Origin of the sequence: Shewanella sp. (assembly GCF_048265805.1) — a bacterium.
Taxonomy (GTDB): Bacteria; Pseudomonadota; Gammaproteobacteria; order Enterobacterales; family Shewanellaceae; genus Shewanella.
In genome coordinates, this window is sequence record NZ_JBLXAT010000009.1 from 1 (window position 1) to 114,296 (window position 114,296).

Here is a 114,296-nt window from a genome sequence, read left to right on the forward strand (position 1 = left end):
GAGCGAGCTTCAGTGCTTCGGCTTTAAATTCTTGCGTATGGATCTTGCGGGGTTTCTTTGTTGACATACTTCACCTCAATAAGCGAGTTTACTCACTTAGCGAGATGTCCAAAAGTATCGGATCAGATCAAACCGTAGTGGAGCGCTGTTTATTTGGTAATAGCCGATTTTTGGCGGTTATGCAGCGTTTGGCGCATAAGGCTGAAAGGTTAACAGCCGATGGATAAATACTGAAGCTCAGATGTTAATCTGTCACATCATACGTGGGTTTATGGATTTATAATGCTGAGGTAAATTAAGCAGTTATCGCATTAATGACCGTAGTAGTGGAGCACGATAACCTACATCTTTTTCGTTAAATTGGAGCATGTTAGCAGCGAGATCAACGTTTATAAAAACTTCAGAATATAGCTCCTCTGCACCATCTGAATTAAAAAAGAACTTCATACGGCATGGCGTTGTTTCAAGTTGCTCTGGATTACAATCAAGGCCAACTACTTTGGCATAGACTTTATTTGGAATAACTATGTGGCTAATGGTTGCACCATATAGATCCGCTAGCGCGCTTATAAAAGCCTCTGACTCTCTCCCCGTACTTTTGAAAAATGCTTCCCCCCAATAGAAATTGGCAACACCTTCGATGGGGTTTGCTTCCCAAGATGGTAATAGCTCAATGGCAAAACCGACGTTGGCACCTTCCAATTTGCCTTTTACTTCGATTTCAAAAGCGCCTGATTGATATTTTTTTGCAGTTGAAATAGTAAATGCTAGATCTACAAAACCATCTTCCTTACCTACAGCTACTGCTGGGTAGCGTTTAGCGGAAGAGAAAATACTCCAAATCATTACAGTTATTCCCAGAAATTACAGAGTATATCGTTAGATAATTTATAGACTTGCGTGGAAAAAGTCACTCTGTAAGCCATCATTTTTTCTTATAAAACGATACATTGCCTGATATTGCCCAAGATTCCTTCACGCGCCGAGAGGAAAATCGGGCGCGCTTGCCATCACAGCTGCCGCCTTAGCTCAATGTCGTATGTTCTGCAGCGGTTCTGTCAGACTGTCGCTTTTTCACCATTCTCTAGATCGAATCTTATACATTTTTCTATTGTGTTCAGTAAGATGTGCGAATAAATTGAGCGGTAAGAATGCGTGAAATGCGACATCGTGTCGTGATTAATTCCGACATCATGTCGTCTAATATACTGTTAAGCGTATAAGCATATAGGAATCACAATGCCATTAATTAAATGTAATGACTGCCAAAAAGAGATATCAATAACGGCAACGAGTTGTCCTAATTGTGGAAGTAAAAAGCCATTTAAAAATGTGAAATTAAGTCCAGATGAATCTAAAGGATTAAGTTATAAAGAGAAGCGTTCGTTTCAAAAAAGGGGCGGTAAAATCCTTCTTAGTAAAGTGCAAAAATTCACTTTTATTCTAATTATATTAGCCGTTATTTTTTCTGTATCCAAATGTAGTTCGGATACTCATCAAGCAACAAGTAACTCGGCTAACTTGGATAAAGCAATACATCAACTTAATGATGCGTTGAAAGATCCACGAAAAGTTCGTTTATTAGAATGTGAAGGCATCAATCCATGGAAGACTAAGCCTGATGGTTGGACTCCTCCAACAAAAGCAGAATGTGAGCAAATTAATAGAGAATTGGACGCTGAAGCAAAGGCTAGAAAATAGTTCAGTGCTTGAAAAAACGCTTAACAAGGCGCTGCAATAGACCTCGCAATGTCACGCATTTTACAGAGCAAAATGACGTGCCAATGCTCGGCTATTGAGCTTAGCGTTAGTTTACAAGGGAAAATATGAGTATTAATCAAAATATACTAGAGGAATACAAAGCGAAATGGACTGATCTGGTTGATAGTCTCTCTGAACTGGAGGCTCCGAAATATACTAACCCATTCCTGATAACTTTCGATGAAGACTTATTAAATCAAGCTGAACTTCGAGTTATGATCTTTGGCCAAGAAACAAAAGGTTGGGGAGACCGTTTTGGGATTTTACCCGAACCCGAAGATACAGTAGCGGTGTATGAGAGATTTTTTTGTCATAAGAATTTCTATAAAGGCTATGGGAAAAGCTCATTTTGGAAAGCGTTCCGATTTTTTGAAAAGCAACTAAAAAAATCGTACCCAGAAAAATCAGTTTATTTTAGTTGGAATAATATCAATAAAATAGGTCGTTCAATGAGTAAAACTGGCGTGAGCGAAGAGGCTCGTGCTATTGAGCGTGATAAATTCTCAGTGATTGCTCATGAAGTATCAGCTTTTAAGCCTGATATCGTAATTTTCCTCACAGGCCCAAATCGGGATGCTGACATTAAGCACCATTTTAAAGATGCCTCATTTGAAGAGGTGGACATTAATGTATCTAAGCGAGCAATTGCTCTGGTCAAATCTGCGGGTCTACCTTCTCAAACAATCAGAATGTATCATCCTTCCTATTTTGGTGGTTTTAATAAAATTAGAATTAAAGCTATAGAGGCGATAGTTAAGCTCGGTGAAAAAGTAAACTAACAAAGCGCTCAAGACGGACTAACAAACGTACGGCATTTTTAATTTGGTTGAGTTAAGTGTTTATGGTGTTTTGTTTAATTTAGGTTTTTTCCATTTTTGTTAGCCACTTAGCTTTGCGTTAATTGATATGAAAACATCCATTCATTCCCCGTGTTTAATACACAGAACTATCAAGCAACACCAATTCCCCTTCGGCGCGGCGAAGGTGCGTTGGGCAGACATCAAGCAATCGAGACATTCGCCGTTCTCGCATCATCCATGTGCTCCACGGCATTAGTACATCCTGTACGTCGATGCCTCGAAACTGTGGAATGAATTCCGACTCAGAGCGATTGGCGAAGATGGCAAACCCAACAGACTGTAGAGACTTATAAACAACGCAAATGTGGCAGGTGTACTCCGAGAATTCCCAGCACAGATGAACCAGTGACCGTCCGAGGCATGGATGCCGAGGTCGAGCGCCCAAGGATGGGTTCACAGCGTGTCACTGGATCATCTGTGCATTGCCCACCGCAGGTGATTTAGCGCATCTGATGCAAGATGCACCAACGTGCTAACAGGAAACTGTAAACATCCAAACACCACCAACTACCTCTGCGCAGAAAGCGCAAACAAAAAGCCCTCACCGAGGGCTTTTGTCTTACCTAAAAGTGCGATGCGCAATCGCACCACTCACCTTACCGCAAAGGCGTAGCATGCGCCGCTGCACGGAAGATGGTATTCATCAACATCACATTCAAACCATCCAGATAACCACGGGCGGTTGGGTCTTGGGTGTAACCAATCACCATACCTTTACCTGTGGGTTGGTAAATCAAAAATGGTTTGTAGGCCAGTTGCTTACGGTTTTGCTGCCACATGTAACCGCTGGCAAGCAGGTGTTTTTCATCGCTAAACCAGGCGACGTTTTTGCCGGAGGCCAGTTTGATTGGGGTGAACATGTCGTTGCCGATGACCAGTGACACCACTTCGGGCTTCACGCCTGCGGTGAGCCAGTGCTCTTGGTCAACTTCCACGTTGGCTAACACGCCAGAGACATGATCTGGCAGCTCTTTGGGGTTTTCGATACGGCTGATCAGTTCATCTTTCGATTTGATCAAACTGCCTGCTACACGGTTGTCGTCGCTTTTTTCATCGGCTTTGTCGCTTGGTGCCGCATCTTTGCTGTCGGCTTTGTCGGCTGCGCGGTAAGCCAGTTCTTGCTGCACATCAATCAAGCCTGCTTTTGGTGTGGATGCGTAACGGGTGGCGTCATCAAGGGTGATCAGTACGCCGCCTTGTTTTACCCAGTTTTTCAGGTTAGCGGCGCCGCTTTCGCCCAAGGCTTGGCTGTAATCGCCCGATGGCAAGATCAGCACTTGGTAATCGCTTAGATTCGCGCTTGCCAGTTGCGCGCTGCGAATGGCGGTAACTGGCCAGTTGAACTCTTGTTCAATCACATAGCGAGTGTTACCGGCATTGAGCGAGCTGGTAGGTTCGTCCCATGCCATGGCGACCTTGGGCGCGCTCATGGTGACGGTGTTTTCGCTACCAAAGTTCGGGCCTTTGATGACCCAACTGGAATCAACGCCGGTGACTTGTGCGCCAGTGTCAGCGGCAATCTGTTGGATTTTGTGCGCTAGATCTGTGTCGTTGGCTTTGACTTCGACAATCAACGAACCTGCGGGGTAGCTGTGGTTATCACCAGTGGTAAAGGCTTTGTCGGCACTTTTTACGCGAATGTTTTGGCGCAGTGCGGCGGTGAGGAAGCGGCCACTGGCCATATCGCCCCACGGTACTAAGTACGCCACTTTGGCTTGTGGGTTAACCACTTTGCCTGGCAGTGGCGCATCGGCGCTCACGCTGTGGCTAGCGGCATCAATGGCATCGTCACAGGTGTTGCTGTCGACGTTGTACATCAACGGCAGTGACCAGGCGGTAACGTCGTAGATTTCGTCGTGCAGTTTGCGGGCGCGGCGGCGTTCTTGCTCGGTCAAAAACGGTTTATCCATATCCACTTGCTCGGTGAACAGGGTTTTGACAAAGCGGCCGCGCGGTTGGGCGGTATCAATCACATAGGCGCCAGCGCTGTAGTCTTTACCACAGGCGCTGAAGGCTTTATCGGCTTGGCGCACTTCAACGCCGTGTTTGGCCATTAAGGTCGCCAGTTTGTGGCTACCTGCGCGGTCGTCAGTGGCAGGCAGAATAAAGCTGCGCTCGTCATCATCTTTACCCGCTTCAATAGCATCGACTTGATATTGATAGAAGTCGGTCAGCAGTTTTTCACGGTGATCGGCGGCGGTTTCGGCGGTGGCAATGGAGGCGACAAAGTGTTTTTTCACGGTGTCGATAAAGCTGAGGATATCGCCGTTGGATTTCTTGTATTTGTCGCCACGGGCGGAAGCTACTTCATAAGTGGCAGACGAGGCACCGTAGAAGGTTGGCCAGCTGTCGCCATAACCGGGATAGAAACCGTCAAACACTTCGCGGGTGTAATAATCAAAGCCAAACTCATCAAAGTATTTGGCGTTGTTTTTACCGACCAGCGTGTTGTTGGCGATTTGGGTTTTGCTCATGTGCGGGTTGAACGGATCGGCTGCCGGTACGAAGAAGTAGCTGGCATCGCCTTGCATCTCGTGCAAATCCACCACAATGTTGGGCCTGTATTTGAGCATGGCTTTGATGCGACCGGCAGTTTCAGGTTGGGTGATTGCCAACCAATCGCGGTTCATATCAAACAGGTAGTGGTTGCTACGGCCGCGCGGCCACGGCTCGTTATGCTCCACGCTCAGGCGGTCGGCACTGGGCAGCATGCCCACGGTTTGATAGTAAAAGTTCACAAAGCGCATGCGGCCGTCGGGGTTTTGCAGTGGGTCGATAAACACCACAGTGTTGGCCAAAATCTTATCCACTACCGCGTCATGCTGGCTCGCTAGCAGGTGATAGGCGGTCATCATCGCCGCATCGGTACTGCTGATCTCATTGCCGTGCACGCTGTGCTCTAACCACACCGAAGAGGGCAGTTGTTTGATCAGCTGCTTAGCCTGCGCTTTGTTGGTTTTACGTGGGTCAGCCAGCTGTTGCATATTGGCGCTGAACTGCTCCAGATGCGCCAAGGTATCGGGTTTAGCAATGGCCACGTAAATCAGTTCACGACCTTCCCAACTGTTACCGTAGTTAAACAGTTTGATGCGATCCGGTGCAGCTTTTGCCAGCGCCTCAAAGTAGCGCAGCATGTCGCTGTGGCTGGTGATGCGTTCACCTAAGTGGTAACCCAACACTTGTTTGATGGTCGGAATATCGGTGGCGTATTGGGCATTGGGCCATAACGCGGTGCTGCTGTCGGCTGAGATGGTTGCTTGCAATGGGGCGGCAACAGCGGCGGTACTGCTAAGGCTCAAAAGGGCAACAATGGAGGAGGCGATAAGAGTGGTTTTTAGTGGCATTGTTTTTAATTATTCGAATGATTTGTGCCGATCATGCTAACGAGAGGTTACCAGCCAGACAAAGCAAGAATTGTCACCGAGTATTACCGCTAAGCGGCCTGATGTGTCGGCTGGGTGATTGGGATGATACACATTTGTTAACTAAGTTTGCGTCGCCAAACGTTGTTTGCGATTTGAGCACGTGATACTCAATAGAGCTCGCTTATAACCATCATAAATAATTGCTATCACACGCTTATGAAATTGACTCATCTACTGGCAGGCTCTGCCGCAGCGTTAGCGCTGTTAGCGGGCTGCGCCACTGTAACGCCTGCAACCTCGAGCAAAACCATGCTGACCTTAAAGCAGATATTTCACGATAAAACCTACAAACCCGAACGCGCGCCGTACTTTCGTTGGCTCGATGATGGCAGCGGTTATACCGTGCTGGAGGCGCGTGATAAAAACGCCGACAAGCCCAAGCCCGGCGCCGAAGAGGAACATGGCGTTAAAGGCAGCGATATTGTGTTTTATCAAGCCGATGGCTCTGGCCGCAAAGTGCTGGTGTCGCTGGAGCAGTTAACCCCTAAAGACGCCAAAGAAGCGTTGACCATTGAGGATTATCGTTGGTCGGACGACGGCAACTGGCTGCTGGTATTTACCAATGGCCAAAAAGTGTGGCGTAGCCGTAGCCGTGGTGATTTTTGGGTGTTGAACCTCAAAACCGATCAGCTGTATCAATTGGGCGGCGCTAAGCCAGAAGCGACCTCGCTAATGTTTGCCAAGTTCTCGCCGGATAGTCAGCGGGTGGCGTATGTGCAGCACAACAACATCTTTATGGAATCGCTTACCGGCAAAGATGCCGCCAATCACAAGGTGACGCAACTGACTTTTGATGGCAGCGACAGCTTAATCAACGGCCATTTTGATTGGGTGTATGAAGAGGAATTTACCATTCGTGATGGCTTCAAATGGAGCCCCGACAGCCAGAATATCGCCTATTGGCAGCTCGATAGCAGCGGTGTCAAGCTGTTCACTATGATCAACAACACCGATGCACTTTACCCGACTATTACGCAGTTCCCGTACCCGAAAGCAGGCGAGCAAAACTCGGCGGTGCGTATCGGTGTGGTGAATGTCAACGATGCCAAAACCCGCTGGGCACCGCTGCCGGGCGATAACCGCGACCGCTACGTGCCGCGCATCAGTTGGGCTGGCACCAGTGAAGCGGTGATGATCCAAGACGTGAATCGGCCGCAAAACACCAATGTGTTGCGCTTGTTTGATTGGAAAAAACAGCAGCTCAACACCATTTTGACCGAACACGATGATGCGTTTTTGGAGTGGTATTACAGCGCCGAGTGGGAAAAAGATGGCAGCCACTTTATTTGGCACAGTGAACGTGACGGCTGGCGCCATCTGTATCGCATCTCGCGTGATGGCAACAGCGTGGTTGATCTGACGCCGGGCGAATATGACATTGTTGATCTGCTGACCTTAAACGAAGCGACCAATAGTTTGTACTTTACCGCTTCGCCGGATCATCCTGAGTCGCGTTATCTGTTTCGCGCCAACTTAGATGGCAGCGGCAAACCTGAGCGTCTTACGCCGCAAGCGTTCCAAGGCAGCAACAGCTATTACATCTCGAAAGATGGCAGCTTGGCGATGCACAGCCACAGCCGTTTTAACCAGCCAAGCAGCAGTGAAATCATCAAAGTGGCGGGTCACCAAACCATTAAAGCGCTGACCGATAACGCCGAGCTGAAAGCTAAGTTGGCGAAGGTGGATCTGCCGCAGCATCAGTTCTTTCAAGTGAATGCCCGCGATGGCGTGGCGTTAGATGGTTGGATCATGTTCCCGCCACACATGGACCCAAGTAAAAAATACCCGATTATTTTCTACGTTTACGGCGAGCCTTGGGGCTCAACCGTGCAAGACCGTTGGGGCGGCAATAACTATCTGTGGTCGAGCATGATGGCGCAACGCGGCTTTATTATGGCGTCGATTGATAACCGGGGCACTCGCGCACCGAAAGGCCGTGACTGGCGTAAATCGATCTATAAAAAGATCGGCAGCATTACCGTGCGCGATCAAGTGGATGCGCTTGATGCAATGGCTAAACGTTGGAGCGTGATCGATACTGAGCGCGTGGGCGTGTGGGGGCATTCTGGCGGTGGTAGCTCAACGCTGAACTTGCTGTTCCGCCACGGTGATAAGTTCAAAGTGGGTGCCGCATTTGCGCCGGTGGCCGATATTCACCTGTACGATTCGATCTATCAGGAACGTTACTCGGGCAACCCTAAAACCGACCCTGACAGCTACACCCAAACCTCGCCGATCACCTTTGCTAAGAACCTTACTGGTCACTTGCTGCTGGTGCACGGTACTGGCGATGACAATGTGCATTACCAAGGCACAGAAAAGCTGATCAACGAGCTGGTGAAACACGACAAGCAGTTTGAGTTTATGTCTTATCCGAACCGCACTCATGCGTTGTCAGAGGGGGACGGCACCTCGCTGCACCTGATGACGTTAAAGACTGAGTTCTTTGAGAAATATCTCAAGCCTGCAACGGATGCCGCTCACTAGCCTGTTGCGGATTTAGCTAAGTAAAAGCCCCGCCAATCTCTGGCGGGGCTTTTACTTACAGCTTATCGCTTACAGCTTATCGCTTACAGCTTATCGCTTACAGCTTATCGCTTACAGCTTATCGCTTACAGCTTATCGCTTATCGCTTACAGCTTATCGCTTACAGTTTAATCACCTTGCTCTTGGTGGAATACGGGAAAGCCGTTGGCATCCCAATACAACGCTCGCGCCCGGGCGTGGCGGTTTGGATCGGTCAATGGATTACCACGCAGATCTTTATAGTTTCGGGCGTGGTAGATCATTAAGTTTGTTTTACCATCTTCGGCCAGCACAAAGCTGTTATGGCCGGGGCCATAGCGGCCAACGGTGGCGTTGGTGGTGAATACTGGCGTTGGGTTTTTATGCCAGCTTTTGGCATCGAGCAAGTTGCTGTCCGGATCTGCCCACAACAATCCCATGGCGTAACGTTCGTCTGTCGCGCTGGCCGAGTAGGTCACAAACACGCGGCCGTTGTGTTCGATCACCGCTGGGCCTTCATTGACTTTATAGCCTTGGATTTCCCAATCCAGCGCTGGCTCGCTCAGTTTGACCACTGGGCCAGTAATGCTGGTGGGTGAGTCCATTTCGGCAATCCACAGCGCGGAGTTGTAGCTACGGGCTTGGTCTTGTTGCGCCCAAATCAGGTAGCGTTTGCCATTGTGAGCAAAGGTGGTGGCATCCAGTGAGAAACTATCCCACGGGGTTTTGATACGGCCTTCGGCTTTCCAGTTGCCTTGGGTGGGATCGGGATTAGGGTTGGACAGCACATACATGCGGATATTGCCCGGCTGATTGGCGATACCGGCAGCAAAATAGATGTACCACACGTTATCAATGCGGTGCAGCTCCGGTGCCCAAATGGTGTCGCTCATCGGCCCTGTGGCATTTTTACGCCAGATGATTTTCGGCACAGCGATCTTCAGATCATTCAGCTCACACGCTTGGCGAATCGCTAGATAGTCGAACTTAGGCGCGGTGGCAATCATGTTGTAGCAACCCGTGCTGGCATCGCGGTAGATAAAGGGATCGGCGGCTTGCGGCACAATCGGATTATCAATATTCAGATTATCGTTAGCTTGCGCATTGCTGAAACTGAGCATTAGCACTGGCAGCAGTTTGACTGCCAAGGAGCATGTTCGGCGAAGAATGGGCATTAGGTTCCTCATTTTTTGCTGTGAGTTAACAGATGATGCGAATAACGTTGGCTGCCAGCGCAGGCTGCCAGACTCCGCAGATCGCTTTCTACGTATGCTGAATTACCAATGTTAATATTGTATTAATAATAAGGGTATCGCTATTAAAGTCGAACTGTGCACTAGCGCAAATTGCGCTAGCTGAATGCGGTTGGCTATTGAACGTCTTTAATACCTCTGCAATTTGGTTATAATTGTTAATTTTCATGTGGTTACTGATTGTTTGCACCAGAAAAATAAATGGGTAACATGGAGGGTGCTTACTATTTAGCTACTCAACAAATTGTCACAGAAGGGGGATTTCTATGAGCGACAAGCACTATGTACCGCCTAAAATCTGGAGCAACGAACCCAGCTCGGGTAACCAATGGGCCAATATCAATCGCCCTGAGGCTGGCGCAAGATTTGAGCGCGCATTACCGGTGGGCAAGCACCCATTTCAACTCTATTCGTTAGCTACGCCCAACGGGCAAAAGGTCACTATTCTGTTTGAGGAGTTGTTAGCGCTGGGCATTAAAGAGGCCGAGTATGATGCCTTCCTCATCAACATTGGTGAGTCAGATCAATTCTCATCAGGGTTTGTGGCGGTTAATCCCAATTCCAAAATTCCTGCGATGGTTGATAACTCCGGTGATGAGCCAGTTAACGTGTTTGAATCGGCGTCGATTCTGGTGCACCTCGCTGAGAAATTTGGCCAGTTTTTACCCGCTAGCGGCCCAGCGAGAACGCAAACATTTAACTGGCTGTTTTGGGCGCAGGGTTCGGCACCATTTTTAGGCGGTGGTTTTGGTCACTTCTATGCGTATGCCGATGAGAAGCAGGAGTATCCGATTAATCGATTCGCTATGGAGGTGAAGCGCCAGTTAGATGTGCTAGATAAACAGCTGGCTAACAATACTTATGTTGCGGGTGAGCAATACACCATTGCCGATATGGCGATCTGGCCTTGGTACGGCAATCTAGTGTTAGGCAGGGCATATGATGCCGCTGAGTTTTTACAAGTGCATACCTACCAGCACGTGGTGCGCTGGGCGCACCAGATTGAAGCTCGTCCCGCAGTGCAGCGCGGTCGTATCGTTAATCGCGGCACTGGTGAGCCGTGGGAACAACTGCCTGAACGTCATAGTGCTGCCGATATTGATCGGGTGTTAGCACTGAAGCCTAACTAATACTCGAGTGAGCCGCCGCCCACCACGCCAGCTTGGAGTGGTGCGGATGCTCGGTTCTACGTTATAAGGCGCTTTGCGATACGTCTGCGTGACACGTTGGATTGATTTGTACCGTCTTTAACTGATGTGTGCCTTGCATCCTCGCTGTTCAACGGTTTGTCCCAAGCAGGAGGCAAACATCGCTATTTTCTCTTCCGCTTGTTAATCAGTAAGCAATTATTGCACCGCCTTATCGCGATATTTTATGCGGCGCTTTGGTGTGCTTGGCCTACTTTTGACTAACGCTGTGCGTTGTTGGGGGGGATGTGATGACGTCTGAAGACGTGCATGATGTTGGCCTAGTGCGCTGGATTTGGCAGGGCGAATTTATCGAAATGTGATCTGTATCTCATTTGAAAAATCACTCATAAAAGCAGCAATAGTAGCCAAAGAGCCAGAAATTAGTGATCGATGTCACTCATTTACATCGTGGCTGGTGCATATTGGTCAAAACAGGCCGTTTTCAATAGACAATATGTCCATAGAGTGAAACGCCTTAAATCTATAGTTAATGCTTAGTTTTTATAAATACATAGGTTTTTATGTAGATATTATTTCACATATTAGTTGTTTATGTTTCTAACTACCAGGTGTGATTAATGTCACATGTCATAATTTGTTATCTATCGTCTGTTTTTAGGATAATCACGTTGTGAGTAAGGGTATCGCTTAATGCGCCTTATTCTTGTCTGCAGTCGTGAAGCTGCAGTTGGAGAGCACATAACTAAAGAGAGTGTGTGAGATGACAATGAACAGACGACAGTTTTTCAAACTGTGCGCGGCCGGAGCGGCAACCTCAGCGATTTCAGCGCTGGGATTGATGTCCGAAAAGGCCTACGCCGCAGTGCGAGAATTTAAGCTGCTCAGAGCCAAAGAAACCCGCAACAACTGCCCGTATTGCTCGGTAGGTTGTGGCCTGCTGATGTATAGCCAAGGCAGCGGTGGTAAGAACTCTGAACATGCAATTTTCCATATTGAAGGTGATGCCGACCATCCGGTAAACCGTGGCGCACTGTGCCCTAAAGGTGCAGGCCTAGTGGACTATGTGAACAGTCCACACCGCTTAGAGTATCCAGAGTATCGTGCTCCGGGTAGCAACAAGTGGCAACGTATCAGCTGGGAAGAAGCCTTCGCGCGCATTGGTCGCTTGATGAAGGATGACCGTGATGCGAACTTAATTGAGAAGAACGCTGATGGCGTAACAGTAAACCGTTGGTTGACTACCGGTATGATGACGTCATCAGGTATGTCCAACGAGAGTGGCATTGCAACCCAAAAGTTTGCACGTTCACTCGGCTTAGTTGCCATCGATACCATTGCACGTAACTGACACTCCCCAACGGTAGCAAGTCTTGCTCCAACATTTGGGCGTGGTGCCATGACCAACCACTGGATCGACATCAAAAATTCTAACGTAGTGATTATTATGGGCGGTAACGCTGCAGAAGCTCACCCTGTCGGCTTTGGCTGGGTTACAGAAGCTATGCAACATAATAATGCCAAACTGGTTGTGGTTGACCCTCGTTTCAACCGTAGCGCATCTTTGGCCGATCACTATGCCCCAATCCGCTCAGGAACTGACATTGCGTTCCTTCTGGGTGTGATCCGCTATTTGATCTCCACCAACCAAGTTAACTTTGACTATGTGAAAGCGTACACCAACGCCAGCTATCTGGTGCGTGATGACTTTGACTTCCACGACGGCTTGTTCTCTGGTTTCGATGAAGAGAAAGGCGACTACAACAAAGAATCTTGGTTCTATCAACTCGACGAAGATGGCTATGCCAAAGTGGATGAAACCCTTGAGCATCCGCGTTGCGTTTGGAACTTGCTGAAACAGCACGTAGAACGTTACGACTTCGACACCGTTAGCAACATCACTGGTACGCCTGTAGAAGACTACCAAGTGGTTTGTGACGCGATTGCGAGTACTCACACTAAAGATCGCGTTGCCACCTTTATGTACGCGTTGGGCTGGACCCACCACAGTAAAGGCGCACAGAACATCCGTACCATGGCTATGGTGCAGTTGATGCTGGGTAACATTGGTCAATTGGGTGGTGGTGTTAACGCACTGCGTGGTCACGCTAACGTACAGGGCGCAACCGACATGGGTCTGCTGGCGCAGAGCTTGCCTGGTTACGTCAAACTGCCGAGCGATAAAGAACCCACTTTGGCTGACCACTTGGCGGCGCATACGCCTAAACCTTTGCGTCCAGGTCAAACCAACTATTGGAAAAATTACCCTAGCTTCTATGTATCTCTGCTGAAAGCATTCTGGGGCGAAAACGCCACTCCAGAAAACGACTTCGGTTATGACTGGATGCCGAAATGGGATCAGATGTATGACTTCGGTAAATATCTCGACATGATGTACCGCGGTCAGATCAACGGTTGTATCGTGCAAGGGGTTAACGCGATTAACTCAATGCCTAACCGTAACAAGAACTTGAAAGCACTGAGCCAACTGAAATACTTGGTCGTGCTGGATAACTTGTCATCTGAAACTGCCACCTTCTGGCAAAACGAGCCGGGCTACAACGAAGTCGATACCGCCAGTATCCAGACTGAAGTATTCCGTCTGCCTACTACCTGTTTTGCGGAAGAGGAAGGGTCAATCGTTAACTCTGGTCGCTGGATGCAATGGCACTATAAAGGCGCTAACGCACCGGGCGAAGCGATGGCTGACTCAGAGATCGTTTCTGGCATTCTGATGGAGCTGAAAAAACTCTATGCAGAAGAGGACGGTAAACTGCCTGAACCAGTGAAAGCGGTTAACTGGGAATACACCGACAAGCACAACCCAAGCTCAATTGAGCTGACCAAAGAGTTGAACGGTTACGATGTGAACACTGGTCGTCAGGTCAGCAGCTTTGCTGAACTGAAAGCCGATGGTAGCACCGCTTGTGGTTGCTGGTTGTATGCCGGTTCTTGGACCGAGCAAGGCAACCAGATGGATCGTCGTGATAACCATGACCCATCAGGCAAAGGTATCACTCCGGGCTGGGCCTTCGCATGGCCGATGAACCGTCGTGTACTGTACAACCGTGCTTCTTGTGACGTGAACGGTAAACCATGGGATCCAAAACGTACTATCGTTGAGTGGAAAGACGGCAAGTGGGAAGGTATCGACGTACCTGACTTCAACGCCAAGCTGAACCCGCAAGACAGTGCGCACCCATTCATCATGCAAGCTGAAGGTGTCGGCCGTCTGTTCGCCCTGAAACTGCTGAAAGAAGGTCCGTTCCCTGAACACTACGAGCCAGTGGAATCACCTATTGGTACTAACCCTCTGCACCCTAAAGTCATCCACAGCCCAGTGCTGCGTTGGTTTGAAGGCGTGAAAGACACTATTGGTACTAAAGAGGAATTCCCGTACGCCTGTACCACTTACTCGTTGACTGAACACTTTAACTTCTGGACTACGCACTGCCGTTTGGCGGCGATCTCAATGCCAGAGACCTTTGTGGAAATGAACGAGCAATTGGCGGCAGAAAAAGGCATCAAGAACGGCGATTTGGTGAAAGTGAGCTCAAAACGTGGCCACATCTTCACTAAAGCTTTGGTGACTAAGCGTCTGCGTCCATTGAACGTGAACGGTCAAGTAGTACATACCTTAGGTATTCCTCGTCACGGCAGCCATAACGCCCTGACCAAAAAAGCTTATACCTGTAACGTGCTGACCACAGAAATGGGTGACGCCAACACTGGCGTACCTGAGTACAAAGCGTTCTTGGTGAACGTTGAGAAGGCGGAGGTCTGATAATGGCAACACAAGATATTATTCGACGTTCGGGTACCTCAGCGGTCACCCCAGCAGCGCAAGCTCGGGTAGGCGGCGTTAAACAAGTTGCCAAACTGTTTGATGCCACCAAATGTAACGGTTGTAAAGCCTGTCAGGTAGCTTGTTCCGAGTGGAACGATCTGCGGGAAGAGGTTGGCTCTTTCCAAGGTTCTTATCAAAATCCAGCTTCTCTCTCTCCGGAATGCTGGACCTTGATGAAGTACAACGAGATCGAAGATCAAGGCAAGCTACGTTGGCAGTTTACTCACAGTGCATGTATGCACTGTGCCGACCCAGGTTGTTTGAAAGCGTGTTCTACTGCGGGCGCTATTGTGCAACACGCCAATGGCACTGTGGATTTCGATTCTGACAAATGTATTGGTTGCGGCTATTGCGCCAGTGCGTGTCCGTTCGACATTCCAAAAATTAACCCAGTAGACAACAAAGCCTACAAGTGCACCTTGTGTTCAGACCGTACCGCCGTTGGCCTTGAGCCATCGTGCGTGAAAACCTGTACCACCGGCGCACTGCGATTCGGTACTCGCGAAGATATGCTGTTTTATGCAGAAAAACGCGTGGCCGAGTTGAAAGATCGTGGTTTCACCAACGCGGGTATCTATAACCCAGAAGGCGTTGGTGGCACTGGGATGGTGATGATCATGCATGACATCAACGACCCAGAAAGCTACGACATGCCAAAAGATCCACAGATCAAAGTCTCCACTGAATTGTGGCAAGACGTGCTCAAGCCATTGGGTACTGCGGGTATTCTGGCGACCGCCGGCGTGGCATTGCTGCACCGTATCACTGTAGGTCGTAACATCGTTGAGGAAGATCAACCGGGCTATCGTGCTGAAGACCACGAGGAGGACAACAAATGAAAAAGCAGAAAATGATCGTGCGTCATAAGTTGTTTGACCGTATCTGCCACTGGTTCATCGTGGCGGCTGGTCTGGTAACGTTTTTGACTGGTTTTTCTTTCTTTTATCCATCATTCCAGTGGTTAGGTGCGATTTCTGGCACGCCGCAACTGGCACGCTTTTCTCATCCTATTGCAGGCTTGATGATGTGCCTACCGTTGTTGCTGATGTTGGTGCGTTACTACCACCATAACAAATGGGAAAAAACCGACATCGCTTGGTTCAAGTCGATCAAGGCGGTGATGTTTGAGGATGAAGAGAATATTCCGCCTATAGGTCACTACAACCCAGGTCAGAAAATTCTGTTCCGTGCCTTCGTGGTCTTTACCCTCGCACTGATCGTGACCGGCATCATGATGTGGCAGCCGTACTTTGCGCCATATTTTGATTCTGACTCGGTGAGCTGGGCAATTCTGATCCACGCATTATGTGCCGTAGGCATGTTGGTTTTTGTCATAGTGCATTTCTGGATGGCTACCTGGGTAGAAGGGTCTATCACCGGTATGTTGTACGGCAAAGTCTCTTTGGCTTGGGCGCGTAAACATCATCCATTGATGGCGAAAGAACACGAAGATAAGGAGTAACAGCTGTGAGTAATGCCAGCGATATCCCCGTAATGCCGATTGACCCGTCACCGTTAGCGCTGAAACCTGTGTTACCGGCTAAGCCTGCAGCGCTGTACCGTCATCGGGCCAAGCGTCTGCAAACTTTAGCGGAGGATTCTCCGCTGGCAGATTACCTGAAGTTGTGCAGCTCATTAGTGGGCGTTCAAGCAAAGTTAGCTGAAACCGATATGGGGCCAGCACCTGAGCTGAACGCTGCACTAGAGCAGCCAATGTCAGTCGCCAACACCCATGATAACCGTTATTGGTTAGCGCAGTTGCAAACGCTGTTAAGCGAAGCGCTGCCGTTGGTACCCGCCAATGTGGCTGAAGTTATCCGTGAATTGATGCAGCAGTCGCCTGATCAGTGGGCTGAATGGGGCAACAGCCTGCGTCAAGGGAAATTCAGCGAAGTGCCAGCGCAATACAGCCTGTTTATTTGGGCTGCCATGTCGCTGTATTGGTCACATTGGGCACCAGCGTTGATCAGCCGTATGGATGTGAGTGCCCTCAAACAAGAAAGCCTGTGTCCTGTTTGTGGCAGCCATCCGGTGGCGAGTGTCGTGCGTGAAGAGCCGCGTGAAGGCTTGCGTTATCTGCACTGCAGTCTGTGTGAAACTGAATGGCACTATGTGCGGGCGCATTGCACCGCATGTAACCAATCAGAAGCGATGGAACTGTGGTCATTTGACGACCACCAAGCCGCGGTGCGCATTGAAACTTGCGACGACTGTAACGGTTATACCAAGATGTTGTTTGTCACTAAGTCACCGCAAATTGATGCGGTAGCCGACGATTTGGCATCACTGGGACTGGACGCGCAATTAAGCGAACAAGGTTACAGTGCGACGACGGTAAACCCACTGTTGTTAGCTCACGAAGCTGACTAAACGTTCATGGCGTGGCTGCTTGCGGCCACGCCATTTTCTCTTTGAGTTGTACATGATGACCCAAGTATTTGACACGCCAGCTAGCTTATATCGCGCCTTGCCTTCTGTAGACAGTTTACTGGCGGCGGAAGCTAGCAATGCATTGTTGACGCAGTATGGTAAAGATGCCGTGAAAGAGGCGATTAACCAACTGCTAGCGCATGCGCGAGCGTTGATCGCTACTGAGCAACGTCTGCCACAGTGGCTGGCGAATACCGCTGCGACTTTTGAGTATTTGGCTCAACATCTACAGCAACAACACCAGCTGAGTTTGCGCCCGGTGCACAACCTCACTGGCACGATTTTACATACCAATCTCGGCCGCTCGCAGCAGTCGGAAGCGGCCATTAAGGCGGTGACTCAAGTGATGCGCCACGCCACGCCGTTGGAGTTTGAGATTGAAGCGGGTAAGCGCGGCCACCGCGATAATGCAGTAAGCAATCTTATTCATCGCCTCACTGGCGCCGAAGCTTGCTGTGTCGTGAATAACAACGCCGCGGCAGTCTTGCTGATGTTATCGGCGGTGTGTGCTGGTAAAGAGGTGATTGTCTCGCGCGGGGAGCTGGTGGAGATTGGCGGCGCGTTTCGTATTCCTGACATCATGCGCCAAGCGGGCTGCACGTTAGTTGAAGTGGGGGCCACCAACCGTACGCATCTGCGCGACTACGAAGAGGCGATTACCGAAAATACTGGTGCGATCATGAAAGTGCACACCAGTAACTACCATATTCAAGGCTTTACCTCCGCAGTCGATGAAGCCACCTTAGGCAAGTTGTGTCGTGAGCGTGGTATTCCGTTGATCTCCGATCTCGGCAGCGGTGCGTTGACCGATCTGCGTCGCTTTGGTTTGAAACAAGAGCCAATGCCACAACAGATGCTGGCTGATGGCGTTGATCTGGTCAGCTTCTCCGGCGACAAACTGCTGGGTGGGCCGCAGTCTGGTTTGATTGTGGGGAAACAAGCGTTGATTGATAAGTTGCAGAAGCATCCGCTCAAGCGTGCCCTGCGTTGTGATAAGCTGATTCTCGCGGCACTTGAAGCTACCTTATTGCATTACCTCAATCCAGAAACGCTCGACCGTCAGCTGCCGATCATGGCGAAATTTGCTCGTACCGAAGCGGAGCTCTGCCGCCAAGCGGAGCGCTTTGTTGCTGCCCTGAGACCGCTGTTTGCCCCGCATTATCACCTGCGCGCCATTCCGTGCCAAACCCAAGTGGGCAGCGGCTCACAACCTGACACCTATTTAGCATCGGCCGCTTTGGCATTTAGTGCCCAAGCTGGCGCGACTTTGACTGAACTTGAACGCCACTTTAAGTCGTTTGAACAGCCGATTATTGGCCGCATCGCCAATGACCAACTGCTGCTCGATCTGCGCGGTGCCGATAATTTTGAGCAGCTATTAGCCAACTTAGCCCAGTTGGGAGCGCCAGTATGATTGTGGTCACCGCTGGCCATGTCGACCATGGCAAGACCTCGCTACTGCGTGCGCTGACAGGTATCGATGCTGACCGTTTGCCGGAAGAAAAACGCCGCGGCATGACCATCGATCTCGGTTATGCCTTTATGGATCTGCCCGACGGCAAGCGTTTGGCGTTTATTGATGTGCCAGGGCACGAAAAATTTATCAACAACATGCTGGTGGGCGTCAGTCACGCCCGTCATGCGCTATTGATTTTGGCCTGTGATGACGGCGTGATGCCGCAAACGCGTGAGCACTTAGAGATTTTATCACTACTGCCGCTACAGAGTTTGACCATCGCGCTGACCAAAATTGATATGGTCGACGCCGCACGCGTCGATGAAGTTCGTCAACAAGGTAAGGCACTGCTGGCGCAGTACCAGTTGCATACAGACCAAGTGTTTGCGGTATCGTCGGTTTCCGGCGAGGGTGTTGCAGCGCTCAAGCAGCATTTGGAACAACTGCAAGAAGACGCCAGTGAACACCCCGCCAAGGCATTTCGTATGCCACTGGACCGTGCCTTTACTGTGAAAGGGGCGGGGTGTGTGGTCACGGGCACCGTGATCAGCGGTGAAATTCGGGTCGGCGATATGCTCTATAGCTCGGCGCAACAAGGTATGTTGCGAGTGCGTGGTTTGCATAGCCAAGGGCAGGAGCAGCAACACGCCACCGCAGGTTGCCGTGTTGCGCTCAATTTAACGGGCACCGACCATCACCGCTTACCCGCGCGCGGCGATTGGCTCAGCGCCATCGAACAACCGACGCCTTGTGATCGTCCGGTGGTGGCCTTATCCACATTTTCACCAGTAAGCCATTGGCAAAGTGTGCATTGCCATCACGGCGGCGAGCACTGTTTAGCGCGTTTATCACTGCTAACGGATAGCACCCATAATGGCTTCCAGCTGGCAGAATTGATCCTCGAACAGCCACTGTTATTGGCGCAGAACGACACCATCGTGTTACGTCATGCCAGCGCTAAAGAGACCATCGGCGGCGCGCGCGTATTGGCATTGGACGTCCCTAGCCGTAAAAAACGCAGCGACAGTCGGCTTGAGCTGCTTAGCGCCTTGGCAAATTGCCAACATATGAGTGACGAAGTCGAGCTACTGCTGCGCACCACTGCCATGCAAAAGCAGGCCTTGGCATGGCGTTGGCAGCTTAATGAGCGTGGGGTGGCCATGCTTGTACTGACGCAATCGCTACATGCGATTGGTGACTGGGTGGTGTCCCCGCCACTGTATCAACAGCAACAACAGTTGTTGCTCGATACGCTGGCGAGTTTTCATGAACAGCATCCCGATCAACCCGGCGTTGGGCTGCATCGCTTGCTGCGGATGGCGCACAGTACGATGCCTGATGCCGTCGCACTCGCGATCGTTGAGGATTTACATCAGCAACACCGAGTGTTAAAACGTGGCTCTTTGCTGCTATTGGCTGAACATAAACAGCAGATGTCTGCGGCTGCTGAGCAGTTCTGGCAGCAAATTTTGCCGTGGCTGAGTGAGCAGCGCAGTCCAGTGTGGGTCACCGACATGGCGGAGCAACTCGACATGCCGGCCAGTGATATTCGACCGTTATGCCTACAAGTGGTGCAGCAAGGCTATTTGACCGCCGTGGTCAAAGACCGCTACATGCTGACCGAGCAGCTGCAGCAGATTGCTGAAATGCTGCGGCAGCACTTTGCCGAACAGCCAGAGTTAGCAACCGCCGAATTTAAAGAGATGGTGGGCTTAGGGCGTAAAGTGAGCATTCAACTGCTAGAGTTTCTTGATCGCTGTGGTTTTACTCGCAGAAAATATCGGGCGAATAGCAGAGAATTGCGGGACGCTACCGTGTTTGCGGCTAGCTTAGTGGAAAGTGGCGGAAGAACATAGGAGTCGAACCTACCCGGGACTGCTGGCAGCCCCACCCGGATTTGAAATCCGGACGCCTCACCGGAGACGACGTTCTTCCATCAAAAGACCGCTGTATAATAGAGAGTTGTGGTATTTTAAGCAACGCTAAAACTTAATTAGCTGATGTGTTTGTGAAACAGTTCTTATTTTATTTAAAGAACACTTGCGTTTATATAAATGTTAAATTTAGAGGGTGCTTATGTTGGAAGTTTCAAAAGAAGTAACAGTTGAACGAAATATCACCCTCGTTGACCGTGACGTTATATCAGAGCGAAGCAATACCCTCGCCAATGAAGTGCGAATTGCACTGGTGTATAACGGTATCTCCCACACGGTAATGCTGGCCACGCCGGAAGACATTGAAGCCTTTGCCATTGGTTTCACTATCTCTGAACGTATCGTATCAAATATTAATGAAATCAAAGGTGTTGATATTGAACACGTTGAAAATGGCGTGATTGTTAACATCGAAATCACCCAGCGTTGCTTTATGGCTTTGAAAGAACAACGTCGTAGCATGGCGGGCCGTACCGGGTGTGGTTTGTGTGGTGTTGCTCAGTTAGACGAAGCGGTTAAACCTATTAAAGAAGTGCCCAATACGGTTAACTTTGATTTAGCATTATTGCCTGATGTTTTATTAAAAATTAAAGAGTTTCAACGCAATTATGAAATAACCGGCGCCACGCATGCCGCCTTTGGTATTAATTTGGCTGGTGATGTTATCTACGCCCATGAAGATATTGGTCGCCATATTGCGATGGATAAATTAATTGGCACTTTTTCGCAGCGTAACGCGGAAAAACCTGCCGCCGTTTTGCTGACCAGTCGCGCCAGTTTTGAGATGGTACAAAAGGCGGCGAGCGCAGGCGTTGAAGTGCTGTTTGCTATCTCCGCCGTGACTGCCTTAGCCGCAGAAGTCGCTGAGCAAAGCAAAATCACCTTAGTGGGCTTTTGCCGTCACGGCCGCGCCACCGTTTATACCCATCCACACCGCTTAAAGCTGCACGAAGCACCATTAACGCCAGCGCTGGCTGAGTGCGAGTAAGCCGCCAAAAATGACTTAAAGGGATGCTGCGGCATCCTTTTTTGTTTGCTAAACCGCAGCAAGCCGATGGCACATAGGGTCACTACGCTTGTATCACTTGCTTTGAGCGTTACCATAGATGCACATTATCTATAGCAAGTAAGGAGTCGCGCATGCGTTGTCAGCAGATCGTTTTTACTACCCCAGGTTTACCTGACGTCATGCAGTTGACCACGGGAGAGATAGGGGCACCGCAAGCTGGCCAAGTAGTGATTAAAGTGGCCGCTGCGGGCGTCAATGGCCCCGATATTTATCAGCGCCAAGGCAGCTACCCACCGCCGGCCGATGCTTCACCCATTCTTGGCCTTGAAGTGGCGGGAGAGATTGCTGCTGTTGCTGATGGTGAAACCCGTTGGCAGGTGGGTGATAAAGTGTGCGCGCTGGTGCCCGGTGGTGGCTACAGTGAGTACGTGCTTACGTGGTCAGCCCATTGTTTGCCTGTGCCTCATGGTTGGCGCATGAGCGAAGCGGCGGCCTTGCCAGAAACCTATTTCACTGTGTGGCATAACTTGTTTATGCGCGGCGGTTTGCAGGCCGATGAAACTGTGCTGATCCACGGCGGTAGTGGCGGTATCGGTTCGAGTGCCATTTCGTTAGCCAAAGCCTTTGGGGCTAAGGTGATTGTCACTTGTGGCTCGGCAGATAAGCAGGCGTATTGTGAGTCGCTTGGCGCCGACCTAGCGATTAACTATCGTGAGCAAGACTTTGTTGAGCAGGTAAACCAATTTACCCAGAACAACGGCGTACAACTGGTACTCGATATGATTGGTGCCGATTACATCAACCGTAACTTGAAGGTGTTGGCGCAAGATGGCCGGATGGTGTCGATTGCATGTCGCCAAGGCCGCATGGCCGAGGTGGATGTGGGCATGTTGATGTTTAAGCGTATCTTGTGGACGGGGTCGACCTTGCGGCCACAAACCGTGGCACAGAAGGCAGCAATTGCGGCGCAGCTCGCTGAGCGAGTGTGGCCGTTGTTAGCACAAGGACAGTTGAAACCACATTTGTATGCTGAACTGCCATTGGCACAAGCGGCGAAGGCGCATCAGTTAATGGAATCTGGTGAGCACCAAGGCAAAATTGTATTGCAGCTTGGTTAACCACCACCGCATGGTATGGTACTTGCTCTATGGTTGGCTAGTCAGCCAGCAATCTTATCCTTTCTCCTTCCTTAATACAGGACAAACTGTTCTCAAAAAGGTCATCTTGCGGTAGCGGTATGGTAAAAATGCGGCATTAATATCAGTAATTGGTTTTTTATCGCATAAATTCGTTTGCGTTCCAGAATTTTTAGGCTAAATTCGCACTCTGAAACTGGCCGCAACAACCACTGCTATTATTGTGAAAGTTGTGACTGAGTTTTGCCGGGTTCCGTGAAGGGTTTTATTCAGGTTGCAACAACGAATTTACTCCCGGGATACTGCGCTGTTGCACGAGTACACACTTGCTGGAAAGGCACGTTATTTGCTCACAAAATTTGGTATATGTGTTGATTTAAGGGTATTGGCATATATGTATAACACTGCTAAAAAACAAGTTTGGTATGGCGAGCTGAGAACCGCGCGCGGCAACGTAGTCGTCATCCATGATAATCAGTTACCCGAGGCTGCTCCTGGCCGCGTATTCCTCTACAACACCCAACGCAAAGCGATTGTGGAATATGTAGAAGATATCGTTAAACCCAATCTCTATGAGTTGGGTGACGATCAGCGTAAAGCTGCGGAAAGCGAATTCGGTGGTGACTGGAAGTCTGCACGTTCTGCTTTTATGGCAAAACAGCAGTCGCGCATCAATCTGGCCAATATCAAAGATACTGCGCCAGCTAGCAGCCGCAAGGCAAAACCTGAGCCGCAAATGGATGACGACGACAGCGACGTTGACGTAACCGCCAGCGGTGATGACTATGATGAAGACAGTGGCGACGATTGGGATGGCAATGATTACGATGAGTAATAGTTAGGGGCAATCCCTGATTATTCTTTATCGAAGCTATCGACAATAATCGCTCCCATCGAAGCGGGCATGGCAATCAGCAATGTCCGCTTAATGGCCAATAATGGTTCTGCCATCATTGGCCACTTATCTAACGCTATCAGCACCACACTCACGACGGCTAACGTCAGTAAATAAGCGAAGATAACCCGCAGCCAAAACACCCCTAGACGCCGCACCACATTAGCTTGGAACACGCTTTGGTAAGCAAACAGCGCGATAAACCCCAAGCTGAGCAACACCACTAGCGCCATATTGCCTAAAGGTAACGTCTGCGCTAAATGCCAAGACTCTTCTGAAAACGCAATCGGCACTGACAGTGCAAATGCACCGATGACTATCTGTCCGGCATCTTCGCCGTTAAAGTGAAAATTCATGGATTAAATACAATCAAATTTATAGCGACTGATGTGATGATACAGCGCATTGGGCAGAATCCAAGGATCGCCTAGCTGCGGTTGATTGGGCGAATCGGGCAACATCTGTGGTTCAAGACACATTGCTTGATGGGCTTTGAGTCGTTGCCCATGGCTCCCCATAGTGCCCGCAATATAGTTGCCGGTATACACCTGCAATCCTGGTTGATTGGTGTATAGCGTTAGACGTCGCCCCGATTGTGGCGTAGTCAACTGCGCCGCTTTATACAGGGCTGAGTCTTTGGGCAGTTGATAGCAATGATCAAGTCCATCACCATGCAAGGCTGGTTTCGCTAAAATTGCGGCAATCTGCTGTGGTTGCTGTAGGTCAAAATCGGTGCCGCTCACGGCTTTGACATCAATCGGTAGCTTACGCTGGTCGGGCACCAGCAGCTTGTCGGCCCATATTTGCAGCGTATGGGACTCAATGCTGTCACTGTTATCCAGATTAAAATAGCTGTGTTGGGTCAAACTGATCGGGCTGGTTTTGTCAGTTGCGGCAGTAAACTCCACATATAGATTGTTATGCACGAGGCGATAATCCAACTGCACGCGGCAGTTGCCGGGAAAGCCCATATCGCCATCGGGGCTGAGCATGGTTAGTCGCACACCGTCAGGCAATAGACCAATATGCCACTGACGGCGATGAAAGCCTTCGGCGCCACCATGCAGGCAGTTGCCTTGTAGGTTGGTATTTAATTGGTATTGCTGGCCTTGGTGAGTGATTAAGCCATCTTTGATACGGTTGCTGTAGCGGCCAGCGACGCTGCCTAGCCAAGCTTCTTGAGCGAGATAATCGGCGACAGAGTCACAGCCGAGGACAATATTAGCGCGGTTACCGCGCTTATCTGGCACCCACAACTTACGAATAATAGCACCTAAACTCAGCACCTCAATGGCGATAGTGCCATTGTCGATACGAACGCGTTCAACTTCGCCGCCGCGTGGATCTTGCCATGGTGCTAAAACGGTGCAACGTACCATTGTGACTCCTTCTTGAGGTGAGCGGTCACGACTCCTTCAACCGCTATTTTTCGATTCTGCTGGCTCCAGCACACGGGCTACATAGGTAGATACTGGCTTCTAAGCCGCTTTGTGCTTGATATTGTTGTTCAACGATGGCGATCACTTCATCAGTAAGTTCATGCTCAACTAACGCTACGACACAACCGCCAAAGCCTTTTCCTGCAAGACGCACGCCGCCACGACTGCCAACCCGCTGTTGTACCAGATCAACTAGCATATCAATGGCGGGAACACTGGTGCCAAAATCGTCGCGCATCGAGGCGTGGCTTTCTGCCATGAGCTGAGAAATCTTCGCCACGTTGCTGCGGGTAAGGGCGCGTGCCATCTGTTGAGTGCGAGTATTTTCGGTCACCACATGGTGCGCGCGGCGATAAGCCTCTGAGTCTAACTCGGCTTGTGCTGCGGTCAGTTTATCTAGGCTCAAGTCACGTAGGCTGTTAAGGCCAAAATGCTGCGCCACCTGTTCACATTGCTGGCGACGTAGATTGAACTCTTCACTATGCTGCACTGATGGCAGCCCGGAGTTAATCAACATCAAACTGAGTTCATCAGGAATTTTCACTGGCTGGCATTCAAGATCCATACAATCGATCAGCAGCGCACATTCCTCTTCGGCCATAGCGCTAGTGATGTGATCCATGATGCCGCACGCATGGCCAACGTAATGGTTTTCACCGCGTTGTGCTAGCTGCGCCACCGCCAGTGGTGACAGGTGCAGTTGGCTCGCATCGTTGATGGCACTGCCAAAAGCGATCTCTAGCGAGGCTGAAGCGGCCAGTCCCGCATTGGCTGGCACGTTGCCGACGACGGCGAGGTCTAAGCCTTTGGCGGGCAGGCCCGTCAATGCCACCGCGGAGCTGAAGCCTTTGAGATAGTTAACCCAACCGTCGTCTGGATGCATGGTGCCTTCTTCGCCAAACTGCCATTGGCGAATATCGTCGAAGCTGTCGGAGATGGCACGAAACTGGGTGTCTTTGCGCACCTTAACAGCAATCACGGTGTGAAAGTTAATCGCTACTGGCAACACAAAACCGTCATTGTAATCGGTATGCTCACCCATCAAGTTAACCCGCGCCGGTGCACTAAACAGCATATCTGGCTTAGTTCCGAAGGTTTTAACGAATAATTTAGTGGCACTAGGGGCTGGATTGGACATAGATAGGCAGATCCTGCTAACTCAACAACAAACAGATAAATAGCACATTAATGGTGCAGTTATATCACGACTGCACCATTAAGAGTTAGCAGGATTTTAAGGGTTATTTCACTTTACTGTGGTTGTTGCTGCGCTTTGCTTTCGTTAACTGCTGGAGGCATGGTGCCACTCGGGGTGAACTGGCTAATCACATGCTCCACAAAACCTGCACCCGCGGCTTCATACAAGTTATAAACAGCGTTAACGCCCAGATCTTGCAGCGATTGTTCATCCTCACTGTACTGAATAATCGCGCTGATATTGCCTTGGTACGAGCGTTTACGCAGTTGCTCAATGGCAAAGATATTCCCCGCATGGTACGGCATTGCCAACAATACCCATTCCAGATGTGGTGCACGTTCCAGTTTCTCCCAAAAGTCGGTATCTGAAGCATCGCCTTGCACCACATTGCGGCCTTGGCTGCGATGGAACTCTACTAACTCTTGCTTGTGTTCAATCCCCAGAATGGTATCACCGAAGTTAGCGCGCAGTTCGTCGTAAGCTCCACTACCAATACGCCCCATCCCCAAGATCAGGAAGCGTGGATCGCCCAGCGAAATCTGGCGGTCTTCTGGATGCAGCGGCGATTTCTCTAATCGGCTTAGCTGTTGACTGAAGCGCCCATAAATATGCGCCACCATGTTATTCAGTGGTGCTGCAATCAAGAAGCTGGCGCTGAGTGCCACGGCAATGATCAACAGCCAGTGCGATGGCAGCCAACCTTTGTTGGTGGCAACCGCCGCCACAATCAAACCAAATTCGCTGAAGTTACCTAAGTTAAATGCCCCCATAATCGCCGTACGTGAACGCAGGCGAAAACGAGTCAGCAACCAGATAAATAGCGCTACTTTGATCGGAATAAGCAGTAGCAGCAGGCCGGCCATGCCGATATCTTCCAGCGACGGTAAGCCGTTAAGGCCAATGGTGAGAAAGAATGCCACCAGAAACAGCTCTTTAAAATAGAACAACGACTTGGCGAGTTCCGAGGCTTTCTTGTGACCAGCGAGCAACATACCAGCAATCAATGCACCCAGATCTGGCTTCATACCGACCAATTCAAACAGCCACGCACCGCCTACCAATGCCATAAACAGACCAAATAATACCAATAGCTCGCCGTGACCAACGCGGTCAAACAAACGGTAAAGCAGTGGTCTGAGTAAAGGTAATGCCAGCAGCGCAAATGCCCAAGGGGAAGGGAAATTGCCCTTTGATACAGTCAGAAATAGCACGGCAAAGATATCCTGCATAATCAGGATACCAATTGCTACGCGACCGTAGAGTGACTGCATATCGCCTTTGTCTTCCAGCACTTTGACCGCGAACACTGTGGAGGAGAAACTCAACGCGAAGGCGATTAACGCCAATTGCTGCCAATCCAGATCGGTGACGCGAGACACGCCGATCGCGCCAAGTAGCATCAGCAGCGGCATAAACACCAGCATCGAGATAATCAGATGCAGGCTAGAGCCAGCCCAAACCTCGGCTTTAAATAAGCTACGCACATCGAGCTTTAAACCGATGGCAAACAGCAGCAGGGTGACCCCAAGGTCGGCTAATGAATGCAGAATAGGCAAGCTGTCAGGCTCAACGCCCAATACATAAAGCACAAAACCCGCCGCCAAATAGCCAATCAGTGGCGGCAGATTAATACTGTTAACGGCCATACCACAGGCGAGGGTGATAATGAGAATTGCGGGTTCCATAGAGATGCTGGTTAATTTTTGGTTGCACCAACTATAAGCGATTCAGCCAGATAAATAAAAACGGCTCCACACTGTGAGCCGTTATTTTGTGTATTAAAACGATGGATTATGGCAATAGATGATCTAAATGCGCGGCAAAGTCTGCTGGCCCCATAAAACCGGTAACGCGCAGGTCGTCACGCAACTCACCATCGGCATCCACAAACAGCAAGGTTGGTAAGCCCAGCACATTGTAGGCATCCAGTAGCTGTTCATCGGTAGCGTCCATTTTGGTGACATCGGCTTGCAGCAGCACCATGTTGTTCATGCGGCTGGCAACGGCAGCATCTTTAAACGTGATGTTGGCAAACTCTTTACAAGCCACGCACCAGTCAGCGTACAGATCCAACATGACGGGCTTACCTTCGGCCTTAGCGGCGGCCAGTGCCATTTTAAATTCTGCTAAACTCTTAATCGTTTTAAAGGCGCCATGTTGTTGTTCGCTACTGCTGTGCGTTTGATTATTTACTGAGTAGCCCAGATAGCCCATCACCGCCTGCAAGCCGTAGGAGAAACTGCCCAGCAATGCCAGCAATAATAGCACCTCGCGGCTAGTGTGTTTCCAACTGATTGGCGTTAGCTTGTTTTGGTGCAGCAGATAACCCACAAAACAGATCGCCCATACCGACCACAGTAGATCAGACACCAGCCCCGGCCAGATGCGGCCCAGCATGATGATCGCCACCATGATCAACAGGAACCCGAAGATGTGCTTGATGATGTTCATCCAAGCACCCGCGCGTGGTAGCAGTTTACCGCCAGAGGTACCAATCAACAGCAGTGGTAAGCCCATGCCCATGCTCAGCACGTACAAGGTGACAAAACCTTGCACTAAGTCGCCACTTTGCGCCACGTACACCAATACCGCAGACAGCGGTGCGGTGGTACAAGGTGAAGCAACTAAGCCTGACAGCACGCCCATTACAAACACGCCACCGAGCTTACCGCCTTGTTGTTTGTTAGATATGCCAGTGAGCTTTTCTTGCCAGCGCGATGGCAGTTGCAACTCGTACATGCCAAACATCGACAAACTGAGCAGCACAAACAGAATCGCGATACCAATCAATACGGGCGGACTTTGCAGCGCCGCTTGGTACTTCATTCCCGCTGTGGCGACCACTAAGCCGAGAATTGAGTAGGTAATCGCCATGCCTTGTACGTAAGTCATCGACAGCGTGAATGCGCGGGCGGTCGACACCTTGCCACCTTGGCCAACAATAATACCGGACAAAATCGGGTACATCGGGAACACGCAAGGGGTCAGCGCGAGGCCAATACCCAGCACGAAGAAAGAGACTAACGTCAGCAGCCAGCTATCACCATGTACCAGTTGTTGCAGCAGCGAATCTTGCTGCGTCAGCGGTGTGGCACTGGCTGGCGTACTATCGGCTGTTGCCATATCGACGCCCGCTAGCTTGCCATCATTTGCGGCAACTTCGGTGAGGTCGACGTCACGGGTGGTCGGCGGGAAACACAGTTTACCTTCGGCGCAGCCCATAAAGGTGACACTTAACTTGCCGTTAGCCGCGGCCTGCTTGAGTCCCACTGGTACTTCAATGTAGGTGCGATATACCGCTTGATTACCAAAGTAATCATCGTGATGCTCTTCGCCTTCAGGCTTGGCAATATCGCCCAGTTCCGCATTGTTGACGCTAATGTTGAGCTTGTCGCGGTACATGTAGTAGCCGTCGGCAATCACCCAACTGAGAGTCACTTTATTACCGTCTTGCACTGCTTCAAAAGCAAACGCTTTTTCAACCGGCATCAGCTGCGGTTCACTGTTTAAAAACGGGAATTTTTTGGTGAAGCTGTTATCGGCTTGAACTGCACCAGCGATGATTACCAGTACACCAAGCAACAAGGGAAGCAGTCGTTTCATCATTTTGTATTGTCTTTGATCCAGTCTAGATACGCGGGTAAACCGTCACTCACCGCCACTGCCAGCAACTCTGGGACTTCATAAGGATGCAGCGCAACGAGGCGTTGAGCTAACTCGTCATAGCTATGGCGCTGACACTTGATCTGCATCGCCACTTCCGTGTCGTGACAGATATTGCCTTGCCAGCGATAGGTGGAGGTTATCGGTGCTGAAATCTGAACACAAGCAGCTAATTGCTCCCTGACCAAGGTATCAGCTACTGCCTGCGCGGTTTCTCGCTCGGGAAAGCTACAAAACACCAGTAAGGCCTCAGCGTTCTCACGTGCCATAAAGTTCCTGAAAACTGAGTGTTAGCGGTAAACGCCATCTATGAATGAGCGCCTACTTTACGTGTTTTACAGTAAAAGTGCATTAAGCGTTTGCTGAAACGGTGAGCTTAGCCAGTAAATGATAAAGGTTGAAATTGTGCGACAATAGCCCCAAATTAGCATAAATACAGATTGCCAACGGTTCCGCTATCATGCCTTTTCTTTTTATCTTCCTGCTTTTTTTAGTCCCAGCCGTTGAAGTGTCGGTGATGATGCGTGTCAGTGAGGCGTTGGGGGGCTGGAACACCTTTGCCTTAGTCATTCTTACTGCCGCCGTGGGCGTATCGTTGGTGAGAAGTCAAGGCATTGTCACCTTGATGAGTGTGCAACGTAAGTTAGCCACTGGCGAAGTGCCCGGACAAGAGATTGTTGAAGGTATGATGCTGGCGCTAGCAGGGGTGTTGCTATTTATTCCCGGTTTTGTCACTGACTTAGTCGGCTTACTGTTGCTGACACCGTTCACCCGCGCACCCATTGCCGCGTTGGTGTTGAAGCGTCTGCAACTTAAGGTGGTGACATCGCGCTTTAGTCACGCCAACAATCCGTTTGCGCAACCTCCTAAACCTGAGGATGAAGACGTGATTGATGGTGAATATGAGCGTAAACCCGATCCATCTGACAAGCGCCCTGAGAGCCACCAGATCGGTGAAGAACCACGGGATGAAGACAAACGTTAAGTTAGGCTCATCGTTAAGATGTTACCTGCCAGAGCAGCAAGTTTATCGAACTCGCTGCTCTTTTATTATCTCTGTCAGGCGCATGGTGACGCCCCTAGCGGATAAACTGCTGATAGTCGTGCTCATCAACCGCCACCTGCATGGTGCTGTATTGGCACAACAAAATCCCCGGAAAACTGAGCTGATTTTGCTGTAACTCTTTGAGCGACGGTAACATCATCTCGCCCACCGCATCGTAAGCAATACGATAACTGGCAAAGCGGTTATCGCTAAAGCGTGCGATCAGTTCAGCAAAAAACTGCTTCTCGGCGGCTGGGCTATTTGGCTTGCTATACCAATAACCTTGGCCGCGCCAATACAACAGTAACGCGGTGCCGGCATCACACAATGGATGATTGATAATCGCTTGGGCGGCGGTGATACCGTCATCCCAATTGAGGTTTGCGGCGACATAATGCAACTCTTCCATGGATTGCAGTTGGCTGATGCAGACTAATTGCTCGGCAGATTTATCAAACTCAGCGGCAATACTCTTTAGCACATCAACCATCTCGGCATCGGCTAACCACGCAGATAGCTTTTCTGGGGAGCTAATAGCACCCGCTTCGCTACACTCAAAGGCGCGCAAAAATTGCTCACGGGTTAAACGCTTTGCCATACATCACTCCTTGGGCAAATTAAGATGGAATATAAGGTTGGCTATGGGGCAGATGGGTCGGTTCTTTAATCCGTAGCGCGATAAAATAGCTCACTAACCCCATTATGCCATTGGTGATCGGCAGCGCCAGCAACACGCCATGAATGCCTGCTGCATAGGCACCAATGGCTGCCAGCGGCAGCATTAGCGCAAACAGCCGCACCAGATTGAGCGCCAGTGACGCCATCGGGCGGTGATAGGCATTGAGCGCGGTGGCAACAATGATCACCATGCCTAACGGGCCATAGGCCAACGGCAAAAATTGAATATAAAACGTCAGCCACTGTAGTAACTGCGGATCGTCGCTAAACAGTCCCGCCACCGGCGCAGCTAAACATGCCAGCGGAATATACAGCAGTGTTTGAAACACCAATACAAAACGGATAGATACCAGCACCGCTTGGCGTGCGCGCTGTGGCTGACCTGCGCCCAAGTTTTGCGCAACAAATGGCACCACACTAGATGACAGCGCCATGGACACGATCAATAACACCGACTCCAGCCGAATCCCCGCACCGAATGCCGCTACGGCGGTGTGGTCCATACGCGCCAGCAGCGCCATGATGACTGCATTGGCCAACGGATTAATCAGATTCATTAACGCCGCAGGTTGGGCAATATGGGCTAACCGACGCCAGTTAGCGCAATAGCGTTTCCAACAGATGCGCGCGGTGCTGAGTAGGTGACGCTTAATGATAAGTAGATAGCTCGACAACCCGAGCGCGACTATCCAAGAAAATACCGATGCCAGCGCGGCGCCTTGCAACTCCAAACGTGGGAACGGGCCAATACCGAAGATCAATAGCGGATCGAGCACAAAGTTAATCAGTGCTGCCAAGGCCAGAATTTTCGCCGGAGATTTAGTGTCGCCCGTCGCTTTAAGCCCCTGATTGCCCACCATCTGCAACACTAACAATGGCACGCCGACCAACCATGGCAGCATGTAATGGTGAATAAGCGGCAGTAGTTCTGCGGAGGCACCCAGTAGGGTAAATAGTGGCGTAAATAACCAAGCTCCCAGCAATGATAGCACTACCGTGAGCATAAAACTCAGCAGTAGCGCATCGTGCAGAAACACCTTGGCAATCGGCGCATGGCCGCTGCCAATCAAACGGCCCAGATTGGTCGCTACGCCAGCGCCAATGCCAATCGCAATGCTGGTGATCACTAACGTGATGGGAAAGGTGAAGCTAATTGCGGCCAATGCTTCTGTGCCTAAGCGACTGACAAAAAAAGTGTCGACCAGATTAAAACCCAGTACCGTTAATATACCCAGCATGTTGGGTAGGCTCATGTTGAGCAGCACACGACCAATTGGCTGACTGAGCAGCCCGTGTCTGTCTCTCATTGTTGGTACGACCCCGTGACAAGAGAATAAAAGGAAGCGCCTAGTTGTGGCGAGGCTGTGAGTTTATCAGCATTCCGCAGACGGCGACAAAATTGATTGTGTAAAGGCTGATTTAGCATCAAAAAATTTAAAAATTTTTTCTACTCAACACTTGGAAGTGCAAAATGCGGCCCCATATAGAAACCATCTGGCGATGACGGGGAACGTTATCGCTTTTCTTACCTTAAAAATTCGCCTGAAGTTGGGCAAAACGTCATTAGGAGAATCCATAAATGAATATTCGTCCATTACATGACCGCGTAATTGTAAAACGTCTGGAAGTCGAAGCGACTTCAGCTGGCGGCATTGTATTGACTGGCAGCGCGGCCGAAAAATCTAGCCGTGCAGAAGTATTGGCAGTCGGCCATGGCCGGATTTTGGAAAATGGCGAAGTGCGGCCATTGGATGTGAAAGTTGGTGATGTAGTGATCTTCAACGAAGGTTACGGCGTGAAGAAAGAAAAGATCGACGGTGAAGAAGTACTGATCCTGTCTGAATCAGATCTGATGGCTATCGTAGAGTAAGCCGCTTTTAACCATAACGACATTCCAACGAATTAACGTATTAAAGGATAATCAACATGGCAGCTAAAGAAGTAAAATTTGGTAACGACGCACGCGTAAAAATGCTGGCGGGTGTTAACGTTTTAGCCAACGCAGTTAAAGTGACTCTGGGTCCTAAAGGCCGTAACGTAGTTTTGGATAAAAGCTTCGGCGCGCCGCTGATCACCAAAGACGGTGTGTCTGTTGCGAAAGAGATCGAACTGGAAGATAAGTTCGAGAACATGGGCGCACAGATGGTTAAAGAAGTTGCGTCTAAAGCGAACGACGCAGCGGGTGACGGTACCACTACCGCTACCGTACTGGCGCAAGCGATTGTGACTGAAGGTCTCAAAGCGGTTGCCGCAGGCATGAACCCAATGGATCTGAAACGCGGTATCGACAAAGCCGTTATCGCTGCAGTAGCTGAACTGAAAGCCCTGTCTCAAGACTGCTCAGATTCAAAAGCGATTGCCCAAGTAGGGACTATCTCTGCTAACTCAGACGAATCAATCGGCGAAATCATTGCTAACGCAATGGAAAAAGTTGGCAAAGAAGGCGTGATCACTGTTGAAGAAGGTCAAGCACTGGAAAACGAGCTGGACGTTGTAGAAGGTATGCAGTTCGATCGTGGTTACCTGTCTCCATACTTTATCAACAAAGCAGAAACAGGCTCTGTTGAACTGGATAACCCATTCATCCTGTTGGTTGACAAGAAAATCAACAACATCCGTGAACTGCTGCCAATCCTCGAAGGTTTGACTAAAGCTGGCCGTCCACTGCTGATCGTGGCAGAAGACGTTGAAGGCGAAGCGCTGGCAACACTGGTGGTGAACAACATGCGCGGTATCGTGAAAGTGGCTGCTGTTAAAGCTCCTGGTTTCGGCGACCGTCGTAAAGCGATGCTGCAAGATATCGCTATTCTGACTGGCGGTACTGTTATCGCTGAAGAGATCGGTCTGGAACTGGAAAAAGCCGCTCTGGAAGATCTGGGTAGCGCTAAACGCGTGGTTATCACCAAAGACAACACCACTATCATTGATGGTGTGGGTGAACAAGACCAAATCAAAGCGCGCGTTGAGCAGATCAAACAACAGATTGCTGAATCAACTTCAGACTACGACAAAGAAAAACTGCAAGAACGTATGGCTAAACTGGCCGGCGGTGTTGCAGTAATCAAAGTCGGTGCTGCTACCGAAGTTGAAATGAAAGAGAAAAAAGACCGCGTTGAAGACGCTCTGCACGCAACTCGCGCCGCTGTTGAAGAAGGTGTTGTTGCTGGTGGTGGTGTGGCATTGGTTCGCGTTGCTTCAAAAATCAAAGATGTTGAAGTGGCTAACGAAGACCAAAAACACGGTGTGGTTATCGCACTGCGTGCGATGGAAGCCCCACTGCGTCAAATCGCTACCAACGCCGGTGAAGAAGCCTCAGTTGTGGCTAACACTGTGAAAAACGGTGAAGGCAACTTCGGTTATAACGCAGGTAACGATACCTACGGCGATATGCTGGAAATGGGTATCCTTGACCCAACTAAAGTGACTCGTAGCGCACTGCAATTTGCAGCGTCTATTGCTGGCCTGATGATCACCACCGAAGCGATGGTATCTGAACTGCCACAAGACACTGCAGCAGCACCTGATATGGGTGGCATGGGCGGTATGGGTGGCATGGGCGGCATGATGTGATGACATCTTGCTGGCCGATGAATTGAGTAGTTCAACTTAGTTCATCACCCAGACTCAACAAAACCCTCGCATGTAAATGCGGGGGTTTTATGTTTTAGCGCAACAACAACTATTCCGACATGGCACTTTAACTGCCGCTTAAAAGAATCTGAGGACCGCTACTTCTTGGTCACCTTAAAGGTTTACGAAAATTAGTCACTTCAGTGTTTGTAACTATTTTGCTTACTCGGGGTTGAGATAGCGTAGCTACTTTAGCTGCCGCTGCTGTTAACCATCACGCATAATACTGGTGGCGTGTGATCTGCTTTAAAAATCGACAATTTGTTCATCCATAACTGCGTGGGAATGCACTAAGGTTATGGTATTGCGCCTAAGGCAACGGACTGTTGGCGCACCAGAGCAAGGAGACATACAGATGACTTCAGATCGCGAATTCGTATCACAGGTTGAGCAATACTATTGCAAGCAGCAAAAGTCGAAATTGCACTCTCTGGCATTGGGATGTGCATTGTTAGCGCTCACCATATTTGGCCACGATTGGCTCAGCAGTATTTCCGACGAGCTGGCGATGATTATTGCCATGTGGGCTGGCGTCAGTTTCAGTATTTTCTTTTTCAATTACTGGGGCTCGCCGGCTGATAAATTGCTGGGTGAAGCGCTTGAAAAGCTGACCAAGTAACCATGGTAGAGGTTACCAAACAGCGGCTTGCTTGGTAACCTAAAGCTGGCTTCAGTGCGGATTGTCCGCTGGCTACTTGCCGTGTTTATAGTGCGGTAGCCATACCGCTAGATCTACGCAGGGCCTACCTGCCACTCTTTATATCCTTGGCAACGACCAAGGATATAAATTTATCTGCTGTTTAATATTCATTCATTTTGTCGTTACGGCAACTACTTGCGGTGCGTTAGTCATGCGTTAGGCGCTATTTGTCGAGAATGACTACACAGTACATCTCATTTAGCTTTTTGTTGTTTTTCTCTGCAATTGATGTGTTAACGCTGGTCATGTGGCATATTTTTGTCATATTATGTCAGTCGAATTGTCCAGTGGTATTTTTATCTGGCTGATAAACATAGCTTTTATCATTCATTTTGAGCTTCATGGACGGAATATATCGACTAGTTTCCTCCACACGTTGGCTAGTCACAACTGCAAATTTGGAGTGCTCATGAAAAAGTTTTTTGTGCTGATTACCGCCTTGATTTTGTCTGCTTGTTCACAACCAACCCCGCAAGAACAAGTACAACAAACCATGAAAGAGATCGTTACTGCCATTGATAACGGTGAGAAACAACTGTTGATCGACAAGTATGTCAACTTAGGCAAATACAAGATCACCGCCAAAGATCTGCATCAGGAAAATCTCGATCGCTTAAAAGGGTTCTTGGTGCAAGCGGAAAGCAAAACGCCAGTGATGAATGAAGACAATACTCGCGCTGAGATTGAAGTGGAGGGCAGCCATAAGCCGCTGACGTTCACCAAGGCCGAAGATGGTCAATGGAAGCTCAACAACTAGTTATGAATGCCAAACTCACCCCTGTGGTGAGTTTTGTTTTTAGTGCGTGGTAACCGTTGTCGACGCGGACAAGGAGAATTTGTATGGCACACTCATTATCAATGCCACTATTTACGGATAGACCTACATTAAACCCAAACGAACTCACCGCTTATTTACGTGAGCAGTGGGTCGACGTCCCCGAGATCACGGCGGTTGAGGCGGATGATAGGGCCGTCTCGTTCCACTGCGGCACCACACTCGTAGTGATCGCTGTTATGTCAGCCGAACTGCCTTGGAGTGAGTTAGAAGGGCCGTGTCATACCAGTTGGCTATGGCCTGAGGCGCTCACAGAGGTTAAACAACATCGCCACCATATGATCGTCACCGTCAGTGATGATGCGCTTAACCCCGTGCAACTGTCAGTGCTGTTGACGCAAATCACTGCTGCAGTATTGGCGACCACAGATAAGGCGCTTGGGGTGTATTGGTGTAACGCTGCACTGTTGGTGCCGCGACAACTGTTTATTGATTTTGCGGTAGAGGTGTTACCGAATGAAGTGCCCATCTATCTGTGGGTCGACGTACGTGCTGGGCAAGATGAGGGCGGCAGCAGCGGCTTTACCACTGGCTTAGAGGCTTTGGGACTTATGGAGATTGAAGCGCTGCAAACTCCAGAACCCGTGGCCGAGTTAAGAGAGCGGCTGACGAGTTTGGCGGTGTATACCATTCAGAACGGCCCCGTGATCAATGACGGTGACACCATAGGTGAAAGCGATCAGGAACGCATTGGTGTGGTTTATTCGGCATCACAATTCGGCCATGAACAACAAGTCATGTTGCTGCAATATAGCTAAGGGCAGTTTGCCTTGGTTGCACGGCTTTTCGGCTAACTAGCTTAGTTGACTAAGCAACACTGGCCGCGAGGCAGTATTGCACTGGCGCCGTTGGGGTTTCGCTATCGTTAACCCCAACATTCAACTATACTTGCGCCGCTGCTCGCGCATTGCGTTGAGCGGCGCACCATTGGTGTGTTAATCACGCCACTCTTCACGCACTTATTACCCGAGATTTACCATGTCATTTGCCGCCCTTGGATTACGCGAATCTATTGTTACTGCTTTAACTGAATTGGGTTATGCCCAACCGACGCCAATTCAACAGCAGGCGATTCCAGTGGTGTTGGCGGGTAAAAACTTGCTGGCCGCCGCGCAGACGGGCACTGGTAAAACGGCGAGCTTTGTGTTGCCGTTACTGGAGCGTTTTGCTGATTGCGATAAAATTCGCCCTAAGCGAGTGCGCGCTATCATCCTGACACCAACCCGTGAATTGGCCGTGCAAGTGCATGACAATATCAGCCACTACGCCAAACACCTCAAGCTTACCTCAATGGCGATGTATGGTGGTGTGGCTGAAGCGCCGCAAAAGCAGCGTTTGATTGAAGGTGTTGATATTCTGGTGGCGACCCCAGGCCGCTTGCTGGATATGTACACCCAGCGTGCTATTCGTTTTGATGAAACCTCAGTATTAGTGCTCGATGAAGCCGACCGCATGCTCGATATGGGCTTTATTGATGCCATCAACAAGATCATTGAGCGCCTGCCAGAAGAACGCCAAAACCTGTTGTTCTCGGCGACGTTGTCAAACCAAGTCCGTGCATTGGCGCGCACTGCGGTGCTTGACCCGGTAGAGATTGAGATTTCCCGTAATAAAGCCAGCGCGCCTAAGATTGAGCAGTGGTTGGTGACGGTGGATAAAGACACCAAATCGGCATTGTTGAGTCATTTGATCAATGAGCATGACTGGCAACAAGCGCTGATCTTTATTCGTACCAAACAGGGCGCTGCCAAGTTGGTGAGTCAGTTGGAAAAACGCGGCATTGTTGCTGAAGCGTTCCATTCGGGTCGCAGCCAAGCATCGCGTGAGCAGCTGTTGGAAGATTTTAAAGCGGGCAAGTTACGCTTTTTGGTTGCCACTGGGGTCGCTTCACGTGGGATTGATATTGAAAACTTGTCGCGAGTGGTGAACTACGATCTGCCCGATGAAGCCGACGATTACATTCACCGTATCGGCCGTACTGGTCGTGCGGGACACAGTGGTGAAGCGGTATCTCTGCTATCAAAAGACGATTTTCGCAACCTGTGCGCCATTGAACGCCGCTTGAATCAACTGATTGAGCGCCGTGAAATCGACGGCTTTACCCCGAAAAAACCGGTGCCAGTCTCGGTATTGAATTTTGTACCTAAGCATAAAACTGCCAAACCGAGCCATGCCAAAGCGCGTGAGCAAGAGACGCCAGACCTGTATCGCAGCAGCGAAACAGGTTTTGATAGTCGCCAAGCGAAGAAACACCGTAGCGCCAAAGCGAAGCCTAAGAGCCAACATCTGCCGCAAAGCCACAATGAGCGCCCAGTTCGTGGTGAACGTATGGAACTGCGTCGCAGCCGTAGCGAAAGTAGCGACAGCCAAGCGCCCGCAGCTAAACCATCGCGCAAGCCTGCGCGTGAGCAACGCAAAGATGACGGCGCGTTCAACCCATGGTTAGCCGATAAAAAATAGTTTTAATTCTCGCATTATTGGTTGCATTATTATCAGTTAATACACTGTATTAGCTGATAATTTTTCAAAATCCTTAGTATTTTATTTCCGAGTTTGCAGTAGTTCACGTTCTGACATTTTCCCCGCTGCCGCGTTTAAATTTTGTTCTAAGCTTGGAGCTGTACCAATCTGTCCCCAGCATGTTCTGCGGAGGATTTGTGCGCACGACTTCTGCGTTATGCAACTTCGCATGCCACGGCATGCTTGCGGTTAATTACCTAGAACATTGATGGCGCAGAGATCCAGCGCTAAGGGGCTGTTGGTATCTCCCGTAATTGCAGCCAGTCAAATAAGGATGGTACTAGGTGAAAGCCAATACAGCGTGTATTTCCTGCATTACCCGTCAAGCGATGGAGGCGGCACAACAAGCCTGTGATGATCCCGCCAGTGTCGAACGTGTGCTTCAGCATGTGATGGCCGAGATCGCCACGTTAGATCTGTCACTATCGCCACCTGAGTTGGCCCAGCAGATCCATCGGCGCTTACGTGAAGAGAGTCAGTGTGATGATCCGTATGCGCAGCTCAAAGCACAGTCTGCCGCCCAAGCGCTGTGCCTTGCTCATCGTGCTAAAGCGGCGATAAATCGTGCAGCTAATCCGTTTGAAGCCGCGCTGCGCTTCGCTATCGCCGGCAACATTATCGATTTTGCCGCGTTTCCCATTGATGCCACCGCCACGGCGGATAGCGCCATCGCCCAAGCGTTAAGCCAACCGATTGACCACCACATGGTGCAGCAACTCAGCCACGATCTGACAGGGGCGAAGCGGGTGTTGCTGTTGGCTGATAATGTCGGGGAAACCTTCTTTGATAAGTTGCTGATCGAGCAGTTACCCGCACATGCCGAGGTAGTGTATGCCGTAAAAGCTGCGCCAGTGCTCAACGATGCCACGGTGGCTGATACATTGGATGCCGGCATTGCTGCTGTAGCAAAAGTGATCGACACCGGTTGTGATGCGCCTGGCGCGCCCTTAGCACAGTGCTCGGTAAGCTTTAAACACTACTTTGACAGCGCCGATGTGGTGATTGCCAAAGGGCAAGCGAATTATGAAACGCTGTGTGACGTCAGCCGCGAGGTGTACTTTTTGTTGCAGATTAAGTGCGTAGTGCTAGCCGAGCACATCAAATTGCCGCTGGGCAGTTGGGTGCTCAGTAGTAATCATCAACTGCGGCGACAACTCAGCGCTAGCCAGCCATTAGATTTAGCCTAAGCCATTTGTAAAGGTAGATGAGAATTATTGTCAATGAGATAGGAGTCCAGTTACAGTAGCCCGCTGTTGATTGGACTCATTTTATTGACCTTGAGAAGTACCGCATGATCGCTAAATTACGCTGCTATTGCTACGGGCTATTGTTACTAGGTGGCGTGTTAGTTAGCCCGAACAGTGGGGCCGCAACCACCAAACCACAGGTGGTGAATGACGTCATCGCTCAACAGTTGACGGCTGGTAAGTTGGTGGCGTTGGGTGATGTGCATGGCTCACCATCCATCGTGCAACAGTTAATGGGCTTTTTGGCCGACCCTGAACATTGGCAACAAGTGGACGATATTGCGGTGGAGTTTGGTAACTCACGCTACCAAGCGCTGGCCGATAGCTACATTGTCGATGGCGCTGCGCTAGAGCTAAGTCAAGTACGGCCGATTTGGCGTGACACTTTGTATTTTATGGCATGGCAGTATGATGTTTATGAGCAACTGGTACTGCAATTACGCCACTGGAATCAGACCCGAACTCATAAAGTGCGGCTGGTATTAGCGGAGCCAGCGCTCGATTGGAGCAGCCTAACGGCTGAAGGTTGGCAACAGCAGGTTGCTGCGCGTGAACAAGGCTATCAGCAGATCATTACCCAGCAAGTGCTGCAACCCAAACGCCGCGGCATTCTGCTGTTCGGCACCTTTCATATGATGAAGCAACCCATCATCATGCAAGATGGCACGTCGTTTAGCTCGCTGGTAACACTACTGCGACAGCAGCAGGCGGCCGAAATTTATACCATTTGGCCACGTATGGCGGGCGATAACGTTATTGCGCAAGCCGACGCACCGTATCTCTTGCCGCTAGCAAACTCAGTGCTGGGGCAGCAGCCGTTTAGTGATATCACTCGTCGCGTCAGTGCCGCGGAGTCGACACTGCTGCGTGATGTTGCTGATGGCTATCTATTTCTTGCGTCTACTGAGCGCAAAGCGCCATACAGCCAAGCCGCACTCAGCGAACTTGCTTGGCATCAAGAGTTACTGCGGCGAGCAGCGGTTGTTGGCCAGCGTAGCGGCCAGCAGATCGAGCGGTGGGTGTCGCAGCACGCGCCAGCTGCGGCGCAATAATCGCTTAACGCATTGGCTGGTTGAATCATCACAGCTAGGCGGTGAGTCACTTATTGGGTTAAGTCATAAGCGTATTATTCAATAAAACTAATATGAATGTGGGTAGTTGGGTGATAATTCTCATACTTTTTAGAAAGCAATTCATATTAGGAGCAGGCTATGAGCGGCACATATGATTTTACGGGCAAGGTTGCATTCGTTACTGGAGCTGCATCAGTCATGTTGTCCGACATTGGCGCAAGCGCATTGAATGCTGCCGTGGCTGAATGAGCAGTGAGAAAGTGTAGCGCAGCGTTGTAATACGCTCAGCGCGGCATTTGTGTTAACGCCGTCTGCCCTAACGCAATTAACACGCCAATGGTGTCAGGTATGATCGACAAAGGCGTGATCAATGAAGAGTTTATCGCTAAGAAACAACCGCTCGACCGTCTTGGTCGTCCTGAATAAGTGGCCAACGCAGTGATGTGGCATAGCTGCGCTGCAGCAAGCTTCGTGAGCAGCCATGCATTAGCGGTCGATGGCGGCTTTACTCTTCAGTCATCCGTAGCAGAGAGCGAACAAGGGCACCCGATGGCGCCCTTGTTCGCTACTGCGGCTTAATACCTTGGCCAACCGCTGCTGTCCCAGTTAAGGGTACTGATCAGCATTTTGGCGTTACCGTTATCGGTTGCATCATACGCATGACGAATAATCACATCGGTATTGGCAATGTCTTGACCGCCTGGGCCAACCCATTGGTTATTACCACCATCAAGCAGTGAACCACCACCACTCATCATATCTGTGCCATTTTTATCCAGATAAGGTCCGGTCACATCGGTGGCGCGGCCATAGCGGATTTGGTAAGTACTGTTGACGCCTTGGCAGCATACGCCGACAGAGACAAACAAGTAGTAGTAACCTCGGCGATAGATGATAGTGGGGGCTTCAATACCGCCAGAGCGATTTGCCACACTAAACAGATCGCCCATCGGTTTCATATTAACCGGATTCAAGCGAGTCACTTTGATGCCTGAATTCCATGAGCCGAACGTCAACCAAGGATCACCATCTTTATCGATCACCAGATCGGGATCGATGGCATTGTAGTTGTTGGCGGTGGTGGTGTTGATCACTAAGCCACGATCTTGCCAGTTACCTGCCGCCAAGCTAGATGCTGACGCCAAACCGATAGCGGAAACGCGAGAGCCAAAGGTGGAGATAGCGTAATACAGCCAAACTTTGCCGTTGTAGTGTTTTACATCTGGCGCCCAAACATCGTTGTTGGCGTGGCCTGGCACATAGGTATGCCACCAACTCAATGCGTTAGGAAATACCGATGGCAATGGCTCCCACTGCAGGCCGTTTTGGCTGACTTTGCCATAAATGCCTACCCCAGTTTGAAACTCCCACCAAGAGCCATTTTCATAGGCGATGGTTGGATCATGGGTACCGAGGTTACCACTTAACGGCCAAAAGTTGGCGGCGCCATTGGTGGTGGAGGTGTCTACCGGTTTGCCACCTGAGGCCTGTACTAAGTTTAAACGCCACTGCTGTGAGTCAAGATGGTTAACCGACCACTGGCCAATGTTGGCACCGTTAGCTTCATCCCAGCCCAGCAAATCCAGCGCCTTGCCACTGTTTTTGTTGATCAGCTGAAAGTAGCCATTGCCTTCATCATGGATATTCCACTGCTGCATATTGCCGCCCCAATAGGGCCATTGCGACACGTTAGCACCATCGGTGGTACCTGAGTTATACACTTCCATTGCCTTACCACTATTGATGTTCAGCACGGAGTAATAACCGTCATCCCGTTTGGTAATCAGCCAACGTTGAGTGTTGTGGCCGTTATCCGGCCATTGGCTAACGTTTGCGCCGTTGCTGCGATCAGCGTTAACCACTTCCACTAGCTTGCCGCTGAGTTTGTTTTGAATGGTATAAACCCCATTCGCTACATCTGCCTGTGCTGCACTAGCCAGCAAACAGCTGCCCAACGCTAAAGTATAAAAAGCTCTCATGGTTATCTCCTTGTGAGAGTTTGTTGTTCCGACACACTCCCCATAGCGGCCGTGAACCTATTAAAAGTATTATATTAACAATGGTGTTACACCTTAGACTTTGGCATAAATTAGCTGAATCTGATTAATTGGATTAACCATATGAAATTTATGGTATTTTAATATAGCGTTGTATCCTTTTATGGCTGTCATTTTGGGGACGAGCATTGATGTGAATTACAGCACGGCAGTGACACTCACCGTCGCGTGGCCGTAACCGGGAAACTCACTTTTGATTTGGGAAAAGCTTATGGAAACAGCAACACGGCTTGATGTGCCGTTCTCAACGGCGGATGCGGAATATCCCGCCTTCTATCAAGCGCGCGGCGAAGTTCGCGTTGAATATAAAGATTGGCAGGAAAACTCAGTAAAGCTGGTGTTCGCCGATGCCGTTGCCGTGAAATGGCAGATGGCTTTTGCGTTGCTCGCTGGTGAGCGGGACGATGAAAGCTATGCAATCCAGCATTCTGATTGGATAAAAAAGCACCTTGAACAGGGAACGATGACTGAAGAAGAACACTACCAACATTTCAGGCTTAACTTTAATGAGCTGGGGCAGTTAGAGGTGATTGCAGTCAGCATAGCACATCAAACCTAACCAGCCGCTCAGGCTGATTGTACGGTGGCCGGATCATTGGCCGTGGGCAGCGCATGGCGTTATACGCGGGCGGATTGCACAAGATATAGACTTAGACGCCCAGCGCGGCTACTCTGATGTCAGTCGCAGCCAACTGGAGCAATAATTGGATATCATTAAAGCAAAACTGTCTGATTTAGATGTAATTGTCTCTATTTATCACCAAGCTCGTGCCTTTATGGCTGCCAATGGCAACGCTAGACAATGGGGTAACACCTATCCACCAGCGGCACTGATTGAGCAAGATATAGCTTCAGGACACTGTTATGTGTGTGTGGAAGACGGCCAGATAATCGCAACGTTTTATTTTGCCATTGAGGAAGATGCAACCTATCGCAACATTGAAGATGGCGCATGGTTGAATGATCGGCCTTATGGCGTGTTGCATCGAGTTGCCGTACGCAGCAGTAAACGTGGTGTCGCCAGCCACTGCATTAATTGGTGCTATGACATTGCCGGCAATATGCGTATTGATACCCACGCCGATAATGAGCCGATGCGCCGTGTATTGAGCAAGTTAGGCTTTCAATATTGCGGGGTGATCTACGTGCGCGATGGCTCACCTCGGTTGGCATTTCAGAAATGCTAGCTTAGCTGCTCGGCTAAGATGGTGTCCCCAGCTCAAACTTGGCAGCAATGCGGCTGATCAGTTGGCGTTGCTGCAGAATAAAATCTTCAAACGCCTGTGCCGTAGGCGATAAATGGCGTTGCTGCGGATGCACTAAGCACCAACTGCGCACGATAGGTAACTCTTTCAGTTGCAGTTCTTGCAACGAACCGGCTTGCAGCTCACGAAAGGCGCAGTAACGCGGTAAGAAGGCAATGCCGAGACCTGCGCTGACACCTTCGCGTTGTGCTTCCGACGAGTTGAACTCCACAAAGCTCTTAAACTGCAGATGTTTTTGCTGGCAAAACAGCTCACTGGCATGGCGAGTGCCTGAACCTTTTTCCCGCTGTAGCAAGGTATATTCCCCTAAGCTTTGTAGCGTCAGTGGCGTTGTTTGCAATAGCGGATGGCCGCAATTCACCACCGCTACAATCGGGTTGTTGAGAAACGGCATAAATTCCAATGCCAGCTCGCTTGGTACATCGGTCATGATCACTAAGTCATCACGGCTATCGTTGAGGCGGCGCAACAACTGTGCACGGTTAAACACGTTCAAAATTGGTGTGATGTTTGGATGCAGTCGTTGAAACTCCGCGATGATATGCGGCAGCACATATTTGGCGCTGGACTCCGCCGCAATGCGCAGTTCCCCTTTTAACGTGCCGCTCAATTCAGATAGCTGCATGTCCAGCACATCGAAACGTTGAAACACATCTTTGGCGGTGTTGCGCAGGTATTCTGCCGCGTTGGTCAGGTACAACTTCTTGCCCACGTATTCAAATAGGGGTTGTTCCAGCAACTCCTCCAACTGACGGATCTGTTGACTCACCGCCGGTTGAGTCAGTGCCAACAGCTCTGCAGCCCGGCTGTAAGAACGCTGCTCACACACCGTTTGGAATACCTGCAATTGCCGCAGGGTGATACGCATGTACGATTTTTGCACTAATATCGCCTATCTATAACAAATTACTTATGTTGGATAAAATTATTATTAATTTTAATTATTTTTGAAATAGCAGTAGCTTAAAAAACCTTGGGGATCTTAAAAAATATGTAACAACGGAGTTACGATTTGTGATCAAGAAAATTCTAATCGCTAACCGCGGTGAAATTGCAGTACGAATTATTCGTGCCTGCGCCGAAATGGGGATTCGCTCTGTCGCGGTTTACTCAGATGCCGATCGGCATGCATTGCACGTTAAACGTGCTGATGAAGCCTACAGCTTGGGAGACGATCCGTTAGCTGGCTACCTTAGCCCACAACGCTTAGTCAGTTTAGCGGTAGAAGTTGGCTGCGATGCACTACACCCAGGCTATGGGTTCCTCTCTGAAAATCCTGAATTAGCGGAGCTGTGCGCTGAACGTGGCGTGAAGTTTATCGGCCCAAGTGCCGATATTATCCGCCGCATGGGCGACAAGACCGAAGCGCGCCGCACCATGATTGCCGCTGGTGTCCCCGTGACACCGGGCACCGAAGGCAACTTGCGTGATCTGGACGAAGCGCTGTCAGAAGCTGAGCGCATCGGATATCCGGTGATGCTGAAAGCAACCTCGGGGGGCGGGGGCCGTGGTATTCGCCGTTGCAACAATGTCGATGAGCTGAAGCAGTTTTATCCGCGAGTGATCTCTGAAGCGACTAAAGCCTTTGGCTCGGCTGAAGTGTTTTTAGAGAAATGCATTGTTAACCCGAAACATATTGAAGCGCAGATTTTGGCGGATAGCCAAGGCAACACTGTGCATCTGTTTGAACGCGATTGCTCTATCCAGCGTCGTAACCAGAAATTGATTGAGATTGCGCCGAGCCCGCAGATCACCCCCGAACAGCGCGCCTACATTGGCAAAATGGCGGTGCGTGCGGCACAAGCGGTGAACTACGAAAACGCGGGCACGGTGGAGTTTTTGCTGTCGGGCGATGAAATCTACTTTATGGAGATGAACACCCGCGTGCAGGTGGAGCACACCATTACTGAGCAGATCACTGGTATCGACATCGTGCGCGAGCAGATCCGCATTGCGTCTGGTTTGCCATTGTCGGTCAAACAGGAAGATATTCACTTTCAAGGGTTTGCGTTGCAATTCCGTATCAATGCCGAAGACCCTAAAAACAACTTTTTCCCTTCATTTGGACGGATCACTCGTTACTACGCGCCCGGTGGCCCCGGCGTGCGTACCGACACGGCCATTTATACCGGTTATGTCATTCCGCCGTATTACGACTCCATGTGCCTCAAATTAGTGGTGTGGTCACTGAATTGGGAAGACGCACTGGATCGCAGTTTGCGGGCGTTGGATGACATGCGGTTGCAAGGGGTGAAAACCACCGCGACTTACTACCAACAAATTTTGAAAAACGCGGAATTTCGCACTGGCGTGTTCAACACCAGCTTTGTCGAGCAACATCCAGAGCTGTTGGAATACTCAGAAAAACGCGCCCCTGAGCAGTTGGCCATCGCCATTGCCACCGCAATTGCTGCTTACGCAGGTTTATAAAGGATGATAGCTGGTGGTGTGAGCAGCCAGCGGAGAGATAGCAACATGACTAGAAAAATTAATGTAACCGAAACCGTTTTGCGTGATGCCCATCAGTCGTTATTAGCCACGCGGATGCGCACCGAAGATATGCTGCCGATCTGCGGCAAGCTGGATAAGATCGGCTTTTGGTCGCTCGAAGTATGGGGCGGAGCCACCTTTGATGCTTGCCTGCGCTTTTTGAAAGAAGATCCATGGCAACGCTTGCGTCAGCTGCGCGCCGCTTTACCCAATACCCGTTTACAGATGCTGCTACGCGGACAAAATCTGTTAGGTTATCGCCACTACAGTGATGATGTGGTACGCGCGTTTGTGGCCCGAGCGGCTGACAATGGTATGGATGTGTTTCGCGTATTTGATGCCATGAATGATGTGCGTAACCTGCAAACCGCTATCGCAGCGGTCAAAGATGCCGGTAAACATGCGCAAGGCACGATCTGCTATACCACCAGTCCGGTGCACACGGTGAGCAAGTTTGTCTCACAAGCCCAAGAGATGGCCGCGTTGGGGGTAGACTCGATTGCACTCAAAGACATGGCGGGTTTGTTGACGCCGTTCGCCACTGGCGAATTGGTGAAAGCGCTGAAAGACAGTGTCGACCTGCCCATTTTTGTTCACTCCCATGATACTGCTGGCGTTGCCGCCATGTGCCAACTCAAAGCGATTGAGAACGGGGCGGATAATATCGACACCGCGATTAATAGCATGGCGTGGGGCACCAGCCATCCGGGCACTGAATCTATGGTGGCGGCGCTGCGGGGCACGGAATATGACACAGGGTTAGATCTCGAAGCGCTGCAGGAGATCGATCAATACTTTGCTGAGATCCGTAAGAAATATCATCAGTTCGAAAGTAGCTACACTGGCGTGGATACGCGCGTACAAGTCAACCAAGTTCCGGGCGGTATGATGTCCAACTTGGCGAACCAACTGAAAGAGCAGGGCGCGTTAGATCGTATTGATGAGGTGTTTGCCGAAATTCCGCGAGTGCGGCAAGACCTAGGTTATCCGCCGTTAGTCACGCCAACCTCGCAGATTGTTGGCACTCAAGCGGTATTTAACGTGCTGGCGGGCGAACGCTATAAAACCATTACCAATGAAGTAAAACTGTACCTGCAAGGTCGCTACGGTAAAGCACCCAGCCAGATGAATGTGGAACTGCAACAGCGTGCCATTGGTAAAGAGGAGATTATCGACGTGCGCCCAGCCGATCTCTTGCCGCCGGAGCTTGATGCTTTACGCGCGCAAGTGGCTGATTTGGCGGAGAGCGAAGAGGATGTACTGACCTTTGCCATGTTCCCAGAAGTGGGACGCCAGTTCTTGCAAGATCGCGCTCAAGGCACGCTAACCCCAGAGCCATTATTGCCCGCAGCCGCCACACAAACCACGGCACCTGTTGCCAAACAAGCTGGCGTACCCACTGAGTTTGTCATTGATGTGCATGGTGAAAGCTACCATATTGATATTACTGGCATCGGCATTAAAGGCACCGGCAAACGTCACTTCTATATGTCGATTGACGGTTTGCCAGAAGAGGTGGTGTATGAACCGCTTAACCTGTATGTCAACGAAGGACAAAATGGACCGCGTCGCCAAGCCTCAGCCGCAGGTGATGTGACCACGTCAATGCCGGGCAACGTAGTGGATGTGCTCGTACAAGTGGGTGACAGCGTCACGGTTGGACAATCATTGCTGGTGACCGAAGCGATGAAGATGGAATCTGAAGTGGCCGCACCGATTGCAGGTAAAGTGGCGGCAGTGCATGTGAAGAAGGGCGATCGCATCACGCCGGGAGACGTGTTGGTTGAGATCGTTTAAACACCCGTTGAAGTAAATTGACCATATGGGGCAAGCGGTGTGACGCTGGCGTGCCTCGCTAATCGTTACTGTGCCATCGCGCGCTACTCGTTCAAGCTGAGTCACTGGTACATATAAAAACGCCCACAATTCGATGTGGGCGTTTTTGTTAGGTGACTACCAGCGAGGCTTAGTGGCAGATACTACCAGTCACTACACCTGCTTGGCCGCTACCTTGGCCGATAAAACCAAACTCGACGCTTTGTCCCGGTTTAATGACGCGGTTCCATTCGAGGTTGGTGGCGGTGTAAGGGCTTTGACCGCTCAACAGGGCACTCCAGTTACTGGTGATGCTACTGTTGTCGTTAAACGCCCACGCGACTTGCCAACCACGAATGTCACTGTTGCCGGTGTTGGTGATGGTTACCGCACCTTGGAAGCCGCCCTGCCAGCTATTGGTTAGCTGATATTGGCACTGGGCTGTTGGCTCGTCAGCGTTACCGTCTGTTGGTGGTGTGACCGGTGCAACTTGGCAAATATCCCCCGTCACGTTGGTGTCTTCACCGTCGCCTTGACCGATAAAGCCGACTTCAATCGCCTGACCTGGCGCGATATCTTGGTTCCAACTCAGGTTGCTAGCGGTGTAGGGGCCGCTGCCACTCAGTTGACCATTCCATGCGCTGCTGACGCTATCGCCATTGCTATAACCCCACTGTACCTGCCAACCTTTGATGGTGTCTTCAGATTGGTTAGTAATGCGGATCATCCCTTGGAAGCCATTTTGCCAGCGATTAGTGATCACATGCTCGCACAGTGCTGGTGCTTGTTGATTGATCAGTTTTAGCGAGGCTAATACTGGGTCATGGTCAGACATGCGGAATGCATCGGCAGCATAGTAATCCAGCTGTTGCTGGGCCGACTTGTTGGCGATGGTGTAATCCAAAATGGTGGGTTCGTCGGCATTAATATGCCAATCGGTTGCATCAACCGCAGTTTGTGCCAGTGCTGGCGATACCAACATGTGGTCCATATAACCGACTAAACCATCGTATTGATAAGAGTAGCCAGTCGCACCGTGGAACTGGTTGATCAGGTCAACAAAGCCACCTTCAATCAAGGTGGTGACTGGATCTTCTTTAGCATAGCTATTGAGATCGCCAATGATCACCTTGTTGTTTTGCTGGCTTAACGTCGCATCGCTGGCAAACCACTGCAGTAACGCTTGGGCTTGTTTCACGCGGGTGGCGTTAAAGCAGCTTTGACCATCGTTTTGGTCCGCATCGGCGCCAGAGGCATTGCTACAACGTTTCGATTTGAAGTGGTTAACCACTACGGTGAATCGCTCAGTGCTGCCTGCAAGTTGGAAGGTTTGCGCCATCGGTGGACGGTTAAACACGCTATCCATGTTGAGTTGCACGTTGCCAACTGTGGTCAGTTTGGCGGGACGGTACAACATCCCCACCGTGATCGCATCGGTGCCGACGCTGCCATTTGCGTTAACAAAGGCGTAGCTGTTATCGCCTAAGGTGGTGTTAACGCGTTTGACCAGATCGGCAATGGCGCTGTTGTCATCAAAGCCATCGTTTTCAATCTCCATCAGACCGATAACATCAGCATTGCTGGCCACAATTGCCGCCACGGTTTTAGCCACTTGGCGCTCGTATTCTACTGCCGTGTTGGCTCCGCGTGACGTTGGGAACCCCGCGCCTTTACCGTCACCGTTGAACAGGTTAAGCACGTTCATGCTGGCAACAGTCACATCACCTACCGCTAAGGCGGGTTGTGCTGGACGAGGATTACTGGCAACAAACTGCGGCTCTTGGGTTGGGATCAAACGATAGGCATCAAAGCTATAGTCAATCACGCCGACCAAACCACTGACCTTATCGCCAGTACGCAGGCTATTGCTGGCAGAAAAGCCACCATTTGGATAGCGTTGAGTGCTTGGATAGGTTTGGCTATTACCATCATCTAACACCAACTGATCCAACGCGTTGGCTTGCGCCAGAGCATTAGCTGCTGTTGAGCCTGGGCGATACAGGTTGGTTGGGGTAAACAGGCGTTTGCTCGACAGGGTGACTTCGCCGTATTGGCCCAGTGAGCTGTTGTCAGTCACCAGTAGTTCACCATCGATACTGACCAACATGCCTTCTACTTGTTCCATCGCTGCCGCTGAGCTCAATGGCAGTTTGATGGCAACTGGTGTAACGCTACCAGTACCGCAACTACGGTACTCATCACTTAAGGTGATTTCGGTTTTTTCATAGTATTCAGACACGCTACCCAGCAGGCGTACCACACTGCCTACCGCTGGCATAGGTTGATTGCGGTTGTAGATATATACCGCTTCGGAGGTGGCATCGTTGTGGTCGCTGTGCTCAGCTTCTTCCTGCAAGAAGAACGCATTTGCGCCAGCATTAACCGCAGTGACTACCCCTTCAACAACCACAGTTTGACCTACCAGAGTTGAGGCCGCACCACTGCCTTGTACGGCACTGATGAGGGTGGCGGGGTCACTGCACTGACCCAGTGCCACTGGTGCTGGAGTTACTGGACCGGTATCACCGCCAGTGTCGCCACCGTCACCAGTTCCTGCGCCATTATCACCGCTGTCATCACATTGGGCGTCGCCATAGACTTGGCTAATCCACTCTGGATGGTCGATATATGGGTTACGGTTGCCTTGGTATTGATAGATGGCGTTGTTACGTTTGATTTCAAAACTATCGACAGGATCGGCTTTAGCCCATGCCAGCAGACGACACAAACGGCCTAACCTTGGTTCGCTGGTGCTGGTGAGGCGATCCACGAGTTGCAGATCTGGCGTAATATCGCCATTACCTTCGTAGCGAGTATCCATATACATCAGCATACGTGCCACATCGCCTTTGACCGCGTCGCGTGGCTCGAACGAATCACTGTCGATACGGTTTTGCGGATCTTCTGCCAGCGGATTATCGCTGTCGTCAAAATCTAAGTTGCCGCGTGAGGCGTTGATCGAGATATCTGCTGGGCGCAGGTGGTTGATGTCGGTATAGGCTTCATTGCTTTGGTCGCTAAAGCCATGACTCTTCGCCCAGACGTGCTCGCGGTTCCAGTTATCAGGATCGCTACTTTGTGAGCCTGAGCCGTTAAGCTGCTTCGACATCGAACGGCCGCTATATAGCAAAATAACGTTGTTGGCATTTTCGGGATCTTCATCGGTATGGGTTAGCGCTGTCCACACTTGGCTGTAGGTCAGCACGCGTTGCCCATGACTGATGGCACTGTTGATCGCCGTTTTGAGGGTGGCTGCATCGGCGCCACTGTCTGCTGCCGCTAACGCTGCACTGTAGTAACTGGCGTCGTTAAAGCTGGCAGGATCGGCGACGGGATCAATCTCGCCGCAGTTAAAGCATGGTGCGCCACTTGAGCCGCCGCCGTTGTCACTGCCGCCATCTGAGCCACCGCCGTTGTCGCTGCCGCCTCCGTTGTCACTGCCGCCATCTGAGCCGCCGCCGTTGTTGCTACCACCGTCAGAGCCGCCGCCGTTATCACTGCCGTCACCACCAGTGCCGCCGCCGTTATCACCCGAACCGCTATCATTGTCAGAACCGTCATCACTTTCTTCGCCATAGACGAAGCTTTGCAGCGGATAAGGTACGGTAGCGCTACTGTTGCTGCCTTGGTTGTCTAGCGCGTTAATGCCGCTAAAACTCCAATGGCTTAGATTAAAGTTGGTGCCATCCGCCGTGGTTGCGCTGAGGCGATGGGCCCAACCGTCAAGATACTCCCACGGTTGGCCAGTACCATCAACGCCTTGTTCACCAAAGCTGTCAACCAGCGTACCATCACAATACAGCTCCACTCGGTCGTCACCGTTGATGGTGCCAGAGCTGATCACTAAGTCAGGATTAAAGCCAAAAAATGCATTGAATCCTGCAGTTTCTGAAGCAACGTATAAAAAGCTACCCGCGGTAACAGGGGTTGCGGCAAAGGCGCCGCGTTGTCCTTGGGAGGTACCGCCGTTAAAGGCATATCCTATGCCGCAGCGACTTGCGTCACTGATATCGTTAACGACATATACTTCAACTGCTTTGGGAACTCCTCCCGATAATGGGCCATCTACCACACCTGTGATAACCATATCTGCGGAGAAGGCGGAAGCAGAAACAAGCACAGCCGATAGCTGTAGTGCCAGATTAATTTTCATTCTACCCTCAGTCTTAAATAGCCATATCCATGGCGTCATGTTTTGTGTCATTGGGGAATATGTCGCCATATTCCCGCTGGTATTCTAATCAAAAACCAATACAAATTGGTTACATAATTGTCACATGAGATAAATAGTCTGCTTGTGTTGAATTATTGTTATTTATTTGGTGTTTTTATGTGGTTTCAGTGCGTATGGCATGCGCAAGCTGAATGCCAACACCGTGCGCGCGATTTATTCACGTCGCGCTTAGTTAATGTTGTGAACGCGCTGGTGATTATCGCTCCCCAGATAACGGGCGCATTCTAATAGATAATTGGGACGAACTGATGACAGGGATTGCTAATGCTTAGCTATTGAAAAATTTTTTGTGCGGAATTAATCGCAAAGTGCTGATAAAAAGTGCAAGCAAGGATAAATCAGGTGTTTTGTATTATATTGATAAATATAGATTTATTAATATATCTGCTAACTTATTTTTTAGTTTGTTTTTATTTAAGATAATGATTTTAAATAAATAAAATAAATCGTAGTTATTATTGTTTTTATATTTAGGCTAAAATTCTATCATGCTGATATTTAATACAATTTGATTTTATGGAATAACAGTTTTAAACCGTAAACGGCCATGCGGTTGACATATTTAACCGAGTAAATAAATCGATAATTCGCTATATGTGCTATTCACATCAGCGAATTCGCCGCTGATGGTACGGTTGGGCGGCCTCCCTAGTATTTTGGCTGCGGCTGGCGCAAAGTAGTGGCGGAATTACTGAGAATAGTTAGAGGGAAGCCAGAATGGATTTACAGCTCAAAGGTAAAACGGTGATGGTTGCCGCCGCGAGTAAAGGCATGGGTTACGCGATTGCATTGCAGTGTGCTCGCGAGGGCGCCAATGTTTCAATGGCGAGTCGCGATCAGCAGGCGATCACAACGGCGGCGGCAGCAATTGCCGCAGCAACCGGAGCGAAAGTTCAAGGGTATCAATTTGATGCTGCCAATGCCGAAAGTATTGACCAGTGGGTGGCCGCGACACTCAATGATTTTGGTAACGTGTCTGGACTGGTGGTCAATGCTGGTGGGCCGCCAAGTGGCGACTTTATCGATTTTACCGATGCGGATTGGCAAGCGGCGTTTGAACTCACGTTAATGAGTGCTGTGCGGTTAATTCGAGCTGTATTACCGTCAATGCAAGCGGCTGGCGCAGGTTCGGTGCTGACGATTACCTCTTCTTCGGTAAAGGAACCCATCGATATTTTGCTGCTGTCCAACGTGATGCGCTCTGGTGTGACCGCATTAGTCAAAAGCTTATCGCAGGCGTATGCCGGACAAAATATTCGGTTCAACAACTTACTGCCGGGCTTAATTGATACAGATCGGCTAACCACGCTGAACCAAAAACGAGCGGAGGCGTTGGCCATTTCAAGCGATGAAGTGCGGCAGCAGCAGGAAGCGCAACTGCCGATGGGGCGTTACGGGCAACCGCAAGAGTTTGCTAATGCGGCGGTGTTTTTACTGTCGCAAGCGGCCAGTTATATCACTGGTACAACACTGGCCGTCGACGGCGGCAAAATGAAAACCGTCTGGTAAATGCTGAATTACCACCAACGCTGGAGTGCCGAATGTTGGCAGATATGCTGCAGTTCGGCCTCCGTTAAATACTCGGGAGTGTGCTGTTCTAGCAACTCTAGGTCATCACTACAGCCGCAGTTTTGTACCAAAAAGTCGATCACCACGGCGCGCAGAGCTGATTGTGGCGTAGCGTCTTTGCTGGCAAGTAATTGAATAATTTGCGTCATCACCTCGGCTTGTTGCTGCCAACACAGCTCTTCATCCGCCTGCATGACATCATCAGCCCACAACCGATATTGCAGTGCTAATCGATGAAATGGATGGGTGACGGACGGCGCACCAAGTTGCTCGATGAGCGCGTTAATATCAGTCGCCAGTACGATGGGCTGTTGTAACTGTTCACTCACCGCGTAAATACTGCTGTCTTGCCATGCGAGATAACATAGACCGACGGCTTGTGATGGCAACTGTAGCTGCCCAATCAGCAGTTGCTGATCAGCATGCTGCAGTCGCGCTTGAGTGCTCGGATAAATGTTTAGCTGCTGATCATCACTGATGTAGCCCTGCTTAAACTCGGTGAGATAGGAACTACAACTAAAATTTTCGATCAGGTATTTGCCAGCTATTGGCGTGTTGGTCATACGACATCCTTTCGATTACCACATTAGAGAGATTGCCCAAGCTGATGTTTTTGCCGCTAGCCGTACGGCATTTGTTCTGGGTTGGCAGATTATCTCACCAACAGCGTTTGTCACCAAATAAGCGATGCAACGGGCATATGCCACATACTTGGGGGCGAAATACGGTGGAGTGCTTTCACGGGCGTTGCTAACAGGCTAGCGACTAACCGCCACTATGATGTGCAGTGTTTTGTGCACTATCTCCCCCGTATTACTTAAGCCAGTTTCTTCATGCTGCCAGTGTTGTTCAATGGCAAAGCCATATTGTTGCAGCAGCCGTTGCGCTTGCTGAGCATCATAGAGGGTAAAGTCATGGGCGGTAAACGGTAATTGCTGCATAAAGCTGCGGTCACCAAAGGCAAAACAACATTTAGCGCCTGCTGTTAGCACCCGTCTAAATTCCGCTAGATAGCGTGACAACGGCTGCCAGAAGTAAATCACATGTACTGCCAGCAACTTGGTAAAGCTGTTGCTAGCAAACGGCAGGTTAGCGGCATCGGCTTGCACAAATTTGGCCGCGCCTTGGCGGATCAATTCATGGTTCAACTGCTGAGCTGCCGTTACCATCGCCGCTGACCAATCAACACCGGTGTAATGGAGAGGGTTCGCGCCAGCGCAAATCTGCGCGGTAAATGCGCCATTGCCTGGGCCGATTTCGAGCACGCTATCGTGGTCACTAAGCTGCAATAGTGCAATACAACGTAGGTTGAGAGATTCATTGGCTTGATTCATATTGTTGCCAATGGTGGTGGCATCGTCGCCATGGGGGCAGCGCAACTGCTGCCCTAAGGTGTTTGCTGGGGTCATAGTGAGTCCTGTCTATTTACATTACAAGGAGGCGTATTCACTCACTCTGCGCCTGAATTGGCCAGCCACTGTGTTACTCAATCACACGAATTTTATTATTAAGGCTAGGGTGCTCCTAGCTGTGGCCTATGATGCCTGATTTGACGCATAAGCCAATGCATTTTTGTGGTGACACTAGGTAAATCCGCGATAGTATGATGGCATGCTAATGCTGGACGGGAGATGGCTTGAGTGAAGCTTGCGATTCTACAGACAGATGTATTACACCCTGAGTTTCTCGAACAATACCAAGGTTATGGGATGATGTTTCAGCAGATGTTTGCTGAGGCAAATGTCGCGTTAGAAACTGAGATTTTTAGTGTGATTGATGGTGTGTATCCCGATGATCCTACGGCATATGATGCCATGTTAATTACCGGTTCAAAGGCAGATGCTTTCAGTACTGAACCTTGGATTGTCAGGTTAACAAGTTACATCCAACAACAGTTCAATGCCGGACAAAAGTTGTTGGGTATCTGTTTTGGTCACCAACTATTGGCGCATAGTTTGGGGGGCCGAGTGCAGCGTGCTGATGCAGGTTGGGGCGTGGGCATTATGCATTATCGGTGGTGCTCGACGCCAAGCTGGTTACAGAGCCCTGCCCATGATGTGAGCTTATTGTGTAGTCACCGTGACCAAGTCGTAGCATTGCCGCCGCATGCCACACTGCTTGCCAGTAATGATTTTTGCCCGAATGCTGCATTCTACATCGACCAGCGGGTGTTGGGCTTTCAAGCGCACCCAGAATTCACGAAAGCTTATGCCGAGGCACTGTTGCGTAAGCGCTGGCACGATATTGGCGAAGATAAAGCCGCTACTGCCTTGGTCAGTTACCAGCAGCCGCATCAAGGCCGTTTTGTGGCAGAGATGATGGCGCGTTTTATGGCCGCAGAAGCATGAGCGCCCGCCGTTAGCGTCAAACGTTACGGATAATAAAAAGGCCAAGCAATCGCTTGGCCTTGATGTTTGTGGCGTCACCTTCCTTGAATCAGCTTTGCTGGTCCGCCGCGCGGTAGTGATCTTGCATCGTGTATGAGCGCGCATACAGGGCAAACACTAATGCCGCCAGCAGTGCAAATCCGGCGAAGAAGAACATCTGGAACGCGGTAACACTGATCCCCGTTTCGGCAATTTTGGCGGTCACCGCTTCATGCTTCACACTGGCATTAGCCAGCAGCACCCACAAGTTACCGATGGTTACTGACAAGGTCCAAAAACTCATGATCGAACCTTTCATCGATTTTGGTGCTTGGCTATAAGCAAACTCTAAGCCAGTGGCCGATACCAATACTTCACCAAACGTCAGCAGTGCATACGGCAGCACTTGCCAAGTGATCGACATGACACTGCCGCCATCCATCATCAACTGAATCGTACCAATCACAATCCACGCCAGACCAGAGAAGGCGATACCCGCGCCCATGCGACGCAACGCCGTGACTTGCATCCCGGCCTTTTGCAACATCGGATACAGCACAAAGTTGTTAAATGGGATCAGCAGCATCACTAACAGTGGGTTTAGCGCTTGCATCATGGCGGGCTCAAACCAATCAGGTTTTGCCATGTCGTTGGCTTGCAAAATCCAGGTTGACGCTTTTTGATCAAACAGCGACCAAAACGGCGTGACCAAAGCAAACAAGATCAGAATACGAAAGACCGAGTTTACCCCCGCAACGGCCTCTGCAGGATGGCTACTTAGCGCGCGTTGCAGCTGCATCGATGCGCCGGTACCCACAAAGCCCATGATCAACACCAAGGCCAGACACAGCGCGGTGACTAAACCAAGAACGGCAATTTGCGATAACGCGATCACCGCTAACACTATGCCGACAATACTCAGCAGCAAACCTTTGTTCGCTTTGCCTGGCTCTGGGGTCAAAATCGCACTCTTGATCACCGGTATAAAACCATGTGGATCTCGCGCTTGCGGCTCGATATGGACATAACGCTTGCGGCCATACCAGAAGAAGATGGTGGCAATCAGCATCAGTAAGCCAGGAATACCAAAGGCGATTGATGGCCCCCAGAACTTGAGGATTAATGGCATCGATAGTGATGCGAAAAATGACCCAAAGTTGATGGTGAAATAGAACATATCGAAGGCTTTTTGCGCCAGCGATTTATTGCTCTGATCAAACTGATCGCCCATAAACGATGACACCAACGGCTTAATACCGCCGGAGCCAAGCGCAATCAAAAATAGTCCCGAATAGAAGCCAGTTTTACTGGTTTCAAAAATGGCGAGAAAGGCATGACCAATCACATAAACAATACTGAGCCACAAAATAGTGTGGTACTTGCCAAAGAAACGATCCGCGATCCAACCGCCCAACAGTGGGAAGAAATAGACACCAATAACAAACGAGTGAAATACATCTTTGGCTTCGCCTTGGCGCAGATCTTCCGGCACCGAAAGCAGCAGGGCGGTCATTAAAAACGGGGTGAGAATATTACGCATGCCATAGAAGCTGAAGCGCTCGCAGGCTTCGCTGGCGATAATAAACGGGATCTGGCGTGGCCAGCGTCCGGCAGAGGTCGTTGCCATGGTTATCCTTGTACTGTTGTTATCGTGGGCCAGCAGTAACTGCTGGCTGCTGTAGATTGATTACCGCTCCATCCTAAGAGGTTATGCGACAAACTGCATCTATGATGTTTAACACTTGTGTTACAGATGTTGTCTGGTCGCGGCAATTTGGGGCGCTATTGTTCAGCAACAGTGTGAATTTAGGCTTAACTTGTCAGCGGATGACGCCCAATCTAGCGGTTCAAGTACGCACTTTGGCCTTCTTGCCACGATTACATTCAAAGCAGAGGATCTGCAGATTGTTAGTATCTAATGCAAGTTCGGGGTATTTTGACCGCGGTAGAATGTGGTCAACCTCGAGCGCAATATTGTGTTCAGCACGGGTTTTATTACACAAGGCGCAACGGTGTTCGCGGGAGGCAAGCACCTCTTCACGCACGCTTAACCATGCGGGGGAAAGGTAAAAGTTGGTTTTGTTGCTGGGAGCAAACTCCGCCAGTTGCTCTGGATGTTCGTAAACTTGGTGGCCATCAACGGGTGAGAAAAAGCTGGCCTTTTTATCGCTAACGTCAGCGTGTTTGACCAGCCATTGATAGATACCGCGCCGTGCGCGATCTTCGCTTTGATATTTGCGGGTAGTGCGGCTATTGGTTAGCCGCAATGTTACTTCAATGGTCATATGCTGCCCTTAATCATCAACGGCAGACGTATGACCGCGTAGTTTATTTTCTACGTTTTTTCGGACGACTGCTGCCTTTACTATTTTTACTTGGACGGAAGTTAAGTACCGCTTCTAAAGCCGCTTGGTAAGTCATCGCGGCGTAGGTGCCTTTTGGGCCATCACGATATAGCAAACGCTGTTTGCCGAGACGCACTTCTAATGTCTTGCCCATCTGCCGATAGTGCATGGCAGGGCTAAAACGGATCAAGGTTTGATTGAGCACTTTGCCACTTTTGTCGCGGCGTTGTGACAAAATTCCTTTACTACCGATGATTTCCCATTGAGTGGTTTTCAGCATCTGCAAGGTATTCCACAGCATTTTGCTCAAAAACAACCACAGCGCAAAAGCAATGACCAACGCCACCGACACGTACCATGTGCGCCAGTCGCCAATAAAGCTAACGATGATTGCCGCAAGCAGCACCCAGACAACCGCCATAATGCTGCTGATGATTGCCGTTTGTTTAAAGTTGGCTTCGATAAGATCTTTAGGGTTACGGCCGGGGCGAAATAGGATATCGCCGAGAGATTGCACCAGCTGATGCTCATTCAGAGTTGATTTAAGTTGCATAGTCATTCTTATGTAGTTGTGAAAATAGGCGTCTGGTAATCCGTTAATAATGTGGTTAGCTCTGGTTACCTTGGCGGATAACGGTAACGGTAGCTTGAGTGTCGACGCAATATGTTGAGCACAATTTTAGGCTCAGCTAGGGGCTGTTTATCTTTAGTGTTTAATTTTTATTCAAATTAAACGCGTTATGAACGAGGCGAGACCTGCGATGCTTAGTCAACTAAGCAAGCTGGGCGCAACAAAGTTCAGGCGGCGTTTAAATGAACCCTTCGGGCAGCGACAGCGCGCAATTTATTCAGCGTTAGGCGCTGTTTGTGGAGAATAACTACACAGCACAGCACATCACCTGCCTTGCCTAAATCACGCGCTGCCTGCTGCAAAAACAACCAGTAAAGATAAACAACCCCTGGGTAGCAATTGGGGATTCATTGAGAAAAATTCAAGGGGAAGCTGTTTAGTCACCTGAGCTATTGTGATCTAAGTAACTTGGGGCGGTGAATGCTAATGGGACAATGGGCGTCTGAGATAAAGCCAAACCGGTGGTGTGGCTGTGCAACATGCCGTCGCCGTGAGCGGTTAAATCTTCGCAAGGCTTGGTCAGCGCGGGTATAGGCATAAAAACACGAAATTTCACAAATAAATCATTCAGCGGTGCCAGTATCTTTCGCTATACTGTTCGCACAATAAGACTATTGTTCTTAATTCAACCTGTATATGAAAAAGTTACTTTTAGCCATGATGGCAGCGGTGGCAATCTGCGCTAGCAGCGGCATTGCTTACGCCAAGGACAGTAAACAACAACCTACTGTGGTGATGATCTCTATTGATGGTTTCCGTTGGGATTACATTGAAAAACATCACGCCACTAATCTTGCAGCCATTGCCCAGCATGGTGTGCGTGCTGAGCAGATGCGGCCGCAATACCCCACTAAAACTTTTCCTAATCACATCACCTTAGCAACTGGGTTATATCCCACCCATCACGGTATCGTCGATAACGACTTTTGTGATAAAGAGCGGCAGCAGTGCTACAAAATGGGCATGGGGCTGAAGGACTCAACTTGGCTGAGTGGAACACCGCTGTGGAACCTCGCCGAGATGAATGGCGTTAAAGCCGCTACTTATTTTTGGCCTGAGTCAGATGCTCGTATCAACGGCATGACGCCTTCTTATTACTATCATTACTCCAAGCAGGCCGATTACCACGCCCGTATTGAGCAGATCCTTAACTGGTTGAAGATGCCAGCAAAAGCGCGGCCACACTTTATCATGGGTTACTTTTCGGCTGTGGATACCGCGGGTCACCTCTATGGCCCTGATGCAGCAGAGACTTATCAAGCCGTACAGCGTGTCGATGTGTTGATTGGTGAACTGCGCCAGCGGATGCAGAAGGAATTGAAGTATCCGGTGAATTTGATTGTGGTTGCCGATCACGGCATGGCAACCATCAATGCTGAAGACGGCATCGACTACCGTAAGTTGCCAATCGATGAGCAAAAATTCCAGATCGTTAACGTAGAAACGCGCTTGCTTATTTACGCCAAACCCACCACCTCGGCTAGTGATGTTGATAAGCTACGTCACCAACTCAGTGAGGCTGCGCATGGTCGTTATCGCGTGGTTGATGATGCCTATCTAGCCGAGCGCCACTACACTGATAGTCCGCGCATTGCCGATATTATTGCGGAAGTCACCGCCCCGGCATATTTCACCGATAAAGCGCTCACAGAACGCACTCATCACGGTGCGCACGGTTTTAGTTACACCAAAGATATGGGCGCGTTGTTTGTGGCGGAAGGGCCAGCATTCAAAAAAGGCGTGATGTTAGCACCGTTTGATAATGTGGATGTGTATCCCACGGTTGCTCATATTTTAGGCTTGCCATTACAAACGCCAGTTGATGGCTCTATTAACTCTCTGCTGCCAGCGTTGGTAAAATAACCTAACATTATCAGTAGATTATTTTGAGTTCGTTTTGAGGAAACTATGAAAGCAGTTAAGTTCTTTCTGCCGCTGGCCCTGCTAGCCACCACCGTACATGCTGAAGCGCCAGTAAACCATGCCACCATGGAATTGGTGGCACAAAACACCCAAAGCGTGGTGTGGATGCAAAATGCCGGTGAGTATCGCGCCCTGTGTTATCAAGCATATAACACGACCAAAATGGCGTTCGATTTAGCCAAAAGCCAGCATAAAGGTAAGTTGGCGGTGATGGTTGATCTGGATGAAACCATGGTCGATAACTCTCCATATGCCGCATGGCAAATTCTGCATCATGAAGGTTTTACCGACCAAGGTTGGGATGCGTGGGTCAACAGCGTGCAAACCCCGGCATTACCCGGTGCGGTTGAATTGGCTAACTACGTAACAGAGCAGGGCGGCACCATGTTTTATGTGTCTAACCGTTCAGAACGTACTTTTGCCGCAACCAAAGAAAACCTGCAAAAGTTGGGCTTTCCTAATGTCACCGACTTTACCCTGCGTTTGAAAAAAGACACCTCAAACAAAGCGCCGCGTCTGCAAACCATTAAAGATGATGGCTATGAAGTTGTCGTGTTTATGGGGGATAACCTGAACGATTTTCCTGAGTTGAATACCTATCATCAGCTTAACCAAGATCGCAACGCCATTGCTGACGCGAATAAAGCGGCGTTTGGCCACAAGTTTATTCTGTTGCCAAATCCATCTTACGGTGACTGGGAGCCGGGTTTAACCAAAGGCTATTACCAGTTGAATGATGCCGATAAAGTGCGTGTGCGTGAGCAAAGCCTTAAACCTTGGCAGCAAAAATAAGTGACTCCGCTCCGGCTATGATTACCTTCGCGCCATAACTTGTTTCGCTTACGGTTAACTGGCGTAAACCATGGTAGATAGTGCGAGAATGGCACCCATTAAAAACCCCGATAATTCCTCGGGGTTTTTAATGGATAAAGTACAAGCTGGCATTTATTTATCGAGTGGCGTCAGTGCCACGGATAACCACACCAGTCGGTGATCCGACGAAGCGCTGCGATCTTTAATCAAACGATACAGTGGGCTTGCTTTCTCGGGCCAGAACACACCACCATCAAGCACTTGCATACCCGCTTTCGATGGCAACACGTAATCTGCCCGCTCTTTCCAAGACGCAGTATAGGTTTTGGATTCTTCCAGATTGGGTACGTATTCGGCCCCGCCTTGGCTCATTGGCACAAAACTGCCATTTACCAGTGGATGATCAATCAGCTGTCTTACCGCGCCGCTTTGGTCCGCAGTGGCGTGTGGTGCTGAGTTCATATCACCGAGTAATACAAAACGTGCATCTTGCACAAAACCGCCTTGGTGTCCTTGGTCATCAACGATATAAGCCGCAGTTGAACCACCAGTCAAATAATCGGCCCACAGGCGGATTTCATCATGATTGCGTTTGCCGTTGCGATCTTCTGGGCCATCAAATACTGGTGGTGTTGGATGCGCGGCTAATACGTGCAACCACTCACCATCCACATTCACAGGAATGTCCCAATGTGCTTTGGAAGATAGGCGCAGCGCCTGCCACTGCTCGGTGTTATACCACGGCTCATTGGTGGCTGGATCAATAGGTTGCTGCGCATTTGGCATGGCTGACCATTTCAGTTGTTGGAAGGTACGGATGTGTTCATCGTCAATCGGGTAACGTGACAACACCACCATACCGTACTGGCCTGGATAAAAGCCGAAGCCCCACGCATCACCACCTACACCTGAAGCAACGCCATCGTGGTCTAAATCATACGGCGAAGGCACACCGGTGTTTACTGGGCCTATGTGAAAATAGGGATAGTCAATCGGTTCTGCGCCATTTTGTGATTGATTTAAATAGCGCTGAATAAATGCCTTCACGCCTTTGTCAGCATCGGCGATGTAGTCAAATTCATTCAATAGCACAATATCTGGGCGTACACGCTGCAGAATCTCCGCGATATTGCGTATCTGCTGATTGTCATCATTTTGTAACAAAATTTGTAATTTGTCGGCAGATGGGGTTTTTTGACCTTTCTCAAGGTAATTACTGCCTTCCATACTGACATTGAAGGTGGCGATTTTTAATTGTTTCTGAGTTGCTGCAAAAGTATTCATGCCAATAAAAGGTAATAAAAACAGTAAAGTAAATTTCAGGGACGTTAACCGAGACGGTTTCATGGGGGAGCCTCATCGAAAGATCGAACAGCAATTGTGCGTAAGAAAAATTTTCCGCTCAAAAATGCAACAGTTGTGTGTATGATTACGGAGTGTTAAACAAAAGTGTAACGCTTTTGTGGTATAACACGCCCTCGTTGGCCGGAAGTACCCTTGGCCTTCGGAGGTTTAGTTACGAACGTAACGGTTTACGTAACAAACATCAATATAAAAACTCAGGGGATCAAATGATGATTCAGGGATTTACCAAAAGCCGTTTAGCCTTGGCACTGACACTTGCCATTGGCGCATCTTCAATGGCCTACGCAGCTGACACTACGTCTTCTATGCGTGGCACAATCGTTGGCCCACAAGGCCAACCTGCTCCAAACACTAAAATTACACTGATCCACCAACCATCAGGTACTGTAACTGAAGTTACTACCAACGAAGCTGGCGCATTCAGTGCATCAGGTCTGCGTGTGGGCGGTCCTTATCAGATCATTATCGATTCTGATACCTATCAAGATACTGTAGAAAGCGATGTTTTCCTGCAGTTGGGCAAAACTTTCCGTTTGAATGAGCAATTGCAAGTTGCTGGTGATGTAGAACGTATCACTGTGACTGGTAGCCAAATGGCTTACTCATCAAATGCCGGTAGCTCAAGCACTTTCGGTGCTGACGCTATCACTAAAGCGCCTTCATTCAACCGTGACCTGAAAGACATTCTGCGTCAAAACCCGTTGGCTACCTCTTTGGGTGGTGCTGACAACGAGTTTTCAGTCGCGGGTTCGAATCCTCGTTTCAACAGCATCAGTGTGGATGGTGTTGGCCTGAACGATGACTTCGGTCTGAACGGTAACGGTTATCCAACTCAACGTTCTCCAGTTTCTCTGGACGCCGTTGAGCAGATTTCTATCGACGTTAACCCATTTGATGCCAAATATGGTGGCTTCAGTGGCGCTCGTATTAACGCGGTAACTAAATCTGGTACTAACGAATTCCACGGCGGTGCTTTCTACGAGAAGACTTCTGATAGCTGGTCTGGCGACTACGACAGCTACAACAGCAGCACTGGTAACATGGAAAGTACTGACGTTACAGGTGTGAAAAGCGATACCTATGGTGTTCACTTAGGTGGCCCATTGATCAAGGACAAACTGTTCTTCTTCGCTAACTACGAAAACTGGGAAAAACCAACTGCTGCTGAGTATGGCCCAGCAGGCGCTGGTGCTTCACGTGACGCTGGCTTCACCGAAGAACAGCTGGAACGTGTACGTACTGCAGCCCGTGACCGTTACGGTATCGATGATATCGGTGGCTGGCAAGGTAACCCTAAAGAGAAAGATGAAAAGATTCTGGTTAAATTAGACTGGAACATCAACGATCTGCATCGTGCATCTTTCACTTATAACAGCGATGAAAGTAACTCTGTACGTGGTCCAAGCGACAGCCGTAACAACTTGAACTTGACTACCAACTGGTACAACTACCAACAAGATATGGATGCGTATGCATTCCACTTCTATTCTGATTGGACATCTGACTTCTCTACTGAATTGGCAGTAGCTTACAAAGACGTTAAGTCAGTATCTGGTGTTGCGACTCGCGCATACGGTGAAGTTAACGTTGATAACGATAACACCGTTAACGATCAGGGCCGTGATAATCAAGGCCAAGGCGTAGTATTTGGTCCTGATGAATACCGTCATGCTAACTTCCTCGAAACCAAAACTTGGAGTGTTAACCTTGACGGTGAATATCTGACTGGTGACCACAAAATCGGTTTCGGTTTAGGTTGGGAACGTCTTGATATCTTCAACGTGTACGTTAACCCATCTTTGGGTAAATGGACCTTTGACAGCATCGAAGACTTTGAAGCTGGTATTGGTGAAGTTCGTTACTCTAACGCGCCAAGCAACAACACCGATGATGGTGCTGCAGCATTGGTTATGGGCACTTACTCTGCATACGTTCAAGACGAATGGGCGCTGACTGATTCTATCGATTTGACCTACGGTGTGCGCTATGAGCGTACCTTTGCAAACGATACCCCAGAGCTGAACCCTAACTTTGTTGATCGTTATGGTTTCTCTAACCAAGAAAACTTGGATGGCACTGATATCTTCTTGCCACGTGTTGGTTTGACTTGGTACGCAACTGACGCGTTAACTGTTCGTGCTGGTGCTGGTCGTTTCTCTGGCGGTAAACCAAATGTTTGGATTGCTAACTCATTCAGTAAGCAAGGTCAAAACTTTGATAGCGTAACACAAAACCTGACTGATTTGACTTCATTGGCATTGCCACAAAGTGCAATGGATGAAATGGCATCTAAAAACCCAGACGGTGAAACAGATGCAATCGATCCAAACTTTGATATCCCATCAGAATGGCGTTATAGCATCGGCTACGACTATGTATTTGATATCCCATATTTGGGTGACCAATGGACTTGGTCTTCACAATACATCTATACCCAGAAAGAAGATTCACTGGCATGGCGTGAACTGAATCGTCAACCTAGCGGTGATTATACTTCTGATGGTCGTATCATCTATGAACCAGTTGACGCTACTTCAGAAGATCATTATGACATTCTGTTGACTAACGCTGAGCGTGACGGCCACTCAAACATCATTACTACTAGCTTGAACAAAAGCTGGGAAAGCGGTGTTAACTTGACGATGTCTTATGCATATCAAGATGTGACTGACGGTAATACTGGTACTAGTTCACAAGCGGCTTCTAACTATAAATATGACGTAGTTGCTAACCGTAACGTGGATTACTTGGGTACTGGTAACTATGAAATTGAACACAGCTTCAAAGTTAACTTGGGCTATAGCGTTCAATTGTTCTCTGGTTACGATACCAACTTCAACCTGATGTTTGAACGTCGTTCGGGCAAGCCTTATGGCTGGATCATGAACACTTATCATGAACAAGGTTTGGGGGATCAATACTATATGTCTGGTTACAGTGCATATACTCCATATATCCCAACTGGTGCAGATGATCCTAACGTTGCTTATGCCGACGGTATGACATATGAAAGCTTCATGAACGATTACGTTCGTCCAGCAGGTTTGGAAAAATATGCCGGTGGTTATGTACCTAAGAACGCTAGCCGTAAACCTTGGGTAACGACTCTGGACTTCTCGTTCCAACAAGAAATCCCTGGTTTCATGGAAGGTCACAAAGGTACTCTGTACTTCACCATCCAAAACTTGGCTAACCTGTTGAACAAGAAATGGGGTCATGTATACGACGTATCTGGTGGTTTCAACAAAGAATTTGCTCAGGCAGCTTGGGACGAGGATACAGGTATGTTGACCTATTCTCCAAACTCCCGCGCGGATTTGGGACCAGAAGCTTCAACTGACCCATTCTTCGAGTTGGATTCAGACCAATCAGTTTGGTACCTGAAAGTTGGTGTTAAATACACCTTCTAATTTCAGCTAACTAAGCTTATAAAAACCCGGCCTCGTGTCGGGTTTTTCTCATTTTTGCGCCAGTCAAAAATCGGGTTCCATGTGTGGGGCTTGTACACTTCTTTCTAGCTAATCAGATGATTCACTCTGTCAATCTTGCACTAAACCGTTGCTGACGTTCATTCACTGCCACTTCCCCTTCCCCTAGCTGCACAATTTTGAGCTGGTTTGCTTTACTGTGTATAATCGCCCGCCCGAATCTTGATGTTGCTTGTGTTAGCACAAGTGGCGTACAGCTCACCATACAGGTAGATAACGCGTGAAATTGCCACAACCATTAGATCATTATCGCCGTTTTAGCATTGCACCGATGCTGGATGGGACGGATTTAGCCATTTTATAGGTGGTTCATAATGATGTGGATCAGATATGGTTCCTTCAGAATTACATGGATCATATTTCTGTGTTTATTAGCCCCAAAGTCCCCAATTTAAGATGGAGACTTTGGGACATTTTAAAGAAGGAATTTTAGGAAACGCCGTTTGAAAAACATAACCACAAATACCTAATCTCTGCTACTAACATCAACTTGTAACCCACTAATTTTTAGATTAGAAGCTATGTTTGATTATTGCTTCGCGACATGCTTCGCTCATTACTTTGGCAAATTTGCAGGGTAATGCATTTCCAATGATTTGGCAGACGTGATCAACAGAGTCCGATTCAAACTTGAACGAATCTGGGAATGTCTGCAGTCGTGCAGCTTCTCTAACAGATATTGTCCTAAGTTCTGAAGGATGCCCAAATCTGCCTTTACTTAGAACTGTGCAGCCTCCTGTTATTGTTGGTGATACACTTTCATAACTCATTCTGCCATAGACATTTGAAAAGCCTTTATTATTTCCCTTATGACAATCAGGTCTAAGATGCTCTGGTATATCGAACCTAGGAGCTCCCGGTCTTAAGTGCTTCAATCTTTCAATGTTAATTGGTGCGAGATTTCTAATAACATTCCAATTGAAATTGCGACCACCTCCATTAGAGTTTGCTTCTGAAAGCAATACTGGTGGTTCAAGATTTTCAAATGCAGCTCTAACCGTAACCCAAGACAAAGTGCCGTCTCGTCCATCTCTAGAATGAGTCGGTTTAGGTATTTTAATTTCAAAGCCAAGACCTGCTAAAAGTACAAAGCGTTTCCTGTCTTGTGGAACACCATAATCAGCGACCTGTAAAACATCAAAGTTGGCCTTGTAGCCTAGTTTTTCGATGTTGCTCAAAAAGCTTTTTAGAAATGGGGCACCTCTTTTCATTAGACCAGAAACATTTTCTATCATGATAGCTTTGGGCATAGTCTCTTCAACCAGCCGAGCAACTTCTCCTATGAGACTATTTCTAGAGTCATCACGTTTATATTTTCTAGTTAAAGAAGAAAAACCTTGGCAAGGTGGGCACCCAGCTAAAAGATCAAGTTCACCTTTTTTTATTCCAGCTCTTTTTAATATTTCTTTACCTGATACAAATCTAATATCATTTTCAAAAATCACAGCATTTTCATGGTTTGCTTTAAAGGTTTGAGCTGCATAGTGATTATTTTCTACTGCAGAAACAATATTGAAACCAGCCTGTTTCATTCCTTCCGATAATCCGCCTCCACCGGCAAACAGGTCTATAGAACTAAGCTCCAAAATCGCCCCCTGTTTTTGAATTTATTCTATTAAAAAACTCTGCAAGAGTAGAGTTTGATTCAGCTAGTTTCTTCAATAAGTCAATAGATTCTTTACCACCCAATTCAATAGCTCGTCTAATTCTAAAATCATCAACATACTCTGTAGCAATTCCATTGATCATAGATGCTAAAAGTTCCACATAATCTCTGCGAGAGTGTAGGCATACTTCTTGCCAAGAGACTACTTCAATTTTGCTATTGTGATTTTTATTTCTCCATTCATTTGGATTTTTCCCAACTAAATAACCGTAAACATCTGCGCCTTGATAATGGTCTTCAAACCATCCCATATATGTTAATAACTGGTTGTAGTGTTTTCTTTCTAAATCAATAAGAGGACTCTTTAGTTCTATCAGAATTATAGTCTTAGAATTAGAATCAGCAAATACGGTAAAATCTGGACGGGTACCGGAATCTGGCTGTTCTTTTACACTTTTTTCAATAAAACCATGTGCTTCCAATGTTCCATCTAATGCTGCTTTCTTGACAATTTCTTTCATTGTCGTATTAGCGTAAACTTTGCCTTTATCAGAGCCTAATATCCAAGGAAACTCTTCTAAAAGCGCTTGTAGCTGAGGCTCTGTCCCGATTTTGCTTAACCTTTCAAGCTTAGTCAAAGCATAAATTCTTTGGGATACCATAACAGAAAGAGACATGGCTTCTGGAACAAGATGCTCATGAATTTTGTCAAGGACAACTATGAATTCATTTTCATTTTCAATTGAGTCAACTCTACTCCATAGTGATTTAATAATTGCTTGGCTTGGTTCATGAGTCCAAGCAGAAGCTAGTTTGTTAATGACTTCCATTTGAAGATCTGCATCTTTCTGAACTTTATTACTCATAGAGCAAACTATGTCAGTGATAGCTTGTTGCTCAACATCTGTAATTTTTAAATTACCTTGTAGACTTTTTACTTTTGTCTGTACAAGTTCTTTATTATCCTCTTTTCTATCTTTTAGATACTGTCTTATCCACTTAGCAATTTCTGATTGTCCCCAATCGTACAAATCCTTCGTATCGTTATGTTCCCAGTTAATGCTTGTCCTGTCCGTGGAAACGACATCCTCTTCAAACTCGTCTAACCAGTCCGCTTCAACGACCCCGTACATATAACGTGCCCAAATCTCATTGCCTTTCAGACCAAACACAAATGGTCTGTCTTGCGCAATTTTCCCATGAGTATATACACCAACCCCGGCTTGATCTTGTGGCCAATCAGCTTTTTCAACAAAACCTACCCAATATTTAACCTCTCTATCTTTGCCATTGATTTTTACTGTTTCAGTTTTGTAATCTTTTTCAGGATATCTTTTATGGAAAGTAGGTAACGCTTCTTTTTCGGTTACAACTTTATTATTTATTCTTACAGAAAAATCATCTCTCAATAAGGTTATGGTGAACCGCTGTCCTATTGATTCCTTGAGTGAAGTCTCTGAAATTTGTTTTTTAAGTGATAGGTTAGATAAAATTATTAACGTTCCATGTTCTTTAATTCTGCTTAAAAATTTATTAACAGTTTCACTGTGTTCTTTATGTATTGGGATTTCGGACCGCTTTACTCCGTAACAGATAATATTTGGCTCATACTCCATAGATTCAGGTTCTATGATATTATCTGTTTCTGCAAGCATCCCTGATAGATCAAGTTCTATCCAATAGAACAAGCCGGTCAATTCACTTACTGTTAGAAGAGACAGCTTTCTAGCGATACCAAAAGGTGCGAGCTTACCTATGCCCTTTCGACCCATAATGTAGCGTTGCTTCGTTGTTCTTAAATCAAGAGTCTGTCCTGCTCTTTTTCTCTTTCCTATGACAAGATATTTTTCTCTTAACTCTTCTTCTGTCATTCCTACGCCATCATCCATTATGGCAATATTATTAGCTTCATTTAATTCTATCCATACATTTTCAGAATCTGCATCCCAAGCATTGGATATCAACTCGGCGATAACATTCGTTGGTTTATTTTGATAAAGCTTTAACCCCAAATGTTCAATAATGTTATGGCTATATCTTAATACAAGTTTTTTTTCTTCGGCTTCCGAGCTCATTTTTATTCCTTATTATTTTTCGTCTGGTTCATTATTGATTTTCCACCAAATTTTCCAATTTCAGCACTGCCTCTAACTTTACGAGTTTGAATATCTAAATTTGAAAGAATGTCTATAAAATTGATTTTTTTTTCAGCCATAGTTCCAAGCAAAGCAGCAATAATTCCAAGTTCGTTAGGAATTCTGCCATTTCTAGAGTTATTAGTTATTGAATTTGGGTGTTTTTTCATTAGAAATGCAAAATCTTTGGCTGATAATCCAGCTTTTCCAAGGTGTTGAGTAAACTCTTTATAATTCATTGAGTTAGTTCCATTTTTTGCTGGGTTTTAGTCAATGGCTTTTGATAAAGACACATTAAAATATTTGTATTTTTGCATTTTCATCGTACTTAGTATAGAAATTTTGCAGCGTTGTTCCCTACAGTGGGCCACAGGGGGAAAGCTGTAGAGCTGGCTGTCGATATCCTCAGGCCTTACCACTTATAAAATTCAGGATCCTTCATTAATTTCAGTCAAATCGTAAATTGTTGTCTTTATAGTTATATTTGTGATAAAAAATCACATGTAACATTATGTTTTTTATGGTAATTGATAGGTGATTGATGGACAAGATCTTAGTGAATTTTTCCGATGCTTCGTGGTGGTTTACAGGCCTTTTCTTTGTCGGATTATTGAAGTTGATAGCGATTCTCAAACCGGTAGTAGCAAGGGTGGCTAAAAATTTTTTACGGGCAAGAAAGTATAAGGAAAAAGTTTATCTGTATAAAAATCGGCACAACATTGCTGCAATAAATTATCAATCGGCTAAGTCACATGCGGCTTTTGTCATGTTTTTACTAACGTGCAGCTTGTATTTGGTTTGGTTCTCCGTTGGGTCTTTGTATGAAATTATTAAAGTTAATGATGGCATGGCTGCTATTTGTATCGCGCCGCTAGTGTTAGTCGAACTGATCTGGATTTTTCAAGATTCTACAGCTCGGTCGCTAGTTACTGAATACGGAAAGGTTCGCGTAAAAAACCGTTAAAGCGCCACTCTTATATTAGATAAAGGAGCTGTGTTTCGCTTTATATTGTAGGGGGAAGCCACCTTGGTCTTATGCTTTGGTAGACATCATCAGATGCACGTACCGTGTTCCTATACACTCTGGACTAGCTTACTGTTCAGGCTTTAGCTAACGCCCTGATGGTGTTTGCTTGTTTTATGCATGTTTCCTCAATAGCATGCTTAACAACATGCTTGTGATCTCCGTTCAATGGGCATGCTTTGACAACATCATTAACACTGCGGCGAAACAGCTTAAAACTAGGCTTTGTAGTTGTTGCAGACATCGTCATTCTCCTTTATATCGCTTCAAGCCTATAATTGGTTGAAGCCATATAGTCCTAACACCGCTCTAAAACGCTAACCACTTTACCGTGGATGTGGGTGGCCTCGCTGTTAACTTCGTAACGTTCGCCGTTATCAAGTAGGTATACTTTGCCATCTGGTAGCAGCTTCATTGCCCCAATTTTGTAAACATCATTTATCTGATACAGATAGGTGCCTTCCGTTACCGTCTTCTCAGCACTTGATACGAACAGCAGCTTGTTAGCGTGTTGCAGCACTAACGCTTTGTGATCTGGGCTGAGCCCAAAGGCCTGTGCGGCCTCTTGGTTAAATTGATAGTTGGCATGTGACACCAGTTGGCCGTTTTCAATGTGAAAAACGCCAAGGTTTGTCTGCGGCTGATGTTCAACCTTGTAACCCGCTTCTTCGATTGCTGGCGACTCTGAGTCATTGGAGAACTCGCTACCTTTGCCAAAACATAAATATTCAAGAGCTACTTTTTTTTCCAGATGGATTCTTACCAGCAACTCATAAGGGACAGTATTTCTTGTAGTCCACGTTGAGAAAGTGCCGATTGTTATTCCCAATAATTCGCCAAGCTCTATACGTGTTTTAACTTTAAATAAATGGATTAATCGCTCAATCAATACTCTTCCACCATCAGCTTCTAATGGCTGCTTGAGAGCTCCCCAGTTTGAACTGTTTTCGTCAAATGAATGTGAGTATTGCTTACCTTTTGGCGCTGTTCCAAAACAGAGGTAATTCATCGGAATTCGAGTGACCAGATGAATGCGTATTAGAAGCTCAAATGGAGTACTTCCTCGTGTCATCCATGTGGACAATGTACCGGGAGTTACTCCAATTATGTCGCTTAGTTCGCCTCTACTTCCTACGTTAAACAAGCGCATTAGCCTTGAAATGAGTGTTTTGCCACCGTCACATTCAACAGGTGTTTTCAGCCCCATAGAATTATCTGCAATTTTTTTATTGAAATAATCATTCATATGATCAACAATCCATTCGTCTGATAAACAAGCGCAGCGATCCGCCAAGATACAAACGCGCTAACATCTGAGGATATCACAAATGAATACAATCCAGTTGCAACTATCCACCCCCTACGTGACGTATGAAGAATACGCCCGTATCTCAGGCCTGCCGTACAACACCGTAAAACGTATGGTCGCTGATGGCCGCATTCCACTCCGCCCTAAAGCCAACCGCAAAGAAAAACCGATGATCAACTTGGTTGCTTTGCATCAAGAAGCTACCGAGTTCGCTGGTGCGGCATTCAGTGCCAGCGTTTCTGACCAACCAGCAGCGTAAGCCTGCGTACAAGCATCAAGCAAAAAGGAAATTGCTGCCATGTATACAAACACCATTGATATACAAAAAGGCTTAGGCCAACCACATGTACTAGGGGCTATGCGCCGCTTTGCGGAACAGCAAAACCTGTCTGAAGTGGCCGACCGAGCAGGGATGAAGTCAGCGCAAATACTGCGCAATAAATTGTTACCAAATCAGCCGCATCAAATGACTATCCACGAATTGGTGAGCGTCAGCCGCGCTAGCGGTAACCGTTGTTTAGTAGATGGGATATTGATGGAGCTGCAATGTGCACCATCGGTTGCGCTACAGCAGTTGACCGATGCAAACAAAACATCACTCACCGACCGCGCCCTAGAAATTACAGCCAACACAGGGCAACTGAGTTCAATCGCTCTCGATGCTAAAGCGCGTTGCGGCGTCACAGAACGTATGCGCCATGAAGCGGTGCAACGTGCCAGTAGCGCTATGAGCGAGCTAGCCGTGTTTTGTTATGAAATCGAAAAGCATTGCCTTTCTTCAATGTTATCTATCGCTACCAGTTCCTTGCCATCTGAGCAGCAACAATCCGTGTTGTCGTAGGGAGAAGTCATGAATACCGCGTTTTTATTAGCAGCTCGTTTTGAGTCACCCACTGTAGAACTTCGGCAAATTTGCCATGAGTTTTTTGGGATTAACGCGAAGACCGCAGAGCAACACGCCAAGGCGCAAAAGCTGCCAGTAACTACGTTCAAACTTCGCGATTCTGAGAAGTCACCCACCATGGTGAAAATTGAAGATTTAGCCGCATTCATTGATGCCCGTCATGCCCAAGCGAAGCGTGATTGGGATGCCATTCAACAAGCGAGGGGATAAACCATGCATTCAGTTCAAACACGTGATGGTGCCATAGATATTGGTGGCCGTAGTAATGGGGCAATGGCAATTGCTGCTATGCGCAAGATGTTGGGTAAAAGCAGCTTAGCTAGCATCTACGATGCGCTGACAGAACAGCAGCGTGCCACCGTACTTTATGCAGCACGTATTCGCCCAAGTTCTGCCATCAACACACCACTCATGGCAATGAGTATGGACGACCGCGAAGCGATTCGTGTTGCCATTATTGCACTGACTGACATGTCCAAAGCGTTTCTAAGCGTGCCGTGTGGTAGGGACCAAATCATTAGCCAACGGCCATCTAACACGCTGCTACATCCAAAAAATACAACTTCAGCAAATGAGCAGACGCTTGCGGATAAACAGTTGCTAGTCATCAACAAGTTAACGAAGGAATTAGCAGAGGAAATAAACCAAAGAAAAACAGCTTAGAGCGGTAAATCCAATAGCGCCAACTATTGGACTTACCTTACCGACACGGACATAAAGTAGGAGTTACTTAAAAAATGTCGATCACACAAAGCTTAACACCGGCAGAAGTTATTGCCAACGAAGCTAACCTGATTATCAACGGGTTAGGCGCTACAAGTTCAAGTATTGATATGGCTGAATCAGCTTTAGAGTCACTACAAGCGGTGGCTGAACAGCTCGCGCCCGACATTGCCCGCCAACTCAAACTGCGACTGGTGGCACTGCGCAATCGCATTCATGTTTTACAAGTGAGGTCGGCGTAATGGCACTAGACATGGATAAAGTTGAACACCAACGCTTGCGCAAGATGTTAGCCGATATGCTGGCTTTGCACGCTAATAGAGTTGAGACACAAGGCGTTGCCTCGGCTACGTTGTTCACACAAATGGCTCTCGGCATGACACGCTTTTGCGATGAAGTCCTAGTTGATGTGGGCGCTGCTAACGTATGCCGTGAAACTTATGAAGCGATGCAGCAACTTGAGCGGGCCAAAGTCATAAGTGCCGCCCCGCGCTTTCTTGGTTTTAATACGGAGAGAGCGCAAGCATGAGTCATCACGCTGAAACCCTGCAACGGCTGCATTTGCGGCCGTCCTTCAATTCCGTCATCAGCCTTGAGGCAGTATTTGCCGATCAAACTCGGCCACAACGTAAACCCTCTCCGGATGCTATCAAGCTTGGAAAACGGCTCCGTGCCATTGATGAACATCACCAACGCCGTGCGCTTGCGCGTGAGCTAGGGATGACATTTGCCGAGCTAACGGAGGCAGGGTTATGACGCAATACGCCATTGATCTGCTGGCCTATGTTGTTTGCCATTTAAGTGTGCCAAGCCGTGTGCGCGCCGAGCGCGAGATAGCCGCGGAGGCATACTTAGACCATGCCATAGGCAGCGACTGGCGCAGCAGAATTACAGCCCCAGCAGTAGGGGAGTGCATTATCACTGAGGTAAAAGGTGATTAATGGACTTAGCCAGTTTTGAAAGACAAGCCGGGGCAAACACCTCGGCTATTTTCGTTACGGTTAAACAGCGTAATGATCGAGCGTGGGCGTTAAAAACGTTGGAGTTTTTGCCGCACGATATCGGCCTGCCCCTGTTTATTGACTACCTTGGCCGCTACAAACGTGGCGATCATGGCGAACGAAATGCCAATATTTGGTTGCGCACGCGCTGTGAATCTATTGAGAAAATCGCTAAACGCTTTCCTATCCCTATGTGGCATTTGCGTACAGAAACCAGCCGTGCAGATATCGCTAAAGAGTGGGCCGACCGCTGTCAAAAGTTGCTACTTGAAACGACAGATTATGGTCACAAACAAAAGATGGACGCCAAAGAGCTGCTTGAAATTGTCAGGCAACCGGCTGACCAATGGGGTATTTGCCCCGCACTGCCATCTTTTAAAGACTATGCCTTGCGCAAAGCCCAAGGCGAGTTTGATGAAGACCCCAGCTTCTACACCATGGTTATTGCGGCAATCAGCCGGCTCACTGATGAAAAATGGTGGACGCGTCAGCTAGAGCGCCAATTCCAACGCTATGAAGAACACACCGCCATTGTGGTGGGCAAGGTCCGCGCTGGCGTGTCGCCTTACGTCAGCAACAAAGCACTGAAACACCATAAAGCCAAAAAGGCGGCAGCTCAGGCTTGGCTAGATGGTAACTATGTTATTAATCGCGAACACGATTTAGAGCTACTGCTAGCGGATGCCGTAGCCGCCAGCGTGGCAAATCCGGTTAACCGCCGCAATGAACTGATGGTACGCATGCGCGGCTTTGAGGAATATGCAAAAGATAACGACTATCAGGGTGTGTTTTTTACGTGGACGGCACCAAGCCGTTTTCATAGCTACCGAAAAAGTAAAAAGGGAACCAACCACGCGAACCGTAAATACACCGGCGCAAGCCCACGTGTTACCCAAAAATATTTGTGCTTACAGTGGGCGCGCTGCCGCGCAGCTTTAGCGCGTGATGAAATCGAGTTCTTTGGCTTCCGCGTTGTAGAGCCTCACCACGATGGCACGCCACACTGGCACCTACTGCTGTTTGTTAAACCAGATCAGCAAGCTAGTTTAATTAGCATCATGCAGCACTACGCCACCATCGTAGATAAAGACGAGCTAATGCGTGGCAACCACTTTGATCCCACACCACGATTTGAAGCTAAGAACATCGACAAAGAACGTGGCAGTGCCACTGGCTACATTGCCAAATACATCGCTAAAAACATCGATGGTGTCTATGTCGCTGACGACTACGAGGCAGAAAGCTCAGGCACTCATGGCGCTGAAGGCGTGGCCGCATGGGCGAGCTTATGGGGCATTCGTCAGTTTCAACAAATCGGTGGCCCATCGGTAACCGCTTGGCGCGAATTGCGCCGTATTCGTGAACCACTCGACTGTGAGGACATTTTAGAAACTGTGCGGCGTACCGCTGATAACGGCGATTGGCAACGCTTTATCGAAACCATGGGCGGTGCCTGCTTACCACGCAAAGACCGCCCCGTGCAGTTGATGAAAGCCATTGCTGAGACTACCAACCAGCACGGTGAAGATATTGTCCGTATTTGTGGGGTGATGTCAGCCAAAGCCAGTGCTACTACTCACCTTGATGGCTGGGAAATATCAAAACATGGGCTTGCCGAGTCTACCGGCAACACCGCTTTTGCTGTTGATTTTCAGAGCGGCGACAGCCGCGAGGCTTGGAGTTCTGACAATAACTGTACGCGAGGATCAAAACCAACCAAAGAAGATCGCCGTTTGATCTCCGAACTCAAAAAACTAGGTATTGAACCGAGTGATCTGGCGCTACTGCGAAAAGGGGCTGTTATTCATTCGTCAGGCTCTTTAGTCCGTCTAAGAAAAAGCGCCACCAATGGTGCTGCAATGCTTATTGTCAGTCGTGCCAACGATACCGCAAAAGAGAACCGAACAGACTGGCACGACATGGATTCAATCGCCACGCACGACGCCAAGCAGTTGGCCGACACCGAGCGGGCCAACTTACGGGCAGAGGCTTGGCAGCTAATTGAACATGGCGGTGATGTTGAAGACTGGATTAACCAACAGCCAACGGTAAACAGTGCTGAAGTTGCACTTCAGCAACTGCAAGATGTGCTGGATTTAGAGCGTATCGAAACCGCCATGAACGAAAAGACCGCACGTAAAGCCGCTGAGGTCAAATTCTGGAGTGAATACGATGCCGATTTTTAACAAGAATAGCGCCGCAGACCGCGCCAAGCTCGACGCTGTCTTTGCGGAAACAACGAAGAACCTTGAGCGTTATCAGCGCTGTAAAAAGCTGTTAGATGCTCATCGGCCGCGTCAGCAAATCATCGCCTGGTTAAACGGCCTCAACCCCTCAGAGCGGGAACGTTGCCGCGTAATACTCAACAACATTAAAAATCAACGCCGCGCCAAAGCGGAACAGGGGGAATGATGGCTGTATTAGCTAAAAACTCACAGTTAAGCCTTTTGGAGAACGATCAATGGCAGCCTATTACAACGAAATCGACCCTTTCGCAGCAGAATGGCTGCGACAACTCATTAAACATGGTCACATCGCAGATGGCATCGTTGACACCAGAAGCATTGAAGATGTGCGGGCAGATGAAATTAAAGAATTCACCCAGTGCCACTTCTTTGCTGGTATTGGTGCCTGGTCTTACGCTCTGCGTCAATCAGGATGGGACGATTCGCGACCAATTTGGACGGGTTCATGCCCATGCCAGCCTTTCAGCTCGGCAGGCAAAGGCGCTGGATTTGATGACGAGCGGCACTTATGGCCTAGTTTCTATTGGCTCATCAAGCAGTGTCGCCCTCGAGCAGTCTTTGGTGAGCAGGTTGCAAGCAAAGACGCAGAGCGTTGGCTCGACCTTGTACAAGCTGACATGGAAGCCTTGGATTATGCCTTCGGGGCTATCGCGTTCCCGTCTGCGTGCATCGGTGCGCCGCACATCAGAGACAGAACGTACTGGGTGGCCGACTCCGAACGCCAGCAACGTCAAGAATGCGTATCAGGATGCGGAGAAAGTGATAGCAAGAAAGGACGCGGGACGACAGAGCAACCTACAAGACTTTGCAGCGTTGGCGGGATGGGTAACACCGAACGCACGGGACTGGAAAGACTCAGCTGGGGACATCAAAGCAAGGGCAGACGGCAAACATCGATTCGACCAAGTGAGCCGACAAGCGCCGTTAGCCGGATGGCCGACACCTCAAGCGATAGACTCTGCGAACGGAGTGAGAGCGCCACGATTGAAGAAAGATGGCAAGCGAGACCCTCTATCGGACGGGAGCTACCGCAGCGATTTAAAGGATATCCCGTACCTGATAAATTCAGCGCCACCGTATATGGATCTGATGGAGCCAATGGCTTGCCGACTAACGGCTTCTGGCGAGATGTTGACTGGCTGCTCTGCCGTGATGCCAAGTGGCGGCCAGTTAGACCCGGCACATTCCCGTTGGCTAATGGCGCTACCAACAGAGTGGGACGATTGCGCGGCTATGGTAACGCTATCAACGCAGAAGCGGCTAAAGCGTTCATAACATCATTTATGGAGTGTAAATAATATGCCAACACTACTGCGCGGCCTGGAACAAGAGGCCACTATCCTCGATTTAATCAGCCTGACCGATATTACCAGTGAGCGCATTATTGATGGGCTAGTCGATTTTTATGTACGAGGCCACAACCTGACCACCGCTGCTGCACTTAACGGCGAAACCAAAGGTAACTTAAGCACGGCTAAATCGACGTTAGATGCCAAAGCTGAAACAGTTTGGCGGATAACAGAGCGGGAAAACACACGTAAAGGTTATGGGTTTGCTCAGAACTGCTGATGCAATTTAGCTAAGTTAGTTGCGTATAACACACTTTTTATATCTCGCAACTGTTCGGCCGAAACCTACTTAATCGACATGCTAATAGCTCAAATTAGCTCGTTTCAGCCGAACGATCATGGCGCTTGCTTTCCATGTTTCAATTATTGCCAGCGCAATTTGAACAGCATTTTTCTTTTCAAAAAGTGAAAAGTTGCGCGACTAGATTTATGTGGATAATAGGTTAAGCCATATGGCAAATGAACAAATAAGGAGTTGTACTTATGTGTAGATGCTTGAAGCTGCAGCAGATCGGTTTGCTGGCAGAGTTAGTGGCTTCTGTGACTGTTTCTGAGAGTGATAAAAGTGCTTTAAACGCACTGATTGCCGAAATATCGGATAAGCCATGTGCAGAATTTTCATTGAAAACTTTCAATGGCGTACAAGTAATATCACAACAATAGGTCCTTAATAGCTTTTAGGTGATAGGCAATCTTTTGTTGCTCATGAGCAGACAGCGTTAGTGGCGCTGCCTGCTCATAATCGAGTAACTCAGCCACTGGCACTTTTAGCGCATCAGCAATCGCCATCACGACAGACAACCGCATATCAAAGCCTTTCTCGATTTTCCCCATCGTTCGTTCACCAACCCCGACCAGCGTTGCAAGTTGCAACTGAGTCATTTTAAGCCGCCTTCTGTGGTGGCTGATCCGTTGCCCAATTAGCGCAAACCTGATCGTCATACTGCTCAAACTCCTGTGACGGGTGATTTTGAGCCGCAGGATTTTACCGAAATTATGGACGGTACCCGCAACTTTTTGCGGTTTGCTTGATAAAAATCGCAGTAGTATCAGTGGCTAACAGATAGTTGTCATCTAATGGAGTTGTATAGATGTATATGTTGATAAATCAGTTGGATATTGTGATCAATGCAATAGAAGTGGCTCACACGGAGGAAGAGAAAGATACCGCTATCAGTCTTATAGCGCTGATTGTTGAGTATCATAAGTCTGCTATTCGGAGGACCAAAGCCGCAAAGCAATTATTAATTTAGAGTTATTGGGGTTATAAATGTTTGACGGTGTCGTCAATTGGGGTTATTATAACCCTACATTGAACAGGTAGGAGGTTTAGTGAAAAGTGCAGACCTGATTAAGCTTTTGGAGTCCAACGGATGGGAGCTTGTCAGCGTAAGAGGAAGCCATCATAAATTTAGGCATCCAGATTACGAAGATCCCGTTGTGGTTCCTCACCCAAAGAAAGATTTAGGTAAGGGACTGGTTCAAAAGTTAAAACGGCAGGCGGGGCTATAAGCCCCACCTTACTTAGCACTAAACTCGTAATAAATGGTGGAGTAAAACTATGTTATATCCCATTGCAATTGAGATCGGTGATACAGCAACGGCCTATGGTGTTGCTTTCCCTGATTTGGCGGGGTGTTTCTCTGCTGGTGATACGCTTGAAGAAGCATTAAGCAATGCGAAAGAAGCGGCAGAGCTATATCTGGAAGATTTGGCTGAGCGTGGTAAATTGCCACCGCAGGCGGGTGATTTAGCTACGTGGCAAAAAGATCCAGAATATCAAGGCTGGGCGTGGGCGATTGTCGATGTGGACATTGAGCCATATATGGGAAAGGCTGCGAAAATCAACGTGACGCTACCCACGTTAGTGACAAAGCGCATTGATGATATCGTCCAACAAATGCCAGAGTATAAAAGCCGCAGTAACTTTTTACAGATAGCAGCAATGCGCGAATTAGCACGTAGTAAAGAGCAAAGTGAAAACGTTGCTTAAGCTGAGGCCGTAGCTGTTCTATTGCCATACAGCCGTTGGGCGCAGTGGCTCATTGGTAGTGTTACTTTGCCCGGTGTTTTGATGGCGGGTGGCACTACCATTCGCTGTACTTCTTCGACTGCCACAAACGACATGCCACAAGGTTTATCACCTTCAATATTGCCGCAAACATATAGCCGTTCGCGGGTGCAATCACTCATTTGTTTAGTTCGGCGAAGATATGCGCGGCCGCCACAGTTAGGGCAATACATGCCATTTCCGTTACCTTTACTCATGTTGCTACATCCTCGCTAATATGCACATTGTTGCTTGGTGCGACAATTGACTAATTTAATTAACTATTGTACCAAAAAATACTCATATGAATTATTTTTATAATCATTTTGAGTGATACTGATATCATTTGAAAATTATTGTTTGACCTCAAACTCCAACTGGCTGGTGTAGCCCGAGTCTCTGATCTCATGCCGCACGTTGACCAGTAGCCACGCGAGCTGGTCAATTTCCGTTTTAAAGCCTGATACGGTGACGGGGCATTCAGGAAACAACGCTGGGTTACCTTGTGCCAATGTGAGCTGCAGTTTAGCTTTGCCGCGTTGCAACCGTTGCCATTCGGCTTTGGCGGCGCGCTGGGCGTTCTCTTTGCTGGCGTAGGTGTGCCGCAGGATTTTTACGTTGTCATCATCGCCAAGCAATACCTGCTTATCTTCCTTTTGCTTACCGTCACTGCTTACGCTGGTGCGCTTGGCGCTCTTGTTGTCTTGCCAGTAGGCGATAACGCCTGAATAGCTTTCGCGGTCAGCCACGTTAAAGCTGTGGCGGTCACCACTGCTGCGGGTGATGGTGGTGGCAGGCAAGGCTTTACCTGTCGCGCTCAGTGCTTGGCCGGCTAACATAAATAGCAGGTTGTCAGCTTTCACGGTGGCGATAGCATCAAACTGTTGCGCCATGCGGGTTAAGAAACTGGCGTCTGATTCGTTGGCTTGGTCGAGGTGGTCAATTAGTTGGCCAGCGAGGGTGTCACTCAGTTTGGCTGTGAGCTGATGCCGGCTAGCAATGATGTTCACAATCTCTTGCAACGTTTGGCCGTGCCAACTTTGTTCGCGCAGCTTTTGCAAACTGCCACGCAGGTTGACAGATTTGCCACGAATGGTTAGCACATCCGGTGGGCCGCTGTGGCTCACTTCGTCAATGATATAGCTGCCTTTGTCGACCAGTGGCGCGTTTTTCCAACCCAGTTTAACGGACATGGCCGCGCCTTTGCGGGGTAGGTTGAGTTGCCCGTCGCTGTCATCAAGCTGCAGCTCAAGCGAATCGGATTCAAAGCCGCGTTTATCATCTAGGCTAAGGCTAATTAGCCGTGGCTTAATCTTACTGCTGATATCATTGCCATCTACGGTGATGCGGTAATCTGGCTGCATTTATAGGTTCCTCAAACTGCCAAGCAACTTAGCAGTGCTATTGAGTCGTAGCAGTTCGGGCAGATCGGTATCATCCACCCGTTTTAACTCCACGCTAAATTCGATTTTTCGGGCGCTACCGTCTTGAAAAAACTCACTGCGGCTGCGAGATATCCGCTCAATCACGTAATGGCCGTACACCTTGCCGCTGCCATCAATCAGCGGGTAGGGCGCGCCTTGGTCGGCCATGGTAATGAGTTGCTCTAGCGAACTATCGCCGCCGGTGACTTCTGGCATTAACACGCCAGAGAGGTGAAAGGTTTCATCACCCACACCCACAAACTGGCTTGATGGGCGGGCGTTAACCCGCGCATTGGTGGGATGGCGCCATACCATGGATTGCTCGGTTTTCTGGTAGGGCGCGGTGGTGCGGCTAAACACAAAGTAGCCAAGAGTCATCATCATGCGGTGTTACTCCAAATCCATTAGGCTGGTGCGCAGTTGCGCCTGTTGCTGTTGTTCACGGCGATCAAGTTCTTGCCGCAGCATTGCTAATATGTCGCGGTTATCCATGCCCGGTTGCGTTTGAATGGTGATCGGCGCATTGATGCCAGCATCGATGTACACCGGCGCCTTGTTGTCGCGGCCAGTGGTGGCGCCGCGTGCTTTAACCATGGTCAGTGGTGCCGTGGTTGGCGTGTTGGCACTGGTTAGCTCGGTATCATTGGCGGTCGCGACCATTGGCGCGCTGGCAATGCCAAGCGATAACGTGGTGGCTTTAAGCGTTTTACTGAGATTTGCTACCGACTGCAGCGGTGCATTTGCGGAGCGGTCGAGCCCCACCGATAAGCCCTGCATGGTGTAGTCGCCCAGCTCGGCAAATACGCGGCTAGGGGAGTGAATACCCAGCAAGTTTTTCACCCAATCGACTGAGCCATTCACGGTGTCACCTAATGAGTTTTTAAGGGCGCCGAACTTGCTTTTAATGCCGGTAATTAACCCATCAATGATATGGCTGCCCAGTTCAGTGAAGCGCTCGGGCAGGTTGGCTAAGAAACTGGTGATTTCATCAAAGTGGCCGACTATCAGCCCCAATGGTGTCCAACTAAAGAGCTGTTTAATCACATCCCATGCGGTGCTGCCAACGGTCTTTATCTGTTCCCAGAACGTAGCAAAGTAGCCCTTGATGCTGTCCCAGTTGTTGATCACCATTCCCAGCGGCGTCCAACCAAAGAGCTGCTTGATAAAGTCCCACGCAGCAGAAAACGCTGGCTTAATCATTTCCCAAAATTGCAGTAGGTATTGTTTAACGGTGTCCCAGTGAGTGATCAGCAGATAGCCCGCTGCAATCAGTGCGGTAATGCCCAGCACAATCCAGCCCATTGGCGTAGTCAGTAGAGCAATGGATAAGGTACGGATCCCCATGACCAGCCCTTTGAGCAAACTGCCCATACTGGTCGCAGCGGTACCGAATAGCCCCAAGCCTTTGCTAAGCATCGGCATTGATTGAATACCCAAAACACTGGCACTCAGGCGCAGCATGGCAAACGGGCCAAGCAGGCCGCCAATAGTCAAGGTCAGCGCACCGCCAGCCACCGCTAAGGCTGATACGGCGAGCGCGCCTTTCAATAAGGTACTCGCCAAGGCGGGGTTGGCTTTTACCCAACTGCCGACCGCGCGCACTACATCGGTAATGTCTTTAATGAGGCCGCGGATCTCATTGCTATCACCTTCAAACAACTGAATGCGCACATCATCAAAAGCGGATTTGAGCGTATCTAAATCGCCTTGGGCGTTGTCGGTCATCACCTTAGCCATTTGTTTGGCTACGCCTTGGCTTTCGCTGGCGAGCTGCTTGGCATACTTAGCAAAGCCTTGGCTACCGGCTTGGCTAATCAATTCATTCATGCCGCTGGCAGCTTCTTCACCAAACAGGGTTTTATAGATGCTTAGCCGATCTGCAGAGCCCATTTTCTCAGTGGCGTTGGCAACGTCTGTCATCACGCTGATGATGTTGCGCATATCGCCGTTAGCGTCTTTCGTGCTAATGCCTAACTCAGTAAAAATGGCTTGCGCCGCTTTAGTCGGCCCCGCCAAACGGTTGAGCATGGCGCGCAGTGCGGTACCAGAGTTAGACGCCTGAATGCCGATGTTACCGAGTAAGCCCCCAGCGGCGGCTGCTTCTGATAAATCCATGCCGGCCGTTTTGGCGATAGGCCCCATGTATTTCATGGTTTCACTGAGCATCTCTAAATCAACGTTCGAGGTGGTCATGGTCAGCGCCAGCACATCGGCCACTTTGCCCATCTGGTCAGCCGGCATTTTGAATGCTGACAGAATGTTTGAGCTGATATCCGCTGTGCGGGCTAAATCCACATCGCCGGCTTTGGATAAGTCCAACATTGCTGGCATAGCTGCACGAATGCTGTTGGGCGTAAAACCCGCCATCGCAAGGAACGCTTGGCCGCGCGATACATCGGTGGCGGTAAAGCTGGTATCAGCGCCGAGTTGCCGCGCTTGGTCGCGCAAGGCTTTAAGTTGTGGGCTGTTGGCATCTAAGCGGGTGAGCGCTTGCACCTTGGATTGGGCGGTTTGGTATTCCATACCGGGGGCCAACAAACTGGCACCGGCATAAAGCCCCGCTGCACCAGTGGCTAAGGCGGTGGCGCCTTTGCCTTTGAGTTCGCCGGCAAGGGCTTTGCTGTTGCTAAAACGTTGGCGGGCGGCGCTGAGCTTTTTCTGTTGTGCGGAAACTTGCGCTAAGCGGTCTTTTTGCTGTTTGAGTTGATCATTGGCGCGTGCCAATGACGCGGTGAGTTCGCGTTGGTGTTGGCTTAAGTGGCGGGTATCAATACCAGCTTCACGCAGGGCAGTGCGCTGCCGTTGCTGCGAGATAGCCAACTGTTGCTGCTGGGTTTTAAGACGCACGGTTTCGCGCTGCGCTGCCGCATAACTGCGGGTGAGCGCTTTGCTGGGTGCGGTGCTGGCGTTCATCTCCTGGGCTAAGCGCGCCATGTTATCGCGCGCCTCTTTAAGCTGGGTAGAGGTCAGCCCCAATTGCCGTGCAGTGTTGCGGTAGCCCTGTACTTGGCGAGTTTGCTGCTCTAGCTGCTTCACGCTAGCGCGGGTTTCTTTTAATGCTTGTTGGGTAGTTACGCCGGCACCGCGCATTTTCTTCAGTGGGGCGGTCACCTTATCCACGGCGGCCAGTATGACTTGCAGTTGCAGCTTATTCATCAGAGTCCTCAGCGCTATTTAAACGGTTCCAGCGGCTAACCGCTAAGGTGTGCCAGTGTTGCAGTTCATCAAGCTCAAAGGCCGCCATTTCGCTTGGCGGCCAGTGAAAGATAATGGCAATGTCGGCCAGCAAATCATCTACGCTTGCGCTGAGGTCGGTTCCCGCATCTGCTTGGGCAGCAAAAAATTTGTCACGGCTCCACCCAATAACAACAAATCTTCGGGCTCAAGTTGGCGCGCTTCATCTTTGGTGATCATCGGGGTACTGATCCGTGGCAATAGCACGGTGAGTGAGTTCACATCCATGTTCAGAATGTCGTTAAGGTTTAAGCCGCGCAGCTCGCCGGCTTTGGGTTTACGCAGGCTGACTTCAGTAATGGTTTTACCATCGCGTTGGATCGGATTGTCGAGGGTGACAGTTTCGGTGCTCATAGGGTTTCCTTAGCAAAAAAGCCCATGCCCAAGGCGGGCATAGGCAAGGGACAATTACAGGCCAATGGCTTTGCGGTGGTCGGCCATGCGGTCGGTACCATCGGGGCCGATTTCAATCATGTTGATCACATCGATTTCGTGCAGCACTTCGCCGTCGAGCACCTCTTTGTAATAGGTGCAGCTCATGCTGGCTTTGGTGGTGCTGTCGTCACCGTTTTTGAAGGTGCCGCGATCAATCTCTTTGAAGCGGCCACGGCACACGATTTCTACGCTAGACACTTCGCCTGAGTCATCACGTTGAAAGGAGCCCGCAAAGCGCAGTGGTACGCCCTCAATCTTGCTGCTGCCTTGGCGTTTGATAATGGCGTCACTGTAGCCGGCAAAGGTGAACTCGATATCGATAGCTGCATCATCCAGCCCCATATCAATGTTGGCGGCACCGGGCATACCGCCACCGCGATAGGCTTCAAACTTGCGGGTAAGCTTGGCGGGGGTAAATTCTTGCGCTTCACCCACCCAGCTTTCGCCATCAATAAACACGTTGAGATGTTTTAACTTACGAGGTAATGCCATGGGTTAGTCCTTATGCCGCAGCAACAGAGGCGGCGAAATCGGCCAGATAGGTGTCAGTAATGCGTTGCTGGAAGGTCAAATCTTCCAGTGGTGGCACTGGCGTGTAGTCGTAATCGATATACAACTTGCCGTTTTTGAGGGTGTCGGCTTCGTTCAAGTCTTCGTTGTACCAAGCGGTACCATCAACGAGATAGCCTTGGCCTTTTAGCTCGCGAAACTTGGCGTTAATGCCTTCGATAATGTCTTTCACCAAGGTGGGGGTAAGCGGTTTATCCACGGCCCACATGTGCGCTTCAGCAATGGTGTCAGCCACAATCTGTGCGGTACGGGTGTAGTTTTCAAAGGCAAACAACGGATCGCTTGAACAGGTGCGCGAGCCCCAAAAGCGAAAGCCGTCTTGACGAATGAGGGTGGTGATCTCATTGCTGTTGAGATAGCCGGCGTCAGTATCGGGATCTTGTAAGTCCCAAAACACTTGCTTAGAAATACCGGTCACATTGGGCACGCTAACGTTTGATAGGGTTTTGTGCCAACCCACGGTTTTATCGATGTAGGCACGTAAGCCCAGCGCGTAAGCGGTGGCCGGTACAGCTTCGCTTTGCGCAGTATCGCTATTAAGCGCAATAAACTCAGGCCAAATCAGCATAATTTCACGGTCACTGAAGTTTTCACGATAAGCGACCACCGCTTCTTTAGTGGCGCAATCGTGTGGATAGGCATACACAAAGCCACGCAGCTTTTTAGCCACACTACATAAGGCGGTGGCAACGGGCAGGGTATCTAGCCCCGGTGCGCCCAGAATACGCGGCTTAACACCAAGTTGTGATTGCGCCGCAAGTAGCGCCTGCAGGCCAGTATATTGGCCGTCATCGGTGACGGTACCCACAGCATTGGCGGCCGTTTCGGCATCATCGGCACCAGTAGCCACACGCACCACTACCACCATGGTATTAACCACATTAGTAATCGCGGTGAGGGTTCGCTTTAACGTGCCATTGGTACCCGCAAGGCCAAGGGCATTTTTAGGGGTAGTTAGCAGCACCGGTTGGTTGAGCGGGAACTGGGTAGCATCGGCATCATCGCCAGTAGCAACAATCCCAATAACCGAAGTGGACACGGTACGGATAGTACGGCTGCCTTCGTTGATTTCAACAACGCGCACGCCGTGGTGGTATTCAGACATAAATTTGGCTCCATGAGGTTTGCAAACTCAGCATTAGCAGCCGTTAGCTTGCAAACCCAGTAGGAGCCGATCAAACGGTTATGGGGGTAACTCGAAGAGGGTAATAGCTAAATATGAAATACTTATTTTTAATTAACATCTTATTGAGTTTTATTACTGTTTCTGAAATTTAGGAAAGAAATTTCGTAATGCTTAATTTCACCACTTTCTCGGCAGTAGTATGCTTGATAGAACTTGAAATTATAATGAGCGTTTTCTTGAACCTTTTTTTCAATGATTTCAATGATTTTAGCTTTGTCTTTGTCGGAGGTGTTGATTCCGAATATAATCCCTTTTAAACTTTTAAAATCATATTCTAATGTTGTATCATTTTTTGAATAACTCCCGGACATGTTACATATTAACAGCCTGTACTCATTCTCGTATTTCCAATCTTTTGTTTTTTGAGTCACAGATTTGTAGAAGTTGTTCCAGTGTGATTTTCTCCATTTTTCGGTGTATTTTTGAGCTGAAGGGCTGGTGATGCCATTCCATGAAAACCAGTTTTTATATATGGCTGGCTCAGGTATTTGAGCTATAGATTCGAAAAAATTAAGTGCGTGGTATTTGTTCTTGTATTTAATAGGATGAAATTTAAACGGACATTTTCCCTTTAGTGCACCGTTAACCCCCCATCCTCGTATAGCATTGTTTAGCTGGATAATATTATTTCCATCTTTATCAAATTCGGCAGAAAAAATCATACAGACTCCTTTATGATTATCTCCGTAATTTCCCCATACAGATGAGTTTGAACATTTGCTCATGAAACAGGCCGTAAACCAATCAGGAAACATCAAATTTTCTAGTTTTTTGATATACAACCCACAAAAAGCAGTTGTAAACAGAGTTCTTTTAACGTTAGAAATTTCATGTGAAAGTACGTTCATAAGTTCCATTTGCTCTGAGAAAAAACTATCTCTAAAAAACAACTCTCTTAATTTTTGTTCGCCATGTTTTTCTTCTAATTGTTGGATTGTGGAAAATAGCGATTCATCTATCTTACCTAGGAAGGGTAATTCACATTTTTTGAATGGGTTTGTGATTTTTTTTGTTATTTCTGAAAGTCTTTCATATATGCAATGCAAAGCAAGGAAATGGACTGCTTTGAGATAGAATTGGAGTTCACTTTTATCAACTTTTTTTCTATGGTTAGATATTCCAGTTATCAGTATTTTTAAGTGTTTGCTGTTGAGGAATTGTTCTGAAATTATTGAAAATTCATCTTTGAAGTTGTTATTTAAGTCGTCGATGGTTAAACAGGTGTCTAGATTTTTATTTAAATCAAATTCATTGTTTTGGATTTGAAATCCTAAGCACAAATTCATTAAGCAAAGTAAGTAGTGATTAAAAAGATTTCGCCATAAAATTTCATCACCTTGCCAATAGATGTCTTTGAAACCTTCTACGGGATCATTTAGGATTTCCGGAGGGGCAAAGAAAATTGATTGTTTTTCAAGTTCCTTAAACTCCCCCAATAATCTGTTTATGCTTCGAAAACGATAGAATGTACTAATTTCCACCACGTTGTATATCTCATTCGACAACCAGTTGTAAAATTATGCATAACACGATCACACCGACCATAGCAAGAAAGTCATTCTTAAATCAGACAGGACTGCTAGATATCTCTTATCTCTTTTTGAATTTAAGCCGTCAGAGTAGTCACTACACTAATCACCGAATCAGGGTTATCCACTTGCCGCAGTTCCACTCGTACCGTTAGTTTGCCGCCGGCAGACGCGGAGATTTCCTTTTGTGCCGTTAATGGTTGCCACGCTGAAGATGGATTGCTGGTTGTGCCGCTCTTGCTGATCACCACAAAGCGGATCTCGGTGTTGTTCATGTTGGCAAATTGGCCGCTCCAATTACCAATACCGGTGACATAAGTGGTGCCACCGTAATAGGCCTCAACATAGCCGCTGGCGTAAAAGTAGATCGCCATTTTGTGGACACTGCCCCTGCCATCGTCGGTATACGCAGCATCAAGGAACGCTAGCGTGCCATCCCAAGGTTGTTTCTGCCACACCAACACGCCGTTGGCATAAACCTTGTCCATTTCTTGGCCGTTGGCGTAGACGGTACCCGAATCTGTTGGAATGGTGACACCACAAACAACTAGCGCCATGTGCTCAACTCCTTAGGCGTTTGCGCCATCGTTACGAATATACAAAGTGGTGCCGCTGATACGCATTTTTACCGCACCTTGGGTGGCGTTTGTTGCCATGGGTAAGCGGGCGCCAGCGAGTGTGCCCGAGGTAATATTGGCAGCAGAGTGGTTATGGCCTGCCGGTGTGAATGTGCTTGGCTTGCCACTGACTTCACCCCATGACGGCCAGCGGCTGGCATAGGCCGGAATACCCGATAGTTGACCCCAACTGTGGCTGTGGGATGATGCGGCCGCGCCAACATCGGCAGCGGTTAAGATGACGTGGCCGGTTCGGCCATTAACGGATGATACCGCATCAGTGTTGTCGACTTTATCCCACTTATCACCATTGGAGATCAGCCAGTCACCCACCTCAAAGTTGAGGCCAAAACGCGCGCCGGCTTGGCTAACAATGTAGTAATCCCCTTTTTTGGCAGGGGTAGTGGGCAATGCTGGTTCATTAGTGGTGGGGTTCCACAGCCCTTGGTACTCCACTTGGCCCAATACGGTATCGCTGATCTGACTGAGCGGGATTTTGGCGTTGCTATCTAAGGTTGCCACCCCGTTGGCATTGCCAAGCGTAGTTTGCTGTACATAGCGGCCATCGAGTTGCGCATTGGAACGCACTTGATTATCAGCGGTACCAGCGACCATGTAACCCGCAAGCGCATGATTGCCCCAACTCCATGCGGCGGTCCAATGGGCCACATCATCGGGGTTGGTATCACCAATGCGTTGATTAAGCATCTGGGTTACCCGCAGGCTGTGAGTGGCGCGGCTAGTATCATCCAGCGGCGTATCTTCACCGGTGAGTTTGAGCAGACCAGCCACTAAGGCGCTGCCCGGTGGCAGCATAAAGCCGGCATCACCGACAATCTCAATATTGGTGGCATCGGCTCTATCCAGCTTAATGTCTACCGCCAGCAATGCCACGGAGCCAGCGGTTTTCTCAACAATGGCTGACGCTTGAGAATACACAGCAATCAAGGTGCCATCGTCACTGAGTAGCCCAAAGGCGCGCATGCTGTAAACGTCTAGTGATTCATCCCGAATAGTCACATGAATGGTATCGGCCGCTACCAACTCGCCAGCGAAGGTATCGAGCCGTTTAATTTCAGTCGGCAGGCTGGTATCTGCCGCCGTGGCGGTGTAGTTGCTATCGCTAATGGCGATCTGCGTTAACTTAACGGCGTTGGTACCGTTGTTTTGTGCGTTGATAAGCGCTGCGCGCCCTGCATCAGTGATGATGATATTCATTGTGTTAACTCCAAACGGCGATAGATGCCAGCACGGCCAGCGGTAGCGATGGTGATACCTGCAGCGGCTTTTAATGAGGCGTTGACGGTCATGTAAGAGCGCGCGGGTTTAACGCGCGTTACTTCATCAACAATGTCTTGCTGAAACTGCGCGGTGATGCTGTCGCCATCCATATCGGGGGCATTGATAGTGATTTCAAAATGGTGCGGTGCGCCGTTGCGAGGTTCGCGCAATGCGACTGCAGCGCCGAAAGATTCCACCACCGTGCGAACAGATAACGCCGTGCCTTGGCGGCGCTTGGTATCAATGGCGGTGCGTAAAATGCTGCGGCGTACTGACTCGGGCCAGTAGGATTTCCACGTGGTTACCCCAAGCGACCACGCAAGCCACGGCAGCAGCTTGGTGGGGCAACTGTCGGGGTTCCATAAATCGCGCAGCGGTGTGGGTAAATCAGTGGCGCGGGTTAATACACGTTCAAGCCGGCGCTCTAATGGAGTGGTGTTAGGTGGCAACAGTGAATCACTCATTGAGCAATGCCTCCATAAGTCACATTGATGTTGTCACAGTAGGCGGCTTGGTTGACGTTGCAATGCACGTCCTCAGTAGGCGATAGCAGTTCAACACGTTGCACGCCGCCCACGTGTAGCGCGGCATATAAGCCTGATAGCGTAATGCTGCGGCCTAAGCGGCGGTTGTCATCAATGTAGACATTCACTGCTGCAATGGCGGAAGTGACCACCACCGTTGGATCTGGCCCCGCAAAGGTGTAAAGCAGTGCATCAATTTGGTAATTCACAATACTGGCGCCGCGAGTGTGCACGTTATCGGTCAGTGGGCGTAAATCTTCACCCGATAGCCGGGTGTTGACGGTATCGACCAGCTCTTGTGATGGTGCGCCGGTGCCATCGCGTGCTAATACGGTTACCGCTACATCACCGGGGCGGGGTGAACTTAGCCCCGCATTGTAGGTGCATTGCAGCACCATCACGTTGTCGGGGAGCTGCGCCGCCAGTTCGTCGGTTAACGCATAGGTGGCAAAGGTGGGGCTTTCCACGCTGGCATCCAGTACGCGGCCATCAACACTGAGTGCATGATAGATATAAGCGCGGGCAGGGCCGGCGACTGATAAGCCATCGAGCGAAAGCAAAATACGCTGGCGAAAGGCTTCATCACTTTCATAGGTGGCAGGCACTGGGATCACAGCATCAGGATCACCGGCATCAATCACCAACCTTGTTACGCCAAGCAAGGCCGCCAAATTATCTAAGTCGCTATCAATGGCGTAAGCCAACATCACCGCCTTGGCGGCATCGTTCACCCGCTGCCGTAGTAGGATTTCCCGATAGGCCACAATCTGCAGCAGCTTATTAATGGGCTCAGACTCTAACGCGAGTACCTCACTTAGGTTGGGGTCGAGATCAGTCAGTGCCGTTTGCATGCTGGTTAAGATGGTTTCGTAATCCAGCGGCTCAACAACATTAGGGGGCGGAAGTTGGTTTAAATTAATAACGCTCATGAGCTAAACCTTTGCGGTTGGTGCTAAGTGGTTGGGCTTGGGTTAGCCGTAGTTCACTTGAAACTGTTCATCGGTTTGGGTATCGGTGCGCTGTACATCCAACGTAATGGCAAGCTTGCCATTAAGGGCTTGGCTATCGAGCGCGACCGCATTGATTTGGATCCGCGGTTCCCATTGGGTTAGGGCATCCACCGTGGCGGCCATCAAGCGCAAGCGGGTAGCACCGTGCTGTGGTTGGTCAATCAATTGAAATAGCGCTGAGCCATAGTTGCGGCGCATTACGCGGCTACCAATGGGCGTACAGAGAATGTCTTGAATGCTTTGGCTGATATGGGCGCGGGTTGAAATACTGCGGCCTGTGGTCACGTTCACTGTGGGCCTCCTGTCATGCTGCCACCCGATTGCACACCACCATGTTTATGACCACCAAACTCAATACCATCAATGTTGGCGCCACCTTTGTTGGTGAGTTTGCCTTGATGATCAATCGCACCTTTAATGGCGGCGCCTTGGTTAACCGTGAGCTTTTTCGCCACGGTGAGGTTACCGGTAAAGTCGGCGTTAGGTGTGTCGATGGTGACTTGCTCTGAGGCGTTAACCAGTGCGGTTTTAATACCTTTGGCGGTGAGCGCGCTGGCTTCGGGGTCGTACTCGATGACGGCGCCATCAGGGTAAACCGTGCGGTGGCGGGTAGGGTGATCGTCAGGTTCAGGGAACGCATCACAATTTAATGCCTGCAACACGTAGGCGTTGGTGACATCACCAGAGAGTGACAGCAGCAATACTTGCTCGCCCTTGGTTGGGCGCCAACTGGTGCGGGCAGAGCCTGCACGATGGGTAAGATACGGGCGCCAGTTTGTGAGCAATTCGCCAGATTTAACGCGGCACTCACCGGCTCGGACTTCTTCAACAGTGCCCAAGCGCAGCAGGTTATCAATGCGCCGACGTAGGTCAGCAATAAGTGTGATGGCGTTCATAGCCATCATGGTCGGGGCTGTAAATCAGCGAGGCAAGTAGTTGTGGGGGTGACTGGACTAGAGTATGTTACCCATTAGAAATGCAACGCTCTGAGGATAGACTATTTGATGAAATATAGTGACCGAGATGGAATTATCTGGATTAAAATTTTTTATTTTATTGTTAATCGAACTAAACCTCGGTGCTTCTTAATAATATCTTTGGTCTTATTAGGTTTTATTGGCGCTTTTTTTTATCATGATTCAAATGTTACATACTTAATGATTGCATTCAGTATAGGATTGATACTGCTATATCTTTCATCATTTAAGCTGTTAACTGAGTGTGTCAGTGACTTAAAGTATGTACGCCAACCTGATAATAATTTTTATGAAAGATTTGATAATGGTGCAATGCCAAGCAAAGTTTCGAATATAAAACACATAAGATGCGTTGTAGCAAAAGTAAATAATGACTATTTAGTGAAAAGTATATTAGTTGTACTTACTTTTTTAGCCCCATTATTACTGTGGGGAGCGAGAATGTTTCTATTCTCTGAGTGAGTAACAGACATAGTTACTTCAACCAATCCAGAAGCAGTTCTTCCACTACTGCTAGTTCTTCCTTAGTAAACCCCAGCAGCTCACGCTGCGGGTATTGCACTTCGATATAACCTTCCAATCTCCCCCTTAGCCCGTATTGGTGCTCGCGTACCATGCGGCTGATAGTTGGCGTGAAACCTACCGTGGCCGCGTTAGCTGTGGTTTGCAGCTTAAGCCATTTACTGCGCACCAATTTTTGAAACATCAGTTTGCGTTTGATGTGTCCCGGTTGCGGTTTGCGCTCTATGTAGGTGCTGCCGTCTGGGTTCTTGTTGGCCTTGATGCGCTGCGCTTGGGATTTTCGCAGAGTAGTGGCGATCTGTTTGGCTAGCTGTTTGCGCGCTTGTGGTGATAGCGCAGCAATCAGCCCATCAAGCTGGTCGTTGAGGTGGTTTAAGCTGTCGGCGGCCATGGTGATAGCTCTTGGTTGGTGTACAAGGTGTAATCGCCGGTTTCATCAAACTGTGGTTCGGGCAGATGCTCGGCGGTGAGGTTGCCGTTTTGCTCGCTCACTTTGACGCGTTCGGTGAGTGCTAGGGTGATTTCAATATCGCATGTGGTGTGGTTAATCAGCTCAGCGCGAAACTTAAAGCCATTGGCGCGTTTATCGGGATTGCTCAGCAGCTCGGGTTGCTCGGTCGCTAGCCAGCCCAAAATCGGCACAATCAGACTATCCGCGTGGGCGCGGTAATCCGTCACCACAATGATGCAGTTAAATTGGTACTCATAGCTGAGGTTGCCTTTGGCGGCGGTGGCGATGATGTTGCCGTTCTCCACAAAGATATGCAGCGCTTCTGGGTGATGGCGCAGGTGCGGCACTGCTTGGCTGAGAAGTTCGCGCAGTTGTTGGGGCTTATTCATGTTGGCTTTGCTCCTGCTGGCGTTGGCAGTCCACAATCATATCGACTTGCGCGGCGCAGGCGTGCCACGCTTGTTCGAGTTGGTCGACTTCATCACTTAGCCCTTCGTTGCTCTTTGGGTTCGCTGGCGGAAGCGCGCAGGGGATCACGCGTGGACAGCCATTGTCGATAGGCGGCGCTGCCGGTAATTGCAGGCCGCTGGCGCAAGCGGATAACAGCAGCGGGCAGAGGAGTATCAGCCCACGCTTTAACATCAGCAAAGTCATGTTTGAGTTGCTCCAATTGTTGAGATTGCTGAGCGGCGAGGGTACTGGCGTCACTCAGACTTTGTTGCAGCGCGGCTTGTGCCGCTTGATTCTGCTTGGCGGTCTTTTGGATGGCATCGATACTTTGCTGGGACTGGGCAACGGCTAACTCTAACTTGCCGGCACGCTCGCGCGTTTCCAGCAAATCGCTATAAAGCCAGTACAGTGCGGCCAAACTCAGCAGCGCATAGATGGCGCCAGCAAGTAGCCCCTTATTCATGGCCGTTGGCCTTGAGTAGTGCCGCTAGTTGCTGATAACTGCGGGCCAGCTTGATGTCATAGCTGTTGGCCTGATAGTTAGAGCCGTTGTAGCGTTTGGCAAACTCGCTCCATTTATGTTGCTGCAGCGCTTGGTGCAGTTTGCTATCGGCGCTAATGAATTTCACCAGCGCGTTAAGCTGCTCGGCTTCGCTGGCATTCATGGCGCGGCTCATCGCGAGTGCCGACGCAAAGCCCAACAATTGCCAGTGCATGCCCATGATTTGGAACATGCCCCAGCTACAGGCTTCAATCGCTGCATCCATATCAATGCGGGCGGCATTGCGTAGGCGGCTGTATTCATTGACGCCGCCGATATAACCACCGGGCTTGCTGTTGCACAAGTTGGGGTAGCGTTCGGCCAGTGCATCGGCTTGGGCTTGGTCAGTCGCCGCTACTTGGCGATAGAAGATATGGCGCTCATACAAAATCACCGCTTTGCCGTTATCAAAAAAGCCACTGCCTTGAGATTCCACATCTGCCACGGCGCACAGGCTGGCGGTATCAACATCGAGTTGGCTAGCCGCTTTGCTGATATCGGATAGCGTGAGTGAGCGCGGCTCGTGTTTGTTGGTGAGACTGTCTACCGTGCGTTTGCCGGCATAACCCACCGGTGGCAAATCGTGACTCACTTGGTAGTTAAACACGGCGGTTTGGGTGTTGGCGCCAAAGTCGCCATCGACCGCTAATGCAAACCCTGCATTCACTAGCTGCTGTTGCAGCCATTTCACTTGATGGCCTTTGCTGCCAATCACTAATTTCATAAATCCTCCTAGCGTTTGCCAAGCAACACTTGGCTGATGCGTGAATAACGGGCGCTGGATTTAAACAACTCGGCCAAATTGCCATTGCTGCTAAATACCAGCACGGCCAACACCGCGTTAGTGAGCAGCACACTCCAATGGGTAGCGCAGCCCACATGCAGCAGTGCGATGATGGCTTGGCTGCCACAGGCCACGGTGAGCAGGTAGGCCAGCCATGAAATCCATGGTCGGTAGCCGCTTTTGACAAACAGCGCGAGGCGCAGAGCAATGGCGAGGCAGATTAGGGCGTTTAATATGGTCATTTCTTCCCCCTGAGTGAGCGAATGAAATCAAGCAAGGTATCGGGTTCGCTGGTGAGCTTTTGCAGCAGGCGCACCACACTGGCAGCAGCGATGATGGCCGCCATCGCGGGATTGACCGGCATGGCGCTGGGGAGCAGTAAACTCAGCGCATTAGCCGCCCATTGGGCGCATAACAGACCGCCCAAAAATGACGCGATAAACAGCGCGGCTTTGCGCCAATGGCCTGAGCTGTCATCGCTGATGATAAACAGCAGTGAGCCCGTAAAGGCGCCAATGACAATGCCGGAATCAATGCCTGGCAACATGGTGAGCAGCCCAGCAGTAAGCACATAACTGGTGGCGGTGGATGTAGTAATTGGTTCGCTCATGGTTAATCCCATAGGTTAATGCTGGAAGAACGGGCAGGCGCGGGCGCCACCTCAGGCAAAAGCACCGTGGTACCGAGCGGCAACACTGGGCCTTTACTGGCGAGATGCGGGTTTAGCGTTAAGGTGGCTTCGGTGACGTTTTGCGTATAACCAAAGTGGCGTTGGCAAATGGCATCCACGGTATCGCCTTGCTGGCTGTAGACGGTGAGCGGCATTTAGATCAGCTCCACGGTCACGTGCGTTAAGCCCATCAAGTCACGAATGGCAAAGGCGGCATCACGCTTGAGGTCGTTAACCGTTGATTGCTGCGCATCATCATCACCGACTTTGGCGGCGGTGCTGTCGTAATCGCTATAACGTTCATTGAGGTTGGCTTTAGTGAGGCAGTACACCGCGCGCAAGTAGAGGTATTGCAGTTCGGATGTGCCATTAATGCTGCGCGCCGGTACCGCATCGAGTGCGGCATAGCCTTTGTCGCGCTGGGCTTGCTGCCAACTGGCTAAGTCGCGATTGGCTAAAATCACTGCGTTAATGGTGGCATGTTGCAGTCGCTCAGCGGTGACGGTGCCATCTAGGCGCATGGTGAGCTGCAGTTGTTCGAGGTTGATGGCCGGCCAAAAGCCATCGTTAGTGACGGTGCCTTCACTGGCGGGCGCTGTGGCAATAAAACTCATTTGATGGCCTCCGCTGTATCGCGTAGGTGGACGGTGGGCCAGCCATCATGAACTTATGAACGATTCATTAGGCTGGCGCCGTCCGGTGCGCGTGGTCGCTCGGTTAGCTAGCGGTATTTCCGCTGTCTGGCTGTTGGTTTTGTAAGGTGCGGCTGAGCTTTTCCATTAGCTTTTTAACGCCCACTTTCTCGTTGTATTTGAGTGCGGTTTGGTAGGCATCAAAGGCGGGCTGCAGTTGCTCTTCGGCTTCTAAGGCTTCGCCATAGGCGCGATAAAGTTTGGCGCGTACTTCGTCGTACATATCGCTGTCTTTGGTGATACTAATCACTTGGGCGATTAACTCACTGCTGATGGCGTTATCACTGTCACGCAGGCGAGCAGCCACATCGGCCACCTCTTCGGCAAAGGTGCAGGGCAGGCCACGTTCAAAGCGATCGGGCATGGTTAAATCGTGCTGGATGGCATAACTGCCAAGTTTAAGCGCGGCGGCAATGTCGCCCACATCGATATCCCACAGCATCACGGTGGTGAGCACTTCATCTTGCTGGCCGGTGTTGGCCGTTAATACGCCTTCTAAATACGGTGCGTACTGCGGTAAGAACTGGCGCTTAGCTTGAATTTTGCGATCGATGGATTGCAGCGTTTTTAAGGCGCGGCGGTGCTCGGTGAGTTGCATCAACATCATTTCATACAGGTTGGCAGCTTTAGCATCTAAGGCGGGGTTATCCCCGCCACGTTTAGCCGCCAGCACTCGATCACGATGGGCTTGTGCTGGTGAGGTCATTGGTTAGGCTCCCTGCTTAAACTCGATGTTTTCGGCAAAGGCGGCACAGCCATAATCTTCAATTACGTAGGCATCGTTCGATGATTCGTAGTTTTCAATCTGATCACGTTTTGGATTGTCGATGATATGACGGCGGCGCGCGCCTTCTTGCCAATACAGGCTGAGGTTATCCATGCGGGTCACCAAAATGCCGTTGGCTGGGAAGCTCGGCACACGTACAGCAGGCAAACCGCCCAGGCGTTTTTGGCTGATGATCAAATCCGCCGCGATGGTTTCAGTTGGCGCGTGATTTTGGTTCACGATAGGGAAGTATTTATCGGCCAACAGCTTGCGGCCACAAATGGCGACCAGCTCGGTGTCGTCTTGGTACCAAGGTTCAATCAGGTTATTCACCATGTCGAACACCAGTGCATCAAGGTTGGCGTAGTCGGTACCGATGATGATTTTGCCAGAATCTGCGACCACTTCTTTCATGTGACGTTGTGGCGCGTATTGACGGATTTTTTGTAGCCAGCCGATATTCACATCTTGCAGCAGAGGGTACTTGGCACGATCTGAGGTGGCCGCGCGGCTAGTGCCGTTAAAGCCAATCATGATGCGGTCAAGTGCTTGGCGCTTCAAGATGGTGTCACGAATGCGCGCTTGGAAGTCTTGGAACTTGGCCCACATATCGATTTTGCTGTAGCGCAGTGCGGTATCGAAATTGGTTTTGGTGCACTCGTAGCCGGCCGCGTCCAAATCGGTTGGGTCGATGACTTGGCGATCTTGTTTGGTGGTGTCGGTGGTGCTGGCAATGGTGCTATTGATGCCAAGCCCCAGTTTTTCGCCGCTTTGTTCATTCACTGGCACGATGTTGATGCGGGTAAGAAACTCAGAGCTTTCTTGCATGCGAGTTTCAAGCGTTTGCTGCACGCTAGGCGCCACAGTGAATTTGGTGTTAGTGCTGTCGACGCCATTTAGCGCGCACAGTTGCGCGGCATAGGCGTTAAAGAGTTGACGGGTTTCGTTGCGCATGGGGACTCCTAGCAATCGGTTTTTACTGAGTTATCGCCACCGCTTGCTGGCTTGCGCTGGCTGTGGTGACCGGGTTCTTTGTCCAACTGCTGTTTAAGCTCATCGAAGTTGGCGGTGAGTTGTTCCAGCTCAGTGGTGAACTTGGTGAGGGTGTTTTGCTGGCTGGCAAATTGCTGCTGTAGCTGCGTTTGTGCGGTTTCGGTATCAGCCGCTGTTTGGGCAATGGCTTCGACCGCTTGATGCACTTCGCTAAACTCGGCATCGGTGGCTTTATTCGATTTACCCAGCAGGGCTTTAACGCGCGAGAACAAGCCCGAGGTTTGCGGTTCGTCATCTTCAAACTCAAGGGTGGTTTCTACGGCAGCAGTAAACAGGTTGTCGGGCTTTTGTTTACGTGAGGCCAGTGGGTTGTGCTCACTCTTGGCAGAAAATGCCAGCATTTCGGTACCGAGGGACGCCGGCGAGTCGGTGACCGCTAAACCGGTGAGATAGCATTTGCCAGACTTGGCAAAGTTGGGATCGATTTCCACTGAGGTATAGATTTTCTGGCGGGCTTTGTTCATTGCCAGCAAATCATCCGTTGGGGAGATTTGCGCAAACAGCGCCAGCTTACCGTCTTCGACTTCTTCCGCTTTAACGGCGGTAACATCGCCATAGGCTTTAAATGGGGATTCGGGCAGAATGCCGCGAATATGCTCTAACCAAACACGCGCGCCATATTTAGCGGTGTTGTAGCCTTCGACAATTTCTTCAATCCAGTTACGTTGGATCTCGCGGCCGTCGGTGGTGTCGCCTTCTGTAAACACTCGAAAGAATTTGGACTTTTTCATGGTAACCCTTTGGCTGTGTGGCTCGGTATTAACTGTTGCTATGGTCAAAAGGTGGGGTGAATGGGTCAACGCGGTGGGAGGGTGACACCTAGCAGCTACCGCACCCACAGCGAAAACTCTGGCAACGGCGCTTTTACACTGGCTGCATTGTGTTACTGCCTAGAGTTGTTATGCCTGAAGTTGCTATCTATGAGCCGCAAACCAGCCCGCGCCAGCAAGCCAAACACCTGTATTGGCAAGGTTGGTACGTGCGGGAAATTAGCCAGCATTTGGATGTGCCTGAAACTACCGTGTCATCGTGGAAAAAGCGCGATGGCTGGGACGAAGCCAAGCCGATTGACCGCGTAGATGCGGCGCTAGAAATGCGCATGGTGCAGTTGATTGCCAAGCCCGATAAAGAGGGCCGCGATTTTAAAGAGATGGACTTGCTGGGCCGGCAACTGGAGCGCATTGCGCGGATCACTCGCTACCAGAATGGTGGCAATGAGGCCGACTTAAACCCCAAGGTGCATAACCGCAACGCCGGCGAGAAACGCAAGCCGGTAAAAAATGAAATCACTGAAGAGCAGCGAAACCTGCTGTGGGATGCGTTCAACCAGCAGATGTTTGAATACCAGCGCGGCTGGTATCGCGCCGGTTTAACCCAGCGTATTCGCAACATTCTGAAATCACGCCAAATCGGCGCCACTTATTATTTTGCCCACGAGGCGCTGCTTGATGCGATTGATACCGGGCGTAATCAGATTTTCCTTTCAGCCAGTAAAGCGCAGGCGCATGTATTTAAGCAGTACATTTTGGCGTTCGCCCGCGATGTCGCGGGGGTTGAGTTAAGCGGCGATCCGATTGTGTTAGCCAATGGTGCCATTTTGTATTTTCTCGGTACCAACGCCCGTACCGCGCAGTCATACCATGGCAACTTGTATTTGGATGAATACTTTTGGATCCACAAGTTCCAAGAGTTTCGCAAGGTGGCATCAGGTATGGCGATGCATAAGAAATGGCGTCAGACCTACTTTTCTACCCCGTCATCGCTGAACCATGATGCGTACCCGTTTTGGTCTGGCGCGCTCTTTAACCGTGGCCGCCCGAAAGCAGAACGCATTGAATTGGATGTGAGCCACCAAGCGCTAGCCAATGGCCGTGAATGTGAAGATAGCCAATGGCGCCAAGTGGTGACCATTGATGATGCGGTAAGGCAGGGCTGTGACTTGTTTGATCCCGCTACGCTGCATCTGGAATACAGCCCCGAAGAATATCAAAACCTGCTGATGTGCGAGTTTATTGATGATTCGCAGTCTGTGTTCCCGATGCAAATCATGCAGCGCTGTATGGTGGATGCGTGGGAAGTGTGGACCGATTACAAACCGTTTGCGCCACGGCCGATGGGCACGCGTGAAGTGTGGATTGGTTACGATCCCGCTAAAGGTGGGCAGGGTGATAGTGCCGGCTGCTCGGTCATTTGCCCGCCGGCAGTGCATGGTGGTAAACACCGTATTGTTGAAAAGCACCGCTGGGCGGGTATGGACTTTGAGGCGCAGGCCAACCAAATCCGTGAACTGACCAAACGCTATAACGTCACTTTTATTGGTATCGATACCACCGGGCTGGGTGAGTCGGTTTATCAGCTCGTTAAGAAGTTTTTCCCCGCAACCCCGTTCCTTTATACCCCTTCGCTTAAATCGCAAATGGTGATCAAAGCCTATGACGTGATCAGCAAAGGCCGGCTTGAGTTTGATGCCGGTTGGACTGACTTGGCGCAGGCGTTTATGTCGATCCGCAAAACGCTGACCGCTTCACAACGGCAGGTGACCTATGAATCTTCGCGCAGTGAAGAAACCAGCCACGCCGATATTGCATGGGCCACCATTCACGCGCTGTATAACGAACCGCTCGATGTAAGCGACGACAACACCTCAATGATGGAGATTTACGACTGATGTCAACCGAGACAACACAAGCCACAACCGAACCTAGCAACCGCATTGAGGCGTTTACCTTTGGTGAGCCCATGCCGGTGCTATCGCAGCGGGAGATTTACGACTACTTGGAAGCCATGAGCAACGGCAAATGGTATGAGCCGCCCTTGTCCATGAGTGGGCTGGCGCGTATCTACCGTGCCGCAGTGCATCACGCCTCAGCTATTCAAGTGAAGCGCAACATTCTCAAAGCATGCTTTATTCCGCATCCTAAATTATCGCTGCATGAGTTCACCAAACTGGTGATGGATTTGCTGATTTTTAGCAATGCTTACCTGCAGCGCATCCCCAACCGTATTGGCGGTACCGCCAGCTATAAGGTGAGCCCCGCCAAATACACCCGCGTGGGGGTAAAGCCAAACCAATATTGGTGGGTACCGAACTTGGCCGATGAACTGGAGTTTGCCCCCAACGAGCTGTTTCACCTGATGGAAGCCGACATTAACCAAGAGATTTACGGCGTGCCCGATTATGTGGCGAGCATGAACTCCAGCTTGTTGAATGAATCGGCCACCTTGTTTCGGCGCCGCTACTACGAGAATGGTAGCCATGCTGGCTTTATCTTGTATCTGACTGACTCGAACGTGAATAACCAAGATGTGGACGCACTGCGTAAGAGCCTGAAAGAGAGCAAAGGGCCGGGTAACTTCCGCAACCTGTTTTTACATTCGCCCGGGGGCAACAAAGACGGCATGAAGTTGATCCCCGTTGCCGAGGTCGCCGCCAAAGACGAGTTTTTATCGATTAAAAACGTATCGCGCGATGACCAGCTAGGCGCCCATCGGGTACCACCACAACTGATGGGTATCATGCCCAACAACACCGGCGGTTTTGGGGATGTAGAAAAGGCGGCCAAGGTGTTTGATGCCAACGAACTGGAGTGCATCCGACAAAACCTGCTCAGTATCAACGACTGGGCAGGCGAGCAGATCATTCGGTTTAAAGCGTTTAGTTTGACGAGTGCTTAAAGCAGAATTTAATGATTAAAACTTGACGATTATGTCAACTTTTAATACATTTAAGGGGAAGTAAGAGGGAGAATAAGTCGGATTGTGAAATCCTCCCCGCCCGCTAGCTATAAGGCATTTCAGGCGAGTAATGTCGGGTTGTTATGTACGCTAGTGTTTGCGCAAGACGCATCGTAACTAGGTAATCCGGAAGTTATGTTTTTCGAAGAGGCTCTGATTATTCAGAGCCTTTTTCGTTTTTCTTTTTCTTTTTTCGTTTGTAAGAGCTATTTCTCTTCTTCATACCTTCCATAGGAAGCCTTCCTTCCATTACATTTCGTAAAACGATGATGAATGGTCTGGCCTCTTCCCCCCTATAAGTTAAGAGGCGTTTAGCCTTTTCGTGAGCAGCTTTGTCTACACAATAAGCTGATTCGATAAGCATGTTAGCTTCTTTGCTGTTCACCTTATATAACGAAAAAAATACTAGGTATATTTCATCAGGCCTTTCATCTATCTCAATAAGACCACTTAAACAGGTACCGTCGTCCCCTGTGTTAGCTAGAACAGTGATTTGTGCAGGACTTGCTCCCAGTTGTTCCACAAACGTGGGAAACAACAGTGAATCATTCCATTTTACACCACAGAAAATACGGTGCTCTTTCACCTGAGGCGGATCATCCCGCACTTGTTGGTAATTTCCACGATGATGCTGGTAGCTTGTAAGCCATGCACCTTTCTCTAGATGTTCCGCTTTATTAACCCAGTCTTCGTCTGTGACTTTTCGTGAAAATACGTGATTTGTAGGCCTCATATTAACTTTTATGGGTCTGGTATCTGCGTTACTAAATTGCACACCAAGAACTAAAGATAAATTCTTTAGATGCTCAATCTTATAGCTATTCCCATCAACCAGAAGTGGTTCAAAATCATTATTGTTCACGTATTTATTCTATGTAGTTAATCGTGGTCATATTTTTAGCGATTTACACAATACATCAAAAAACTAGGGACCTTAAGTAAAAACCATCCCCTTATCTTGTGGATAAGTTGGATGGGGCGAATTAATCTGATTTGTGCCCCAGCGCGCGCGCTCGACCCCACGCCGCGCCTGCGCGCTTTATCGAATGGAAAAAACGCAACAACGAAGAGCCATAAGCAAAGGTTGGCTGCTTAGGCGATGGAAAGATCGCTAAGCAAAAATACTACGCAAAACTACGCAAAAATGATCTGAGAAAGGATCAAGCCGTTTTGAATTTGTCATGTAGCTTATGAGGGTACAGCTGTGTATAGACTTGCCACAGAATATTCAAGTTTCTATGGCCTGTGACTTGCGCGACTTCTTCTATGGAATAGCCAGCTTCAAATAGTCGGCTAGCACCTTCGCGGCGCATGTCGTGATAACGTAAATCGCTAATGCCAAGCGCATTTCGTACCCGTTGGAAGCCTGCAGTTACCGAGCGTTCGTTATACGGGAAAATACGGTCATCCGTTCTGGGTTGGCTCATAACAATTTCAAACGATTTACCCAGAAGTGGAACAATCATGTGATTGCCGGCTTTCTTGCGTGGGTCTTTTCTGTCGCGCACTAACACTGTTTTATTTTCTTCGTTCAGGTCATCCCAGCGAATACGGCAGACTTCGCCAATCCGCATGCAGCTCAGAATGCTAAAATCTAAGATGTCAGTGAATGGAATCGAAGCGCCGTGGTTATCCATGCGGTTTCTTAGCCCTTCTCTTAAACGAACTAACTCATCATTAGTCGGCCGTCTTGTTCTCTTTTGTGCCTTTCCAACCAACTTCATATCGATCAGGACCGGCACTGCTTCATCAAATACTTGCCAGTTGGCGTTAATATTCCAGACTGGCTTAGCCTTTTTCATCACAGAACGTAAGAAGGAAATATCTTGATAAACAGTAGATGGACCAGTGCCAGCATCACGGCGGTTTTTACAGTGCTCAATAATGTCTGATGTTCTAAGTTGATCCGCATGAATACTGGCAATATCACAATCCATAAGCATTTTAATGACATAGCGCTTTGAGCGCCCTGTCGCTGCCCAGAGGTCTTTATCTTCGTAGAACATATTTAGCAGTTCAAAGATGGTTACCCTACGAAGGTTTCCTGTTATGGCCTCGTTTTCTATGGCGGCACAGCGTAAAATGCCCCACTCTTTAGCTACCTGATGTTTTCCAAACGTCTTAGATTCACTGCCAGTGCTAGAGCGAACTAGACAGCGATATCGCGTTTCGCCCTTAGCAGTTTTTCTTGGTTGGATAACGTAGCTTGCCATGGTTCATCGTCCTACTTTTTGTGGATCATATATGGATCATACTACATCGAAATTGATAGAAATTCACAGCAATTCGGAGCAATTTAACAGTGACTGAAAACCCATATAAAACAGCGTCAAACCTAGGAAATACAGGGCTTTCATGGAATAGAAGATTTAGCATTGCACCGATGCTGGAGTGGACCGATCGCCATTATCGTTATTTTGCGCGGTTGATGTCGTCGCAGACCTTGTTGTACACCGAAATGGTCACCACGGGCGCGATCCTGTTTGGCAAGGGTGATTACCTTGAGTACAACACTGAGGAACATCCGTTGGCGTTGCAGTTGGGCGGCAGTGATCCACAGGCTTTAGCGCAATGCGCCAAAATTGCAGCGGAGCGCGGTTATGACGAGATTAACCTCAACGTTGGCTGTCCGTCGGATAGGGTGCAGAATGGCCGCTTTGGCGCGTGCTTGATGGCTGAGCCGCAGTTGGTGGCGGATTGTGTCAAGGCGATGCAAGATGTGGTGGATATTCCGGTGACGGTAAAAACCCGTATCGGCATTGATGAGCAAGATTCCTATCCATTTTTGACCGATTTTATCGAAACGGTTAGCGCGGCTGGATGCGATACTTTTACCATTCATGCCCGTAAAGCGTGGCTAAATGGTTTGAGTCCAAAAGAGAACCGCGAGATCCCACCGTTGGATTATCCGCGGGTGTATCAACTGAAGCAGGATTTCCCACAGCTGAACATCAGCGTTAATGGTGGCGTAAAAACTTTTGACGAGATGGTTGGGCACCTTGCGCATCTTGATGGCGTCATGGTCGGGCGCGAAGCTTACCAAAATCCTTATCTGTTGGCGGAGGTTGATCAGCGTCTGTATGGCATCGAGAAGCCAACATTAACCCGTGATGAGGTGGTAGATCTAATGCTGCCTTATATCGAGCGCCACCTGCAGCAAGGGGGGCGTTTAAATCATATTACTCGCCACATGACCGGACTTTACCAAGGGATCGCTGGCGGTCGTCGTTGGCGCCGTTATCTCAGCGAAAATGCGCATAAAGCGGGTGCTGGTATCGAAGTGGTATTGGCGGCTCGTGACAGTGTTAGCTCATTCCCTCCTGCTATTGGTTAAAATTACTACAACAGTGGTGAGATTCACCACTGTTTAACCTTCCTGAATATTCCCCTCATCATCACACTCGCGATAGCGTGCTAGATATCGCTGTCATTACGATTTAAAGCGTTATTTATCAGTGTATTATATAACTTGGCACACCAATTGAATTACCTTGCTCGAATGCTGAAATGGTTCAGCAATGAATATAAGGATGATTCAAAATGAAAACCGTCACTTCAACCGTCTTAAGCAGTGTTTTATTCGCTAGTGCTTTACTGACTCACAGCGCATTTGCTGCAAACGTTAGCACAACTCCTGAAAAGCAATTGATCACGACTATCAATACCAGCTTAAAACAGCAGGCTAATGAAATGTATTACGGTACCAAAGCGGAGATTCTGGCATCAGTACAGCAACAACTGAATCAATTAGCTACTGCTGCGGCTGTCAGCGCCAGTAATGCGACTGTGACCTTAGTTGCTGGCGAAGCCACTAAAGCGGGCACCTCTGCGAATGTAAGCAATACCGTCATTGTTGCGCAAGACAATCACTAAGGAGCCAAGTATGACAATTGCGGACCGTATGAGTCAGCCGAGTAGGTTAGTTTTTGGCGGCAGTAGCAAGCTGGCGCAAGACTTCGAATTGCCGGTTATGCCTGTGCGTGTTGGCTGGATAGTATTGGGCATTATTCAGCCACTCACTACCTTGTTGGCTTATATCATCGTAAGTGTGGTTTATCCTTTGATAAGGAGCCGCTGATGCAACATTACCGACGTTATCGGCGTAGTTCGCAGCTAGTGGTGTGGGCACTAGTGGCATTAATGATTACGCTGGCGTTTATCATTACCCAACCTTCTATGCTGTCTTGGGTAATGAATTCGCCACTGATGGTAGTTGACGAAAACTCGTGGGGACTAGGTATTGGTGCGGTGACAGTACTATTGCTACTGGCTTGGTTGGCGGTGGTGTTTAGTGTGTTGGCCGTTGCTACCCTGATATGTGCCACTATGGCATTGGTGATGTTACTCAGTGGGGTAAGTCTGTTTTGGCCTGTACTGTTGATTTTGCTCGCCTTATGGGGGTTCAATCGCGCGATACAACAGTGACGGCCTGTTAAATACCTTTTAAAAAAGGGCTTTTAACTGGCCGCCGCTGTGATTGCACAAATGATTGATTCGCCGCTTGTGGCGTTATTGCTTGAGTAAAAATTGTTGAAACACTTGCTTGGCTTCATCGCTTTGCAGGCGTTTTTCAAAGCAGGTTAGTTCCAACTGCATGTGCTGCCTGAGTTGGGTGCGCCAAGGTTTCATCAAGGCTTTGGTTTGCTGCACTGTGGTAGAAGATTTCGCTGCAATCAATTTCGCTTTACTCATGCTATGTGCTAATAACTCTTCATCATCAATCACTTCGTTAATAATACGATAGCCTCTGGCTTGCATGGCACTAAAGCGTTCTCCAGTGAGCAGCAATTCGGCGGCTCGCTGATATCCCATGATTTTGGGCAGTAACATGCTTGAACCCGCTTCTGGTACGAGCGCTAAGTCAACAAACGGGAGTTGAAACTCTGCAGTGGTATCGGCAAAGACTAAATCGCAGTGCAGCAACATGGTGGTGCCAATGCCGATAGCTGGGCCACTTACAGCCGCAATCAGCGGCTTTTTTAGATCTAATAGGGTAAACAGAAACTTGATAGCTGGGTGTTCTGCATCCAAGCTTTCACTACTGAGAAAGTCGCCAATGTCATTACCCGCAGTAAAGCAGTGCGGGGTGCCACAAATGAGAAATGCTCTAATCTGCTCATCGTCATCACCGGCATGCAGTGCTAGATTGAGTTGTTGGTACATCTCCAGATTTAGGGCGTTGAGTTTTTCTGGGCGGTTAAACTGTAAGACACGGATACCGTCGGTATCGGTCACGTTGATTGACGACATAGGAGCCACCTGCTGAGTAAATCAAACGATAAGTATGGCAGTGTATGACAATATCGGTACAATTCAAACGTGTGTTTAATTTTTATGTGGTCACAATAGTGCTAGGATGTGTCCAGTTAATGGCTCATGCCAATTAATATCTCTCTGCGGGTGGGGTGTATATGCAAGTAAAATGGAATTCAAAATATCTGGTAACGACATTGGTAGCAGTGGTTATCGTGTTATATGCGGTGAGTATTTGGTGGAGTGTTGAGCCTGATGTATTAACGCCAAAGACTATGAATACCGCGGATGGTAAACCGTTGACGGGGTATGCCACAACAACCGCCATGATTGACTCAATGGAAACTTTGCTGGATAAGCCCGGCGGGTGGCTCGCCAATGATGTTATGCCGCCTTCAGTGCTGATGGATAATATGCCGTCGTTTGAGTATGGGGCGTTAGAGCAAATCCGCGACATGGCATTGGTCATGCGTAAAGAATTTAGCCGTTCACAATCCCAATCAACGGCTGATAAAGATCTGCTCGATGCACATTCTAAATTTAATATTGACCATACCAGTTGGTTGGTGCCGAGTGCCGAAAGCCAATATCGCGATGCCATCAAGTTATTAAAGCTCTATCGGGCACGCATGGCAGACCCCAATAATAAAGATGCACAGTTTTATGCTCGGGCCGATAACCTCAATGAGTGGCTGAAAGAAGTACAAAAACGACTCGGCAGTCTGTCTCAGCGTCTGTCGGCAAGTGTGGGTCAAGAGCGCTTAAATACCGATCTCGTTGGCGATAGTGCGAATAGACAATCCACGCCTTCAGAGAGCAGCAAACAGATCAAAACTAGCTGGTGGCAGATCGATAACGTATTTTACGAAGCTCGCGGTTCTACTTGGGCACTGCTGAATTTTATGAAGGCAGTCGAAATTGACTTTGCTGATGTTTTGCAAAAGAAAAACGCCGAGGTAAGCTTGCGACAGATCATTCGCGAACTGGAAGGCACACAACAAACGGTATGGAGTCCGATGATCCTTAACGGGTCGGGCTTTGGTTTAATGGCGAATCATTCGCTGGTGATGGCCAATTATATTTCTCGCGCGAATGCCGCGGTAATCGATCTGACTAATCTACTTTCTCAAGGGTAAGGTAAGGACGCATGAAAAAACTCAGTTTAGCAGCATTAGCCGTTGCGACGATGGTGGCATTGCCATCGCAAGCTGCCACAGTATTAGGATTTAAAGTCGGCGTCGACGCCATGCACGCAGATGCTTCCGGTATCACTGGGCAACAGGGTGGCGATACCCCAAAATTCAGTTACGACAATAAAGCGCAGTACAGTCTTTGGTTTAACGTGGAGCATCCGCTGCCATTGTTGCCGAATCTAAAAGTCCGTGAAAACCGCTTTGAAGCCAATGGTATCTTAACTGATGCTAATTTTAACTTCCGCGGCATCAATTTGACTGACGTGGTACATAATAAAATCGACCTGACTAACACCGATTTTATGTTGTACTACGAACTGTTCGATAATGACATTCTGTCGATTGATGCCGGTGCCGCTTACAAGAAATTCAATGGTTCATTGGAGATCTCGCGTGACAGTTACCGTGACACTATTGATATCGATGACGGTGTGGTCATGGGCTATCTAAATGCAGAAGTGGGTTTGATCGGCACAGGACTATATGGTTTTGCTGAAGTATTAGCGGGTGTGGACCATAGTGACATTCTTGATTATCAAGCTGGTTTAGGTTGGCAGTTTGATGGTGTAGCTATCGATACCCGTGTGCGGGTTGGCTACCGTAAGTTGCAGTTCCAAGACAACTCATTCTCAGGTGTAAAAGCTAACGTTGATATTGACGGCGTGTTCGCTGGTGTTGAGTTAGTCTTTTAAGCTTACTGCTGGAGATGGTTAAATTGTTTAACCGCCTTGCAGTAATATAAAAAAACCGCCAATTGGCGGTTTTTTTATGCGTGGGCCAACAATTAAGATTGTGGCGCCACTTCTTCAGTTAGACCGTTGTTGATGTTAGTCACATCGGCTTCGGTCAATGTACCTGCCGCTTGTTTCAACGCTAGGATAGAGTTGATGTAGCTGTAGCGTGCAGTTGATAACTGACGTTTGGCGTTGTACAGGTTGTAGGTACTGTTCAGCACGTCAACAATAGTACGAGTACCCACTTCAAAGCCGGCTTGAGTCGCTTTCAATGCGCTTTCTGCAGAGATCACTGATTGCTCGTACGCTCTGATTGAGCTCATGGACGCGGTGACATCGTTAAAGTTGCTGCGTACGCTACGCACGACTTCACGGTGAGTTTGTTCTAGTGCTTGGCTCGCTTCAACATAAGCATATTTGGCTTGCTTTACACGAGAAGTCACACTGAAACCTTCAAACAGCGGCACGCTTAACATAAGGCCAACAGAGCTGTCGTCTAAATCTGGTTGTGAAACACCATCAATATCACGATCTAAGCCTTTGCTGTATGACGCATTCAAACTCAGAGACGGCAGGTGGCCAGCTTCACGTAAGCTAATAGTCTCTTTGGCAATGTCTTTTGCTAGACGGTCACTCAGAATTGATAGGTTGTTATCTTCAGCCAGTTTCTGCCAGTCGTTAGGCATTTCTGGTGCAGGCTTTGACGCAGAGAAGCGTTGAGTATCCAGCACTTTCAGATCTTTATGATCGATACCGGTAATCTCACGCAGTGCTTCGTAGCTGTTAGTCAGATCGTTTTGCGCGGCAATAACGGCTGCAGTTGCTAGGTCATATTGCGCTTGTGCTTCATGTACGTCAGTAATCGCGGTCAAACCTACGGCAAAGCGCTGTTTGGTTTGTTCTAATTGACGTTCAATCGCGCGTTTCTCGGCTTGCTGATATTCAAAAGTATCTTTGGCCGACAATACGTCGAAGTAGGCTGACGTCACACGAATAATCAGTTGCTGCAGCGATGCTGCGTACACAGTATCGGCTTGCGAAGCTGCTTTTTCTGCCAAATTCAAACCAACCCAAGCGGAATGATCATAAATCACTTGGTTAAGGTTAACTGTACCAGATAAGCCACGAGTGTCGTTACCTGGATCTTGCCAACCTTTGTTATAGCCCACTTGAGCACTAACGGTTGGTAGCAAAGGAGCGCGGTTTTCTTCGATAGCTTCAAAGGTCTGGTCACGTCGAGCTTTAGCCTGCAATACGACCGGATCGTTCGTCAGGGCTTGCTGATAAATCTGTAGCAAATCGTCAGCAGACGCAGTATTTGCCGATGCTGCGAAAGCCAACGCAGCACATAACGTGCGGATCTTGAATTTCATTAGCTGTCCTTATAGACAAACACCCTGAAGGGGTTGTTTAACTTTGTTAGACTGTTCAATGCCTTAAATTAAGGCGGTTCGCGCTTCCCGACGCTTCCTGATACAGCAAAACTTGTTGGTCAGAATACTAAAAATGAACCAATTTATAGTCAACTGCTAAGTGTAACAGATTTTATGTTTAATCAGTTAAGTGAATATTTCATTCAGTGAAACGTAGGCGACATCAGGGTATGATGGCCCACTGCGTTTAGGAGGCTATTATGGATGAAAAAAAATTCTCTAAGGCAGATATAGAGATTTTAGGAAAAAGAACGCTTTATTCTGGTTTCTTTTCTATGGAAGAATATCGCTTCCGTCACCGCTTATTTGCTGGGGGATGGAGTGGTGAGATTAGGCGTGAAGTGTTTGAACGTGGTCATGCGGTGGTTGTGTTGCCTTATGATCCGGTCACGGATCAAGTGGTACTTATCGAGCAGCTACGTTTTCCTGCCTATGAAACCAGTGAACATCCTTGGTTATACGAGCTAGTGGCGGGCATGTTTGAGCCCAATGAGGCGCCAGAGGATGTGGCCCTGCGTGAGTTACAAGAAGAAAGTGGGCTAGAGGCAAAATCGCTACACTTTATTAGTAGTTTGTTGTCGAGCCCTGGTGGTTGTACTGAACGCTACTACCTTTATTGTGCCTTGGTCGATGCTAGCCTTGCGAAAGGGATTCATGGTCTTGCTGAAGAACATGAAGATATACGCGTGCTGGTCGTGCCAAGACAACAAGCTTACGAAATGACACAAAACGGCGTGATTGATAACGCCTCCACTGTATTGGGTATTCAGTGGTTACAGCTAAATTATCAACAATTATTGAGAGACCATGGCTAGAACTGCTTTAAAAGACCGCTAC

115 protein-coding genes, 1 tRNA gene and 2 pseudogenes (1 of these 118 running past the window's edge) are annotated in these 114,296 nt (G+C 49.1%); 59 read left to right on the forward strand and 59 right to left on the reverse strand.

Features of this window, described 5'->3' with window-relative positions; all coding sequences use genetic code 11:
• A partial coding sequence (locus tag ACN0TT_RS08045; RefSeq protein WP_417761634.1) for a hypothetical protein occupies positions 1-227 on the forward strand: 227 nt, incomplete at its 5' end.
• A 76-nt stretch (positions 228-303) separates the two neighbouring features.
• Here ACN0TT_RS08045 and ACN0TT_RS08050 read toward each other — a convergent pair.
• Positions 304-846, reverse strand: coding sequence for a hypothetical protein (locus ACN0TT_RS08050; protein WP_417761635.1), 543 nt, complete (start codon positions 844-846; stop codon positions 304-306).
• A gap of 393 nt (positions 847-1,239) precedes the next feature.
• On the opposite strand from ACN0TT_RS08050, the gene ACN0TT_RS08055 reads away from it, so the two are divergent.
• Both ACN0TT_RS08055 and ACN0TT_RS08060 read left to right on the forward strand, forming a co-directional pair.
• Positions 1,240-1,701, forward strand: coding sequence for a hypothetical protein (locus ACN0TT_RS08055; RefSeq protein ID WP_417761636.1), 462 nt, complete (start codon positions 1,240-1,242; stop codon positions 1,699-1,701).
• Between the two features lie 125 nt (positions 1,702-1,826).
• Positions 1,827-2,540 (forward strand): hypothetical protein, encoded by a 714-nt coding sequence (locus tag ACN0TT_RS08060; protein ID WP_417761637.1) that lies wholly within the window; start codon positions 1,827-1,829, stop codon positions 2,538-2,540.
• 677 nt (positions 2,541-3,217) lie between these two features.
• Here the strand turns inward: ACN0TT_RS08060 and ACN0TT_RS08065 are convergent.
• A complete protein-coding gene (locus ACN0TT_RS08065) occupies positions 3,218-5,965 on the reverse strand; it encodes a M14 family metallopeptidase (RefSeq protein ID WP_417761638.1) in 2,748 nt (915 codons plus the stop codon).
• 237 nt (positions 5,966-6,202) lie between these two features.
• Between ACN0TT_RS08065 and ACN0TT_RS08070 the strand changes: the two genes are divergently transcribed.
• Positions 6,203-8,533, forward strand: a complete 2,331-nt coding sequence (locus ACN0TT_RS08070; protein ID WP_417761639.1) for a S9 family peptidase — start codon at positions 6,203-6,205, stop codon at positions 8,531-8,533.
• 167 nt (positions 8,534-8,700) lie between these two features.
• Here ACN0TT_RS08070 and ACN0TT_RS08075 read toward each other — a convergent pair whose 3' ends face one another.
• Complete coding sequence (locus ACN0TT_RS08075) at positions 8,701-9,726, reverse strand: family 43 glycosylhydrolase (RefSeq protein ID WP_417761640.1); 1,026 nt, start codon at positions 9,724-9,726, stop codon at positions 8,701-8,703.
• A 344-nt stretch (positions 9,727-10,070) separates the two neighbouring features.
• On the opposite strand from ACN0TT_RS08075, the gene yghU reads away from it, so the two are divergent.
• The 7 genes from yghU to selB all read left to right on the forward strand — a co-directional run bounded on the left by yghU (position 10,071) and on the right by selB (position 20,541).
• Positions 10,071-10,934 (forward strand): glutathione-dependent disulfide-bond oxidoreductase, encoded by an 864-nt coding sequence (yghU, locus tag ACN0TT_RS08080; protein WP_417761641.1) that lies wholly within the window; start codon positions 10,071-10,073, stop codon positions 10,932-10,934.
• Positions 10,935-11,721: 787 nt separating this feature from the next.
• Positions 11,722-14,736 (forward strand): formate dehydrogenase-N subunit alpha, encoded by a 3,015-nt coding sequence (gene fdnG / locus ACN0TT_RS08085; RefSeq protein WP_417761773.1) that lies wholly within the window; start codon positions 11,722-11,724, stop codon positions 14,734-14,736.
• Positions 14,737-14,738: 2 nt separating this feature from the next.
• Complete coding sequence (fdxH, locus tag ACN0TT_RS08090) at positions 14,739-15,638, forward strand: formate dehydrogenase subunit beta (RefSeq protein ID WP_417761642.1); 900 nt, start codon at positions 14,739-14,741, stop codon at positions 15,636-15,638.
• Complete coding sequence (locus ACN0TT_RS08095; protein ID WP_417761643.1) at positions 15,635-16,261, forward strand: formate dehydrogenase subunit gamma; 627 nt, start codon at positions 15,635-15,637, stop codon at positions 16,259-16,261. Before fdxH ends, ACN0TT_RS08095 begins: the two co-directional genes overlap by 4 nt.
• A gap of 5 nt (positions 16,262-16,266) precedes the next feature.
• A complete protein-coding gene (gene fdhE, locus ACN0TT_RS08100; protein WP_417761644.1) occupies positions 16,267-17,169 on the forward strand; it encodes a formate dehydrogenase accessory protein FdhE in 903 nt (300 codons plus the stop codon).
• A gap of 52 nt (positions 17,170-17,221) precedes the next feature.
• Positions 17,222-18,643 carry an L-seryl-tRNA(Sec) selenium transferase gene (gene selA, locus ACN0TT_RS08105; protein WP_417761645.1) on the forward strand — a complete coding sequence of 474 codons (1,422 nt, stop codon included), beginning with the start codon at positions 17,222-17,224 and terminating at the stop codon, positions 18,641-18,643.
• The gene (gene selB / locus ACN0TT_RS08110) at positions 18,640-20,541 is read left to right on the forward strand and encodes a selenocysteine-specific translation elongation factor (RefSeq protein WP_417761646.1); all 1,902 of its coding nucleotides are present in this window, start codon (positions 18,640-18,642) and stop codon (positions 20,539-20,541) included. Before selA ends, selB begins: the two co-directional genes overlap by 4 nt.
• Here selB and ACN0TT_RS08115 read toward each other — a convergent pair.
• A tRNA-Sec gene (locus ACN0TT_RS08115) sits at positions 20,526-20,620 on the reverse strand. The two genes, selB and ACN0TT_RS08115, sit on opposite strands and share 16 nt — an antisense overlap.
• Before the next feature lie 141 nt (positions 20,621-20,761).
• Here ACN0TT_RS08115 and fdhD point away from each other — a divergent pair.
• The 3 genes from fdhD (at position 20,762) to ACN0TT_RS08130 (ending at position 23,599) form a co-directional block, all read left to right on the forward strand.
• Positions 20,762-21,607, forward strand: coding sequence for a formate dehydrogenase accessory sulfurtransferase FdhD (gene fdhD, locus ACN0TT_RS08120; RefSeq protein WP_417761647.1), 846 nt, complete (start codon positions 20,762-20,764; stop codon positions 21,605-21,607).
• A 152-nt stretch (positions 21,608-21,759) separates the two neighbouring features.
• Positions 21,760-22,746, forward strand: coding sequence for an NAD(P)H-quinone oxidoreductase (locus tag ACN0TT_RS08125; protein ID WP_417761648.1), 987 nt, complete (start codon positions 21,760-21,762; stop codon positions 22,744-22,746).
• Positions 22,747-23,158: 412 nt separating this feature from the next.
• A complete protein-coding gene (locus ACN0TT_RS08130; RefSeq protein ID WP_417761649.1) occupies positions 23,159-23,599 on the forward strand; it encodes a hypothetical protein in 441 nt (146 codons plus the stop codon).
• A gap of 20 nt (positions 23,600-23,619) precedes the next feature.
• On the opposite strand, the gene ACN0TT_RS08135 is transcribed toward ACN0TT_RS08130, so the two are convergent.
• From ACN0TT_RS08135 to cutA, 6 genes are all read right to left on the reverse strand, one after another.
• Positions 23,620-24,015 (reverse strand): DUF2391 family protein, encoded by a 396-nt coding sequence (locus ACN0TT_RS08135; protein WP_417761650.1) that lies wholly within the window; start codon positions 24,013-24,015, stop codon positions 23,620-23,622.
• A gap of 3 nt (positions 24,016-24,018) precedes the next feature.
• Positions 24,019-25,038, reverse strand: coding sequence for an aldose epimerase family protein (locus ACN0TT_RS08140; protein ID WP_417761651.1), 1,020 nt, complete (start codon positions 25,036-25,038; stop codon positions 24,019-24,021).
• 43 nt (positions 25,039-25,081) lie between these two features.
• Positions 25,082-26,236 (reverse strand): galactokinase, encoded by a 1,155-nt coding sequence (galK, locus tag ACN0TT_RS08145; protein ID WP_417761652.1) that lies wholly within the window; start codon positions 26,234-26,236, stop codon positions 25,082-25,084.
• A 113-nt stretch (positions 26,237-26,349) separates the two neighbouring features.
• A complete protein-coding gene (locus tag ACN0TT_RS08150) occupies positions 26,350-27,981 on the reverse strand; it encodes a cation:proton antiporter (RefSeq protein WP_417761653.1) in 1,632 nt (543 codons plus the stop codon).
• Positions 27,982-28,087: 106 nt separating this feature from the next.
• Complete coding sequence (locus ACN0TT_RS08155) at positions 28,088-29,899, reverse strand: protein-disulfide reductase DsbD (RefSeq protein WP_417761774.1); 1,812 nt, start codon at positions 29,897-29,899, stop codon at positions 28,088-28,090.
• Positions 29,899-30,228: a divalent-cation tolerance protein CutA gene (gene cutA / locus ACN0TT_RS08160; protein WP_417761654.1), complete on the reverse strand. Its 330-nt coding sequence runs from the start codon at positions 30,226-30,228 to the stop codon at positions 29,899-29,901. The genes ACN0TT_RS08155 and cutA overlap by 1 nt, the downstream gene beginning before the upstream one ends.
• A gap of 191 nt (positions 30,229-30,419) precedes the next feature.
• On the opposite strand from cutA, the gene ACN0TT_RS08165 reads away from it, so the two are divergent.
• Positions 30,420-30,944 (forward strand): FxsA family protein, encoded by a 525-nt coding sequence (locus ACN0TT_RS08165; RefSeq protein ID WP_417761655.1) that lies wholly within the window; start codon positions 30,420-30,422, stop codon positions 30,942-30,944.
• Between the two features lie 94 nt (positions 30,945-31,038).
• Here ACN0TT_RS08165 and ACN0TT_RS08170 read toward each other — a convergent pair whose 3' ends face one another.
• Together ACN0TT_RS08170 and ACN0TT_RS08175 are read right to left on the reverse strand one after the other, a co-directional pair.
• Positions 31,039-31,602 carry a DUF4274 domain-containing protein gene (locus tag ACN0TT_RS08170; protein ID WP_417761656.1) on the reverse strand — a complete coding sequence of 188 codons (564 nt, stop codon included), beginning with the start codon at positions 31,600-31,602 and terminating at the stop codon, positions 31,039-31,041.
• 19 nt (positions 31,603-31,621) lie between these two features.
• Positions 31,622-32,989, reverse strand: a complete 1,368-nt coding sequence (locus ACN0TT_RS08175) for an MATE family efflux transporter (RefSeq protein ID WP_417761657.1) — start codon at positions 32,987-32,989, stop codon at positions 31,622-31,624.
• 272 nt (positions 32,990-33,261) lie between these two features.
• Here ACN0TT_RS08175 and ACN0TT_RS08180 point away from each other — a divergent pair, with 272 nt between their 5' ends.
• From ACN0TT_RS08180 to ACN0TT_RS08220, 9 genes and pseudogenes are all read left to right on the forward strand, one after another.
• Positions 33,262-33,552, forward strand: coding sequence for a co-chaperone GroES (locus tag ACN0TT_RS08180; protein ID WP_417761658.1), 291 nt, complete (start codon positions 33,262-33,264; stop codon positions 33,550-33,552).
• A 56-nt stretch (positions 33,553-33,608) separates the two neighbouring features.
• On the forward strand, positions 33,609-35,252 hold the full coding sequence (gene groL / locus ACN0TT_RS08185; protein WP_417761659.1) for a chaperonin GroEL: 1,644 nt from the start codon (positions 33,609-33,611) through the stop codon (positions 35,250-35,252).
• Between the two features lie 415 nt (positions 35,253-35,667).
• Complete coding sequence (locus ACN0TT_RS08190; protein ID WP_417761660.1) at positions 35,668-35,931, forward strand: hypothetical protein; 264 nt, start codon at positions 35,668-35,670, stop codon at positions 35,929-35,931.
• Positions 35,932-36,421: 490 nt separating this feature from the next.
• On the forward strand, positions 36,422-36,769 hold the full coding sequence (locus ACN0TT_RS08195; protein ID WP_417761661.1) for a hypothetical protein: 348 nt from the start codon (positions 36,422-36,424) through the stop codon (positions 36,767-36,769).
• An 83-nt stretch (positions 36,770-36,852) separates the two neighbouring features.
• Entirely contained in the window at positions 36,853-37,605 is a 753-nt protein-coding gene (locus ACN0TT_RS08200) for a DUF4261 domain-containing protein (RefSeq protein WP_417761662.1), read from the forward strand.
• Positions 37,606-37,825: 220 nt separating this feature from the next.
• On the forward strand, positions 37,826-39,307 hold the full coding sequence (locus tag ACN0TT_RS08205) for a DEAD/DEAH box helicase (RefSeq protein WP_417761663.1): 1,482 nt from the start codon (positions 37,826-37,828) through the stop codon (positions 39,305-39,307).
• Positions 39,308-39,651: 344 nt separating this feature from the next.
• The gene (locus ACN0TT_RS08210) at positions 39,652-40,554 is read left to right on the forward strand and encodes a damage-control phosphatase ARMT1 family protein (protein ID WP_417761664.1); all 903 of its coding nucleotides are present in this window, start codon (positions 39,652-39,654) and stop codon (positions 40,552-40,554) included.
• Between the two features lie 104 nt (positions 40,555-40,658).
• Positions 40,659-41,666 carry a hypothetical protein gene (locus ACN0TT_RS08215; RefSeq protein WP_417761665.1) on the forward strand — a complete coding sequence of 336 codons (1,008 nt, stop codon included), beginning with the start codon at positions 40,659-40,661 and terminating at the stop codon, positions 41,664-41,666.
• A gap of 312 nt (positions 41,667-41,978) precedes the next feature.
• A pseudogene (locus ACN0TT_RS08220) lies at positions 41,979-42,113 on the forward strand (short chain dehydrogenase); the annotation flags it as partial.
• Between the two features lie 149 nt (positions 42,114-42,262).
• On the opposite strand, the gene ACN0TT_RS08225 reads toward ACN0TT_RS08220, so the two are convergent.
• On the reverse strand, positions 42,263-43,666 hold the full coding sequence (locus ACN0TT_RS08225) for an RICIN domain-containing protein (RefSeq protein ID WP_417761666.1): 1,404 nt from the start codon (positions 43,664-43,666) through the stop codon (positions 42,263-42,265).
• A 289-nt stretch (positions 43,667-43,955) separates the two neighbouring features.
• Between ACN0TT_RS08225 and ACN0TT_RS08230 the strand changes: the two genes are divergently transcribed.
• Together ACN0TT_RS08230 and ACN0TT_RS08235 are read left to right on the forward strand one after the other, a co-directional pair.
• Complete coding sequence (locus ACN0TT_RS08230; protein ID WP_417761667.1) at positions 43,956-44,303, forward strand: hypothetical protein; 348 nt, start codon at positions 43,956-43,958, stop codon at positions 44,301-44,303.
• Positions 44,304-44,448: 145 nt separating this feature from the next.
• Positions 44,449-44,931 carry a GNAT family N-acetyltransferase gene (locus ACN0TT_RS08235; protein WP_417761668.1) on the forward strand — a complete coding sequence of 161 codons (483 nt, stop codon included), beginning with the start codon at positions 44,449-44,451 and terminating at the stop codon, positions 44,929-44,931.
• Positions 44,932-44,944: 13 nt separating this feature from the next.
• On the opposite strand, the gene ACN0TT_RS08240 is transcribed toward ACN0TT_RS08235, so the two are convergent.
• On the reverse strand, positions 44,945-45,892 hold the full coding sequence (locus tag ACN0TT_RS08240) for a LysR family transcriptional regulator (RefSeq protein ID WP_417761669.1): 948 nt from the start codon (positions 45,890-45,892) through the stop codon (positions 44,945-44,947).
• A gap of 131 nt (positions 45,893-46,023) precedes the next feature.
• Here ACN0TT_RS08240 and ACN0TT_RS08245 point away from each other — a divergent pair, with 131 nt between their 5' ends.
• A complete protein-coding gene (locus tag ACN0TT_RS08245) occupies positions 46,024-47,439 on the forward strand; it encodes an acetyl-CoA carboxylase biotin carboxylase subunit (protein ID WP_417761670.1) in 1,416 nt (471 codons plus the stop codon).
• 45 nt (positions 47,440-47,484) lie between these two features.
• A complete protein-coding gene (gene oadA, locus ACN0TT_RS08250; RefSeq protein ID WP_417761671.1) occupies positions 47,485-49,296 on the forward strand; it encodes a sodium-extruding oxaloacetate decarboxylase subunit alpha in 1,812 nt (603 codons plus the stop codon).
• 169 nt (positions 49,297-49,465) lie between these two features.
• Here the strand turns inward: oadA and ACN0TT_RS08255 are convergent, their stop codons facing one another.
• Positions 49,466-53,467 carry an ExeM/NucH family extracellular endonuclease gene (locus ACN0TT_RS08255; protein WP_417761672.1) on the reverse strand — a complete coding sequence of 1,334 codons (4,002 nt, stop codon included), beginning with the start codon at positions 53,465-53,467 and terminating at the stop codon, positions 49,466-49,468.
• A gap of 798 nt (positions 53,468-54,265) precedes the next feature.
• Here ACN0TT_RS08255 and ACN0TT_RS08260 point away from each other — a divergent pair.
• Positions 54,266-55,057 (forward strand): SDR family oxidoreductase, encoded by a 792-nt coding sequence (locus ACN0TT_RS08260; protein ID WP_417761673.1) that lies wholly within the window; start codon positions 54,266-54,268, stop codon positions 55,055-55,057.
• An 8-nt stretch (positions 55,058-55,065) separates the two neighbouring features.
• Here the strand turns inward: ACN0TT_RS08260 and ACN0TT_RS08265 are convergent, their stop codons facing one another.
• Positions 55,066-55,680, reverse strand: coding sequence for a hypothetical protein (locus tag ACN0TT_RS08265; RefSeq protein WP_417761674.1), 615 nt, complete (start codon positions 55,678-55,680; stop codon positions 55,066-55,068).
• A gap of 195 nt (positions 55,681-55,875) precedes the next feature.
• Positions 55,876-56,526: a class I SAM-dependent methyltransferase gene (locus tag ACN0TT_RS08270; protein WP_417761675.1), complete on the reverse strand. Its 651-nt coding sequence runs from the start codon at positions 56,524-56,526 to the stop codon at positions 55,876-55,878.
• A gap of 231 nt (positions 56,527-56,757) precedes the next feature.
• Here ACN0TT_RS08270 and ACN0TT_RS08275 point away from each other — a divergent pair, with 231 nt between their 5' ends.
• On the forward strand, positions 56,758-57,465 hold the full coding sequence (locus ACN0TT_RS08275) for a glutamine amidotransferase-related protein (protein ID WP_417761676.1): 708 nt from the start codon (positions 56,758-56,760) through the stop codon (positions 57,463-57,465).
• 88 nt (positions 57,466-57,553) lie between these two features.
• Here ACN0TT_RS08275 and ACN0TT_RS08280 read toward each other — a convergent pair whose 3' ends face one another.
• From ACN0TT_RS08280 to ACN0TT_RS08295, 4 genes are all read right to left on the reverse strand, one after another.
• Entirely contained in the window at positions 57,554-59,110 is a 1,557-nt protein-coding gene (locus ACN0TT_RS08280; protein WP_417761677.1) for an oligopeptide:H+ symporter, read from the reverse strand.
• Between the two features lie 220 nt (positions 59,111-59,330).
• Positions 59,331-59,768 (reverse strand): HNH endonuclease, encoded by a 438-nt coding sequence (locus ACN0TT_RS08285; protein ID WP_417761678.1) that lies wholly within the window; start codon positions 59,766-59,768, stop codon positions 59,331-59,333.
• 43 nt (positions 59,769-59,811) lie between these two features.
• On the reverse strand, positions 59,812-60,381 hold the full coding sequence (locus ACN0TT_RS08290; RefSeq protein WP_417761679.1) for a hypothetical protein: 570 nt from the start codon (positions 60,379-60,381) through the stop codon (positions 59,812-59,814).
• Positions 60,382-60,835: 454 nt separating this feature from the next.
• Positions 60,836-61,015 (reverse strand): hypothetical protein, encoded by a 180-nt coding sequence (locus ACN0TT_RS08295; RefSeq protein WP_417761680.1) that lies wholly within the window; start codon positions 61,013-61,015, stop codon positions 60,836-60,838.
• Between the two features lie 80 nt (positions 61,016-61,095).
• On the opposite strand from ACN0TT_RS08295, the gene ACN0TT_RS08300 reads away from it, so the two are divergent.
• A complete protein-coding gene (locus ACN0TT_RS08300) occupies positions 61,096-62,322 on the forward strand; it encodes an ectonucleotide pyrophosphatase/phosphodiesterase (protein WP_417761681.1) in 1,227 nt (408 codons plus the stop codon).
• Between the two features lie 45 nt (positions 62,323-62,367).
• Positions 62,368-63,174, forward strand: coding sequence for a 5'-nucleotidase, lipoprotein e(P4) family (locus tag ACN0TT_RS08305; RefSeq protein WP_417761682.1), 807 nt, complete (start codon positions 62,368-62,370; stop codon positions 63,172-63,174).
• Positions 63,175-63,327: 153 nt separating this feature from the next.
• On the opposite strand, the gene ACN0TT_RS08310 is transcribed toward ACN0TT_RS08305, so the two are convergent.
• Positions 63,328-64,542, reverse strand: coding sequence for an endonuclease/exonuclease/phosphatase family protein (locus ACN0TT_RS08310; RefSeq protein ID WP_417761683.1), 1,215 nt, complete (start codon positions 64,540-64,542; stop codon positions 63,328-63,330).
• A 224-nt stretch (positions 64,543-64,766) separates the two neighbouring features.
• Between ACN0TT_RS08310 and ACN0TT_RS08315 the strand changes: the two genes are divergently transcribed.
• A complete protein-coding gene (locus ACN0TT_RS08315) occupies positions 64,767-67,970 on the forward strand; it encodes a TonB-dependent receptor (RefSeq protein WP_417761684.1) in 3,204 nt (1,067 codons plus the stop codon).
• 590 nt (positions 67,971-68,560) lie between these two features.
• Here ACN0TT_RS08315 and ACN0TT_RS08320 read toward each other — a convergent pair.
• Genes ACN0TT_RS08320 through ACN0TT_RS08330 form a run of 3 tightly spaced genes read right to left on the reverse strand, consistent with a single transcriptional unit; the run spans position 68,561 to position 72,028 of the window.
• Positions 68,561-69,634, reverse strand: a complete 1,074-nt coding sequence (locus ACN0TT_RS08320) for a DNA cytosine methyltransferase (protein ID WP_417761685.1) — start codon at positions 69,632-69,634, stop codon at positions 68,561-68,563.
• Positions 69,624-71,729, reverse strand: a complete 2,106-nt coding sequence (locus ACN0TT_RS08325; protein ID WP_417761686.1) for an ATP-binding protein — start codon at positions 71,727-71,729, stop codon at positions 69,624-69,626. The genes ACN0TT_RS08320 and ACN0TT_RS08325 overlap by 11 nt, the downstream gene beginning before the upstream one ends.
• A gap of 2 nt (positions 71,730-71,731) precedes the next feature.
• Entirely contained in the window at positions 71,732-72,028 is a 297-nt protein-coding gene (locus ACN0TT_RS08330) for a hypothetical protein (RefSeq protein ID WP_417761687.1), read from the reverse strand.
• A 302-nt stretch (positions 72,029-72,330) separates the two neighbouring features.
• On the opposite strand from ACN0TT_RS08330, the gene ACN0TT_RS08335 reads away from it, so the two are divergent.
• On the forward strand, positions 72,331-72,753 hold the full coding sequence (locus ACN0TT_RS08335; RefSeq protein ID WP_417761688.1) for a hypothetical protein: 423 nt from the start codon (positions 72,331-72,333) through the stop codon (positions 72,751-72,753).
• Positions 72,754-72,889: 136 nt separating this feature from the next.
• On the opposite strand, the gene ACN0TT_RS08340 is transcribed toward ACN0TT_RS08335, so the two are convergent.
• Together ACN0TT_RS08340 and ACN0TT_RS08345 are read right to left on the reverse strand one after the other, a co-directional pair.
• Positions 72,890-73,057, reverse strand: a complete 168-nt coding sequence (locus tag ACN0TT_RS08340; protein ID WP_417761689.1) for a hypothetical protein — start codon at positions 73,055-73,057, stop codon at positions 72,890-72,892.
• A 54-nt stretch (positions 73,058-73,111) separates the two neighbouring features.
• Positions 73,112-74,059 (reverse strand): helix-turn-helix domain-containing protein, encoded by a 948-nt coding sequence (locus tag ACN0TT_RS08345; RefSeq protein WP_417761690.1) that lies wholly within the window; start codon positions 74,057-74,059, stop codon positions 73,112-73,114.
• 82 nt (positions 74,060-74,141) lie between these two features.
• Here ACN0TT_RS08345 and ACN0TT_RS08350 point away from each other — a divergent pair, with 82 nt between their 5' ends.
• From ACN0TT_RS08350 to ACN0TT_RS08405, 12 genes are all read left to right on the forward strand, one after another.
• Complete coding sequence (locus tag ACN0TT_RS08350) at positions 74,142-74,381, forward strand: DNA-binding protein (protein ID WP_417761691.1); 240 nt, start codon at positions 74,142-74,144, stop codon at positions 74,379-74,381.
• A gap of 39 nt (positions 74,382-74,420) precedes the next feature.
• A complete protein-coding gene (locus ACN0TT_RS08355) occupies positions 74,421-74,963 on the forward strand; it encodes a phage regulatory CII family protein (protein WP_417761692.1) in 543 nt (180 codons plus the stop codon).
• A 9-nt stretch (positions 74,964-74,972) separates the two neighbouring features.
• A complete protein-coding gene (locus ACN0TT_RS08360; protein ID WP_417761693.1) occupies positions 74,973-75,236 on the forward strand; it encodes a pyocin activator PrtN family protein in 264 nt (87 codons plus the stop codon).
• 3 nt (positions 75,237-75,239) lie between these two features.
• Positions 75,240-75,689 (forward strand): hypothetical protein, encoded by a 450-nt coding sequence (locus ACN0TT_RS08365; RefSeq protein WP_417761694.1) that lies wholly within the window; start codon positions 75,240-75,242, stop codon positions 75,687-75,689.
• A gap of 74 nt (positions 75,690-75,763) precedes the next feature.
• Positions 75,764-75,991: a hypothetical protein gene (locus tag ACN0TT_RS08370; RefSeq protein WP_417761695.1), complete on the forward strand. Its 228-nt coding sequence runs from the start codon at positions 75,764-75,766 to the stop codon at positions 75,989-75,991.
• A complete protein-coding gene (locus tag ACN0TT_RS08375) occupies positions 75,991-76,278 on the forward strand; it encodes a hypothetical protein (protein ID WP_417761696.1) in 288 nt (95 codons plus the stop codon). The genes ACN0TT_RS08370 and ACN0TT_RS08375 overlap by 1 nt, the downstream gene beginning before the upstream one ends.
• Positions 76,275-76,505 (forward strand): hypothetical protein, encoded by a 231-nt coding sequence (locus ACN0TT_RS08380; RefSeq protein WP_417761697.1) that lies wholly within the window; start codon positions 76,275-76,277, stop codon positions 76,503-76,505. The genes ACN0TT_RS08375 and ACN0TT_RS08380 overlap by 4 nt, the downstream gene beginning before the upstream one ends.
• Complete coding sequence (locus ACN0TT_RS08385) at positions 76,502-76,690, forward strand: hypothetical protein (protein ID WP_417761698.1); 189 nt, start codon at positions 76,502-76,504, stop codon at positions 76,688-76,690. The genes ACN0TT_RS08380 and ACN0TT_RS08385 overlap by 4 nt, the downstream gene beginning before the upstream one ends.
• Positions 76,690-78,936, forward strand: coding sequence for a replication endonuclease (locus ACN0TT_RS08390; RefSeq protein ID WP_417761699.1), 2,247 nt, complete (start codon positions 76,690-76,692; stop codon positions 78,934-78,936). The genes ACN0TT_RS08385 and ACN0TT_RS08390 overlap by 1 nt, the downstream gene beginning before the upstream one ends.
• Positions 78,923-79,162: a hypothetical protein gene (locus ACN0TT_RS08395; RefSeq protein ID WP_417761700.1), complete on the forward strand. Its 240-nt coding sequence runs from the start codon at positions 78,923-78,925 to the stop codon at positions 79,160-79,162. The genes ACN0TT_RS08390 and ACN0TT_RS08395 overlap by 14 nt, the downstream gene beginning before the upstream one ends.
• 49 nt (positions 79,163-79,211) lie before the next feature.
• Positions 79,212-80,294 carry a DNA cytosine methyltransferase gene (locus ACN0TT_RS08400; RefSeq protein ID WP_417761701.1) on the forward strand — a complete coding sequence of 361 codons (1,083 nt, stop codon included), beginning with the start codon at positions 79,212-79,214 and terminating at the stop codon, positions 80,292-80,294.
• 1 nt (position 80,295) lies between these two features.
• Positions 80,296-80,565, forward strand: coding sequence for a hypothetical protein (locus tag ACN0TT_RS08405; RefSeq protein ID WP_417761702.1), 270 nt, complete (start codon positions 80,296-80,298; stop codon positions 80,563-80,565).
• 431 nt (positions 80,566-80,996) lie between these two features.
• Here ACN0TT_RS08405 and ACN0TT_RS08410 read toward each other — a convergent pair whose 3' ends face one another.
• A complete protein-coding gene (locus ACN0TT_RS08410) occupies positions 80,997-81,287 on the reverse strand; it encodes a helix-turn-helix domain-containing protein (RefSeq protein ID WP_417761703.1) in 291 nt (96 codons plus the stop codon).
• A 390-nt stretch (positions 81,288-81,677) separates the two neighbouring features.
• Here ACN0TT_RS08410 and ACN0TT_RS08415 point away from each other — a divergent pair, with 390 nt between their 5' ends.
• Together ACN0TT_RS08415 and ACN0TT_RS08420 are read left to right on the forward strand one after the other, a co-directional pair.
• Positions 81,678-81,857: a type II toxin-antitoxin system HicA family toxin gene (locus ACN0TT_RS08415; RefSeq protein ID WP_417761704.1), complete on the forward strand. Its 180-nt coding sequence runs from the start codon at positions 81,678-81,680 to the stop codon at positions 81,855-81,857.
• Positions 81,858-81,906: 49 nt separating this feature from the next.
• Positions 81,907-82,338 (forward strand): type II toxin-antitoxin system HicB family antitoxin, encoded by a 432-nt coding sequence (locus tag ACN0TT_RS08420; RefSeq protein ID WP_417761705.1) that lies wholly within the window; start codon positions 81,907-81,909, stop codon positions 82,336-82,338.
• Here the strand turns inward: ACN0TT_RS08420 and ACN0TT_RS08425 are convergent.
• The 15 genes from ACN0TT_RS08425 to ACN0TT_RS08495 form a co-directional block, all read right to left on the reverse strand.
• Complete coding sequence (locus ACN0TT_RS08425; protein ID WP_417761706.1) at positions 82,335-82,613, reverse strand: ogr/Delta-like zinc finger family protein; 279 nt, start codon at positions 82,611-82,613, stop codon at positions 82,335-82,337. The two genes, ACN0TT_RS08420 and ACN0TT_RS08425, sit on opposite strands and share 4 nt — an antisense overlap.
• Positions 82,614-82,748: 135 nt before the next feature.
• Positions 82,749-83,759 (reverse strand): phage late control D family protein, encoded by a 1,011-nt coding sequence (locus ACN0TT_RS08430; protein WP_417761707.1) that lies wholly within the window; start codon positions 83,757-83,759, stop codon positions 82,749-82,751.
• Positions 83,760-84,203, reverse strand: coding sequence for a phage tail protein (locus ACN0TT_RS08435; protein ID WP_417761708.1), 444 nt, complete (start codon positions 84,201-84,203; stop codon positions 83,760-83,762).
• Positions 84,204-84,209: 6 nt separating this feature from the next.
• The gene (locus ACN0TT_RS08440) at positions 84,210-86,975 is read right to left on the reverse strand and encodes a phage tail tape measure protein (protein WP_417761709.1); all 2,766 of its coding nucleotides are present in this window, start codon (positions 86,973-86,975) and stop codon (positions 84,210-84,212) included.
• A complete protein-coding gene (locus ACN0TT_RS08445) occupies positions 86,968-87,108 on the reverse strand; it encodes a GpE family phage tail protein (protein WP_417761710.1) in 141 nt (46 codons plus the stop codon). The genes ACN0TT_RS08440 and ACN0TT_RS08445 overlap by 8 nt, the downstream gene beginning before the upstream one ends.
• Before the next feature lie 5 nt (positions 87,109-87,113).
• On the reverse strand, positions 87,114-87,407 hold the full coding sequence (locus tag ACN0TT_RS08450) for a phage tail assembly protein (RefSeq protein WP_417761711.1): 294 nt from the start codon (positions 87,405-87,407) through the stop codon (positions 87,114-87,116).
• A gap of 54 nt (positions 87,408-87,461) precedes the next feature.
• Positions 87,462-87,980, reverse strand: coding sequence for a phage major tail tube protein (locus ACN0TT_RS08455; protein WP_417761712.1), 519 nt, complete (start codon positions 87,978-87,980; stop codon positions 87,462-87,464).
• 10 nt (positions 87,981-87,990) lie between these two features.
• Positions 87,991-89,163, reverse strand: coding sequence for a phage tail sheath protein (locus ACN0TT_RS08460; protein ID WP_417761713.1), 1,173 nt, complete (start codon positions 89,161-89,163; stop codon positions 87,991-87,993).
• A 140-nt stretch (positions 89,164-89,303) separates the two neighbouring features.
• Entirely contained in the window at positions 89,304-90,728 is a 1,425-nt protein-coding gene (locus tag ACN0TT_RS08465) for a DUF2971 domain-containing protein (RefSeq protein WP_417761714.1), read from the reverse strand.
• Between the two features lie 122 nt (positions 90,729-90,850).
• Positions 90,851-91,330, reverse strand: coding sequence for a hypothetical protein (locus tag ACN0TT_RS08470; RefSeq protein ID WP_417761715.1), 480 nt, complete (start codon positions 91,328-91,330; stop codon positions 90,851-90,853).
• A gap of 12 nt (positions 91,331-91,342) precedes the next feature.
• Positions 91,343-92,608 carry a hypothetical protein gene (locus ACN0TT_RS08475; RefSeq protein WP_417761716.1) on the reverse strand — a complete coding sequence of 422 codons (1,266 nt, stop codon included), beginning with the start codon at positions 92,606-92,608 and terminating at the stop codon, positions 91,343-91,345.
• Complete coding sequence (locus tag ACN0TT_RS08480; protein WP_417761717.1) at positions 92,605-93,135, reverse strand: phage tail protein I; 531 nt, start codon at positions 93,133-93,135, stop codon at positions 92,605-92,607. The genes ACN0TT_RS08475 and ACN0TT_RS08480 overlap by 4 nt, the downstream gene beginning before the upstream one ends.
• Positions 93,132-94,124, reverse strand: a complete 993-nt coding sequence (locus tag ACN0TT_RS08485) for a baseplate assembly protein (RefSeq protein ID WP_417761718.1) — start codon at positions 94,122-94,124, stop codon at positions 93,132-93,134. The genes ACN0TT_RS08480 and ACN0TT_RS08485 overlap by 4 nt, the downstream gene beginning before the upstream one ends.
• A 42-nt stretch (positions 94,125-94,166) precedes the next feature.
• The gene (locus ACN0TT_RS08490; protein ID WP_417761719.1) at positions 94,167-94,496 is read right to left on the reverse strand and encodes a GPW/gp25 family protein; all 330 of its coding nucleotides are present in this window, start codon (positions 94,494-94,496) and stop codon (positions 94,167-94,169) included.
• The gene (locus tag ACN0TT_RS08495) at positions 94,493-95,101 is read right to left on the reverse strand and encodes a phage baseplate assembly protein V (protein WP_417761720.1); all 609 of its coding nucleotides are present in this window, start codon (positions 95,099-95,101) and stop codon (positions 94,493-94,495) included. Before ACN0TT_RS08495 ends, ACN0TT_RS08490 begins: the two co-directional genes overlap by 4 nt.
• Before the next feature lie 108 nt (positions 95,102-95,209).
• Between ACN0TT_RS08495 and ACN0TT_RS08500 the strand changes: the two genes are divergently transcribed.
• Positions 95,210-95,644, forward strand: coding sequence for a hypothetical protein (locus ACN0TT_RS08500; RefSeq protein ID WP_417761721.1), 435 nt, complete (start codon positions 95,210-95,212; stop codon positions 95,642-95,644).
• A gap of 13 nt (positions 95,645-95,657) precedes the next feature.
• Here the strand turns inward: ACN0TT_RS08500 and ACN0TT_RS08505 are convergent, their stop codons facing one another.
• The 12 genes and pseudogenes from ACN0TT_RS08505 to ACN0TT_RS08560 all read right to left on the reverse strand — a co-directional run bounded on the left by ACN0TT_RS08505 (position 95,658) and on the right by ACN0TT_RS08560 (position 101,842).
• On the reverse strand, positions 95,658-96,095 hold the full coding sequence (locus ACN0TT_RS08505) for a phage virion morphogenesis protein (protein WP_417761722.1): 438 nt from the start codon (positions 96,093-96,095) through the stop codon (positions 95,658-95,660).
• Entirely contained in the window at positions 96,077-96,544 is a 468-nt protein-coding gene (locus ACN0TT_RS08510; protein ID WP_417761723.1) for a phage tail protein, read from the reverse strand. Before ACN0TT_RS08510 ends, ACN0TT_RS08505 begins: the two co-directional genes overlap by 19 nt.
• Positions 96,537-96,797 (reverse strand): Rz1-like lysis system protein LysC, encoded by a 261-nt coding sequence (gene lysC, locus ACN0TT_RS08515; RefSeq protein WP_417761724.1) that lies wholly within the window; start codon positions 96,795-96,797, stop codon positions 96,537-96,539. The genes ACN0TT_RS08510 and lysC overlap by 8 nt, the downstream gene beginning before the upstream one ends.
• A pseudogene (gene lysB / locus ACN0TT_RS08520) lies at positions 96,685-97,068 on the reverse strand (Rz-like lysis system protein LysB); the annotation flags it as partial. The gene lysC and the pseudogene lysB, both read right to left, overlap by 113 nt.
• A complete protein-coding gene (locus tag ACN0TT_RS08525; RefSeq protein WP_417761725.1) occupies positions 97,061-97,870 on the reverse strand; it encodes an N-acetylmuramidase domain-containing protein in 810 nt (269 codons plus the stop codon). The gene ACN0TT_RS08525 and the pseudogene lysB, both read right to left, overlap by 8 nt.
• Before the next feature lie 8 nt (positions 97,871-97,878).
• Positions 97,879-98,172 carry a phage holin family protein gene (locus ACN0TT_RS08530; protein WP_417761726.1) on the reverse strand — a complete coding sequence of 98 codons (294 nt, stop codon included), beginning with the start codon at positions 98,170-98,172 and terminating at the stop codon, positions 97,879-97,881.
• Positions 98,169-98,540: a putative holin gene (locus tag ACN0TT_RS08535; RefSeq protein ID WP_417761727.1), complete on the reverse strand. Its 372-nt coding sequence runs from the start codon at positions 98,538-98,540 to the stop codon at positions 98,169-98,171. The genes ACN0TT_RS08530 and ACN0TT_RS08535 overlap by 4 nt, the downstream gene beginning before the upstream one ends.
• Positions 98,541-98,542: 2 nt before the next feature.
• A complete protein-coding gene (locus ACN0TT_RS08540; RefSeq protein ID WP_417761728.1) occupies positions 98,543-98,755 on the reverse strand; it encodes a tail protein X in 213 nt (70 codons plus the stop codon).
• Positions 98,756-99,214, reverse strand: a complete 459-nt coding sequence (locus ACN0TT_RS08545) for a head completion/stabilization protein (RefSeq protein ID WP_417761729.1) — start codon at positions 99,212-99,214, stop codon at positions 98,756-98,758.
• A 103-nt stretch (positions 99,215-99,317) separates the two neighbouring features.
• Positions 99,318-99,998, reverse strand: a complete 681-nt coding sequence (gene gpM / locus ACN0TT_RS08550) for a phage terminase small subunit (RefSeq protein ID WP_417761730.1) — start codon at positions 99,996-99,998, stop codon at positions 99,318-99,320.
• A gap of 3 nt (positions 99,999-100,001) precedes the next feature.
• The gene (locus tag ACN0TT_RS08555; RefSeq protein WP_417761731.1) at positions 100,002-101,012 is read right to left on the reverse strand and encodes a phage major capsid protein, P2 family; all 1,011 of its coding nucleotides are present in this window, start codon (positions 101,010-101,012) and stop codon (positions 100,002-100,004) included.
• Positions 101,013-101,020: 8 nt separating this feature from the next.
• Positions 101,021-101,842 (reverse strand): GPO family capsid scaffolding protein, encoded by an 822-nt coding sequence (locus ACN0TT_RS08560; RefSeq protein WP_417761732.1) that lies wholly within the window; start codon positions 101,840-101,842, stop codon positions 101,021-101,023.
• Between the two features lie 170 nt (positions 101,843-102,012).
• Between ACN0TT_RS08560 and ACN0TT_RS08565 the strand changes: the two genes are divergently transcribed.
• Together ACN0TT_RS08565 and ACN0TT_RS08570 are read left to right on the forward strand one after the other, a co-directional pair.
• The gene (locus tag ACN0TT_RS08565) at positions 102,013-103,779 is read left to right on the forward strand and encodes a terminase ATPase subunit family protein (protein WP_417761733.1); all 1,767 of its coding nucleotides are present in this window, start codon (positions 102,013-102,015) and stop codon (positions 103,777-103,779) included.
• Entirely contained in the window at positions 103,779-104,786 is a 1,008-nt protein-coding gene (locus ACN0TT_RS08570; protein ID WP_417761734.1) for a phage portal protein, read from the forward strand. Before ACN0TT_RS08565 ends, ACN0TT_RS08570 begins: the two co-directional genes overlap by 1 nt.
• 217 nt (positions 104,787-105,003) lie before the next feature.
• Here the strand turns inward: ACN0TT_RS08570 and ACN0TT_RS08575 are convergent, their stop codons facing one another.
• Positions 105,004-105,708, reverse strand: coding sequence for a hypothetical protein (locus ACN0TT_RS08575; protein ID WP_417761735.1), 705 nt, complete (start codon positions 105,706-105,708; stop codon positions 105,004-105,006).
• Between the two features lie 298 nt (positions 105,709-106,006).
• Positions 106,007-107,059 carry a tyrosine-type recombinase/integrase gene (locus ACN0TT_RS08580; RefSeq protein WP_417761736.1) on the reverse strand — a complete coding sequence of 351 codons (1,053 nt, stop codon included), beginning with the start codon at positions 107,057-107,059 and terminating at the stop codon, positions 106,007-106,009.
• Between the two features lie 89 nt (positions 107,060-107,148).
• Between ACN0TT_RS08580 and dusA the strand changes: the two genes are divergently transcribed.
• The 4 genes from dusA (at position 107,149) to ACN0TT_RS08600 (ending at position 109,271) form a co-directional block, all read left to right on the forward strand.
• On the forward strand, positions 107,149-108,180 hold the full coding sequence (gene dusA / locus ACN0TT_RS08585) for a tRNA dihydrouridine(20/20a) synthase DusA (RefSeq protein ID WP_417761737.1): 1,032 nt from the start codon (positions 107,149-107,151) through the stop codon (positions 108,178-108,180).
• Between the two features lie 206 nt (positions 108,181-108,386).
• Complete coding sequence (locus ACN0TT_RS08590; RefSeq protein ID WP_417761738.1) at positions 108,387-108,719, forward strand: hypothetical protein; 333 nt, start codon at positions 108,387-108,389, stop codon at positions 108,717-108,719.
• Positions 108,720-108,729: 10 nt separating this feature from the next.
• The gene (locus ACN0TT_RS08595; RefSeq protein ID WP_417761739.1) at positions 108,730-108,924 is read left to right on the forward strand and encodes a PspC domain-containing protein; all 195 of its coding nucleotides are present in this window, start codon (positions 108,730-108,732) and stop codon (positions 108,922-108,924) included.
• On the forward strand, positions 108,924-109,271 hold the full coding sequence (locus ACN0TT_RS08600; RefSeq protein ID WP_417761740.1) for a hypothetical protein: 348 nt from the start codon (positions 108,924-108,926) through the stop codon (positions 109,269-109,271). Before ACN0TT_RS08595 ends, ACN0TT_RS08600 begins: the two co-directional genes overlap by 1 nt.
• A gap of 84 nt (positions 109,272-109,355) precedes the next feature.
• Here the strand turns inward: ACN0TT_RS08600 and ACN0TT_RS08605 are convergent, their stop codons facing one another.
• A complete protein-coding gene (locus ACN0TT_RS08605; RefSeq protein WP_417761741.1) occupies positions 109,356-110,096 on the reverse strand; it encodes an enoyl-CoA hydratase-related protein in 741 nt (246 codons plus the stop codon).
• 161 nt (positions 110,097-110,257) lie between these two features.
• On the opposite strand from ACN0TT_RS08605, the gene ACN0TT_RS08610 reads away from it, so the two are divergent.
• Both ACN0TT_RS08610 and ACN0TT_RS08615 read left to right on the forward strand, forming a co-directional pair.
• A complete protein-coding gene (locus ACN0TT_RS08610; RefSeq protein ID WP_417761742.1) occupies positions 110,258-111,235 on the forward strand; it encodes a DUF2333 family protein in 978 nt (325 codons plus the stop codon).
• Positions 111,236-111,246: 11 nt separating this feature from the next.
• Positions 111,247-111,984 carry a TIGR04219 family outer membrane beta-barrel protein gene (locus ACN0TT_RS08615; RefSeq protein WP_417761743.1) on the forward strand — a complete coding sequence of 246 codons (738 nt, stop codon included), beginning with the start codon at positions 111,247-111,249 and terminating at the stop codon, positions 111,982-111,984.
• Positions 111,985-112,076: 92 nt separating this feature from the next.
• Here the strand turns inward: ACN0TT_RS08615 and tolC are convergent, their stop codons facing one another.
• Complete coding sequence (gene tolC, locus ACN0TT_RS08620) at positions 112,077-113,399, reverse strand: outer membrane channel protein TolC (RefSeq protein ID WP_417761744.1); 1,323 nt, start codon at positions 113,397-113,399, stop codon at positions 112,077-112,079.
• Between the two features lie 260 nt (positions 113,400-113,659).
• Between tolC and nudF the strand changes: the two genes are divergently transcribed.
• Together nudF and ACN0TT_RS08630 are read left to right on the forward strand one after the other, a co-directional pair.
• Entirely contained in the window at positions 113,660-114,274 is a 615-nt protein-coding gene (nudF, locus tag ACN0TT_RS08625; protein WP_417761745.1) for an ADP-ribose diphosphatase, read from the forward strand.
• Positions 114,267-114,296: the 5' portion of a DUF1249 domain-containing protein gene (locus ACN0TT_RS08630; protein ID WP_417761746.1), read on the forward strand. The gene runs 414 nt beyond the window's last position; only the first 30 of its 444 coding nucleotides appear in the window; it begins with the start codon at positions 114,267-114,269; its stop codon lies off the right edge, out of view. The genes nudF and ACN0TT_RS08630 overlap by 8 nt, the downstream gene beginning before the upstream one ends.

Coding starts and splice junctions, on each gene's coding strand:
- ACN0TT_RS08600 (WP_417761740.1), top strand. CDS start 108,924: ATGCAACATTACCGACGTTATCGGCGTAGTTCGCAGCTAGTGGTGTGG.
- ACN0TT_RS08065 (WP_417761638.1), bottom strand. CDS start 5,965: ATGCCACTAAAAACCACTCTTATCGCCTCCTCCATTGTTGCCCTTTTG.
- gpM (WP_417761730.1), bottom strand. CDS start 99,998: ATGACCTCACCAGCACAAGCCCATCGTGATCGAGTGCTGGCGGCTAAA.
- ACN0TT_RS08290 (WP_417761679.1), bottom strand. CDS start 60,381: ATGCAACTTAAATCAACTCTGAATGAGCATCAGCTGGTGCAATCTCTC.
- ACN0TT_RS08385 (WP_417761698.1), top strand. CDS start 76,502: ATGACGCAATACGCCATTGATCTGCTGGCCTATGTTGTTTGCCATTTA.
- ACN0TT_RS08535 (WP_417761727.1), bottom strand. CDS start 98,540: ATGAGCGAACCAATTACTACATCCACCGCCACCAGTTATGTGCTTACT.
- ACN0TT_RS08595 (WP_417761739.1), top strand. CDS start 108,730: ATGACAATTGCGGACCGTATGAGTCAGCCGAGTAGGTTAGTTTTTGGC.
- ACN0TT_RS08095 (WP_417761643.1), top strand. CDS start 15,635: ATGAAAAAGCAGAAAATGATCGTGCGTCATAAGTTGTTTGACCGTATC.
- ACN0TT_RS08325 (WP_417761686.1), bottom strand. CDS start 71,729: ATGAGCTCGGAAGCCGAAGAAAAAAAACTTGTATTAAGATATAGCCAT.
- ACN0TT_RS08580 (WP_417761736.1), bottom strand. CDS start 107,059: ATGGCAAGCTACGTTATCCAACCAAGAAAAACTGCTAAGGGCGAAACG.
- ACN0TT_RS08570 (WP_417761734.1), top strand. CDS start 103,779: ATGTCAACCGAGACAACACAAGCCACAACCGAACCTAGCAACCGCATT.
- yghU (WP_417761641.1), top strand. CDS start 10,071: ATGAGCGACAAGCACTATGTACCGCCTAAAATCTGGAGCAACGAACCC.
- ACN0TT_RS08485 (WP_417761718.1), bottom strand. CDS start 94,124: ATGAGCGTTATTAATTTAAACCAACTTCCGCCCCCTAATGTTGTTGAG.
- ACN0TT_RS08180 (WP_417761658.1), top strand. CDS start 33,262: ATGAATATTCGTCCATTACATGACCGCGTAATTGTAAAACGTCTGGAA.
- ACN0TT_RS08355 (WP_417761692.1), top strand. CDS start 74,421: ATGTATACAAACACCATTGATATACAAAAAGGCTTAGGCCAACCACAT.
- ACN0TT_RS08135 (WP_417761650.1), bottom strand. CDS start 24,015: ATGAATTTTCACTTTAACGGCGAAGATGCCGGACAGATAGTCATCGGT.
- selB (WP_417761646.1), top strand. CDS start 18,640: ATGATTGTGGTCACCGCTGGCCATGTCGACCATGGCAAGACCTCGCTA.
- oadA (WP_417761671.1), top strand. CDS start 47,485: ATGACTAGAAAAATTAATGTAACCGAAACCGTTTTGCGTGATGCCCAT.
- ACN0TT_RS08420 (WP_417761705.1), top strand. CDS start 81,907: ATGTTATATCCCATTGCAATTGAGATCGGTGATACAGCAACGGCCTAT.
- ACN0TT_RS08225 (WP_417761666.1), bottom strand. CDS start 43,666: ATGAGAGCTTTTTATACTTTAGCGTTGGGCAGCTGTTTGCTGGCTAGT.
- ACN0TT_RS08475 (WP_417761716.1), bottom strand. CDS start 92,608: ATGAATATCATCATCACTGATGCAGGGCGCGCAGCGCTTATCAACGCA.
- ACN0TT_RS08510 (WP_417761723.1), bottom strand. CDS start 96,544: ATGAATAAGCCCCAACAACTGCGCGAACTTCTCAGCCAAGCAGTGCCG.
- ACN0TT_RS08300 (WP_417761681.1), top strand. CDS start 61,096: ATGAAAAAGTTACTTTTAGCCATGATGGCAGCGGTGGCAATCTGCGCT.
- ACN0TT_RS08055 (WP_417761636.1), top strand. CDS start 1,240: ATGCCATTAATTAAATGTAATGACTGCCAAAAAGAGATATCAATAACG.
- ACN0TT_RS08315 (WP_417761684.1), top strand. CDS start 64,767: ATGATGATTCAGGGATTTACCAAAAGCCGTTTAGCCTTGGCACTGACA.
- ACN0TT_RS08555 (WP_417761731.1), bottom strand. CDS start 101,012: ATGCGCAACGAAACCCGTCAACTCTTTAACGCCTATGCCGCGCAACTG.
- ACN0TT_RS08330 (WP_417761687.1), bottom strand. CDS start 72,028: ATGAATTATAAAGAGTTTACTCAACACCTTGGAAAAGCTGGATTATCA.
- ACN0TT_RS08200 (WP_417761662.1), top strand. CDS start 36,853: ATGGCACACTCATTATCAATGCCACTATTTACGGATAGACCTACATTA.
- ACN0TT_RS08280 (WP_417761677.1), bottom strand. CDS start 59,110: ATGGCAACGACCTCTGCCGGACGCTGGCCACGCCAGATCCCGTTTATT.
- ACN0TT_RS08500 (WP_417761721.1), top strand. CDS start 95,210: ATGAAATATAGTGACCGAGATGGAATTATCTGGATTAAAATTTTTTAT.
- ACN0TT_RS08505 (WP_417761722.1), bottom strand. CDS start 96,095: ATGGCCGCCGACAGCTTAAACCACCTCAACGACCAGCTTGATGGGCTG.
- ACN0TT_RS08370 (WP_417761695.1), top strand. CDS start 75,764: ATGTCGATCACACAAAGCTTAACACCGGCAGAAGTTATTGCCAACGAA.
- ACN0TT_RS08340 (WP_417761689.1), bottom strand. CDS start 73,057: ATGTCTGCAACAACTACAAAGCCTAGTTTTAAGCTGTTTCGCCGCAGT.
- tolC (WP_417761744.1), bottom strand. CDS start 113,399: ATGAAATTCAAGATCCGCACGTTATGTGCTGCGTTGGCTTTCGCAGCA.
- ACN0TT_RS08140 (WP_417761651.1), bottom strand. CDS start 25,038: ATGGTACGTTGCACCGTTTTAGCACCATGGCAAGATCCACGCGGCGGC.
- ACN0TT_RS08175 (WP_417761657.1), bottom strand. CDS start 32,989: ATGAGAGACAGACACGGGCTGCTCAGTCAGCCAATTGGTCGTGTGCTG.
- ACN0TT_RS08310 (WP_417761683.1), bottom strand. CDS start 64,542: ATGAAACCGTCTCGGTTAACGTCCCTGAAATTTACTTTACTGTTTTTA.
- ACN0TT_RS08230 (WP_417761667.1), top strand. CDS start 43,956: ATGGAAACAGCAACACGGCTTGATGTGCCGTTCTCAACGGCGGATGCG.
- ACN0TT_RS08205 (WP_417761663.1), top strand. CDS start 37,826: ATGTCATTTGCCGCCCTTGGATTACGCGAATCTATTGTTACTGCTTTA.
- ACN0TT_RS08440 (WP_417761709.1), bottom strand. CDS start 86,975: ATGAATAAGCTGCAACTGCAAGTCATACTGGCCGCCGTGGATAAGGTG.
- ACN0TT_RS08530 (WP_417761726.1), bottom strand. CDS start 98,172: ATGACCATATTAAACGCCCTAATCTGCCTCGCCATTGCTCTGCGCCTC.
- ACN0TT_RS08150 (WP_417761653.1), bottom strand. CDS start 27,981: ATGGAACCCGCAATTCTCATTATCACCCTCGCCTGTGGTATGGCCGTT.
- ACN0TT_RS08425 (WP_417761706.1), bottom strand. CDS start 82,613: ATGAGTAAAGGTAACGGAAATGGCATGTATTGCCCTAACTGTGGCGGC.
- ACN0TT_RS08305 (WP_417761682.1), top strand. CDS start 62,368: ATGAAAGCAGTTAAGTTCTTTCTGCCGCTGGCCCTGCTAGCCACCACC.
- ACN0TT_RS08400 (WP_417761701.1), top strand. CDS start 79,212: ATGGCAGCCTATTACAACGAAATCGACCCTTTCGCAGCAGAATGGCTG.
- ACN0TT_RS08190 (WP_417761660.1), top strand. CDS start 35,668: ATGACTTCAGATCGCGAATTCGTATCACAGGTTGAGCAATACTATTGC.
- nudF (WP_417761745.1), top strand. CDS start 113,660: ATGGATGAAAAAAAATTCTCTAAGGCAGATATAGAGATTTTAGGAAAA.
- galK (WP_417761652.1), bottom strand. CDS start 26,236: ATGTCCAATCCAGCCCCTAGTGCCACTAAATTATTCGTTAAAACCTTC.
- ACN0TT_RS08360 (WP_417761693.1), top strand. CDS start 74,973: ATGAATACCGCGTTTTTATTAGCAGCTCGTTTTGAGTCACCCACTGTA.
- ACN0TT_RS08525 (WP_417761725.1), bottom strand. CDS start 97,870: ATGAAATTAGTGATTGGCAGCAAAGGCCATCAAGTGAAATGGCTGCAA.
- ACN0TT_RS08270 (WP_417761675.1), bottom strand. CDS start 56,526: ATGACCCCAGCAAACACCTTAGGGCAGCAGTTGCGCTGCCCCCATGGC.
- ACN0TT_RS08375 (WP_417761696.1), top strand. CDS start 75,991: ATGGCACTAGACATGGATAAAGTTGAACACCAACGCTTGCGCAAGATG.
- ACN0TT_RS08130 (WP_417761649.1), top strand. CDS start 23,159: ATGTATAACACTGCTAAAAAACAAGTTTGGTATGGCGAGCTGAGAACC.
- ACN0TT_RS08480 (WP_417761717.1), bottom strand. CDS start 93,135: ATGAGTGATTCACTGTTGCCACCTAACACCACTCCATTAGAGCGCCGG.
- ACN0TT_RS08470 (WP_417761715.1), bottom strand. CDS start 91,330: ATGGCGCTAGTTGTTTGTGGTGTCACCATTCCAACAGATTCGGGTACC.
- ACN0TT_RS08350 (WP_417761691.1), top strand. CDS start 74,142: ATGAATACAATCCAGTTGCAACTATCCACCCCCTACGTGACGTATGAA.
- ACN0TT_RS08410 (WP_417761703.1), bottom strand. CDS start 81,287: ATGACGATCAGGTTTGCGCTAATTGGGCAACGGATCAGCCACCACAGA.
- selA (WP_417761645.1), top strand. CDS start 17,222: ATGATGACCCAAGTATTTGACACGCCAGCTAGCTTATATCGCGCCTTG.
- ACN0TT_RS08540 (WP_417761728.1), bottom strand. CDS start 98,755: ATGCCGCTCACCGTCTACAGCCAGCAAGGCGATACCGTGGATGCCATT.
- ACN0TT_RS08265 (WP_417761674.1), bottom strand. CDS start 55,680: ATGACCAACACGCCAATAGCTGGCAAATACCTGATCGAAAATTTTAGT.
- ACN0TT_RS08455 (WP_417761712.1), bottom strand. CDS start 87,980: ATGGCATTACCTCGTAAGTTAAAACATCTCAACGTGTTTATTGATGGC.
- ACN0TT_RS08125 (WP_417761648.1), top strand. CDS start 21,760: ATGCGTTGTCAGCAGATCGTTTTTACTACCCCAGGTTTACCTGACGTC.
- ACN0TT_RS08365 (WP_417761694.1), top strand. CDS start 75,240: ATGCATTCAGTTCAAACACGTGATGGTGCCATAGATATTGGTGGCCGT.
- ACN0TT_RS08460 (WP_417761713.1), bottom strand. CDS start 89,163: ATGTCTGAATACCACCACGGCGTGCGCGTTGTTGAAATCAACGAAGGC.
- ACN0TT_RS08165 (WP_417761655.1), top strand. CDS start 30,420: ATGCCTTTTCTTTTTATCTTCCTGCTTTTTTTAGTCCCAGCCGTTGAA.
- ACN0TT_RS08615 (WP_417761743.1), top strand. CDS start 111,247: ATGAAAAAACTCAGTTTAGCAGCATTAGCCGTTGCGACGATGGTGGCA.
- ACN0TT_RS08395 (WP_417761700.1), top strand. CDS start 78,923: ATGCCGATTTTTAACAAGAATAGCGCCGCAGACCGCGCCAAGCTCGAC.
- ACN0TT_RS08380 (WP_417761697.1), top strand. CDS start 76,275: ATGAGTCATCACGCTGAAACCCTGCAACGGCTGCATTTGCGGCCGTCC.
- groL (WP_417761659.1), top strand. CDS start 33,609: ATGGCAGCTAAAGAAGTAAAATTTGGTAACGACGCACGCGTAAAAATG.
- ACN0TT_RS08260 (WP_417761673.1), top strand. CDS start 54,266: ATGGATTTACAGCTCAAAGGTAAAACGGTGATGGTTGCCGCCGCGAGT.
- ACN0TT_RS08170 (WP_417761656.1), bottom strand. CDS start 31,602: ATGGCAAAGCGTTTAACCCGTGAGCAATTTTTGCGCGCCTTTGAGTGT.
- ACN0TT_RS08345 (WP_417761690.1), bottom strand. CDS start 74,059: ATGAATGATTATTTCAATAAAAAAATTGCAGATAATTCTATGGGGCTG.
- ACN0TT_RS08070 (WP_417761639.1), top strand. CDS start 6,203: ATGAAATTGACTCATCTACTGGCAGGCTCTGCCGCAGCGTTAGCGCTG.
- fdhD (WP_417761647.1), top strand. CDS start 20,762: ATGTTGGAAGTTTCAAAAGAAGTAACAGTTGAACGAAATATCACCCTC.
- ACN0TT_RS08450 (WP_417761711.1), bottom strand. CDS start 87,407: ATGAGCACCGAAACTGTCACCCTCGACAATCCGATCCAACGCGATGGT.
- ACN0TT_RS08405 (WP_417761702.1), top strand. CDS start 80,296: ATGCCAACACTACTGCGCGGCCTGGAACAAGAGGCCACTATCCTCGAT.
- ACN0TT_RS08495 (WP_417761720.1), bottom strand. CDS start 95,101: ATGAACGCCATCACACTTATTGCTGACCTACGTCGGCGCATTGATAAC.
- ACN0TT_RS08605 (WP_417761741.1), bottom strand. CDS start 110,096: ATGTCGTCAATCAACGTGACCGATACCGACGGTATCCGTGTCTTACAG.
- ACN0TT_RS08255 (WP_417761672.1), bottom strand. CDS start 53,467: ATGAAAATTAATCTGGCACTACAGCTATCGGCTGTGCTTGTTTCTGCT.
- ACN0TT_RS08060 (WP_417761637.1), top strand. CDS start 1,827: ATGAGTATTAATCAAAATATACTAGAGGAATACAAAGCGAAATGGACT.
- ACN0TT_RS08560 (WP_417761732.1), bottom strand. CDS start 101,842: ATGAAAAAGTCCAAATTCTTTCGAGTGTTTACAGAAGGCGACACCACC.
- ACN0TT_RS08610 (WP_417761742.1), top strand. CDS start 110,258: ATGCAAGTAAAATGGAATTCAAAATATCTGGTAACGACATTGGTAGCA.
- ACN0TT_RS08430 (WP_417761707.1), bottom strand. CDS start 83,759: ATGCAGCCAGATTACCGCATCACCGTAGATGGCAATGATATCAGCAGT.
- ACN0TT_RS08215 (WP_417761665.1), top strand. CDS start 40,659: ATGATCGCTAAATTACGCTGCTATTGCTACGGGCTATTGTTACTAGGT.
- ACN0TT_RS08285 (WP_417761678.1), bottom strand. CDS start 59,768: ATGACCATTGAAGTAACATTGCGGCTAACCAATAGCCGCACTACCCGC.
- ACN0TT_RS08195 (WP_417761661.1), top strand. CDS start 36,422: ATGAAAAAGTTTTTTGTGCTGATTACCGCCTTGATTTTGTCTGCTTGT.
- ACN0TT_RS08390 (WP_417761699.1), top strand. CDS start 76,690: ATGGACTTAGCCAGTTTTGAAAGACAAGCCGGGGCAAACACCTCGGCT.
- ACN0TT_RS08155 (WP_417761774.1), bottom strand. CDS start 29,899: ATGAAACGACTGCTTCCCTTGTTGCTTGGTGTACTGGTAATCATCGCT.
- ACN0TT_RS08545 (WP_417761729.1), bottom strand. CDS start 99,214: ATGAGTTTTATTGCCACAGCGCCCGCCAGTGAAGGCACCGTCACTAAC.
- fdxH (WP_417761642.1), top strand. CDS start 14,739: ATGGCAACACAAGATATTATTCGACGTTCGGGTACCTCAGCGGTCACC.
- ACN0TT_RS08335 (WP_417761688.1), top strand. CDS start 72,331: ATGGACAAGATCTTAGTGAATTTTTCCGATGCTTCGTGGTGGTTTACA.
- cutA (WP_417761654.1), bottom strand. CDS start 30,228: ATGGCACGTGAGAACGCTGAGGCCTTACTGGTGTTTTGTAGCTTTCCC.
- lysC (WP_417761724.1), bottom strand. CDS start 96,797: ATGTTAAAGCGTGGGCTGATACTCCTCTGCCCGCTGCTGTTATCCGCT.
- ACN0TT_RS08590 (WP_417761738.1), top strand. CDS start 108,387: ATGAAAACCGTCACTTCAACCGTCTTAAGCAGTGTTTTATTCGCTAGT.
- ACN0TT_RS08565 (WP_417761733.1), top strand. CDS start 102,013: ATGCCTGAAGTTGCTATCTATGAGCCGCAAACCAGCCCGCGCCAGCAA.
- ACN0TT_RS08075 (WP_417761640.1), bottom strand. CDS start 9,726: ATGCCCATTCTTCGCCGAACATGCTCCTTGGCAGTCAAACTGCTGCCA.
- ACN0TT_RS08435 (WP_417761708.1), bottom strand. CDS start 84,203: ATGATGATGACTCTTGGCTACTTTGTGTTTAGCCGCACCACCGCGCCC.
- ACN0TT_RS08050 (WP_417761635.1), bottom strand. CDS start 846: ATGATTTGGAGTATTTTCTCTTCCGCTAAACGCTACCCAGCAGTAGCT.